Genomic DNA, 115,343 nt, shown 5'->3' on the forward strand with positions numbered 1-115,343 from the left:
GAGTCGGGCGGCCTGGGCATGCTCGCCCAGCCGGAACTGGTGGTCGACGGGGATACCGCGGTCACCGTCGACCTGCGGAAGGCCAAGCCGGTACGGATGACCGTCCCGCAGGCCGACGCCAAGGTCGCCCTGGTCGACATCAGCGCCAACTACCTGCTGCCCGACGACGGCAGCTTCGGCTTCGGCATCGTCTCCTTCGACACCTTCGACGGGCTGTCCACCGGCCAACTCGGCAAGGCGGTGTCGGCCGACGAGTTCGTCGCCACCTTCAACAGCCAGTGGGCCGACCGGGAGGCCGAGTCCAGCCCCTACCTGTACGCGCTGGGCGAGGTCGTGCCGGGCAAGCTGCCCAGCGGCCTGGTACGCGACTACCGGCGGGGCGACCTGGCCACGGTGGTGCACAAGTTCCGTGACCCGTACCCGAAGATGGAAGCCGAACGGCTGGTCTTCCCGGACAGCGGCTACAACCTCGGCGGCTGGGCGGTCGTCCTGCCCACCGACCTGCCCGGCCAGCGCACCGAGCACTACAGCACCAAGCGGATGCGCTGGGAGTCCGAGCTGGACTTCGGCGTCCGTGACCCGGAGGCGGGCTGGATCGACGTCCAGGCGATCCTGCTGAGTCCGCCCACCAAGTACCAGGCCGGCCGGCGGGTCACCGAGACCTGGGGGGCCGCGCCGCTCGGGCCGTCCCTGCCCGCCCCGCGCTGGCCGGGGGACGGCGTCACCCGGATCGAGGACACCATCCTGGTGAGCGTGGCGCTGCACGCCGACGCGGCCGGGCACCCCGGCGGGTCACTGACCGACAGCGCCCGTACCGCGCTGTGGCGCAACGGCACCCTGGTGGAGGAGACCGACAACCCGGGGTACGGCGAGTTCACCGTGCCGAAGGCGGCCGGCGACTACAAGCTGACCGTCGCGGCCGACCGGAGCCTCACCGACCTCGGCACCGAGGTGGAGGCGAGCTGGACGTTCCGCTCCGGGCACGTGGCCGGTGACACGCCGAAGCCGCTGCCGCTGTCGGAGATCCGGTTCACCCCGCAGCTGAGGGTCGACAACACCGCCCCGGCCGGGCAGGTCTTCGCCGTTCCCGTGCAGGTACGGCGGCAGCCGGGTGCCGGCACCGCCAAGCTGGCGAAGCTCAGCGTCGACGTGTCGTACGACGGGGGGAAGACCTGGCGGCGGGCGACCGTGGTGAAGGTGCCGGGCCAGGGCACGGTGGCGCTGGTCAAGCACCCGACGGGGGCCGGGTACGCGTCCCTGCGGGCGACCGCCCGGGACACCGAGGGCAACACCGCGAGCACCCGGATCATCCAGGCGTACCGCCTGAGGTGATCAGACGTCCGGGCCCGCGGCGGTCTCGTCGCGGGCCCGGACCCGTGCGCGCACCGACGGCGGCCCGCACGCCGCCGGGCGGCCCGGTCGTCGGCGTGCGGGGCGGCTCGGTCGTTGCGGCTCAGTCGTTGGCGTGCAGGGCGGAGTTGAGCGTGATGCCCTGGCCGGTGCGCGGCTTCGCCTCCAGCGCCCCGGTCACCGAGTTGCGCCAGAACAGCAGGCCGTCGACGCCGGACAGCTCGCGGGCCTTCACCACCCGGCCGTCCGGCAGGGTGATCTTCGAGGCGGCGGTGATGTAGCAGCCGGCCTCGACCACGCAGTCGTCGCCGAGCGAGATGCCGACCCCGGCGTTCGCGCCGATCAGGCTCCGTGCCCCGATGCGCACCCGGTCGGTGCCGCCGCCGGAGAGGGTGCCCATGATCGACGCGCCGCCGCCGATGTCGGAGCCGTCACCGACCACCACGCCCTGCACGATGCGGCCCTCGACCATCGAGGTGCCCAGCGTGCCGGCGTTGAAGTTGACGAAGCCCTCGTGCATCACGGTGGTGCCGGCGGCGAGGTGGGCACCGAGCCGGACCCGGTCCGCGTCGGCGATCCGCACCCCGGCGGGCACCACGTAGTCGGTCATCCGCGGGAACTTGTCCACCCCGTACACGGCCAGGTGACGGCCGGCGGCCCGCTCGATCACCCGCAGCTCGTCCACCCGCTCGGGCGGGCACGGGCCGGCCGAGGTCCAGGCGACGTTGGCCAGTTTGCCGAAGATGCCGTCGAGGTTCAGCTCGTTGGGCCGCACCAGGCGGTGGGAGAGCAGGTGCAGCCGCAGGTACGCGTCGGCGGCGTCCTTGATCGGCTCGTCCAGCGCGCCGATCACGGTGACCACCTGCACCGTACGCAGGCCCGGCAGGGCCCGCTCGCCGATCGCGCCGGGCGGCAGGTCCAGCACGTCGGCCTGGTCCTCGCCGGGGACCAGCGGCAGCTCACCCAGACCGAGCTTGCCGGTCGGGTACCAGGTGTCGAGCACCTGCTCGGCGGCGGTCACGGTGGCCAGGCCGATACCCCAGGCGGATTGGGACGTCACTGTTCTACCCTCTCGTTCGCGGCTGCGGGGCCGGTGGGCTCACCCCTCACGCCCACCGTTCAGGACGGTACCGTGCGAATCATGGAGAACCCGCTGACCCCCGAGGTCCTGGCCGATCCGGTGGCGCTGACCCGCGCCCTGGTCGACATCGAGTCCGTCTCCCTTGACGAGAAGGCCATCGCCGACTGCGTCGAGGAGGTGCTGCGCCGGGTGCCGCACCTGAGCACCTTCCGGCACGGCAACACCGTGATGGCGCGTACGGATCTCGGCCGGTCCTCCCGGGTGGTGCTCGCCGGGCACCTGGACACGGTGCCGCACAACGACAACTTCCCGTCGACCATGCGCGGGGACCTGATGTACGGCTGCGGCACCTCCGACATGAAGTCGGGGGTGGCCTTCGCCCTGCACCTGGCGGTGACCCTGCCCGACCCCCGGTACGACGTGACGTACTTCTTCTACGAGGCCGAGGAGATCGAGTCCCGGTACAACGGGCTCACCCTGGTCGCCGAGGCCCACCCGGAGTGGCTGCGGGCCGACTTCGCGGTGCTGCTGGAACCGACGTACGGCATCGTGGAGGCCGGCTGCCAGGGCACCATGCGGGCGATCGTCACGGTGCCGGGCGAACGCGCCCACGTGGCCCGCTCCTGGCGCGGGGTCAACGCCATCCACGGCGCGGGCGAGGTGCTCCGTCGCCTCGGCGAGTACCAGGCCCGGCGGGTCACCATCGACGGCTGCGACTACCGCGAGGGCCTCAACGCGGTACGGATCGACGGCGGCGTGGCCGGCAACGTCGTTCCCGACCGCTGCGAAATCGAGATCAACTACCGGTACGCCCCGGATCGTGACCCGGCGGCGGCCGAGGCGCACCTGCGGGAGGTCTTCGCCGGCTACGACCTGGCGATCACCGACGCGGCGGCCGGGGCTGCCCCGGGACTCGACGCGCCGGTGGCCCAGGAGTTCCTGGCGGCCGTGGGCGCCGCCCCGATCGGCAAGCTGGGCTGGACCGACGTGGCCCGGTTCGCGGCGATGGGCATCCCCGCGCTGAACTTCGGTCCCGGCGACCCCAACCTCGCCCACCACAGGGACGAACACGTCGAACTCACCAAGATCCGCGACGGCGCCGCCACCCTCCACCGCTGGCTGACCCCCGCCTGACTCCCCCCACCCCGGCCGCGCCCCCGGGTTCGCCCCGGTGATCAAGAGGTTTGCGTCATCGAGAGCGCTCTCCCGTGACGCAAACCTCTTGATCGCCGAGTGTGGCAGCGCCGTGGCGGAGGGTTGGCGGGGCTGGGGTGGGTGTGGTGAGGCCCCCGGGGTCGGGGGACCACGGGGGCCTCGGTGCGTACGGGTGGAGCGTGGGCCGGCCAGGGGTGTGAGGCGGCGTGCCGGTCGGGTGGCGCGGGCCGGGGCTCCGGCCGGGTGACGCGGGTCGGGCCGGTCGGGTCAGACGCTGGTGAGGCGGGGATTGTCCGGCTCGGTGGGCTCGACGGACGGAGCGGCCGGCTCCACCGGCACCTCCAACTGTCGGGCGCGGCGGCGCTCGGCCACCACCTCGTTGATCCTTCGCTGCATCTGCCGACGGATCCGCATCCGTTCGTTGCTGCTGATCACGCTTGCTCCTCCCCCGAAGGCGCGCGCCGGGCCATACCCGGTATGTGAATAGTAAGACGTACGGGCGACAGAATTAGTTGCCCAAGATCGCGAACTTTTTCTGCGACCCGTCGGCCGGCACCGCCCTGACGTGCGTCTCCACTACGGTGGCTGTCATGAGTCAGACCAACGGGCGGCAGTCGGGCCGCGATCCGGAGCGGCACCGGGGGGCGGTCACGCTGCGCCGTGGCGCGATCCCCACCAGCACTGCCGACCAGCGGTTACTCGACTCCCGGGGGCGCAGCGACTGGAAGACGAAGGACGCCTGGCGGGCGCTGCGCATCCTCGCCGAGTTCGTCGAGGGTTTCGACACGTTAGCGGATCTGCCGCCCGCGGTGAGCGTCTTCGGCTCCGCCCGTAGTAAACCCGACAGTCCCGAGTGCCGGCTGGCCGAGGAGTTGGGCGCGGGCCTGGCACGGGCCGGTTACGCGGTGATCACCGGCGGTGGCCCCGGCGTGATGGAGGCGGCCAACCGGGGGGCCAGCGAGGCCGGCGGCCTCTCCGTCGGGCTGGGCATCGAACTCCCCTTCGAGCAGGGGCTCAACGACTGGGTCGACCTGGCCATCGACTTCCGCTACTTCTTCGCCCGCAAGACCATGTTCGTCAAGTACGCCCAGGCGTTCGTCGTGCTGCCGGGTGGGTTCGGCACCATGGACGAGCTGTTCGAGGCGTTGACGTTGGTGCAGACCGGGAAGGTGACCCGGTTCCCGGTGGTGCTGATGGGCACCGACTACTGGCGGGGGCTGCTCGACTGGCTGCGGGACAGCATGGCCGCCGAGGGCAAGATCGGCCCGGTGGACCTGGAGTTGATCTGCCTCACCGACGACGTGGACGCCGCGGTCCGGCACATCGTCGAGGCCGAGGCGGCGCTCGCCGCCGACCAGGAGGCGGTCCGCGAGGCGGCGGTGGCGCGTACCGCCGCCGACCAGCAGGCCGCCCGCCGGGCCGCCGACACCACCACCCCCTCCCCGGGTACGGCGTCCAACGGCACCGGGTCCGGTGGCGCGGGCCGGGGCATCGTCGACGGCCGGGAGGGCTGAGCCGGTGGCGGCGATCTGTGTCTTCTGCGCCTCCTCCCGTACCCTCGACCAGCGCTGGCTGGAGTTGGCCGCCGAGACCGGCGCGGAGCTGGCCCGGCGCGGGCACACGCTGGTCAGCGGCGGCGGCTGCGTCGGCATGATGGGCGCCCTCGCCGACGGGGCCCGGGCGGCCGGCGGACGCACCGTCGGGGTGATCCCGCAGGCGCTGGTGGACCTGGAGGTCGCCGACCTGGCCTCGGATGAACTGCTGGTCACCGACAGCATGGCCAGCCGCAAGACCATCATGATCGAGAAGTCGGACGCGTTCCTCACCCTGCCCGGCGGACTGGGCACCCTGGACGAGCTGTTCGAGGTCTGGACCACCGCCACCCTGACCATGCACGCCAAGCCGATGGTGCTGGTCGACACCGACGGCTTCTACCGTCCGTTGCTCGACTGGCTGGCCACCATCACCGACCAGACCTTCCTCAAGCCGGCCGGCCTGGACCTGCTCACGGTCACCCCGACCGTCGCCACCGCGATCGACGCCCTGGAGGCCCGGCTGCCCTGACCGAGGGGCCGGGCCAGGCCGGGCCGGGACATGCCGCGCGGGTCCGCGCCGGGACACACCGCGCCGGGTCGGACCTGGGCGGGGTGGTGCGGTGGGTGGTGTCGTACCGGCGTGGTGGGATGTGGGGGTGCAGGGGTACCGGCTGGTGCGCCGACCTGCCGGACCGGGCCCGCAGGACGGGCGGTCCGCCGCGAGCGTTCGGGGGGACGGTCGGCACGGCGGGCCGGCCGAGGGGCCGGGTCGGGCCGGTGCCGGCGTCGAGGGGGAGCCGCAGCCCGGAGGGTCGGCGGGCGATGCCGTGCGCCCCGAGGGGACGCCACCGGTCCGGGGTCCGGCGGGCGATGCCGTGCGCCCCGAGGGGACGCCACCGGTCCGGGGTCCGGCGGGCGATGCCGTGCGCCCCGACGGGCGGCGGCACGATCCGCTCCAGGCGCAGGTCGTGGCGCACACCGACGGGCCGATGCTGGTCCTCGGCGGGCCGGGCACCGGCAAGACCGGCACCCTGGTCGAGGCGGTCGCCGCCCGGGTCGCCGAGGGGGTCGACCCGGAACGCCTGCTGGTGCTCACCTTCAGCCGCCGGCAGGCCACCGGGCTGCGGCACCGGATCGAGGCCCGGATCGCCGCCGACGGCCACCGGGTGCTGCGGGAACCGCTGGTACGCACCTTCCCGGCGTACGCCTTCGGGCTGCTGCGCCGGGCCGCCGCCGAGCGGGGCGAACCCTCCCCCCGGCTGCTCACCGGCCCCGAACAGGATCTGATCATCCGGGAGCTGCTCGACGTCGTCGGCGGTGAACCCGGCGACGACCCGGTCGGCTGGCCGGACGACCTGCTCCCCGCCCTGCGTACCCGGGCGTTCGCCGCCCAGCTCCGTGACCTGCTGATGCGGGCCGCCGAACGCGGCGTCGGGCCGGTGGAGCTGGCCCGGCTGGGGGAGAAGCTGGGCCGCGCCGACTGGCCGGCCGCCGCCCGGTTCCTGCGGGAGTACGTCGCCGTCCTCGCCCTGCGCGACGTCGGCAACCGGGGTTCCGTGGCGTACGACCCGGCCGAGCTGGTGCGGGCGGCCACCGGCATGCTCCTCGACGATCCGGAGCTGATGGCGGCCGAACGCCGTCGGCTGGCCCACGTCTACGTCGACGAGCTGGCCGACACCGACCCGGCCCAACAGGACCTGCTGGCCGTCCTGGCCGGCGGTGGCCGGTCCCTGGTGGCGTTCGCCGACCCGGACTCCTCCACGTACGCCTTCCGGGGTGCCGACCCGGCCGTGGTGACCGCCTTCCCGCACCGGTTCCGCACCGCCTCCGGGGCACCGGCGGCGCAGGTCACCCTGACCACCTCGTACCGGGCGGGTGCGGTGCTGCTCGGGGCCACCGGTCGACTCGCCCGGCGGCTGCGCGGCCCCGCCGGGCACCGGCGGCTGCGGCCCCTGCCCGACGCGCCGCCCGGCAGCGTCGAGGTGCGTACCTTCCGCTCGGCCACCAGCGAGGCCGCCTGGCTGGCCCACGCGCTGCGCTCCGCCCACCTGCTCGACGGGGTGCCCTGGTCGGCGATGGCGGTGCTGGTCCGCTCGACCCACCTGCACCTGCCGTCGCTGCGCCGGGCGCTGCACACCGCCGGGGTGCCCACCGTCGTGCACGGCGAGGACCTGCCGTTGCACCTGCAACCGGCGGTCGCCCCGCTGCTGCTCCTGCTGCGCTGCGCGCTCGAACCGGCCCGGCTCGACGAGGAGTCCGCGATCGCGCTGCTGCACTCCCCGTTGGGTGGGGCCGATCCGCTCGCCGAGCGGCGGCTGCGGCAGGGGCTGCGGGCACTCGCGCTGGCCCGGGGCGACCGGCGGCCCTCCGGCGAGCTGATCGTCGAGGCGCTGGCCGACCCGGCGGAGCTGGCCGGCATCGAACGGCGCTGGGTCGAGCCGGCCCGTACGGTGGCGGAGCTGCTCGCCACCGCGCGGACGGCGGCGGCCGTGCCCGGGGCGACCGCCGAGGACGTGCTCTGGGCGGTGTGGGACGCCAGCGGTCTCGCCGAGCGCTGGGCCGGGGCGATCAACCGGGGGCGGGCGGCCACCGGGGAGCACGAGACCGCCCAGCGCTGGCGGGCCGAGGCTGCCGACCGGGACCTCGACGCGGTACTGGTGCTCTTCGACGCGGCGGCCCGGTTCGTCGACCGGTTGCCCGGCGCGCGCACCGAGGTCTTCCTCGACCACGTCCTCGGCCAGGACCTGCCGGCCGACACCCTGGCGGCCAGCGCCGACCGGGGCGAGGCGGTCCGCCTGCTCACCGCGCACGCGGCGAAGGGCCTGGAGTGGGACCTGGTCGCGGTGGCCGGCGTGCAGGAGGGCGTCTGGCCCGACCTGCGGTTGCGGGGCAGCCTGCTCGGCTCCGAACGGCTGGTCGACGTGCTGGTCGGCCGGGCGGACGGCACCGGCACCCGGGCCAGCCTGGTCGGCCAGACCTCCGCCCTGCTCGACGAGGAACGCCGGCTGTTCCACGTCGCGGTGACCCGGGCCCGGCGTCGGCTGCTGGTCACCGCCGTCGCCTCGGCGGCCGTCGGCGGCGACGACCACGAGGAGCAGCCCAGCCGCTTCCTGCACGAACTCGGCGTCACCGACCAGGACGGAAACGGCCCCACCGGAGACGGCCCCACCGGAGACGGCCCCACCGGAGACGGCCCCACCGGAGACGGCCCCACCGGAGACGGCCCCACCGGAGACGGCCCCACCCCGATCGCCCCCGACGGCAGCCCCACCCCGGGCTCGCCCGGCGGCGGGCCCGGTGAGGGCGGCGCGGGGGACGAGACGGCCGAGGGGGAGCGGGGTCACGCGGCCGACAGCGGACCGGGTCGGTCATCCGACGGGATCCCCGGGAAGACGGGCGAGATCCCCGGGAAGGTGGGCGAGCAGCCACCCGGGATGGCGGTCGGGGACCTGCCCGGCGGGCCCGGTGAGGACCCGGCCGGGGAACCGGGGGAGGGCTCGACCCGGGAGCTGCCCGTCGGGCGGCCACCCCGGGCGCTCACCCTCTCCGCGCTGGTGGCGGAGCTGCGTACCGCGATCGTCGATCCGGCGGCGTCGGTGGCCCGGCGGCGTGCGGCGGCGGCCGAACTGGCCCGGCTGGCCGCCGCCGGCATCCCCGGCGCGCATCCCGACGACTGGTGGGGCCTGCGCAGCCTCTCCGACGACCGGCCGCTGGCCGACGAGGGCGAACCGGTGCGGGTCACCCCGTCGGGGATGGAGAGCGCGCTGCGGTGCAGCCTGCGCTGGCTGCTCGAACGGCACGGCGGTAGCGGGCCGGCCAGCGCCGCCCAGGGCGTCGGCAACCTGGTGCACGCCGCCGCGATGCTGGCCGAGGACGCCAGCGCCGACCGGACGGCCCTGCTGGAGTACGTGGCCGCCCGGTTCGACGCGATCGAGTTGGCGGCCCGGTGGATGGTCGGTCCGGAACGGGAACGCGCCGAGGCCATGGTGGACAAGCTGCTGCGCTGGCTGGCCGGCAACCCGCGCCGGCTGCTCGCCATCGAACACGAGTTCGCGGTCCGCCTCGACGACCCGACCCGTCCGATCGAGCTGACCGGCCGGGTCGACCGGCTGGAGGTCGACGCCGACGGTCGACTCGTGGTGATCGACCTCAAGACCGGCAAGTCGACGACGGTCACCGAGCGGGAGGTGGCCGAGCATCCGCAGCTCGGGGCGTACCAGGCGGCGGTGGAGGCGGGCGGGTTCGCCGAGTTCGGCGACGAGGCCGGGGGTGCGGCGCTGGTGCAGCTCGGCACCGGCGCGAAGGACGCCCGCGAGCAGACCCAGGCCGCCGCCGGCCAGGGCCCCGAGGCCGGCTGGGCCACCGCCCTGGTCCGGCGCACCGCCGATACGATGGCCGCCTCGACCTTCGCCGCCGTCGCCAACGCGAAGTGCCGGGTCTGCCCGGTGCGGACCAGCTGCCCGGTCTCCGGTCAGGGCCGGCAGGTCGTCGAGCCGCCGGCCACCGGCGAGCACCGGGCGGGCGGGGAGTGAACGTGTCGGCCGCGCCGCCGACGACCGGGCGGCCGGGGCCGCGGTGTGCGACGAGGGGAGAGCGGTGACCCAGCCGACCCTGTTCAGCGCCGCCACCCCCGCGCCGCGCACCGCCGACGCCGGGCCGCGCTACACGCCGGTGGAGCTGGCCCGGCTGCTGCGGCTGCCCGCCCCCACGACCGAGCAGGCCGCGATCATCGCGGCGCCGGTCGCGCCGCTGCTGGTGGTGGCGGGCGCCGGTTCGGGCAAGACCGAGACGATGGCCGCCCGGGTGGTCTGGCTGGTCGCCAACTCCTACGTCCGCCCGGAGCAGATCCTCGGGCTGACCTTCACCCGCAAGGCGGCCGGTGAGCTGGCGCACCGGGTGCGTACCCGGCTCGACCAGCTGGTGCGGCGGCTCGGGCGGCGGGCCCGCAACCCGCTCGACGATCCGCTGGCCGGTGAGCCCACCGTCGCCACCTACCACTCGTACGCGGGGCGGATCGTCACCGAGCACGGGCTGCGGGCCGGCTACGAGCCGACCACCCGGCTGCTCACCGAGGCGTCCCGGTGGCAACTCGTCGACCTGCTGGTGCGCAACTACGACGGCGACATGGCCGAGGTCGACCGGATGCCCAGCACCATCACCGACGCCGTGCTCGCCCTGGCCGGCGAGTTGGACGAACACCTGGTCGACCCGGACACCCTGGCCGCCTGGACGGGCCGGTTCTTCGCCGAGGTGCAGTCCCACCCGGGCCGGGTCTACGCCGACGTCCGCAAGGCCCTCCAGCTGCAACGCACCCGGCTGAAGCTGCTGCCGCTGGTGCGGGCGTACGCCAGGCGCAAGGACGACTTCGAGGCGATGGACTTCGCCGACCAGCTCGCCCGCGCCGCCCGGGTGGCCCGCGACCACCCGGCGGTCGGCGCGGTCGAGCGGGACCGGTACCGGGTGGTGCTGCTCGACGAGTACCAGGACACCAGCCACGCCCAGGTGGTGCTGCTCAACCACCTGTTCGGCGGCGGTCACCCGGTCACCGCGGTCGGCGACCCCTGCCAGTCGATCTACGGTTGGCGGGGGGCCAGCGCCGGCACGCTCGACCGGTTCCCCACCGACTTCGCCCGTGCCGACGGCACCCCCGCCGGGGCGATGAGCCTCACCACGAGCTGGCGCAACCGGCCGGAGATCCTCGGGGTGGCCAACGCGCTGTCGGTGCCGCTGCGCGCGGCCGGCGCCCGGGTGCCGGAGCTGCACGCCGCGTTGAGCGTCCGCGACCCGATCCCGCACCGCAGCCCGCGCGGGCGGGCCGCCGGCACCGTGCACTGCGCGCTGCTGCCCACGTACGTCGACGAGGCGGGCTGGATCGCCGACAGCGTGCTCGCCGCCTGGCGGGGGGCGGCCCGGATGCCCGGCGCGCTGCCCGAGCACATCCCGGTGCCGCAGCGGCCCCCCACCGCCGTGCTGGTCCGGGTCCGCAGCCAGATCCCGGCGATCGAGGCGGCCCTGCGGGCCCGGGGGCTGCCGGTCGAGGTGGTCGGCCTGGGCGGGCTGCTGGACACCCCGGAGGTACGGGACGTGGTCTGCACCCTGCGGGTGCTCGCCGACCCGACCGACGGCGCGGCCCTGCTGCGCCTGCTGACCGGGGCACGCTGGCGGATCGGGCCACGTGACCTGGTGGCCCTGCACCGGCGGGCGCGCGCCATCGCCCGCGCCCGCCGGGAGGTGACCGGCGACGACGGTCCGGAGATCGTGGTGGACGCCCTCGACGAGGCGACCCTGGTGGAGGCGCTGGCCGACCTGGGGCCGGCGCAGGCGTACTCGGCGGAGGGCTACGCGCGGCTGCGGTCGTACGGGATGGAACTGGCCCTGCTGCGCTACCGGCTGGACCAGACGCTGCCGGAGCTGATCGCGGACGTGGAACGCACCATCGGCCTGGACGTCGAGGTGGCGGTCCGGGCCGGCCGGGACGGCACCGGCGACGCCGGACTGGCCCGGGGGCACCTGGACGCGCTCGGTGACGTGGCGGCCCGGTTCAGCGGCGAGACCCCGGCGGCGACGCTCGCCGGTTTCCTGGCCTACCTGGCCGCCGCCGAGGACGAGGAGCGGGGGTTGTCCCCGGGCGAGGTGGAGGTGGTGGAGGGTGCCGTGCAGGTGCTCACCGCGCACGCCGCCAAGGGGCTGGAGTGGGACGTCGTCGCGGTCGCCGGGCTGACCCGGGGCGGCTGGCCCGGTCAGGTCCGCAACTCCGACCACTGGCTGGGCGGGCTCGGGGTGTTGCCGTTCCCGCTGCGCGGGGACGCCGACGGGCTGCCCGCGCTCGACCTGGCCGAGGTGACCGACCAGCGGGGGGTGGCCCGGGCGGTGGCCGACTTCACCGACGCCTGGCGGGCCCACGACGAACGCGAGGAGCGCCGGCTGGCGTACGTGGCGGTGACCCGGCCCCGGCGGCTGCTGCTCTGCTCCGGGTACTGGTGGGGCGAGGGGACCAAGCGGTTCCGGGGCCCGTCGGTGCTGCTCCGTGAGGTGTACGACGCCTGCCTGGCCGGTGGCGACGGACTGCTGATCGACGAGTGGGCACCCGAACCGGCAGGTGACGCGGTCAATCCGACCACCGCGCTGGTGTTGCGGGCGGAGTGGCCGGCCGACCCGCTGGGCCCGCGCCGGCCGGCGCTGACCGAGGCGGCGGCCCTGGTCCGCCGCTTCCTCGCCGACCCCGACGCGGCCCGCCGTGCGCCCGCCCCGGCCAGCGGTGACCTGGCTGATCCGCAGCCGGCGGGCCCGCAGGTGACGGGCGGGGAGGCGGCTGATCCGCAGGCGGCCGGTCCGGAGCCCGATCCGGAGGTGGTGCGGTGGCGGCGGGAGGCGGACCTGCTCCTGGCCGAGCGGGCGGAGCTGCTGCGGCAGGCCGAGGCGGTCGAGGTGACGCTGCCCGACCACCTGTCGGTGACCCAGCTGGTGGCCCTGCGCCGGGACCCGGCCCAACTGGCCCGTACGCTGCGCCGGCCGATGCCCACCCCGCCCAGCCCGTACGCCCGGCGGGGCACCGCCTTCCACGCCTGGCTGGAGTCCCGGTTCGGGATCGACCGGCTGCTCGACGTGGACGAGTTGCCGGGTGCCGCCGACGCGGACGCCGCGCCCGACGGGGCGCTGGCCGAGCTCCAGGAGCGCTTCCTGGCCAGCGAGTGGGCCGACCGGGTGCCGGTGGAGGTGGAGGTGCCGTTCGCCACAGTGCTGGCCGGGGTGGTCGTCCGGGGCCGGATGGACGCCGTCTTCTCCCGCCCCGGCGGCCGGTACGACGTGGTCGACTGGAAGACCGGACGGCAGCCGACCGGCGCGGAGGCCGGGGTGGTCGCGGTGCAGCTCGCCGTCTACCGGCTGGCCTGGGCGGAGCTGGCCGGGGTGCCGGTGGACCGGGTGGGGGCCGCCTTCCACTACGTCCGGGAGGGGGTGACGGTGCGCCCGGCCGACCTGCTGGACGCCGACGGGCTGACCGCGATCATCGCCGGGTTGCCGGAAAATCCGGTGGGGGGTGGCGCGGCGGGAGATCCGTGGTAGGTTGTTCTTGTTGCAGTTTTGGTTTCCAGAGACTCTGTGTGCGCCTGGCGGATTGTGGCCCCAGGCGCTCTTTGTTGTGTCCGGAGCTCTCCGGGCGGGGCGACCAAAAACAACAGGCGATTCGCGCACCCCGCGCGGAGCGCTGCTCTTCGGGCCCGCAACAGGTGCGGGTCCGACGTTCCGTCAAGGAGACGAAACAGATGGCAATTGGCACCGTCAAGTGGTTCAACGCTGACAAGGGCTTCGGCTTCATCACCCCGGACGGCGGCGGCGCCGACGTCTTCGCCCACTTCTCGGCGATCCAGTCCTCCGGCTACCGGAGCCTGGACGAGAACCAGCGGGTCGAGTTCGAGGTGACCCAGGGCCAGAAGGGCCCGCAGGCGGAGAACATCCGCCCGCTCTGATCTTCGGATCGGCCGGTAACACCCACCGGGTCCTCCGGACCTGGTGACGGACCGGTCCGCCGCGCCGCCCCCCGCTCCGGCGGGACGCGGCGTGCTGCGGCGGACCGGCCCGTATCCCATCGGTTCGTGCTTGTGAGTCCTCGACGGACTGCTCCGTCGGCGACCGCGCCGGCTCCCGGCGCCCTCCCTCGACACGTGCCGCGTCGAGGAAGGCATTCCGCATGACCATGACCATTCCCACCTTCGCCGCGACCGGCCTCGCGCCGGCGCTGCTCGCCGAGCTGACCAAGCAGGGCATCACCGAGCCGTTCCCGATCCAGACGGCCACCCTGCCGGATTCGCTGGCCGGCCGGGACGTGCTCGGCCGGGGCCGCACCGGCTCGGGCAAGACCCTCGCCTTCGGGCTTCCGCTGCTGCACCGCACCGCCGGTAACCGGGCCCGCCCCGGCCGTCCGCTCGCCCTGGTGCTGGTCCCCACCCGTGAACTGGCCGCCCAGGTCACCACGGCACTCACCCCGTACGCCCGGGCGCTGGGGCTGCGCTGTGTCACCGTGGTCGGTGGGCTCTCCCTGCAACGGCAGGCGGACGCCCTGCGCGCCGGTGCCGAGGTGCTGGTCGCCACCCCGGGCCGGCTGCACGACCTGATCAACCGGGGTGACGCCCGGCTCGACCAGGTCGCCATCACCGTGCTCGACGAGGCCGACCAGATGGCCGACATGGGCTTCCTGCCGCAGGTGACCAAGCTGCTGGAGCAGGTCGCCCCGAACGGCCAGCGGATGCTCTTCTCGGCGACCCTGGACGGCGGGGTGGACCGCCTCGTGCGCCGGTTCCTCAGCAACCCGGTGTCGCACTCGGTGGACCCGGGCACTGCCACGGTGACCGCGATGACCCACCACGTCCTGCATGTCGATGCGGCCGACAAGCCCGCCGCGCTGACCCAGATCGCCGCCCGTGAGGGCCGCACCATCCTGTTCATGGCGACCAAGCACCGCGCCGACCGGATGGCCCGGCAGTTGCTCGCCAAGGGCGTACGCGCCGCGGCGCTGCACGGGGGGAAGTCCCAGCCGCAGCGCACCCGCATCCTGGAGCAGTTCCGCACCGGTCAGGTGACCGCCCTGGTCGCCACCGATGTGGCGGCCCGGGGCATCCACGTCGACGGCCTCGACATGGTGGTCAACGTGGACCCGCCGACCGAGGCGAAGGACTACCTGCACCGGGGTGGCCGGACCGCGCGGGCCGGTGAGGCCGGTCAGGTGGTGACCCTGGTCCTGCCGGAGCAGCGCCGGGACGTCTCCCGGCTGATGAGCATCGCCGGCATCTCCCCGCAGTCGACCCAGGTGCGCCTCGGCGACGGCGCGCTGGCCCGGGTGACCGGTGCCCGTGAGCCGTCCGGCGTGCCGGTGACCATCGTCGTCCCGCAGCCCGCCCAGGCGGCCCGGCAACGTGCCGGTGGCGAGGGCGGTCGGTCCCATGCTGCCGGTGGCGAGGGTGGCCGTTCGCGGGCCGCCGTCGGTGGCGGCGGCGGCGAGGGTGGCCGCCCGCACCGGACCTCGGGCCGGTCCCGCCGTCCGCGTCGCCCCCGGACCGCCTGACCGCCGCGCCTTCCCGGTCCCGTCGCTGGCGCGCCCCGGGATCGACCGCTCGGCGGAGATCGACTCAACGGGGCCGATGTCGCGGTGTCGGCATGTTGAGGATGCCGCAACATCGCCTCACTTGAGTCGATCACCCTGGGCGGCGGCGGTCGGTTCGACCACTCGGCGGAGATTGACTCAAGTGGGTCGATGTTGGGGTGACGGCTGGCCGGGTGACCGCACCATCGGCCCAGGCGTGTTGATCTTGCAGCCGGGTGTGGCGCGGGGCGCGTGTCGTCGCAGTTCGGGGACGGTACGGGGTCGGGTGTGGACCCTCGGTGATCATGCGTCCGGGTCGGTCGGCTTGCCGGCTCTATTGCGTCCGATCGGTGACTGTTCCATTCGGCCCGACTGGTCGAAGCTTGCTCCCGGGGGAAGAACCGGCCGGCACGGCCGGGCACGGGAGGGGTGACCATGGGGGGCGACGCTGAGTCGGGAGCGGGGCGCGAGCTACTGGTGGTGTTCGCCGTAGCGGGTGCCGGGCTCCTGCTCGCCATGGTCGCGGCGTTCGCGCCCTGGCACCCGAGGCCGGGGCGCGCCGCCCCGGCCGGGCTGGTCGAACTGCACAGCCCCGACGAGGGGCGTCCGCCGACGGTCGAGCTGACCGCCGGCTGAGCCTCCCGCGGGGGCCGGTGGGGGCGGTGGGTCCGGGCGTCCCGTCCGACCGTCGGGTCCTGGGGGACCGACGGCCGGACGGGCGGCCCGGGTCGACGGGCGACCGGCGTCAGCGGGCCGGGGCCTGCTCCTGGTGGATGAGCAGGTCGGTCAGCGTGGTCCGGTCCACCACCACGGCGATCGCGCCGTCCACCGCGAGCCACACGTCGCGCAGGCCGGCGGCCACCCCGTGGTAGCCGGCGTCCTCGGCGGGCAGCCCCCGTACGGTGGTCAGCGAACCACTGACGGCGCGCAGCACGTCCCCGACGCTGATCTCCGAGGCGGGACGCGTCAGCGCGTAGCCGCCCTCGGTGCCCCGGTGACTGTGCAACAGGCCGGCGCGGCGCAGGTCGAGCAGGATGCCCTGGAGGAAGCTCAGCGGGATGCCCTGCGCCCGCGCCAGACTCGCCGCCTTGACCAGCTCCCCACCGCCGTCGGATCGGCCGCCGTCACGGCCGTCGGGGCGTCCGCTGTCACGGCCGTCGGATCGGCCGTCGTCGGGCCGGGTGGGCTCGCCGTCACCGCCTGCGGCGACGGCGAGCATGGCCCGGAGCGCGTAATCGCTGCGCGCGGAGATGTACACGTCACTGACCAGCCTGGTCCAGCACGCCCCAGCGACGGCGGATCGCCCGGTCGGCCGCCCCGAAGGCGGCGTCGACCACCAGCCCGACGACCAGGATGACGATCATCGTGGCGAGCAGCCAGGGTGCGTCGGACAGTTCCCGGGAGTAGGTGAGCTGGGCACCCAGTGACGTCTGCGAGATGCCGACCACCAGCAGCTCACCGGCCATCAGGCTGCGCCAGGAGAAGGCCCAGCCCTGCTTGAGCCCGGCGACGATGGCCGGCAGCGCGGCCGGCGCGATGACGTACCGGTAGAGGTTCAGCCCCCGGGCGCCGAGGTTGCGCCCGGCCCGGACCAGTAGCGGCGGCACGTAGTCGACGCCGCTGATCACCCCGTTGGCGATGGACGGCGCGGCACCGAGCACCACCACGAAGAAGATCGCCTTCTCGCTCAGCTCGAACAGCAGGATGGCCAGCGGGAACCAGGCGATCGACGGCATCGTCTGCAACGCGGTGATCATCGAGCCGATCGCCGCCCGCAGCACCTTCGACCGGGCCACCGCCAGGCCGACGAGCAGGCCGACCGCGACCGAGAAGACGTACCCGAGCGCGGCCCGTTGCAGGGTGGTGGCGAGCCCGTCCCAGAGCTGCCGGCCGCCGGCCTGCCGGGCCAGTTCCTCGGCGACGGTGACCGGGCCGGGCAGCGAGTACGGCGGCTTCCACCCGCTCCAGACCACCACCTGCCACAGTCCGATGGCGATGGCGAGCGCGGCGAGCTTGGGCCAGGTGGACGCCCAGAGTCGGGCCCCCCGGGAGACCTCCTTCTCCCGGCCGGCGATCTCCAGGGCGTCGAGCCCGGAGATCTCCGCGTCGGTGCGGGCCGCGCCGGTCAGGGTGTCATTTGCCATGGCGGCCCACCTCGGTACGGAGTCGGTCGGTGACCTCGGAGGCGATCGCGGCGATCTCGGGGGAGTCGATGCGCCGGGGTCGGGGCACGTTCACCTCCGTGGACCAGATGATCCGCCCGGGGCGACTGCTGAGCAGGATGATCCGGTCGGCGAGCCGGGCCGCCTCCCGGACGTTGTGCGTCACGAACAGCACGGTGAGCTGCCGCTCGGTCCAGATCCGCTCGAGTTCGTCGTGCAGGATGTCCCGGGTCATCGCGTCGAGGGCGCCGAACGGCTCGTCCATCAGCAGGACCGGGGTGTCCAGGGCGAGGGTGCGGGCCAGGGCGACCCGCTGCCGCATGCCGCCGGACAGCTCGTGCGGGCGCTTGCGGCCGAAGTCGGACAGGTGGACGGTGCTCAGCAGCTCAGCCACCTTCTCCCGACGCTCGGCCCGGGGCAGCCCGCGCAGCTTCAACGGCACCTCGACGTTGGCCTCGACGGTCAGCCACGGGAAGAGCGCCGGCTCCTGGAACATCAGGCCGGGGTGGGCGTCGTCGGCCACCGTGATGGTGCCGCCCTGTGCCCGGTCCAGCCCGGCGACGAGGTTGAGCAGGGTGCTCTTGCCGCAGCCGGACGCGCCGACGAGGCAGACGAACTCCCCGGGCCGGACGTCGAGGCTGACCCCGTCCAGGGCGAGGACGGCGTTCGTCCCGCGCCCGTACACCTTGGTCACGCCGGAGAGCGCGACCGCGGTGGTCGCGCTCTGCGGCGGCGTCGTGGTCGACGTCACGGCTGGGTGACCTCGGCCTGGCCGTGCGTCTTGAGCACCTCGTTGAGGTACTTCAGGTCGTAGAGGCCGTCGAGGTCCACCGGCTGGGTCAGCTCGACCGCGACGGCGTGGTCGAGCCCGGTCTTGAGCGAGGACGCGATCGGGTCGTTGGTGAACAGCAGGGTGGGCCACGCCTGCTTGATCAGTTTCAGGTCCAGCGGCTTGCCGGTGATCTTGCCGATGTGGTCGGAGATGGCCTGCTGGGCGTCGTCCGGCTTGGTGTTGACGAAGTCGTTCGCCGCGACCTGCCCCTCGACCAGCTTCTTGACCGTCTCGGGGTGGGCCTTGAGGAACTTGGTGGAGACGATCAGGTTGGTGATGACGAACTTCTTGTCCGGCCAGAGGTCCCGCTCGTCGACGAGGACCGTGCCGCCGGCGTTGACCAGCCGGGAGACGAACGGCTCGGGCACCCACGCGCCGTCGATCGAGCCGCTGGAGAAGGTCTCCACCGTCTGGGCGTTCTCCTGCGGGACGATCTTGACGTCGCCGCCGCCCTCCTTGGTGGTCTTGAGGCCCTTCTCCTTGAGCCAGTAGCGCAGGGCGACGTCCTGGGTGTTGCCGAGCTGCGGGGTTGCGATCTTCTTGCCGCGCAACTGCTCGACCGAGGTGATCCCGGGCTTGACCACCAGGGCGACCCCGCCGGAGGCGGCGCCGGAGATGACCCGGACGGCCTCGCCCTTGGACTTGGAGAAGGCGTTCACCGTCGGGTTCGGGCCGATGTACGTGGCGTCGAGCGCGCCGGAGAAGATCGCCTCGATGGCGGCCGGGCCGGCGTTGAAGGTCTTGGTCTCCAGCTTGACGTCGCTGCCGAGCTTCTCGGCGAAGATGCCCTTCTCGACGCCGACCACGGCCGGGGCGTGCGTGATGTTGGGGAAGTAGCCCAGCCGCAGCGTGACGGGACCGGAGTCGCCGCCGGCGCTGTCGTCGTCGCCGCACGCGGCGGTGGTTCCCATCGTGGCCACGCCGACGGCGGCGAGGGTGGCGAGGGAGAGCAGCCGACGGAAGGGGAGCCGTCTCATCATCTGTCCAATCCGCAGTATTCCTATTTAGTTGGTAGGAAGAGTGGGTCAGGGCTCCAGCGGCGTCAAGCCCCGGCCGCATGATGAGATTTCGGGTCTCAGATATTCCTGGTTTTCCTACCTTCTTGATAGGTTTAGCTGCCCCCGGCGAGGTACACCGGGCGGGACACGGCGAGAGGGCTGCCGACATGACCTTCCACTGGTTCCTCCCCACCTCCGGCGACGGCGACCAGGTCGGCGCCGCCACCGTCACCGCCGGTGCGGCCCGGCACGCGCGGGTCGCCACCGTCGGATATCTGACCGAGGTGGCGCGGGCCGCCGAGGCGCACGGATTCAGCGCCCTGCTCACCCCGGTCGGCTCCGGCTGCCCCGACCCGTGGATCGTCTGCGCGGCGGTCGCCCAGCACACCGAGCGGATCGGCCTGCTGGTCGCCGTGCGCGCCGGCTTCGCCCTGCCCACCCTGGTCGCCCAGCAGGCCGAGGCGTTCCAGGCGGTCTCCGGCGGCCGGCTCGCGCTCAACGTCGTCACCGGCGGCGACCCCACCGAGCAGCGGGCGTACGGCGACTTCCTCGACCACGACGCCCGCTACGCGCGTACCGGTGAGTTCATCGAGGTGCTCCGCCGTTCCTGGCGCGGCGGCCCGTTCGACTTCGCCGGCGAGCACTACCGGGTCGACGGCGGCGGGCTCGCCCGCCCGCTGACCGACCCGCCGCCGGTCTACCTCGGTGGCGCGTCCCCGGCCGCCGAGGCGGTCGCCGCCCGGCAGGCCGACGCGTACCTGATGTGGGGCGAGCCGCCGGCGGCGATCGCCACCCGGGTGGCCCGGGTCCGGGCCCGCGCCGCCGAGCTGGGCCGCACCCTGCGCACCGGGCTGCGGCTGCACGTCATCGCCCGGCACACCGCCGCCGAGGCGTGGGCCGAGGCGGACCGGCTGCGGGCCGGGATGAGCCCGGAGCGGATCGCCGCCGCCCAGGCCCGGTTCGGCCGGATGGACTCCGTCGGCCAGGCCCGGATGACCGCGCTGCACGGCGGCGGCAGCGGACGCCTCGCCGTCGCGACGAACCTGTGGGCCGGCATCGGCCTGGTCCGCGAGGGGGCGGGCACCGCCCTGGTCGGCAGCTACGCCGAGGTCGCCGCCCGGATCGACGAGTACGCCCACAGCGGCGTCGACGAGTTCATCCTCTCCGGCTGGCCGCACCGGGAGGAGGCGGAACGCGTCGGCGCGGAGGTGCTGCCCCGGGTCACCGCGCTGCCCGTCGCGGTGTCGCACTGAGACGCAGGCCGAGGACGGCCGTGTCACCGCTGGCGACACGCTAGGGTCGATCACGTGCCGACCCGGAGAGCGAGAATTCCAGCGACGAAATACCCGGTCGAGCGGTTCACCCTCGACAACGGCCTACGGGTGGTGCTCACCCCGGACCGCAGCGCCTCGGTGATCGGCGTGGCGGTGGTCTACGACGTCGGCATCCGCTCCGAGCCGCAGGGGCGTACCGGCTTCGCCCACCTCTTCGAGCACCTGATGTTCCAGGGCTCGGAGAACCTGGAGAAACTGGCCCACTTCCGGCACGTGCAGGGTGCCGGCGGCACCTTCAACGGCTCCACCCACCTGGACTACACCGACTACTACGAGACGCTTCCCGGCAACGCCCTGGAACGGGCGCTGTTCCTGGAGGCCGACCGGATGCGCGGCCCCCGGCTGACCGAGGAGAACCTGCGCAACCAGGTCGACGTGGTCAAGGAGGAGATCCGGGTCAACGTCCTCAACCGGCCGTACGGCGGGTTCCCCTGGCTGACCCTGCCGCCGGTGATGTTCGACACCTTCCCCAACGCGCACGACGGCTACGGCTCCTTCGACGACCTGGAGTCGGCCACCGTCGCCGACGCGGCCGACTTCTTCCGCCGCTACTACGCCAGCGGCAACGCCGTGCTCGCGGTCAGCGGGGACATCGACGTCGCGGAGGCGACCGCCCTGGTCGAACGGCACTTCGGCGACGTGCCGGCCCGGCCCGCCCCGGAGCGCCCCGACTTCACCGAGCCCGACCTGACCGTCGAGCGGCGCACCGCGTACACCGACCAGTTGGCGCCGCTGCCGGCGGTGGCCTCGGCGTGGCGGGTGCCCGACCCGGTCGGCGACTTCGCCGGCTACCTGCCCTACGTGGTGCTCGCCGAGGTGCTCACCGACGGGGACGCCTCCCGGCTGGTGGAGCGGATGGTGCAGCGGGACCGCAGCGTCACCGGCCTCGGCGGCTACCTCGGTTTCATGGGTGACCCGTTCGACGTCCGCGACCCCACCGCACTGCTGCTCCAGGCGCACCTGCCGCCCGGCGGCGACGTCGACAAGGCGCTGCGCACCATCGACGAGGAGTTGGACCGGCTGGCCACCGACGGACTGACCGACGGCGAACTGGCCCGCACCCAGGCACGGATGGCCACCCACCTGCTGCGGGACACCGACGCGGTGCTCGGCCGGGCGCTGCGGATGGCGGTGCTGGAGCAGCAGCGCGGCGAGCCGGGCCTGCTCAACGACCTGCCCCGGCTGGTCGGCGAGGTCACCGAGGACCAGGTCCGCGCCGCCGCCGCCACCCTGCGCCCGGAACGCCGCGCCTCCATCGAGGTCATCCCCGGAGGTGCCCGATGAGCGCGAGGAGTGAGCCGGGTTTGCGAGCCCCGCAGTCGCGAGTGGAAGACGACACCGTGAGCGCGAGGAGTGAGCCGGGTTTGCGAGCCCCGCAGTCGCGAATGAAGGGAACACCGTGACCACCGCCAACCGGGCACTTCCGCCGCTGGGGCCGAACCGGCGGCTGAAGCTGCCCCGGCAGGCCGAGCGGCGGCTCCCCAACGGGCTCACCGTGATCGCGGTACGTCGGCCCGCCGTACCCCTGGTCGAGCTGCGGCTGTGGATGCCGTTCGGCCGGACCCACCTGGCCCGGGGCGCGATGCTCGCCGAGACGGTGCTGGCCGGCACCGGCACCCGTACCGCCACCGAGATCGCCGCCGAGTTGCAGAAGGTCGGCGGCGGGCTCTCGGCCGGGGCGGACCCGGACCGGTTGATGCTCTCCGGCGCGGGCCTGGTCACCGGGCTGGACCGGATGCTGGAGATCCTGGCCGACGTGCTGACCGACGCCAGCTACCCGGCCGACTGGGTGCAGACCGAGCGGGACCGGCTGGTGGACCGGATCCAGGTGGCGCTGAGCCAGCCCGCCCACCTGGCCCGGACGGCGCTGCTGCGGCGGATGTACGGCCGGCACCCGTACGCGGTGCAGACCCCGGAGCCGGAGCAGGTCCGCGCGGTCCGGCCGGCGGCGTTGCGCCGGCTGCACGCCGAGCGGGTGCACCCGGCCGAGGGGGTGCTGGTGCTGGTCGGCGACGTGCAGCCGGAACGCGCGCTGGATGCTGCGGAGAAGGCGCTGAGCGGGTGGACGGGGGACAGCCGGGGCGCCACGTTGCCGCCCGCGCCGCCGCTGGAACCCGGTCCGCTGCTGCTGGTGGACCGGCCCGGTTCGGTGCAGTCGTCGCTGCGGATCGCGTTGCCGGCGGTGCCCCGGACCCATCCGGACCATGCCGCGCTGCAACTGGCGAACCTGATCTTCGGCGGGTACTTCTCGTCCCGCTGGACGGAGAACATCAGGGAGGACAAGGGCTACACCTACGGCCCGCACTCGTCGGTCGAGCACTCGGTGGCCGGGTCGGTGCTGGTCGCCGGGGCCGAGGTGGCCACCGAGGTGACCGGGCCGGCCCTGCTGGAGACCACGTACGAGCTGGGCCGGCTGGCGTCGTTGCCGCCGGGGGCGGACGAGTTGGAGCAGGCCCGCCAGTACGCCCTGGGCACGCTCCAGCTCGGCATCTCCACCCAGGCCGGGCTGGCCGCCCTGACCAGCGCGTACGCGGGCAGCGGGCTGCGGCTGGACTTCCTCGCCGAGCACGCCGCCCGGCTGGCGAAGGTCACCGTCGACGACGTCGCCGAGGTGGGCGCCCGTTACCTCGCTCCGGCGGGGGCGGTGGTGGTGGTGCTCGGTGACGCCGAACGGATCGCCGGTCCGCTGGCCGCCCTCACCCCGGTCCGGACGGAGTCGGCGTGAGTGGGGAGACCGCGCCGCCACTGGCCCGGTCCACCCTGGACCGGGCGGCGCACCGGCGTACCGACCCGCAGTGGCTGGCGCAGGCGTGGCAGCGGGCCCGGGTGCTGGTGCTGGACTCGACCCGGGACGGGCGGGCGCTGGTCCGGGCCGACGCGAACCCGCCGGTGCTGGTGCTGCGGGACGCCGCCGAGGTCGGCGCGCCGGGCGAGGCGTACCCGCTCTTTCTCGGGGTGGAGCCGGACGGGGTGCCGGTCTTCGCGGTGGACGCCCCGCTGCCCGAGCTGCCGGGCACCCGGGAGGCCAACCTGCGGGAGATCGGCCACCTGCTCGACGACCGGGACGCGGGGATCTTCACCACCGCGCTCGCCCTGGTCAACTGGCACCTGGGGCACGGCTGGTCACCCCGGTCGGGGCACCGGACCGAGGTGGCCGAGGGCGGCTGGACCCGGGTGGGCACGGACGGTGACCGGATGTGGCCGCGTACCGACCCGGCGATGATCGTCCTGGTGCACGACGGCGTGGACGGCCCGGACGGGCGTTGCCTGCTCGGCAACAACGCCGCCTGGCCACGGACCCCGGGGCAGCGGCGGTTCTCCTGCCTCGCCGGGTATGTCGAGCCGGGGGAGTCCGCCGAGGCGGCCGTGCTGCGCGAGGTCCGCGAGGAGGTCGGCGTCGGGGTCGAGCGGATCACGTACGCGGGCAGTCAGGCCTGGCCGTTCCCCGGCTCGCTGATGCTGGGCTACCTGGCCGAGGCGGACCCGGGGGAGCCGGTGCGGGTCGACCCGACGGAGATCGCGTACGCCCGCTGGTTCACCCGGCGGGACATCGGCGCGGTGTTGGCCGGTCGGGCGGTGGACGCCGGGGACGGCGACCGGGTGATCCTGCCGCCGCCGTCGTCGATCGCGTTGTTCCTGATCCACCGCTGGCTCGACGGCCACTGCTGACCGGTCCCGGCCCCGGGCCGTCGTTGCCGCGACGGGCCCCGGGCCGGGAACGCGGGCCGTCGTGGCCGGGCGGGGAGTCGACCCGGCGGGCCGGACCGGCCACGACGGACGGCGGGGTCAGCCGGGCGGGTTCCGGTGCCGTCGGCCGGGTTCGCCGAGCGGCAGCACCTTGACCCGCTGCCGACCGGCGCGGACGGCGCCCACGGTGGACAGGGCCCGGGCCAGTAGCAGGGCGGCGTCCCGGTCCTCGGCGTGCACGGTCTGGCGGCGCAGTTCGGGGGTGGTGGTCTCGTTGCGTAGGCAACCTCCGCCGGCCCAGGTGGCGGCGAGGTCGATGTCGGCGGCGGTGCGGATGTCGGTGCGGACGATCAGGTAACGCATGGTGGTCTCCGGACGGACCGCGGATGGCCGGCTACGTTGTGGAACTTCCACGTCACTGGATCGTCATGTTACGCCCGCCGCTGCTCCCGGCAAGGGAATCGCCGGCCTTCGACCGGGTCCTGTCCGATCATCCGATGCCTGCTCAGGCAGGTCGCCGGGCGGAGTCGACGGGTGTGGCGGCGCGACGACGCGGGGCCGCCGGCAGGCTGCCGACGGCCCCGCTGCGGTGACCGGATCAGTCGAGGGTGAACTGGCCGTCCCTGGTGCCCCGGAGGAAGCCGAGCCAGCCGGCGCGCGGGAACAGCAGCACCGGGCCGTCCGGGTCCTTGCTGTCCCGCAGTGCCACCTCGGTCGTCGCGGTGCGCAGCCGGGCGACCTCCACGCAGTTGGAGGTCTGGCTTCGGCTGCTCTTGTGCCAGCGCAGGTCGGCGGGCACGGTCTGGATCTCGTTCATGGCTCTGCTCCTGGTTCCTGGAACTGCTTCGACGAAACGAGCGGCGGTCGCCCGGCCCCGACGGGTCGGTGTGTCACCGCTCCGTCAGGCGCCCAGGTTGTCGGCGGCGTTGGGCCGGCGCTGCTGTCGGACCCGGGGCCGTCGAGGACGAGGCTGCCGTGTCGGTCAGCCGTCCCGTCGCCGCGAAGAGCCAGGTAAGGGTGTCCGATGCGGAGAGCGCCGCCGAGCATAACCACTCAAACGTCACTTTATAGCGATTTACCGTAGATGCCTCGGTCGACATGACGTCGATGAAGCCTCCTTCGATCGCCAGCGTCTCCGGGTCCTGCGAATCGGTGAACCGGTAGAGCGAGAAGGCCGTCGGCGGCAGGTAGAACTCGCCGATCCGGGTGTCGCGCAGCAGCAGGTGCAGCGTCACGTTCGGCAGCATGGCCAGCTCGCAGAGGTGGGCGAGCTGGTCGCGCAGCACGTCCGGCGGGCAGGCCCGGCGGCCCAGCGCCGCCTCCTCCAACACCGCCGTGTAGCGGGGACCGTCCGGGCGGTCCAGCAGGGACTGCCGGCCCAACCGTGCCTTGACCTCGGTCTCCGGGTCGTCCCCGGTGGACGGGTCGGTCGACGCGGCGGCGGCGTTGGCCGAGACGATCCGCAGCCGGGCGTACCCCTCGGTCTGCAACAGCCCCGGCACCAGGACCGGGTTGTACTCGCGGATCTGGGCGCAGCCCGCCTCCAGTTCCGCCCAGCCCAGCTGCTGCTGGGTCATCACCGGGTACGACCTGCGCCAGGCGCGCATGTCGCCGGCCTCCTCGGTGATGACCAGCAGCTCCTCCCGCAGGGCGGGGGCGGCCCGGTAGAGGTCGAGCAGGACGGCCACGTCCTCCGGGTCGGGCCTGCTGCGGCCGTTCTCCAGCCGGGACAGCTTCGACGCCGACGCCCAGCCGATGCGCTCGATCACCTGGTCGCCGGTGAGTCCCGCCGCCTCGCGCAGGCGACGCAGGTCAGTGCCGAGCCTGCGGCGACGCAGGATCGGGCTCGGTACGGCAGGAGGCACGGTGTCCTCGATTCCGTAGACCGCCACGAGACGCGACGGTAACTGTATGAAACTCGACCCCCACGGTCAGTATGGACGGCGCGACCGGCGTCGGAGGTCCCGGCGAGGGCGTGTCTTGCGACAGAAAGACGACTGTGGAACGTGTCAGCCGGGCCCGGGACGACGCCGTCCCCGCCGGCGGCAGTTCCCCCGTACGCGTCCAGCCGGACGCCACCCCCCGCCGGAGGGAACCCATGCGCACCGTCCTGCGCCGCCCCGACTTCCGTCTGCTCTTCGTCGCGCTGCTGGCCAGCATGGCGGCCGAGTCGATGCTGCTGCTCGCCCTGGCCATCTGGGTCAAGGACCTGACCGGCTCCGACGGGCTGGCCGGCGCGACCATCTTCGCGATCATCGCGCCGATGATGCTGGCCCCGCTGATCGGCTGGGTGGTCGACCGTTACCGCCGCCGGCCGTTCTTCGTGGTCGCGAACCTGGGCACGGCCCTGCTGCTCAGCCCGCTGTTCGCGGTCCGCGACCGGGCCGACGTGTGGATCATCTACGTGGTGGCCGCCTGCTACGGGTTGTCCTACCTGACCCTGCACGCGACCCTGAGCGGCCTGCTGCGCCAGCTCGTGCCGAGCGAGCTGCTGGCCGACGCGAACGGGGCGTTGCAGACCGTGCGGCAGGGCCTGCGCCTCGGTGGCCCGCTGGCCGGCGCGGCCCTCTACGCCACGGTCGGCGGCTGGCTGCTGACCAGCCTGGCGATGACCGGGTTCGTGGTCGCCGCCGGCGTGGTGGGACTGCTCCGGGTGACCGAGCACCCGCCGGCCGCCGCGGCCCTGCGCTGGCCGGCCGAGCTGGGGGCGGGGCTGCGCCACCTGACCCACGAGGCCGCCCTGCGCCGGGCCCTGCTCGGCTACGGCCTGGGCTCGCTCGTGATGGGCTTCACCGAATCACTGATCTTCGCGTACGTCGACCAGGGGCTGCGCCGTGACGCCGCCTTCGTCGGGGTGCTGATCGCCGTGCAGGGGATCGGCGGCCTGGTGGGCGGCCTGCTCTCGTCGACGGTGGTGCGCCGGGTCGGCGAACTGGGCGCGCTCGCCGTCGGGGTGACCCTGTTCGGCCCGGCCGCGCTGATCCTGGCCTGGCCGGACCTCCGGCTCGGCGTGCTGGCCCTGCTGCTCGCCGGGCTGTCCCTGCCGTTGACCATGGTGGGGCTGACCACGCTGGTCCAACGGCGTACCCCGCCGGGGCTGCTCGGCCGGGTCACCGCCGCCTCCGAGGCGCTGGTCAGCGGGCCGCAGGCCGTCTCCATCGGGGCCGGGGCGCTGCTCGTCGGCGTGTTCGACTACCGGCTGCTCTTCGTGCTCGTCGGGGTGGTCACCACAGCCGCCGGCCTGTGGCTCTGGCGGGGACGTCGGCTCACCCCGCCGGTCCCGCCGAAGCCGCCGGTCCCGCCCACGACACCGCCCGTGGCCCGCATCCCGGCCCCCCGCCGTCCGCTGCCCGACCCGACCGCCGACCGGCTGCCCGGGCGCTGACCCCCGCGACACGACGCAGCGGCCGGCCCCGGTGGGGTCGGCCGCTGCGTGAAGCGGGGGCGGGCTCAGCCCGCGATCGTGGCCAGGTGCTGCTTGACCTGGTTGATCGAGGGGTTGGTCAGGGCGCTGCCGTCGGCGAAGCGCAGCGTCGGCACGGTCTGGTTGCCACCGTTGACGCCCATCACGAACTCCGCGGCCTTCGGGTCCTGCTCGATGTCGACCACCTCGTACCCGATGCCTTCCCGGTCCAGCTGCGACTTCAGCCGGTGGCAGTAGCCGCACCACGGGGTGGAATACATGGTCAACATCGTCGGATCCTCCAGAGGTCGTCGCGCCCGCCGGGTCAGGCCGGGCTGACCGGTACAACATCAGCCGGAGCTGGAATGATTCCTCGCTGTGGTGGTTCACTCGGCGGCGGAGGCGGTGCTCGCCGGGCTTGATCCGGAGCAGCGGTCGGTGGTGACCGCCCCGGCCGGCCCGGTCTGTGTGCTGGCCGGTGCCGGCACCGGCAAGACCCGCGCGGTGACCTCCCGGATCGCCCACCGGGTGCTGACCGGCGAGATCGTCGGCCGGCACGTGCTGGCGGTCACCTTCACCGCGCGGGCCGCCGCCGAGATGCGGCACCGGCTGGCCCTGATCGGGGTGCCGGGCGTGCAGGCCCGGACGTTCCACGCGGCGGCGCTGCGCCAGGTGCGCTACTTCGCGCCCCGGCTGCTGTCCGGGCGGGCCATGCCGGAGCTGCTGGACAGCAAGGTCCGGGTGGTGACCCTGGCCGCCGCCAAGGTCGGCATGCGGGCCGACCGGGCCGCCGCCCGGGACCTGGCCGGCGAGATCGAGTGGGCCAAGTCGTCGCTCGTCGAGCCGGGGGAGTACGTGGTCGCCGCGAGCAGGGCGCTGCGCGAGACGCCGTACGAGCCGGCGAAGGTGGCCGAGGTGTTCACCGCGTACGAGCGGCTGAAACGCTCCTCCGGGGTGATCGACTTCGAGGACATGCTGCGTGCCGCGGTGTGGGGCATCGAGGAGCACCCGGACGTCGCCGAGCAGGTACGCGGCCAGTACCGGCACTTCGTCGTCGACGAGTACCAGGACGTCAACCCGCTCCAACAGCGGCTGCTCGACGCCTGGCTGGGCGGCCGGGACGACGTGACAGTGGTCGGTGACGCCAGCCAGACGATCTACTCGTTCACCGGGGCCACCTCGGCGTACCTGATCGACTTCCCGCGCCGGCACCGGGCGGCCACGGTGGTCCGGCTGGTCCGCGACTACCGGTCCACCCCGCAGGTGGTCGGGCTGGCCAACGCGGTGATCGGGCAGGCCCGGGGCACCGAGGCGCGGCTGCGGCTGGAGCTGCACGGCCAGCGCCCACCCGGCCCCGAACCGGAGCTGCGGATCTTTACCGACGAGCCGGCCGAGGCGAGCGCGGTGGCGGCCCGCTGCCGGACGCTGGTCGACGGGGGCACCCCGGCGAAGGAGATCGCCGTGCTGTTCCGCACCAACGCCCAGTCCGAGGCGTACGAGAAGGCGTTGACCGAGGTCGGCGTCCCGTACGTGGTGCAGGGGGCGGAGCGGTTCTTCGAGCGCGCCGAGGTCCGCCAGGCGATGGTGGCGCTGCGGGCAGCAACCCGCTCGATCCCGGGCGAGACGCCGCTGCCGATCGCCGTCCGGGAGGCGCTGACCGCCGTCGGCTGGACGCCCGACACCGCCCCGCCAGGTGGCGCCGCCCGGGAACGCTGGGAGGCGCTCGCCGCCCTGGTCCAGCTCGCCGAGGAGTACGCGGCCACCCCTGCGGTGCTGCCGATCGGCGAGGCCGCGACGGTGGAGCGCCCGGCCAGCCTGGCCGACTTCAACGACGAGTTGGCCCGGCGGGCCGCCCAGCAGCACGTGCCGACGGTGGACGGGGTCACCCTGGCCTCCCTGCACTCGGCCAAGGGGCTGGAGTGGGACGCGGTCTTCCTGGTCGGGCTCTCCGAGGGCACCCTGCCCACCTCGTACGCCCGCACCCCGGAGCAGGTCGAGGAGGAGCGGCGGCTGCTCTACGTCGGGATCACCCGGGCCCGGCAGTGGCTCTGGCTGTCGTACGCGTCGGCCCGCTCCCCGGGTGGCCGGGCCCGCCGCCCGTCGCGGTTCCTGCCCCAGCTGGACCGCAGCGGTGGCGGCGAACGGGCCGGTACGGGCCGGGCGGGCGGTGCGGGCGCGACGAAGCGGGCGGTCGAGCGGCGGCGGGCCCCGGTGGTCTCCTGCCGGATCTGTGGCGCGACCCTGGTCGCCGGCGCCGACCGCAAGCTGGGCCGCTGCCCCACCTGCCCGTCCGACATCGACGAGCAGCTCTACGAGCGGCTGTGCGACTGGCGGGCCCGGGTGGCCGGGGCGCAGCGGGTCCCGGCCTACGTGGTCTTCACCGATGCCACCCTGGTCGCGCTGGCCGAACGGCGGCCGGGCCGGGTCGAGGAGCTGATCGCGATCGCCGGCATCGGCCCGCGCAAACTCGGCCTGTACGGCGAGGCGGTGCTGGCGCTGGTGGCCGGTGCGACGGTCGACGAGATCGGCCCGGAAAAAACTCTCGAAATCTCGTCGTAAATTCGTTTGCCCTCGCCCCGTGGCGAGGAATAGCCTCAGGACGCACCTCGGGAGCAGCGCCATTACGGCTGCTCACGGGGGCTGAGTCCGAATCGGCACGAGGAACGTGAGGGAGGTGGCACCCGTGGAGATCATCACTTATGAGCGTCCGGCGGCGATGCCAGCTGCCTGCGCTCCGCTGTCGGCTGCGTGGGTGGCCCTTGCCGCTCCGCGACCGTCGATCCCGCAGGTGCACCAGGTCTCGGTTCAGGCCGAGCTGAACCTGACTGTTGCACCCACTGCGGGAGTCGAGGGGACCAGTGGCTTCACGGGTCTGGGCATCGATGTCGCCAAGAAGCGCATGGATGTCCGCGGCGTTCCACCTCGAGGTAGACCGGTCTGACACTCAGACCACCGGCTCACCTCGAGGCCGCGGAACCCGCTCACCGGGATCCGCGGCCTCAGTTTTTTGCCCGTCGAAGTACGTCGGAAATGCGATCCACGAGATCGAAGTGAGAGAGAGGTGACCGGGAGATGAGTCTGGCGTTGGCCCCCCTCGACGTGAGCGTCGAGCTGGAGGCGAACCTGCCCTGTCGGAAGTTCGACCCCGACCTGTGGTTCTCCGACTCGCCCACCGACCTGGAGCTGGCCAAGTCGCTCTGCGGGGACTGCCCGCTGCGCGTCGAGTGCCTGGCCGGGGCGGTTGAGCGGGCCGAGCCGTGGGGCGTCTGGGGCGGCGAGATCTTCGAGCGTGGCGCGGTCGTCCCGCGTAAGCGGCCCCGGGGCCGTCCGCGCAAGGAGGACCTCGCCCGTGACGCCGCCCTCCGGGTCGAGGCCGAGGCGCGACTGGCGGCCAGTGGTCTGGCCACCTCGCGCAGCGCGGTCCGACTGGCAGCCTGACCTACCCGATCCGTTCCACCCACCGCCGACACCCGTCGGCCCAGAGAAAGTTGACCCCGATGCTGCACCTGCCGAACGGAACCGAGATGCAACTACTCCACGAAGCGTTGTCCCGGGCTCGAATGCGCCGGCCTCAGGCCGGTCGTACCACCACGAGCACTGAGGCGCACCGTTCCGCCCGTACCGTCGCGATGAACAGCCGGAGCCAGTCGGCTCGCGACCTGGGCGTTCTCTGAAACCACCACTGATACGCGGGGGCGGTGACCGGATCACGGTCACCGCCCCCGCGTCGTGTCGGTCGGCCGTCGCCGGTCAGGCGACCGGGGCGAAGCCGGGCAGCCAGCGTTCCAGGATGCCCCGGTAGGGTGCCTTCGCCTCCAACTGGCAGAGCACCCCGATCGAACCCAGCGTCACCCGGTGGATCAGCAGGTACGACGGCGGCAGGTTGAGCTGCCGGCTGAACTGGAAGGCGGGCGACTTCGGGCTGGCCAGCCGGGTCGCCTCGGCGCGCAACCAGGCCCGGGTGAACCGGAACTCCTCCTGCGCCACCGGGTCCAGCATCGGGCGGATGTAGTCCAGCAGCGCCTGGGCGTCGATCGGCTCGGTCGGGTTGACGAAGCCCTCCTCGCGCAGTCCGGCGACGACCGCGTCGGCGTCGCCGCGCAACGACAACCCGAGCAGCCGGCCGATCGGCTCCGGGGTGCCCTCGGGCATCCGGGCCACCGCCCCGAAGTCGATCACACCGAGCCGGCCGTCCGGCAGCAACCGGAAGTTGCCCGGGTGCGGGTCGGCGTGCAGCAGCCCGGCCCGGGGCGGGGCGGACAGGTGCAGGGTCGCCATCAACCGGCCGGCCGTGTCGCGCTGCGCCTCGGTGCCCTCCCGGATGATGTCCGCCAGCGGTGTTCCCTCGATCCACTCGGTGACCAGCACCCGGGGTGACGACGAGAGCACCGCCGGGATGAAGATCTCCGGGTCGTCGGCGTACGCGGCGGCGAAGGCGCGCTGCGACTCGGCCTCCAGCTCGTAGTCCAACTCCTCGGTGATCCGTTCCCGCAGCTCGGCCAGGAGCGGCTTGACGTCCAGACCGGGCTGGATGGCGCGGAACATCCCGCCCAGCCGGGAGAGCTGCTTGAGGTCGGCGAGCAACGCGTCCCCCGCACCCGGGTACTGGATCTTGACAGCGGCGGACCGGGACACGCCGGTCTCCGGGTCCCGCCACACCGCCCGGTGCACCTGGCCGATGCTGGCCGCCGCGGCCGGCGCGTCGTCGAACTCGACGAACCGGTCCCGCCAGTCCGGCCCGAGCTGCTCCGCGAGCACCTTGTGCACGCTCGCCACCGGCAGCGGCGGGGCGGCCTCCTGGAGCTTGGTCAACGCCTGCCGGTAGGGCGCGGCAATCTCGTCAGGCAACGCCGCCTCGAACACCGACAGCGCCTGGCCGAACTTCATCGCCCCGCCCTTGAGCTGCCCGAGGACGCTGAACAACTGCTCGGCGGTGCGTTGCTGGATCTCGGCGGAGATGACGTCGGAGGCGATGCCGGTGACCCGCTTGCCCATCCCGAGGACGGTCCGACCGGCGAAGCCGAGCGGCAGAGCGGCGAGCTTGGCGGTCCGGGACACGGCGCGGCGCGGGATGTCGGTCACCTGGCCATTGTTACCGACTTCATGGCCCCGCTGCTGCGCTGAAGCCGGGCTTGGTGGCCCCGTCCCCCGTTCCGTGTCCCCGCGACGCCCGTCCGTCATCCCCGCGCCGCCCGTTTGCTGCCCGTCCGCTGCCCCGGACGGGCCGGCCCGCCGGGTTCGTCCCGGACCGGCTGTGGCCGCTGCCGGTCGGGCGGTGGCCCGCGTCAGCGACCCGAGCAGGAGCAGTCGGGGTGCGGGGCCCAGTCCCGACGGCGTAACCGGCCGCCCGGCCCGACCTCCACCGTGCAGCCCACCGTCTCCGGGGTGCCGCCGTCGAGCTGCGCCAGCACCTCGGCGACCGCGTAACCGGCGGCGGTGAGCAGGGTGGCGGTGCCGCAGGAGTGGTCGGCCGGACCGGTGGCGAGCTGGGCGGCAAGCCCGGGCCAGCCCGGGTCACGGTCGGTGCGGTGCAGCTCCAGGCAGTGCAGGCAGGGGCCCACCGGCGGCCGGACCAGGGGGCCGACCACCGGCATCCCCTCCCGCAGGGTGAGCAGCAGGTGGGGCTGGCGACGCCTGGTGAACCCGGTGGCGAGCAGGTCCGCCGGACGGTCCGTACCGAGCTGCACCACCAACTCGACCCGGTGGCGGCCGGCCGGGCGGGTGCGGGTGCCCGGGGCGGCGCGGTCGATGGCCGCCCGGACCGCGTCGGCCAGCGGCCGCCCGACGTCGGCGGCGGCCAGCCCGGTGCCCACCAGGTCACCCGGCTGCACCGGACCGGTCAGCGCGACCGCCACCTGCCCGACGCCGGCCTGCGCCAGGGCCATGGCGACCGGCGCACCGAGCCGGCCCGACCCGGTCACCACCACCCGGGCGACACGACGGCGACGCAGCACCTGGGCCGGGGTGCCGGTCAGGGTGGGTATGGCCAGGGCGAGCGCCCCGGCCTCCGCGGCCAGCCGGGTCCGGTCGGGGCCGGTCAGGTCACGGGGGAGCAGGGTGTGCGCCGGTACGACCAGCCCGGCGGCGTGCAGGGTGTCGATCAACCCCCGGGCCTGGCCCGGATCGACCCGGGCACTCGCCGCGTCCGCCAGCACATCGCGTTCACTGCGGGTGCCGTCGAGCAGGTCGAGCAGCCGGGTGACCCGCGAGTCGGCCACCTCCAGCAGGACGGCCCGGCCGGGCGTCAGCCCCAGTTGCAGGGTGTGCCGGTCCCGCCAGAGCCGGGTCAGGCCCGGCAGCAGGGCGGGACGCAGCAGCGCGGTACGGGAGGGCGCGGGGTGGGGCGGGCTCATGACGACGAATCGTGACCGAGTCCCTGCGGTGCGTCGATCGTTGTCCACAGGTGTGCAGAGCCAGATCCAGCGCTGTCCACAGGATTCGGCGAGTTATCCACAGGTCACCGGGAGTCATGTCGGGCAGCCGACAGATCTGCCCCCGGGTGGTGGACGACGGAACGCCGCCACGGGCGGGCCGATGGGATGCTGCGGGCCTGTTCGGCCGGAGTCGCGGGTCGGGTCGGAGTCGCGGGAGGGGCGGCCCATCGGGCCGCCCCTCCCGCGTCGTACCCGGACTGGTCAGACCTTGGCCTTGCCCAGGATGCGGTTCACTGTTGTGCCGCACACCGGACACTTGCCCTTGGCCATGTTCATCCCGGTCTTCGAAACCTCGACGTGCCCCTCGAAGTCCCGCTTCTCCTTGCACTTCACGCAGTAACCGTTGTAGGTCTGGGCCTGGTCGGCCACGGTAGCCTCCTCGTCTCGTCCGCCGGGCACGTCGGTCCGGCGGTGCTCCCGGCGGCGGGCCGTGGGGGCGCCGGCGCCGGGTCCTTCTCCGCGGCCACCCACGTGACCGCCGGTTGGCGGACCCTACCCAGGTCTGGGCGGTTCCATGTCAGCGGTGCATCGACACTGTGAGCAAGTCGACGTCGAGAGTGTGCATCCCGAAATAGGCGGGATAAGTGAGTTTGCCGGGGACACGCCGTGTGAAGCCCTCTGGGAGGTCCCCCGGACGGGGGTGCGGCGGCGCGGTCGAGGCCGATCACCTACGGTGGAGATCGCGCCCGAGGGTGGCCGCCCACGTCGCCACGAAGGGTGACGGGGATTCAGGCTCATGGTCACCACCAGTTTTTTTCGGACTCCTTACTACTAACCACCATTTTCCGGGCGCGTGTCGGGGTGTTGACCCTTGCGGACCCCTGGTCAGTACGCATTAGCTTTCCATCGTGGCAGGAAACCACGGCTGCGCGGCCCACTGATGGCGGCGGCGCGGAAGCCAGTCGTCGAGGTACGGCGCAGTCAGCGCCGGCGACGCACGGTGTCCGCCTACCGGGACGGCGAGCGGGTCGTGGTGCTCATCCCGGACCAGTTCTCCCGGGCCGAGGAGAGCGAGTGGGTCGACCGGATGCTCGCCCGGCTCGCCGCCCGGGAGGGTCGGCTGGCCCGTAACGACACCGAACTGCTCGACCGAGCCCTGCGCCTGATCAACCTGTACCTGGCCGACCAGGGTGGCGACGCCCTGCCGGCCAGCGTCCGCTGGGTCACCAACCAGAACGGCAGGTGGGGTTCCTGCACCCCCGCCGACCGGACCATCCGGATCTCGCACCGGCTCCAGGAGATGCCCGACTGGGTGCTCGACTACGTGCTGCTGCACGAGTTGGCGCACCTCATCGTGCCGAGCCACAACGCCCGCTTCTGGGCCCTGGTCGGCCGGTACGCCAAGACCGAACGGGCCCGGGGCTACCTGGAGGGGGTCGCCGCCGCCTCCGCCGTGCCGATCGCCGGCTGACCGCCACACCCGTCGACCGTCCTGCCCTGGGCTGATCAACTCATCGGGGCGCAGGTAGCGGTGTCCGAGCGGCGTCGAGGGCACTACTTGGGCCCACAGGAGTCGATCACCCGTACCGCGCCCACTAGGGTCGGGGAATGGTCCGACGGGTGGTGGTGGCGTTGCTCGGTCCGGTGGTCTGGTCGCCGCCCGGGGTGGAACCGACGCAGTGGCGTACCGCCCTGGCCGAGGACGTGGTGGATCTGTTCGCCACCCTCGCCGAGGTGGAGTCCGCGCTCGCGGTGACCCCGGCCGACCGCTGGCTGGCCGACGCGGTGCGCTGGCCCGACACCCCCGTGTACGAGGTGCCCGAGCCGACCGTCACCGCCGTGCTGGCCGCCCTGGACGGGTACGACCAGGCCGCCGTGGTGGCTGCCGACGCCCCCGACCTGCCGGGCCTCGTCCTGGGCAAGCTGCTGCGACCGCTGACCAGCCGACCCGTCGCCGTCGCCCCCGTCGAGGGCGGTCCGGGGCTGCTCGGGGTGGCGTCCCGGCTGCCCGTACCCGGGTGGCTGCCGGCGTTGGACCTGGACGTGGCCGGGCCGGCGGACCTGCGGCGCGCGGCCCCCGCCCCGGCCGACGTGGCGGTCACCCCCGGCTGGCACCGGTTGCGCGGCCCGGCCGACCTGGCCGCCCTCAACCCGGCCGTCGAGGGCTGGGAGGCGACCCGTGCCCTGCTCTCCGGTCACCGCACCTGACCGGCCATCGCACCCGGCCCGACCAACGCGCCTGGCCGGCTACCGCGCCTGGCCGGCTACCGCGCCTGGCCGGCTACCGCGCCTGGCCGGCTACCGCGCCTGGCCGGCTACCGCGCCTGGCCGGCTACCGCGCCTGGCCGGCTACCGCGCCTGGCCGGCTACCGCGCCTGGCCGGCTACCGCGCCTGGCCGGCTACCGCGCCTGGCCGGCTACCGCGCCTGGCCGGCTACCGCGCCTGGCCGGCTACCGCGCCTGGCCGGCTACCGCGCCTGGCCGGCTACCGCGCCTGGCCGGCTACCGCGCCTGGCCGGCTACCGCGCCTGGCCGGCTACCGCGCCTGGCCGGCTACCGCACCTGACCGGCCATCGCACCTGGCCTGACCAGCGCCGCCGGCCGACCAACGGCGACCGGCCGGGCCCGCCCGGGAGTCGGGCGGTCCGGCCGGTGTCGCGGCTGGTCGGGACCGGTCAGGGCCGGTCGGTGTCGCCCTCGGTGTCGTCGGGACGGGGACGGCTGCCCGGCGCCTGCTCCTCGGGACCGCCCGGCGCGGTGAAGTCGAAGGTGGCCAACTCGTCGTCGAGGTCCGTCGAGGTGGTCGCGAACGCCACCGGGTCGGCGAAGTCGGCGTCCGAGGGGAGCAGGTCGGGGTGGCCCCAGACCGCGTCCCGTCCGGCGATGCCCCGGTGCTCGGTCAGCGCCGCCCAGAGCGCCGACGCCTCCCGCAGTCGGCGCGGACGCAGCTCCAGACCGACCAGCGCGGCGAAGGTCTGCTCGGCCGGCCCACCGGCCGCCCGGCGGCGACGGAACGCCTCGCCGAGGCGGACCACGTTGGGCAGCCGGTCGGCCGCCGCGTTGTCCACCACGTGGCAGACCCAGCCCTCGACCAGCGCGAGCACCGTCTCCAGCCGGGCCAGCGACGCCTTCTGCGCGGGGGTGTCCTCCGGGGTGAAGATCCCTTCCAGGGCGATCGCCTGCATCGACTCCGGGTCGGTCGGGTCGACCCGGCCCATCGCCTCCTCGATCGCCTCCCGGTTGACCCGGATGCCTGACGCGTAGTTCTCGACCGCGGTCAGCACGTGCCCGCGCAACCACGGGACGTGCTCGAAGAGCCGCTGGTGGGCCGCCTCGCGCAGGGCGACGTAGAGGCGTACCTCGTCTTCCGGCAGCTCCAGGCCCTCGCCGTACACCCGGATGTTGGCCGGGATCAGCGCGGCGGTGCCGGCCGGGCCGAGCGGCAGGCCGATGTCACCGGCGGAGAGCACCTCGGCGGCGAGCTGCCCGAGGGCCTGCCCGAGCTGACCGCCGAAGAGCGCCCCGCCGAGGGTGGCGACCATCGACTGCATCGGGCCGAGCTGGGCGCGGGCCTCCGGCGGGACCAGGTCGCCCATCGCGCCGACCATCCGGCTGGCCACCGGGTCGCAGAGCTTGCGCCAGACGTCGAGCGTCTTGTAGATCCACTCGTTGCGGTTCCACGCCAGGGAGACGCGGATGCCCGTCGGCCAGGCCGAGGCCGGCTCCAGCCAGAGGTCGGCCAGGCGCAGCGCCTCCTCCACCGCGTGCCGTTCGTAGGGGGAGGCCATCGGGTCACCCGTGGCCGCGAGCTGGCTGGCGGCCACCTGGCGGGCCAGGTCCCAGTTGACCGGCCCGCTGCCCGGCGCGGAGAGCAGGTGCTGCAACTGTGACATGAACTGCTGCATCTGCGCGGGATCGTTGGGGTCTGGTGGTTGCCCACCCGGGAGCGCGAAACCGAACGGAATATCAGGCACGACGTCTACGGTACGCGCGCCGCGCCCCTGGTAGCCGCCGTCGGCGTTGCGCTGAGGGCGAAGTCCGCCGCAGCCCGCCGGGCCCGCCGCCGCCGGTCGGTACGCTCTGCCGCATGAGACGTCGTGGCGTGACCGTCCTCCTCGGTGCTCTGCTCACCACCCTGCTGAGCATCGGCGTGCTCGGCGCGCCCATCCCGTACGTGGTGCTCGGCCCCGGGCCGACGGTGAACACCCTGGGCACCAACGACGGCCGGGAGGTCATCCAGGTCAGCGGCCGGGAGACCTCCACCTCCGCCGGTCAGCTCCGGATGACCACGGTCGGCGTGCAGCCGACGGTGAAACTGCGCGCCGCGATCGCCGGCTGGCTGTCCAAGGACGAGGCGGTGGTTCCCCGGGAACTGGTCTACCCGCCGGGCGAGTCGCAGGAGGAGGTCGAGAAGCGCAACGCGGAGGACTTCCAGAACTCGCAGAGCAGCGCCGAGACCGCCGCGCTGGTCAAGCTCGGCTACCCGGTCGAGGTGGTGGCGAAGGAGGTCGCCGCGGACGGCCCGGCGGCCGGTGCGCTCAAGGCCGGCGACGTGGTCACCACCGTCGACGGCGCGAAGGTCACCTCGGCGTCCCGGCTGGTCGAGCTGGTCCGGGGCAAGCCCGCCGGCACCGCGCTGACCATCGGGTACGTCCGCGACGGCGCAGCCGGCACCGCCACCGTCACCAGCCGGGAATCCGACGGCCGCCCGCGCATCGGCGTGGTCCCCGACCAGCGGCAGCCGCACCCGTTCACCCTGAAGATCGACCTGAAGGACATCGGCGGCCCGAGCGCCGGGCTGATGTTCGCCCTCGGCATCATCGACAAGCTCAAGCCGGAGGACCTGACCGGCGGGAAGATCATCGCCGGTACCGGCACCATCGACGACGAGGGTCGGGTCGGTCCGATCGGCGGCATCGCCCAGAAGCTGGTCGGGGCGAAGAAGGCCGGGGCCAAGGTGTTCCTGGTCCCCGCCGACAACTGCGCCGAGGCGGTCCGCAACCCGCAGCCCGGTCTGCCCATGCTCAGGGTCGGCTCGCTCGACGAGGCATTGACCGCGTTGGACACGTTGCGCGCCGGTGGGGAACCGACCCGCTGCTGAGGGCGGGGTCACGCCGGAACACCGGCGGCGACCCGGGCACGACCTGACCCGACACGTTCAGGAACACCCCGTACTCTGGGTGCCTGTCCGGAGCCGATCACATCGAGCGTGCGGAGCCAAACAGTGGCCATGCGTAGCAGCCCCCTGCCGAGGATGAGTCGGCGCGGACGCGTCACCATCGGGGTCCTGGTCGGGGTGTTCCTCCTGTTCACCCTGCTGGGCTGGGGGGTGCAGGCGTGGACGGACTGGCTGTGGTTCGACGAGGTCCGCTACACCCAGGTGTTCACCGGCGTGCTGCTCACCCGGCTGCTGCTCTTCCTCGCCGTCGGGCTCGGCCTGGCCGCGTTCGTGGGCGGGAACCTGTGGCTGGCGTACCGGCTGCGGCCGAAGCTGCGCCCGCACTCGCTGGAGCAGGCCACCCTGGAGCGGTACCGGATGCTGCTCACCCCGCGCATCGGCACCTGGATCAGCCTGACCGCCGTGGTGCTCGGCCTGTTCGCCGGGCTCTCGGCGCAGGGCCGCTGGTCGCAGTGGCTGCTGTTCCGCAACGGCGGTGACTTCGGCGTCAAGGACCCGGAGTTCGGCATCGACGTCGGCTTCTACGTCTTCCAGCTGCCGTTCTGGCGCTACCTGCTCGGGGTCGGCTTCACTGCCGTGGTGCTGGCCCTGATCGGCGCGCTGGCCGTGCACTACATCTTCGGCGGGGTGCGCCTGCAGGGCGTCGGTGACCGGATGACAGGCGCGGCGCGGGCTCACCTGAGCACGTTGGTCGCGGTCTTCGTCCTGCTCAAGGCCGTGGCGTACGTGCTGGACCGGCGGGCCATGCTGCTGGAGTACAACGAGGGCGCCAAGCTGTACGGCGCCGGCTACGCCGACGTCAACGCGCTGCTGCCGGCCAAGGAGATCCTGGCGTACATCTCGGTGGTGGTGGCCATCGCCATCATCGTGTTCTCCAACGCGGTGATGCGGAACCTGGTCTGGCCGGGCATCTCGCTGGCCCTGCTCGGCGTCTCCGCCGTCGCGATCGGCGGCATCTACCCCTGGGCGGTGCAGACCTTCGAGGTCAAGCCGAGCGCCCGGGACAAGGAGGCCCCGTACATCCAGCGCAGCATCGACGCCACCCGCAACGCGTTCGACATATCCGAGGTGCAGACCGAGGGGTACGCGGCGAGCAACCTGGTACCCCCGGCCAGCCTGGCCACCGACACCTCGGTGGTGCCGAACGTCCGGCTGCTCGACCCGCAGCTCGTCTCCGAGACGTACACCCAGCTCCAGCAGGTCCGGGGGTTCTACGACTTCGGCCCCAAGCTGGACATCGACCGCTACTCGGTGGAGAACAAGACCTCCGACTACGTGGTCGGGGTCCGGGAGATCAACTACGGCGAGCTGACCGACCAGCAGAACAACTGGATCAACCGGCACACCGTCTACACCCACGGCTACGGCCTGGTCGCGGCCCCGGCCAACCAGGTGGTCTGCGGCGGGCAGCCGTACTTCGTCTCCGGCTTCCTCGGCGAGAAGGCGCAGGAGGCGTGCTCCTCGCAGGCCGAGCAGATCCCGGCCAGCCAGCCGCGGATCTACTACGGCGAGCGGATGCAGCCCGACGACTACGCCATCGTCGGCCAGACCAGCGCGGACAAGGACGTCGAGTTCGACCGGCCCACCCCGACCACCGGCGGCGAGCAGTACTACACCTACACCGGCGAGGGCGGCGTCGAGATCGGCTCGTTCACCAGGCGGCTGCTCTACTCGATCAAGGAGCAGGAGACGAACTTCCTGCTCTCCGAGGCGGTCAACGACAACTCGAAGCTGCTGTACGTCCGTAACCCCCGGGACCGGGTGGAGAAGGTCGCGCCGTTCCTCACCCTCGACGGCGACCCGTACCCGGCGGTGGTGGGCGGCAAGGTCCAGTGGATCATCGACGGCTACACCACGGCCGCGACCTACCCGTACGCCGAGCGGATCAACCTCCAGCAGGAGACCACCGACGAGCTGACCAACCGGGGCACGTTCCAGCTCGCCCGGGAGAACGTCAACTACATGCGCAACTCGGTGAAGGCCACCGTCGACGCGTACGACGGCACGGTCCGGCTCTACGAGTTCGACGACGCCGACCCGGTGCTCAAGGCGTGGAACAAGGCGTTCGGCGGGGACCTGGTGCTGCCCAAGAGCGCCATCCCGGCCGACCTGGCCGCCCACTTCCGCTACCCGGCCGACATGTTCAAGGTGCAGCGCAACCTGCTCACCAAGTTCCACGTCACCAACCCCGGCGACTTCTACTCCGGCCAGGACTTCTGGCAGGTGCCGAACGTGCCGGACGCGCCGGACAGCGGGCAGAAGCAGCCGCCGTACTACCTGTTCACCCAGTTCCCCAACCAGGACGCCCCCCGGTTCCAGCTCACCTCGGCGGTCACCCCGAACGGGCGGCAGAACCTCGCCGCGCTGATCTCCGGGTCGTACGTCGACGGGCGGCCGAAGCTGGAGGTGCTGGAGCTACCCGACCAGACCCGGATCTCCGGCCCGGTGCAGGTGCACCAACAGATGACCAACAACGCGACCATCCGCACCGAGCTGAACCTGCTCTCCTCCAACCAGGCCCAGGTGCAGTACGGCAACCTGCTCTCCCTGCCGTTCGGCAACGGGATGCTCTACGTGGAGCCGGTCTACGTCAAGAGCAACCAGCAGGACGCGTACCCGCTGTTGCAGAAGGTGCTCCTGTCGTACGGCGACGGCGGCTCGTACGTGGTGCTGGCCAACAACGTCACCGACGGCATCAAGCAGCTCGTCGAGCAGGGCAAACGGGCCGGGCAGGGAACCACCCCGCCACCGGGTGGCGAGACGCCGCCGCCCTCGGGCGGCACCCCGCCGTCCCCCTCGCCCACGGCCTCGCCCGGGGCGAGCAGCCCACCGCCCAGCGCCGACCTGGCCGCCGCCACGCAGCGGGTCCAGGCGGCGATCGCCGAGGTCAAGGCCGCGCAGGCGTCCGGCGACTTCGAGCGGTACGGCCGCGCGTTGAAGGCACTGGACGAGGCGATCACCGCCTTCCAGCAGGCCCAGCAGGGCAACCCGGCGGGCACGCCCAGCGGTAACCCGCCCGCCACGCCGACGCCGTCCGGCGGCGGCTGACCGGCCCGCTCCCGCGTCGACGGGGCCCACGATCCGCTACCGGGATCGTGGGCCCCGTCGCTTTTCCGACCAGTCGTCCCGCAACCTGACGATGCCGCTGACCGTCTCCAGTGCAGGTGGCCGGGACGGGGGGACGTGGTGCGGGCATGAGGGACGAGCGGAGTTTCGACGAGTTCTACCGGAGCACCTCGGCGCGGACCCTGCGCTACGGCCACGCCGTGGCGGGCGACCACGGCGAGGCACAGGACCTCGTCCAGGAGGCGTACGCCCGCGCCTGGCGGCAGTGGGGCCGGCTGGCGCAGCACCCCGCGCCGGAGGCGTGGCTACGGCTGGTGGTCAGCCGGCTGGCCGCCGACCGGTTCCGCCGGTTACGGAGCTGGCGGACGGCGATCAGCCGTACCGGTCCGCCGGAGGACGTCCGGCCACCCGGTGAGGACACCGTGCTGCTGGTGGCCGCGCTACGGCAGCTCCCCGCCAACCAGCGTCAGGCGCTGGCCCTGCACTACCTGTTCGACATGCCGGTGGACGAGATCGCCCGGGAGGCCCGGGTGCCCAGCGGCACCGTGAAGTCGTGGCTGTCCCGGGGGCGGTCCCGCCTGGCGGAGCTGCTCCCCGGCGTCTCGGCGAAGGAGTTGGAGGTCAACGATGTCGCGTGAGCTGCACCGTTTCTACCGGTCGTTGGCGCAGGACACCGACCCCGGCGGCCTGGTCCCGCCCGACCTGGTCCGTCGGTACGCCGACCGGCGGGCCCGGCTGCGGGCGGCGGCGGGGGTGCTGGTCGTGGCGGTCCTGGTGGGCGGGACGGCGGCCGGCACCCGGTTCGTGCTCACCGCCGCGCCCGGCACACCGGCCGGGCCGCCCTCCCTCTCCCCACCCGCCACCGCCGTCGCGGTGCCCGCCCCGGCGGTGTCGCCGGCGGCGACGGTGACCTCCGCCCCGGCCGCGTCCGCGCTCACCGGCTCCGCCGTCCGGTCGCCGGCCGGCCCGGTCAGCCCGGCCGTCACGTCGCCGTCCGACCGGCCGCCGACCGCGATCCCCGACGCGGCGTTCTTCACCCTCGCCGCGGCGAACGAGACCGGTGTGCGGCCGATGTTCACTCCCGGCCCGGCGCTGCCGCAGCTCTGCGGCGCGCACCCCGGCGACTCCGGTGTCGTCCAGAGCCGGGGCCGCGTCCTGGCCTTCCGCTACGCCGACACCCCGAAGGGGTACGTCCCGGACGGCAGCTACCGGCACACCATCACCCTCTACCGGGCCGGTCGCGCCGAGGACGCGCTCGGTGAGCTGCGGGCGGCGGTGCGGGACTGCCCGATCCAGCAGTCGTCCGACACCCCGGGGGTGACGTCCCGGTACCGCCTGCTGGCCGGTGGCGGCTACGGCGACGAGTCGGTGCTGTTCGAGCTGCGCCGGTCGTACTCCGAAGGGGCGGGTGTCCCGGCCGGCGGGGACGAGATCCGGCTGGTCCGGGCGATCCGTCTCGGGGACGCGGTGACCGTGCTCTGGGAGCAGGGCTGGGAGGGCACGTCCAGTGAGCGGTCGCAGGTGGACGCCGACAGCCGGCGGGCGGTGGACGCGCTGCGGGACTGGTTGGACTGACGGCCCGGGTGCCGTTTTGCGGGCCCGGGGGTCGGTAGGCTACGGTTAACCAGCCGACGCGGGGTGGAGCAGCTCGGTAGCTCGCTGGGCTCATAACCCAGAGGTCGCAGGTTCAAATCCTGTCCCCGCTACGTTTTCGACAGGCCCCGGAGTTCGTCTCCGGGGCCTGTCGCCGTTACCGGACCATGTCGCCGTTTCCCGGGGCCTCCAGCCGGTGCCGCCCCGGCGGCGGTGGGCCTGCCGTCGCGGGGGCGGGAACCGGCCGTACCGCAGCCGGCGAACGGGCGGCGCGGGCGGCATTGCTCCGCGGCGGGCGTCCTGAGCTGGGCGGACGGCGGATCGGGGGGCCGGCCGATCTCCGTCGGGCGGATGGGTTAGTCTTAACGGGCCGACGCGGGGTGGAGCAGCTCGGTAGCTCGCTGGGCTCATAACCCAGAGGTCGCAGGTTCAAATCCTGTCCCCGCTACGTTTTCGACAGGCCCCGGAGTTCGTCTCCGGGGCCTGTCGCCGTTTCCCGGCGTCCCGTCCGGAATCGCTGCGGGCTTCGGCGTGCCGGAGTTGCCGCCCTCGGTCAGGATGAAGGCATGTCTACTGAGATCAAGACGTCAACTCCGATCACATGGTGGGGCCGGCTGAGCGCGGTCCTCGGCGCGGTCGTGCTCTCGGTCTTCGTGCCGGTGGCCGCGTGGGCGTCCACCGGCACCGGCGAGCTGGTGGTGGAGGCGGCCCGGCGACGGTCCCGGGGCGGCGGGTTCGGCGTCCTCGGGCTGCTCTGCTGCCTGGTGGTCGTCGGCGGCATCGTCCTGCTGGTGGTGCTGCTGACCCGCAACCGGCGCAACCGTCCGCCCCGCTGATCCGCGACCGGCGTCACCGCCCGTCCCGCCGACCCGTCACCGGGCCAGGGCCGCCTGGGCCCGGGCCATGAACTGTGTCGTCGCCGCCCGCGCCCCGGAGCGTCCCGCGCGGATGCTCCGGGCCGCCTCGGTGAGCAGGGCACGCACCTCGTTGTGCCCCCTCGGGGGTGGCGCGGGTGCCGGGCCGACCTGCTGGTGCAGCGCCTCGCCGAGGGCGGCGACCCGTTCGGCAAGCGGATCGTCGAGGGTCTGCACGACCGCCTGGCGTACGGTCAGGCTGGCCGGCAGGCCCCGCTCGGTGCCGAGCAGCCGGCCCACCTCCACGCTGCCGGTGAGGAAGTCGACCACGTCGGCCACCACCTGCGGGTGCCGGGTGCCCCGGAACCCGGCCCAGTACATCGACGCCCGGTCCCACTGGGCGGCCCGGGGGCCGGGGAAGCCGACCAGGGCCAGCTCGTCCTTGCTGTAGCGCTGCAGCTCGGGAAACTGGTGCGACCAGGCGAACGAGGCGGCGGTGTGCCCGCTGACCACCAGTTGCCGGGCCGGATCGCCCCCGTCGGCGCGGTCCACCAGGGCGGCGGCCGGGGTGGCCCGTTGGCTGCGGGCCCGCTCCCAGAACTCGAACCAGTCCAGCAGCGCGGCCGGGCCGAAACCCAGCTGGCGGCCCTGGTAGAACCGGGTGCCCAGCCCGCGCAGCCAGAGCCACAGCGCCCGGTGGTCGCCCGACGGGTCCATCGAGCCGGCGACCCGGCCCCGGCTGGCCCGGGTCACGCTGGCGGCCCAGCTCAGATAGTCGGCCCAGGTCATCGAGGTGGTCGGCTCGGCAATCCCGAGCCGGCGCAGCAGGTCGCGGTTGAACACCACGGCGGCGTGGGTCTGCGCGGCCGCGACGCCGTACACCCGGTCGTCGATCTTGCCGTAGTCGACCAGGCCGGGCGGCAGGGTGTTCAGGTTGATCCGGCCGCCGTCGACGTAGCCGCCCAGGTCGAGCAGGATGCCGCGCTGGGCGTAGTCGCCGAGCATCGAGTCGTCGATCTGGAACAGGTCGGGCACGTTGCCGCCGCCGGCCTGGGTGGCGAGCCGCTCGTAGTAGCCGCCCTGCCCCTGCCAGGTAACCCGGAAGGTGACCTGCGGGTTGCGGGCCGAGTACAACCGCAGGGCCCGTTCGGTGGCCTCGGCCCGTCGGGTGCCGCCGTACCAGAAGACCGACAGCTCCACCGGGCCGTCCGGCGTCGGCGACTCCGCCTCGACGCCGCACCCGCTCAGCCCGCCCGTGGCCAGCAGCGGGACACCGAGCAGCGCGCCGAGCAGCCGCCGCCGGGCCGGGTCGACGCCGGGCCGGACCAGCGGGGGACGCACAGCGGACACGGGTGCTCCTGGGGACGGGCGGGCCGGTAGCCGGACCATTCACGCAGGTGGCGCGGCCGGGTGTCAACGCCCGCCCGGCCCGCCCCCCGGGTGGGCGACCCGGCCGGCGTCGTCCCCGTGGTGTACTAGGGCACGTGGAACTTCTGCACTCCGGCAAGGTCCGGGACGTCTACGCGGACGGCGACGACCTGATCCTGGTCGCCTCCGACCGGATCTCCGTCTACGACGTGGTGCTGCCCACCCCCATCCCCGACAAGGGGCGGCTGCTCACCGCCCTGTCGCTCTGGTGGTTCGAGCAGCTCGCCGACCTGGTGCCGCACCACGTCATCTCCACCACCGACGTGCCGGCCGAGTTCGCCGGCCGGGCGATCCGCTGCCGCCGGCTGGACATGGTGCCCGTCGAGTGCGTCGCCCGGGGCTACCTGACCGGTGGCGGCCTCAAGGAGTACGAGCGCACCGGCGCGGTCTCCGGCGTGCCGCTGCCGCGTGGCCTGGTCGAGGCGTCGATCCTGCCGGAGCCGATCTTCACCCCGTCGACCAAGGCACCGGCCGGGGAGCACGACGAGCCGATCACCTTCGCCGACGTGGTGGACAAGGTGGGTGCGGAGACCGCCGAGCGGCTGCGCCAGATCACCCTGGACGTCTACCGGCGGGGTGCGGAACTCGCCGCCGACCGGGGCATCCTGGTCGCCGACACCAAGATCGAACTGGGCTGGGCGACGGACGGCACCCTGGTCCTCGGCGACGAGGTGCTCACCTCCGACTCGTCCCGCTACTGGCCGGCCGAGTCGTACCAGCCGGGCCGGACCCAGTTCTCCTACGACAAGCAGTACGTGCGGGACTGGGCGACCAGCAGCGGCTGGGACAAGCGGGCCCCCGCGCCCGAGGTCCCCGCCGACGTGGTCGAGGCGACCCGGGCCCGTTACGTCGACGTCTACGAACGGTTGACCGGCGAACGCTGGTCCTGACCCGCCGCGCGCCGGCCGGCCCGTGGCGGGCCGGCCGGACAGCGGTCAGTTGCCGCCCAGCGCGGTCTTCGGCTCGGCCCGGTAGGAGCGGTCCTCGGCCTGCTTGCCGAGGACGCCGCCACCGGGGGTCTCCACACTGAACGCCTGCTCGTCGGTGACGATCCCCGGGCCGTCACCGTGCCCCTCCCGGTCGTCCCGCTTCGCGGCGGTGGTCCGCCGGGGCGCCAGTTCCGGCGGCACCGGCTGACCGCCGCGCGCCCGCCGGGGCGTCGGCTCGGCCGTCGGCCGGCCGCGCAACGCGCCCGGCACCTCCTCCAGCCGGGACACCCGGCCCCCGGACAGCGGCGCGGCCGGCGCGTCCAGCACCGGCGCGGTCGCCTCCGACCGGTCGTCACCCCACCACTCGCCGCCCGGCGTCGCCGGTTGCGCCGCACCAGCCCGGTCACGGCGCTTCGACCGGGGCGTCCCGGTCACCCCGGCACCCCGGGTCGGGCTGCCCAGCACGGGCGGGGCAATCCCCGGCCGGGTCGGCGTCGAGGCGTCCCCGGCCTGCCCGTCGGCGGCGCGACCGGCACCGCCGGCCGTGCGCCGCGACGGTGGACGCCGGTTCTGCAACACCGGCGCGGTGGTCTCCCCGGCCGGCCGGCCGAACAGGTCCTCGTCGCCGGCACCCGGGCGGGCGGTGCCCCGCCGGGCCGGGTCCGCCTGCTGCCCGCTGCCCGGCCGGCCGGAAGCCGGGGAGTGCGGGGAACCGGTCGCCGGGTTGCCCCGGGCACCGGTCGGCGGGGCCGCCGTCGACGGCGAACCGGGGCCGCGCAGCCCGTTCGGCGGCGCGGTCCGACCGCCGGTCGGGGGCGGGGTGGCGTTCGCGCCGGGGGAACGCAGCGACGCCTGGGGCGGTTCGCTGACCGCCGGCGCTCCGGCACCGCCGCGCAGCACCCCGCTGCGCAGCCCACGCTCACCGGCGAGCCCGTCGAGGCCCGGCGGCCGGGCGAGCCCGGCCCGGCCCGCGCCGGTGGCGTTGGCGGTCCCGCCGCTCGGAACGGGTGCCCCGGTGGACAGGCCGGGTGGCGGCGCGACCAGCGGCGGCGGCACCACCGGCGGCGGTGCCACGGCGGGACCCGCCCGCTCGTCGGTGCCGGGCGTCGGTGCCGGCGCGCCGGCCTCCGGCGGCGGCCTGAGAGTGTCCAGCACCTGCCGGGCCAACTGGTCCGGACCACCCGGACGGGGCACCGGCCGCACCGACGCCGGCGGCGGGGTCGCCCCCACCCCCGGCGGGCGGGCACCGGGCGGCCGGACCGGCGGCGGGGTGCCGACCGGCCCGCGCCACGGCGGGTGACCGACCGGGTTGAGCACCGCGTCCATCGGGAAGAACGGCGGACCGTGCCCGCCGCTGACCTTGCTCAACGTGTCGAAGTAGTCGTCGGCGGTACGCCGGGCCAACTCCTGCGCCCGGCGGTTGTACTCCTCCTGCTTCTCCTGCACCGCCTCGGCCTCGGCCGCCTGGATACCCTTCTCGCCGTCGTACAGGCCCAGGGTGAAGCCCTGCTTGAAACCCTCCGAGAACTGCGTCCAGCCGTCGGAGTTCTTCGCATCGTCGATGGCCTCCCGGTATTCCGTCCAGAGCCGCTCCATCTCCGCCCGGGAGTCGCGGGCGATGCCGACCATCGCCCGCAGCGCGGTCACGTTGTGCTGGGCCGCGTCCATCCACTCGTCGAGGTACGCCAGCGTCTTGCCCGGCCCCGCCTTGAGGAACGCGTCACGGGCCTGCGGTGACTTCCAGTGCTCGTCGTGCAGGGTCTGGCTGGCGGACAGCAGTTGCTGGTGGATGCTCTGTAGCAGGTTGTAGGCGTTCTGCCACTGGTCGGCCAGCGCCGAGATGTCCTCCGGGTGCTGCCCCAGCACCTGCTGGCGGACCGCCTCGATGGTGGCCCCGCCCTCACCGCCCGGTGCCGGGGTGAACTTGAGGTCCGGGTTCTCCGGCGGCATGACGTACCGGGTGCCCTCGCCGCGCGGGCCACCGTGCGCGTACGTCGCCTGGGCACCCCAGTAGTCGGCCATGGTGTCCTCCCGGGCTCAGATGCCGTAGTCGTGCTGCTTGATCTCGTCCAGGGCCCGCTTGGCGGGGGATTCGGTCAGCTCGGCCGGGTCCACGCCCTCGGTGTCCTCGCCGATGTGCAGCTCCTGGGTGACGGTGCCCTTGCCGTCGGTCGTGGTGACCGTGCGCGTCCCGTCGGCGTGCTGTTCGTCGACCTTCTTCGAGGTCGGCTGCTCGTTGGCGTCGAGCTGCTCGCTGGTCACCGTGTGACCACCGTCGACGCCGTACGACGTGGTCTCCCGGCTGCCGCCGGTGCGCCGGCCCTCGGCGTCGGTGTTGGTGGTGGTGACCACCGTCGAGTTGCCGGTGACGACCGTGGTCGTCCGGCTGGTGCTGCTGTCGAGCACCTTGCCGGTGGCGTCGGTCGTGGTGGTGACCGTCTCGGTGCCCACGCCACCGGGCAGCGACCGCTGCACGATGGTGCGCACCACACCGCCGGGGCCGAGCGCGGTGAAGGTGATGCTGCCGTCCGGGGCGACCCGGGGCTGGCCCTGGTCGACGAACTGCTCGGGGGTCGGCGCGGCGTCGGCCTGCCCGCTCGACACCGTTTCGAGGTACTGGTCCCACCAGGTCTTGCCGGAGACGAACGGGGGCAGCCCGGCCGGACGAGGCGCGTCGGCCTCGCCGAAGGCGAACCGGACCGCGTCCAGCGAGGCCGCCGACCAGCCGTCGGTGTTGGCGTAGGCGTCCGCCACCGTCTGCGCGGCCATGCCGATGTTGGTCAGCGCCGCACCCAGGTAGGTCAGGTACTGCTGGAACTCGGCGTAGTTCAGGGTGAGCTGGGTGCGGACGTAGACGCCCTCGGGCAGCGCGGCACCCTCCCAGGCGCGGTGCGGCAACTGGCCGAGCTGGCTCAACCGGCCACCGTGGCTCTGCAGGTTCTCCTGGATGACGACCATGTTCTTGCCGTAGTCGACCAGCCCGTCCGGATCGACGTCGACGGGCTTCTGATCGGCCAGCCAGTCGGTCCGGGTGTTCTGGTCGGTCTCGTGCTGGTACGGGTTGCTGCCGTCGTCCTCCGCCACCGAACCCTCCCCTGGTGCGGCGGGCCCCCGCCCGAGTGTCACCGGAAATCGCCCCGAGCGTAACCGCTGCCGACCACCGCCGGGACCCGGTATCGCCGCTGTCGCCACCCCGACCAGCCACTTCGGACGAAGTGAGGTGGCCCGATTCGTTACGGGGCGCTACCGTCAGGGTCGGCCACGACGGCCACGACCATCAAGGGGACGCTTCCCTGACCGGGGGGCGCAAGCAGAGGAGCGGGTGAGTCCACCTTGACCGACACTCCTGGACTGGGTCAGGTTCACGCCACCCAGGAACAGCTGAACGCGATGGCGAAACGGTGCAACGAGACCGGTGAGGGCCTCGCGCTGGGCATGGCACGGCTCATCGAGCGGGTGCAGGCGCTGGGCGGCAGCGGCATGCGGGGCTCGGCGAACAATGCGCTTCAGGACGTCTCCGTGCAGCTCAACGACGGCCTCAAGAAGATCATCTCGGCGCTCGACGAGCTGTCCGGCAAGATGACCAGCGCCGCCACCCAGTACGGCATGAACGACGAGGACGCCGCGACCGAGATCCGCCAGGCCGCCGCCGAGACCGGCGACGCCAGCGTGATGAGCATCCTGCGCGGCTGACGCCGCCGGTATCCGCCGCGGCCGCGTCGACCCTCCCGGGCGACCCGTGCCGCCGTGACCAGCGAAAGGTGACCTTCCAGTGAGCAGTCCCATCACCTACAACTTCGCCCAGATCTCCGACGTGGCCACCGCCATCGGTACCTACCAGGGCCAGATGGACGGCAGCCTCCAGGACCTCTACACCCAGTTCACCCAGCTCTTCGCGCAGGACTGGCAGGGGCCGGCGGGGCAGGCGTGCGACGAGGCCCGGCAGAAGTGGAACCAGGGCGCCACCGAGATCAAGGAGGCGCTGACCCGGGTCGGCGTGAAGCTCGGCGCGTCGGCCGAGCGGATGCAGCAGGTCGACCAGCAGATCGCCGCCGGTATGTGACCGTCCGGTCCGACGCCCTCCCGGCCGGAGGGCGTCGGACCGGCGGGGCGGCCGGGGCCGGGCCGCCCCGGCTAGGCTGCCCGGCGGAAGGACCTCGGGGGAGGGGCGATGGAGGAACGACCGAACTTCGGCGCGTTGACCGCCATGATCGGTGACCTCAAGAAGGCCTGGTCCGGAATGGACGACGTGCAGCGTCGGATGCTCCGGGTGACCGGCACTGCCTGGTCGGACGACCGCACCGTCAAGGCGGTCGTCGGCCCCCGGGGGCACCTGCTGGAGCTGGACATCGACCCCCGGGTGTTCCGTAACCCCAACTCCAGGGCGCTGGCCGCCACCATCGTGGCGACCGTCCGGCTCGCCGTGGAGGACGCCGCCGAGCAGTCCCGCGAGATCCTCGACGGCAGCCTCGCCCCCGACCTGCGTCGGATGGCCCCCGGCGGCGCACAGCTGGAGAAGCTGCTGCACAGTCACGACGCCGACGTGCGCCTGAAGGGGGACGACGATGAGTAGCTTCGTCGAGATCAAGACGAGCGTCGCCGACATCCTCGGCATCGCCAACCGGCTCCGGATCAACGGACAGTCGATGCGCACCGCGATGGACGGCAAGCTCGGCGCGATCACCACCCTGGAGGCCGCGCCCGGGACGCTGCCGCGCGACGAGTTCACCGAGGAGTTCCTCAAGACGTACCACAAGTCGGTCGAGGTTTCCGGCGGCGGCGGGCAGCAGATGAACGAGGCGATCAAGACCACCGTGCCCAAGCTCGGCGAGGCGATGGACAAGCTCGGTGCGTACGTGGCCGACGCCATGTGGAGCTACACCGGCACCGACGACGACAACGCCACCGACATCGACCGGGCCGGTGGCCGGCACTGACCCGAGGCGGCCGGCCGGGGGACCCGACGGTGCCGGGGAGGACCCCGCGTGAGCGAGAGTGACCACGCCCTCGCCGAGATCCTGGAGTGGTTCTCCGACCTCGAAGCCGCCATCCCGGGCGTCCGCTCCACCGTCGGCGAGATCCTCATCGGCAAGATCCCCGAGTCGGACATCGACGCCGTCTACGAGCTCTCCGACGCCTGGGGTGCCGCGACGCAGGAACTCGCCGCCTTCTACGAGGAGGCGGTGCACGCCGCCGACGGCATCCTGACCAACTGGAGCGGCGACGGGGCCGCCGAGGTGTTCACCCGGGAATGGCTCGCCTACCTGGAGTCGCTCGCCGGCACGGTCGACACCCTCGCCTCCATGCAGGAGGCGGTGCAGAGCTTCGGCCTGCAGATCGAGCTGATGAAGTTCATGGCCCTGCTCGGCCTGATCATGCTCGCCGTCTCGCTGTTCATGCTGGTCGCCGCCGCCATCCCGTCGCTCGGCCTGTCCACCGCCGGCATCCCGGGGGCGTTCGCCGCCTGCCGGGCCGCGATCGGGGCCGCCGCCACCAACGCCGTCCGGGCCATCGGCAGCATCTCCGTCCGCGCCGCCCTCGCCGAGGTGACCGCGCTGCTGACCCGTACCCTGCCGACCCTGGTACGGACCCAGTTGCCGAACCTGGTCCGCACCCAGGTTCCCCGGCTGGTCACCACCCAACTGCCGCGCTTCGCGCGGACCCAGGTCCCCGCCTTCGTCCGGCAGACCCTGCCGACGGTGATCCGGCAGGGCGCCGGCACCCTCGCCCGCAACACCCTGCCGCGCAACGTCATCGCGCGGTCGGTCGCCGACCGGATGGCCGGTCAGTGGTTGCGCGGCGTCACCAACCGGGAACTGCTGCGCCAACTCGGCCGGGAGGCCGGGCTGGAGTCCCGACGGCTGGCCGGGCGCAGCCTGCTCGCCGCCCGCAACCAGCTCGCCCGGGAGATCGAGGAACAGCTGCTGCGCAGGTTCGGTGCCCGGGTCGGCACCGACCTCGCCACCCGTGGCGGCGTACGGCTGGCCGGCACCGAGGCGTTCGAGCAGCTCAGCCGGGCCACCCTGAGCCAGTACGCGACCCGCGAGATCGCCACCACCACCTTCGGCCGGGAACTGACGAAGTACCTGGGCCAGCGGGTGGCGTTCGGGGCGGCGTTCATGGGCGGCGGCAACCTGCTGGGCCAGATGTACCAGATCGCCGGTGGCGAACGGTCCAGCCTCGACCTCGGTCAGCTCGGCGTCTCCACCGTCCAGGGTGGGCTGTTCGGGGCGTCGATGTTCGGCGGCATCCCCGGCCACGTCATCGGCGGCGGGGTCACCGGTGCCCTGGTGACCGGCGCGACCGACGCCGCACAGGGGAAGTTCGACCTGCAGAACATGCTGCACGGCGGCGCGGAGGGGGCCAAGGCCGGCGTCGTCTTCGGCGCGCAGAACAAACTGGACACCGTCCGGGTCGGCGGGATGAACCTGCGGATCGGGCGCGACGTGATGGTGCTCCCCGAGGGAATGGCCGCCGTCGACCGGGCCGCCGGCCTGCGGGTCACCTACAGCGAGCGGGGCGCGGTCTGGGCCCACGTCGACGGCGACGGCCAACGGCTCGACGGTGGGGCGATCGCCGCCGACGGCACCGTGCTCGCCCGCGACGGCGTCCGGTCACCCGACCCGACGGTGGTCGACGGCGACGGGCCCACCCCCGGCGGCCCGGGTGGCCCGCACCCGCCGCGACCCGAGCTGCCCCCGGCCGACCTGCCGCAACGCACCGACCTGGCGGGCGGCACCGGCGACGGCGGCGGCCCGCGCCAGCCCGCACCGGTGCGGACCACGGAGGCGGGGACCCACCTCGCCGATCCGGCCCGTCCGCCTGCCGACCCGGCCCGTCCCTCTCCCGACCCGCTACGGCCCGGGGGTGAGCGGTCGCCGGGGGAGTGGTCCCGCCCGGGTGACGACCGGGTGGCGGGGGAGTCGACCCCGCCGCCCGCTCGGGATGCCGACCCCGCCCCGCCCGGCCGCGACCCTGACCCGGTCCGCCCCGACGTCGAGCCGGGACGCCGCGACGTCGATCCCGTCCGCCCCGAGGCCGAGCCGGGACGTCACGAGGTCGGGCCGGGCGGGCGCGAGGGCGAGCCTGCCCGGCGCGATCCCGCCTCGGGGCACCGGGACGTCGAGCCGGGCGGGCGGGACGCCGAGCCGGCACGCCGAAACCCGGACGACGCACCGCCCCCACTGCCGGCCGGCCGCCCCGAACCACCGGTGATCACCATCCGGGACCACCCGGCGGCCACCGGTGTCGACCGGACCGGGCCGGCCACCGACCCGACCGGGATGAACGGGGCCGACCCCCGCTCGGACCACCCCCCGCCCGACGGCCACCCGGTCGCCGACCGCCCCCCGCAGGACCGGCCCCCCGAGGACCGTGGGGCGGAGAACCGGGGGCCCGACGAGCAGGACGCCCAGACCGGCGCCTCGATCCGTCCCCGCGACGAGCTCCGGGCGATGGAGTGGGCGGACCGGGCCTACGACCGGTTCCGGGCCGACCCGGGGGACGTCGCGGACATCGCGGCGAACCTCGCCAACGTCGCCCGCCCCGGCGGTACGACAGGCTTCACCCACGCCGAGATCGCCCGGGTGAAACAGCACCTCATGGTCGACGAGCACGTGCTGCGGGACTACCCGGACGGCTGGGTCCGTCGACGCTTCGACGCGGACGAGGACATCGCGGAGGCGTGGATCAGGCTGCGGGAGGGCCGCCCGCTCGAACCCGACCTGGTCCTGCTGGAGCACGAGCTGGCCGAGTCGGGCTACCTGCTGGTGCACCCGGACGCCACCTACCCGGATGCCCACGCGTACGCCCAGAGCCTGTTCAATTGGGAGCGGGTCGCGCCCGGCCGGACCGGAGAGGACCTGGACAACTCGTGGCCGAGGGGAACCGGTGATGGCGATTCTGGTGGACTTCGAAATGGTCCGGGAGGACAGTCGGGAGGTCGAGTACAGCTTCGGCTACCCGGAGAAGGACCGTCGGCTGGTCATCCAGAAGGCGTCCCGGGAGGGCCAGGTGCTGGACGGGACGGCGGACATGCAGTACAGGAAGGCGTACGGCAAGATCCTGCGGATGCAGGCCGAGGCGGCGAGCTGGCCGCCGGGGGGCAGCTACGCGGCGTAGCGCAGGGACACCTCCCGGCCGAGCTGGTGCCGGCCGGGACGCACCCGGTCGGGCCGTCGGTGCCGCTGCCCGAGGCGGTGCGGTCGACGTTCGACGGGCACGTCGGGGAGCTGCTGGCCGGCCGGGACGCCGGCCCGGTGGACCAGCCGTACCGGGCGAGCTGGGACGAGTCGTCCCGCCTGCTCACCGTCGAGTACCCGGACGGGCTGCGCGTCGGGGTGGTGCTCCAGGTCAACTCGTCGCTGCCACCCGGGCAGCCGGTGGTGCTGCGGCCGGGAATGGCGGTCGAGCACGGGCGGTGGGTGCAGCGGGAGCCGGCCGGGGTCGTACTGCCGGAGCACCTGCCGGCCGACCCGGCCGCGCGGGCCGCCTCCGTCGACCGGCAACTCGGCGACGCCTGGCGCACCCTGCACCGCGAGATCCACCAGGTGCTCGACCGCCCGGTCGAGCCCGGGCGGGCCGGGGTGCCGGTGGACGGCGTACCGGAAGGGGGCCGGGACGGGGCGACGACGCCGGACGGGCCGACGCGACCCGGACCAGCGCGGACGATGCCGGAGCCGTCGCTTGCGGCGCTGGAGGCACCGGTCCGGCCCGACCCGCCGGTGCTGGACGCCGACGCGGTCAGCTTCCGGGACGCCACCGCCCCGGCGCCGGCACCACCCCGGCCACTCAGCCCGGACACGGTGCGCGGCCTGCTCGCCGACGACCCGACGACCCCCGGGCAGCTGCGGGACTGGGCCCGGGAACACCTGGCGGTGCGCCAGGAGGACGGCTCCTACCTGCCCCGCAGCCAGGCGGAGATCGACGCCGTGGTGGCCCGGCTGCGCGCGGAGACGACCGCGCTGGTCGCCCAGCGGACCCCGGCCGACCCGAACGCCGCACCACCCGCCCCCGCCCCGGGGCCCGCCGTCCCGGAGACCGCCGAACCGGGACCCGTCGTCCCGGAAGGCACCGCGCCGAGGTCCGTGCCCCCGGACACCGCCGGGCCGGGGCCCGTGCCCCCGGACACCGCCGCGCCGAGGACCGTCGGCCCGGATGCCGTGCCGCCCGTCGCCGTGCCGGATGCTGTCGTGCCGTCGGACGGGCCGCCACGGGTGGGCGACGAGTTGCCGATCAGCCAGGAACTCGCGCCGAGCGGCAACTTCCCGGCGCACCGCACCAGGACCGGTGCGGAACTGCCCGAGCAGGTGCACGAGCTGGTGGGCAGGGCGAAGGAGAACCTGCTCGGCCGGTACCCGCAGGCGGCGGTGGCCCGCCGGATCGCCGACCTCGACGCGGTGGCCGGGCAGGCCGACAGGTTGCAGGCGGCCGCCGACCGGGCCCGCGACGGCGGCCCGCTCGGTGACGTCGTCCGGGAGGTACGCGCGCTGAGCCGGGCGGTCGACGGGTACGCCGACCGGTACCGCGACTGGCGGGACTTCTCCCGGGGCGGGGAACACGCCGACCCGGGCTGGCGGGACCTGGACGGGGTGGACCCGCTCAACGCCGTCGAGATGGCCCACCGGGTGGTCAGCGTGGACCCGGTCACCCACCGGTTCCACGTCATCGACCAGGCGATCGCGGTGGCGAAGATCGGCGACGTGCTCGGGCCGGCCTTCGAGCGGCACGCGGCCGACACCTTCGACCGGCTGATCCCCAAGGACCCGGAGAGCGTCGAGGCGCTGCTCCCACCGGAGCTGCGCCCCCCGGAGCTGGACGCGTGGATCCGCGGGCCGGCGCGCGGCGGCTTCGACACCCGGACCGAGATCCTCTATGTCGACCCCCGCGACGGCGCCACCAACCGACCGATCAGCGCGGTCGCCGCGACCGTCGTGCACGAGAGCATGCACCGGCTCCAGCCCAGCCCCGACGTGGTGGGCGACGTGCTGGCCCAGGGAGTCGCCGAAGGACGCCACGGCGACGACGTCTCGGCGCAGGTGCTGGTGCCGTTCCGGTTCGAAGGCGAGTTCCAGGCGTTCGCCGTCCAGCAGCACTTCCTCCGCGGGCTGGCCGGCTTCCGCGCCACCGACCACGCAGGGGACCCGCGCCTACCCCGCAGTGACGCCTACCAGGAGATGGCCGACTGGACCCCGCAGCAGATGCGGGACTACGTCCTCGACCGGTACGTGCTGGATCCGGCCGAGCGGGCCGTGCTGCCCCGGGAACTGCTCGACCGGGCGGTCGACCAACCTGTCGCGCAGATCGTGGAACGGGCCCGCCTGGCCATCGCCGAGGCGAACCATCCGATCCCCGGCGAGCGTCGTGGCGGCGCCTTCCACGGCCCGCTGAGCCGGGAGATCGCCGACCGGTACGGCATCGACCTCGACGCGATCGGACAGGAGCAGTCGGGACGGTCGCTGCCCGCGCTCCGCGACCATCCGGCCGCCCCGGACCCGTCGGCCCCACCCCGCTCCGGCCCCGGTACGCCACCGCTCGCCGAGTGGGGGCCGGCACGCGACGGTGGCCCGGCGGACCGGCCGGCGGCTCAGCCGGGGCCGGGGCGTCGCCCGGGAGTGCTGGGTCGGGCCCTGCACCGGATCACCGGCCTCCTCGGCGGGGCCGACCCGACCCCGCCCGCGCCGGAGCGGGGAGCGGCACCCCGGCCGGTCACCCCCGAATCGGGGACGCCGCGACCGGGTGGACCGGGCGAGGGGACCGTCGGATCGTGGTCGCCTCCGGCGCGGGCCGCGGACCACCGGACGTGGGCACCGGAACCGGGGCCGGGCTGGCCCGCTCCGGAGCCGGCCCCTTCGGCGGGCCAACCGGGTACGGGGCGCGGGGCGGCCGACGCGGTGGCCCCGGACGGACGGACCCTGCTCGCGCTGACCGAGCGCCGGTGCGTCGTCGACGAGCTGCGGGCGGCGACCGACCCGATCGACCAGGCCCGGCTCCGGGAAGACCTCCACCGGCTCGACGCCGACCTGGCCCGACGCGGCTACCCCGTGCACGAGCTGGAGCAGGTGCCGCAGGCGGACGGGGCGACACCGGCCGACGGGCGGGAGCGCACCCGCAACGACGAGATCTGGTCCGACCCGCCGTGGCGGCGGGAGGACCGGCGTCCCTCGCTCGACGAGCTGATCCCCGGCAGCCGGGAGGAGGCCGACGCCTGGGGTGACGCCGTCCGCCGGGAGTTCGCCGGCCAGCTCGACGGACGCGAGTTCGCCGGGTTGCGCGTCCGGGTGGACCTGGACGATCCGTACAGCGTCAGTGTGCACCGCGACGAGGTCGTCGTCCGGGCCGCCGTGCACGATCCGGACGGCGTGCCCGTCGGTCGGGTGGTGCGGTCCTTCCACCGCGACCACGACGGCAGCCTCTTCGTCGAACACGTCTCGCTGAAGCTCAGCGAACGGGTCCAGGGGCAGGGCTTCGCCCGGGAGTGGAACGGCCACCTCACCGACTGGTACCGGTACTCCGGTGTCGAACGGGTCGAGGTGCACGCCGCCTCCACCGTCGGCGGGTACGCGTGGGCGCGCGACGGATTCGACTGGGCGCCGAACACCGGGCACCGGGCCGAGGGCGTGCTCGACCGGCTCCGACATGAGCTGCGTGCGGTGGACGTCGACATCGCGCTGGCCCGGCGGGCAGCCGACGGCGACGGCCCCGTCGACGTCGACCGGCTCCGGGCACGCTACGGCACCGGCGACCCGGAGCAGGTGCTCACCGAGGCGTACCGGCAGCGGGAGGCGGGACGGGAGATCCTGGACCGGGCCCGCAGCCACCCCTTCGGCAGCGGCCGGTACCCGACGCCGTTCGAGATCAGCCAGGCCGGCTGGGGGGAGCACCACCGGGGGCGGGACGCCTCCTGGATCGGCAAGCGGGCCCTGCTCGGCGCCGACTGGAAGGGCGTCAAGTCGATCAGCGACACCGGCCCGCTGCACCCCCGGTCGGCGTACACCGCCGGGCTGCCCCGGGTGCCCGACCCGTCGGCGATCCACGGGCTGCTCCGCGGGGACGGTCCTGCGCCGGTCACCGCCGCCCGGGTGCCCAACGCGCAGTTCCACGGGTACGGCCGGGAGGTGGCTGCGCCGGAACTGGTACGTCGACTCGGCGACGAGGCGTTGCGCCTGCTGATGGACCGGTTGCCGGCGGACGGCACCCTGCGCGGCGTACGGCTGGACCTGACCGCCGTGCCGGCGGACGCCCTGCCCGACGGCGCGGTGGCCCGGTCGGTGCCGGTCGACGCGGACGGCCGGGACCTGCCGCACGGCACCGTGCCACCGGAGGGGGGCGGCTGGCGGATCGAGCTGTCCGACCGGGCTGCCGACATCAACGTGGCGCGGGCCGTCGCCCACGAGGCGGCCGAGCTGGCGGCGATCAGGCAGCGGGCCGCCGGTGGGCTGGACCCGTTCGCGCCGGATGCTCTCACCCCGGGCGTGCCGGCCGACGGCATCGGTCCCAGCCCGCACGACCTGGGCCGGCTGGCCGAGGTGGAGGTGCTGGCCGACCTGCTGCGCGACCCGGCGCAGGCGACGTACGCCCGCGTCGAACTGCGGGCCCTGCGCGACCATCTCGGCCTGCATCCGGACGATCCGGGGGCGGCGGCCCGGCTGAGGCTGCTCGACGGGCGGCTCAGCGACGCCGGCCGGGACGCGCTGCTGGGTCGGGAGGGCCCACCGGACGGGCGTGCCGGTCCCTCCGGCGGCGGCCCGTCGGGGCGTGCCCGCGACGGCGACCTGCTGCCGCCGGAGGCGGTTGACCTGTCGAAGCCCGCGGGTGACCTGGCCCCGGCGACCTATCCGGCCCGGGTCAGTCGGGTGCCGTTCGAGTTCGCGCGGTTCCTGCACGATCCCCGCTGGTCCACGGAGGCGACCCGGTTCGAGCAGCGGTTGGGGGCGCACTACTTCCGCGACCCGCAGGTGCAGGACACGGTACGCACGGCGCTGACCCGGATGCGGGACATCCTGGTGGCACTGACCGGGCCGGCGCACCCGGGGGAGACCCGCGCCGAGGTGGTCGCCCGGGTGGAGAGCGCCTTCTTCCGGGACGACGCGCCCGACAGCGCCGGTCAGGTGGGCACCTCGGTCAGCTTCGACCGGCTGCTCGCCGAGGGTAACCTCCGGGAGACGATGACCGCCTTCTACAACGCGGCCTACTGCAACTGGAAGAACCCGTACACCCTGTCCCACGCGCTGCTGTCGGTGCTCGACGAGGGGCGGTGGGAGCAGGCCCGGGACGCGGGCGTCGACGTGGCGGCGGTCCGTCGGATGGGCGACCTGCTCGACGGTACGGTGAACCGGCTGATGCCGGACCCACTGCGGGACAGGCTGAAGTTCGGCCGGGACTTCTTCGCCACCGGCAACGTGGCGAGGAACTCGGAGCACGGCATCCGGGACCTGGCCGAGATGACGGCGAGTCAGTCCCCCCGCCGGCCCCGCTCGGATGACGAACAGCTGGCCCTGGCCAACACCCCCGACCACTATGCCCGGCTGGGGACTCCGCTCGGTCGGCTCGAACGGGCGTACGTCGACCAGGTGAACCGGGAGAGGTCCGGCGCTCCGCTCGGCGACCACGGCCTGCTGCCGTGGCGTGAGGGGGTGACCGCGCACGACACCGACCATGGGCCGTGGGCCCGCTGGGTGGGTCGGGACGGCTTCCCGGTCATCGACGGGGTCTCCGGCACCACCGCCCGGATGCTCACTGCCGCCCGGTTCGTGGGGCTCGACGGCCTGCAGACCGAGCGGTTCCTGAGCGGCCTGATGGGCTGGATGCTGCCGGCCCGGGACCATTCGCTCTTCGAGATCCTGCGCGGAGCGGAGATCGCCGGTATCAGGCGGGTGGAGCTGCGCCCGCCCGACAGCCGCCTGACGGCGGTGGACCTCTACCGCAGCCTGCCCGACGTCGATCTGCCCACGCTGCGGGCCGAGGTGACGGTGGACGGGCTCTTCCCCCACGAGGCCCGTTACCTGGATCATGCCGTCGACCCGCACGGTTTCTCGGAGACCCGGCACAAGGTCCCGGCGATCGCGGACCGGCTGTGGCCCCAACTGGACAGCGGCCAGGTGCGTGACGCCGACCTCGCCGGTTGGCTGCGGCGCAACGGCATCGACCCGGCCGACACGGCAGCCGTGCGCAGTCTGGGTCAGCGGCTGTCGAAGCCCCACGTCATGGCGCTGGCGGTCTACACCCGACACAGCCACTACCTGATCAACAACGTGATTCGTACCCACCTGTTCACCGGTGGGGTGGCGGAGCGGCCGACGAAGGAGGTGTTCGACCGGAAGGTCGATGAACTCGTCAGGAACTACCTGGGCAATATCGCTGCCGGCACCAAGGCGTTGCCGTTGCCGTTGCTGCTCCGTTCGGTGGTACACGAGGGGGCGGGTCACCTCACCGCACGCTCGCCGCTCAGCGACCCGGCCGCGCGGTGGGTGCAGGCGCAACGGCGGATGGCGGCGGCCAGGCAGCGGGCGCGGGAACAGCCGGGCGCCCAGAGCGCCGTCGAGCGGGTCCGGGCCGCCCAGGCGCTCGACAGGGCCTGGGACGACCTCACCGGTCGGCTCCGCTCGGTGTCACCCCGGTTGTTCGATGAGGTGCGGTGGCACGCTGACATGGTGCACGACGCGATGATGCAGTTGCCGGCCGTCGGTGGTCCGGACCGGCCGGTGGTCGCCTACCGCGGTGACTGGATCACCCCGGTGTACTCCCCGATCTATGGCAACTCGTGGCTGCCGACCGGTAGGGCGCGGGAGTTCCTCAGCGTCAGTCGCCGCCTCGACGTGGCGGTACGGTTCATGGCCGAGAACCCTGCCTCGGGCGGGAGAATCCTGGTGGTCTACCGGCTCACCGGGCAGCAGGCCCGCGACATATCGGTGTTCTCGTCCTTCGCCGTCGATGAGGAGGCGGTCTTCCCCCCACGCTCGCGGATGCGTCGCACGTCCGATCCTGACCTCGAGGAACAGGTACGGGCCCGGTTGCCTCCCGAGTTCCAGGACAACTGCACGATAATCATCATGGAAGAGATCTGACAGTGATCGATAGTCCTGTATGGGATGAGGCGGACGACCTCTTCGCCGCCGTACACCGCATGCTGTTGCGGCTGGCGGGGCGGTTCCCGGACGAAGTGGTGACCCAGCTGCGAAAACTCCTCGGCGACGGGGATCTGCGGCACCTTCCGGATGCGGTGTCGGTGGCGACGGTGCAGTACGCCGTACCGATCTCCGCTGCGGACCGGGAGCTGCTGGGCCGGGTCCTGCGCACGCTGGATGTGCCGGGGGGCGAGCCTCGGTTGTACGACGAGGTGCCGGTCTCCGAGGAGACGCCGTCGGCGGACGCCTTCCGTTTCCTGCCGGCGCGGGCAGCGGTCGTCGAGCGCGCCGGGAACCGGCTGCCGAACCCGCTGGACCTGACCGGTGTCGACCCGGAGGACCCCACCGGGTTGCCGGCCCGGCTCGGTCACCTCGCTGATCTGGCCTACGAGCTGACCGACTGGCCCGACACCCGGTTCGTGGTGAGTGTTTCCCGTCATCCAGGTGTCCGGGGTATCTGGCGGGCGTGGCGGTCGACGGCTGACGGCCCACCGGTGGAGCGGCGGGTCTGCCTTGCCGAGTTGAGCCCTGGGATGCGGGCCTGGGACATCACCTACGATGCTCAGCGCGCCCTCGCCGAGGAGGATGAGGAGGCGCCGCAGGTGGAGACCTTCTGGGCCGGTGAACCGCTGCCGCCGTACCAGCGGGCGGCGCTGGCGGGCGCGGCCCTGCTGTGGACGCCTGTACCACCCGGCCCGGGCCCGGGGTGACACCGACAGGGAGGTTGCTGGTGGACACGGAGCGGACGACCGAGGCGCTCCAGCGGTACGTGCTGGAGCCGGGCGAGTCCACCGAGCGGGTGTGGGTCGGTCCGGAGTCGGTGACCGTGCGGACCGCCCACTTCCGCTACCTGGCCCGCCCGGCGCGGTGGGCGGTCGCCGACGAGCAGTGGGTGGCCGACGCGGTCCGGGTGGTGGCCGCACGGCAGCCGATGTTCGTCACCCATGCCCTGCTCCTCACCGCGTCGGGCGGGACGTTGCATCTCAACCGGCCCGAGGTGATGGGTGAACTGGGTCGCCGGGTGGGAGCCGGGCTGGACCCGTTGGCCTACGCGGAGCTGTTCGGTGAGTTGTATTCGGCGTGGGAGATCGACGGCCCGGTGGTACGCCCCTTCTCGGTGACCGAGGGCACCCACGCCGGTTGGCTGGTCCGCGACCCCGACCACTTCACCCGGGTGCTGGCGGTGCCGGACGCTCCGGCGGTGACGCCCCCGACGTTCGTGCCGGACCCGGACGAGGGCTGGACCCTGCGGTTCTTCTCGCACAACCATTACCTGTTGGAGATCCGCTCCGCGGTCGATGTGTACCGGTGGACGGTGACGGGCGGGCCGGACCGGGCGGCGACCTGGGCCCGGGAGACCGTCGCCGAGCGGGTGGAGCGTCCGCTGCCGTGACGGGTGGTGGTGCGGCGTATCGGCCAGGAGAGACCAGCCACGGTCGCTGGTCCGGGCGAGCGGTTCGCCCGCCGGCCGCCGGTGTCCGGAGGTGACCCGATGGCGATGAACGTCGATCCGGAGCGGCAACGTCGGCTGCGGGAGTTGGCCGAACTGCACGCCCGGTGGCAGGCAACACACCGGGTGGACGACGTCGACTTCACCCCCGAGGGTGCCGACTCGGCGCAGCGCCGGTCGCCGTCGGCGCAGGCGCAGCGCGAGTACATGCGCCAGGCCCGGGAGATCATGGGTCTCGACCCGGACACCGGCCACTACCGGGACGCCGAATGAGCCTGCTGCCCGCCGTCCGGAGCCGGGACGAGGCCGACCTCTACCTGGAGCTGCACCCGTGTGCCCGGTGCGGGTCGATGGAGGCCGCCTGGACCGGGACGGCGACGGCGCAGGGGAGCCGACCGGCCTACCGGTACTCCGGTCGGTGCGCCGAGTGCCAGGAGCAGCGCGAGTTCGTCTTCGCCCTGCCCGACGGACGGACGGCACCCGCCGACGCCGGCCCGCACCCCACCACCCGGTTCGGCGGTCCGCAGCCTTCCGCCCTGCTCGACCCCGGTGAGTGGCTGCTCGTCGCCGACTGGTGCGGCCAGGCGGCAGAGGTGGCCGAGCGGGAGGGTGACGACGCCGAGGCGGCGGACCTGCGCTGGACCGCCGTGGCCGCCCTGGAGGAGGTCCACAAGTTCCTGCCCGACGGCGGCGATGCGGTGCCGGAGGCGGCGTTCTGGTCGACCCGGGGACGGACGGTCTACCACCGGGAACCGGGACGGTTCCGCCGCCGCCGCATCGAGGTCGTCCGGGACTTCCACCTGGACCACATGCCGTGGAGCCCGTCGTGACCCCGCTGGCCGCGCGTTCCCTCCACGAGGCACACCTCTACATGGACCTGCAACCGTGCGGCTGCGGGCAGGGGCACTTCCCGCGCGCCTCCACTGTGCTCACCCTGCCCGACGGCGACCTGGCCCGCCGCTACACCGGCGGGTGCCAGGGGTGCGGCACGCCCCGGGAGTTCCTGTTCCGGCTGCCCGCCGGGCCCGTCGAGGTCGAGGAGAGCTTCCGGTACGGCGGTCCGGAGCCGTCCCGGCTGATCGACGCCGGGGAGTGGCTGTGGGTGGCCGAGCAGCACGCCAGGGGGGTGCCGGGCGGGGCGCGGACCCTGCCGGAGGCGGACCGCCGGCGGTGCCGGTCCCGCCTGGCCGCCGCCGTCGCCGCGCTCGACGAGGTGGTGAAGTTCGTGCCGCCCGGTGGGGCCCGGGTGCCGTTCACGGCGGTCTGGACGCCGCTGGGCCGCACGGTCTACCAGCGGGAACCGGGCCGGTTCCGGGCCGGCCGGCTGGTCGCGGTGCGGTCGGCGTACGTGGGGGCGCTACGCCGTCTGGGCTGAGCCGTCGGGGGTGGACGCGGTCAGTCGGCGGCGCCGCCCGACCGCTGCGCGGGGGTGGCGGCCCCGCCGGCCGGTGCGGTGGCCGACAGGTTCGCCTCGCACGTGGGGGAGATGCTGCTCTGGTCCTGCACGAGCCGGTCGCCGAACAGGATCGTGCAGTGCAACGTCGGGATCCCGCCGGCGTACGCCAACCGCTCGTCGACCCCCGGGCGGACCTGCGGCGTCGCCGACACCCACACCCGTTCGACGTCGGGGTAACGCAGGGTCACCGCATGGGACCAGGCCCAGGTCAGGCTGGTGGCGGACTGTGTCTCCAACCTGCTGTGCCCCCAGGTGACCGCCATCCCGAACAGCCCTCCCCCGCCGCCGACCACCTCGACGGTGAGCGTGACCACGTGCTCCACCGGGGCCGGTGCGGGGGTGGGCGACGGGTCGGCGGAACAACCGGCCACAGTGGCGGCCAGGGCGGCGACCGCGACGACACGTCGCATGGAACCTCCTGCGGAACGTCGGCGGACGGCGACCGGACCGTAGCCTAGCGTGCGCCCGCGGCGGGTCCCGCCCGCCGACGGGACATCGCTAGGCTCAGGTCGGCACCGGGCAGGGAGGGAGACCCGTCGTGGACGAGTCGTGGCAGCCGGCCAACGACACCGAACGGGCGTTGCTGCGCGCGGCGCGCGACGACGACCGCACCGGGTTCTTCCGGATCCTCACCCGGGCCGAGCTGTTCCTCCCGCAGGTGCGCGACGACGACCCGGCCGACGGCGGCCAGCGGTTCGTCACGATGGACCTCTTCGGAGCGCCGTTCCTGCCCGTCTTCACCTCGCTGGAGGCGATGGCGTCGCAGGTCGCCGGGGTCGCCGACGCCTACACCGTGACCGGGTACGACGAGCTGTGCGAGCGGTGGCCGGTGGCCGGCTGGCGGCTGGCGGTCAACCCGGGCACCCCGCTGGACGCGTACCTGCCGGTGGCGGCGGTCCGGGCGGCGGCGGACGGTGAGCTGACCGTGCCCGCCGGTGCGGAGCTGCTCACCGAGCTTGCCGAGGCGGCGGCCGACGACGAGATCGCCGCCGCGACCGCCGCCGCCCCGGACGACCCGACGACCGCGCTCGCCCCACCCGCCCCCGCCCCGAACCCGGCGGACGAGCCGGACACCGCCGCGCTGTTGCGGGACGCGGCCGAGCGCGGTGACTCCACCGGCTACCTGGACGCGCTGCTCGACGCGCTGGTGGTGCTCCCCACCGCCGCCCCGGTGCCCGACCCGGCCCGGCTGGTCGACCCCGACTTCCCGTGGCGTGCGGTCGGTGCGGGGGAGACGCCGGTGATCGAGGTGTTCACCTCCCCGGAGCGCTTCGCGCGGGCTTATCCGGACGGCACGCCGAGCCTGCGGGCCACGATGGCCGCCGTGCTCACCGTCTGGCCGCCGGGGCATGCCCTGGCCGTCGACCCGGACTCCCCGGCCGGCGTCACCGTCCCCGCCGACCAGGTCCCGTTCCTCCTGCTCTGGCCCACCCCCGACGAGACCGTCCCCGGCCCGCACGGGCGGGGCCGGTGAGCGGGGCCGGGCCGATCCCCGCAGCCCGGTACGCCTTCGGGGTGGCCCACCCGGCCGCGCCGATGCTGCGGGTCCGCTACCGGCAGGGGGTGCCGGTCGACCCGTACGGCTTTCCCGACTGGACGCCGTACGCGCGGGCGGTCGTCGAGCTGCCGCCGCTGCCGCCCGGCATCGGGGTGGACGAGGCCCGGGTGCTGGACGTGCTCACCGCCAACCTGACGGTGCCGGACCCGGCGGATCCGCAGGCGTCGGGGCGTACCCCGGCGGGGTGGGTCTGGGCGCACCTGGCGCGCAGCCGGCGGATCGCGCTGGTGCCGGCGGAACTGCACGCGGCACTGCGGCACCTCGGTGGGGTGAGCACCGGCGACGCCGACCACCGGCGGCGCGGCCTGCCGGTGGACACCGCCACCCCGCCGCCGCTGCGGTTCGCGCAACGGCTCACCCCGCAGGCGGTGGCCCGCGTCGAGCAGCGGCTCGGCGGCACCCTGCCGGCCGGCTACCGGGACTTCCTGGCCCGCACCAACGGCGGCTGGCCGGACTGGCCGGCCGTGCACCCCCGGTTCGGGTTCGTGGTCGACCAGCCGCTGTTCGGCGTGGTCCGGGCCGACTGGATGCAGGACCTGTGCCACGCCAACGCCTGGTTCACCGACCGGTTCACCGCCGACTTCCTGGCCGTCGGGCACCTACAGGGCGGCCTGCTCGCCGTCCGGGTGGCCGGCGGCGACGAGGGATCGGTCTGGTACTGGGACGACGACGACCCCCGGGCCCGCGACGACGACACCGCCGCCGACGTGGCCGACCGGCTGCTGCACCGCTGCGCCGACAGCTTCGGCGTCTTCTGGTACGCCCTGCGCGCGGTGCCCGGGTCGCTGCGTGAGCTGGCCGTCGACGCGGTGGCCGGTGGCCGGGTCGACCGGGTCGACGACGAGCGCACCGGGTGGGCGCTGCCGCCCGCCCGCCGGCGGCCGGCGGCGTGAGGCCGGGACGGAGGAACACATGACGGGGTACCCGCCGGTCCGGCCACAGCCGGACGACCAGGTCGGTGCGGGCGGTCGCCCGGACCACGCCGGCCCGGCCGCAGCGTCACCGACGACCGGGCCGGACCGGGATCGGAGCACGGCTGGTGGCCCGGCCCGGGCGGGGCGGCGTCCGGTGGCGGGTGCGCTCGTCGTCGGGCTGGTCGCCGCCGCCCTGGTCGGCCCGGTGCGGCCCGCCACGGCGGCACCCGACTGCGCGCCGGCCGGTGGGCAGGTCGGCACGCCCTCCTGGGCGCAGCAGGTGCTCGCCCCGGAGCAGGTGTGGCCGTTCAGCCAGGGGGCCGGGGTGACCGTCGCGGTGCTCGGCTCCGGGGTGGACGCCGACCACCCGCAGTTGCGGGGGCGGGTCGGCAGCGGCTTCGACGCGGTCCGGGGCAGCGGCCCGGCCGACACCGACTGCACCGGGCAGGGCACCCGGGTGGCCGGGCTGATCGTCGCCCGGCAGGCCGGCGGGTCACCGTTCGCGGGCCTCGCGCCGAGCGCCCGGGTGCTGCCGGTACGGGTGGTCGACGACCGGGCGTTCGGTGCCGCCCCGGTCGACCCGGCGGTGCTCGCCCGGGGCGTCGACTGGGCCGTCGACCGGGGTGCCCGGGTGGTCGCGGTGACCGTGGCCGCCGACCGGGACGCCGCGACCCTGCGGAACTCGGTGCGCCGGGCCGTCGACCGGGGCGTCCTGGTGGTGGCCGCCAGCGGTGACCGGGGCGGGGACGGCAACCCCGTGTCGTACCCGGCCGGCTACCCGGAGGTGCTCGCCGTCGGGGCGATCGGCCCGGACGGGCGGCGCTGGCCGAAGTCGCAGTACGGGCCGTACCTGGACCTGGTCGCGCCGGGCGTGGCGGTGACCACCACCCAGCGCGGTGAAGGACTGGTCGAGGCCGCCGACGGCACCGCACTGGCCTGCGGGTTCGTGGCCGGTGCCGGGGCGTTGACCCTCGCCAAGCGGTCCGGTACGCCGCGCAGCGAACTGGTCCGGCTGCTGACCGTGACGGCGGTCCCCGGTGCCGACCGCACCGAGTACGGCCACGGCACCGTCAACCCGTACGGTGCGGTCAACGACCAGTTGTTGCCGCAGGCCCGGCCGGCCCCGCTGCCCCGGTTCCGGCCCGCCGACGACCGGCCCGACCCGGCGGTCCGGGAGAGCCGGCGGATCGCCCTGGCCGGCACGGCGCTCGCCCTCGCCACCGTCCTGGTGGTGTGCGCCGTCGCGCTGACCCTGCCCCGGGTACGGCGTCGCCGGTGGCGGGCGGCCGTCGCAACGGCACCCGCCCGGTCGACGTCGCCGGCCGAACCGGGCCCGCCGGTGCAGCTCTTCGACGAACCGACGCCCGGCCGCTGACCCACCACGGCCGACGGTCCGGTCAGCCGCCGGCGGTGATCGACGCGGGGCGGACCGCCGCCAGGGGGTCCAGGACGGGGCCGGTCGGGACCAGCATGGTCAGGCTCGGCGGCACCGTCAGCGCCCCCTCCGCCGGGTAGCCGAGCAGGCGCAACGCCTCGGCGGACGGCACCGGGTAGCGGATGCCCAGGTCGGTGACGATGCTGTACGCGCCGGGGCTGCCGAGCAGGCGCAGCACGGTGACCCGGCCGGCGGGGGCGGCGATCCGGTCGGCCAGCGGGATGCCGTCGGGGGAGACGGAACCGGTCGGCGCGGCCCGGTCCGCGTCGGGCAGCGCGCCGCCCACTGTCAACTCCGGCGGGGTGCCGGCGTCGGTGGTGGCGGCGCAGATCTGCTGCCCCGGCTCGGGGCCGAGCAGCTTCGGCGGGGTGGCGGGCGGCCGGCCCCGGTCCGGCGGGCGGGGGACCTGCTGGCTCTTCGGCAGCGAGGTGACGTCGGAGACGGCGACCGGGACGGGCTGCCGCCCCGACTGGCCGGCCTGGATCGCCTGCTGCACCGGGTCGACCGGGGCGACCCCGTCGGCGAGCACCAGGTAGTGCTGCGGGCCGGAGGCGGTCTGGGTGACCAGCACGTCGCCGTTGCGTCGCCCGGACACCTCCCGGGAGGGTTTCCCCCGGTCGGCGACGGGCAGCGCGGCGAGGTCCACCCCGGCGGGCAGCGCGTTCAACCAGGCGGTGCCGACCGGGGTCGGGGTGACCGCCCCGAACAGGGCGGGCACGACCACCCGGGAACCCTGCACCAGGTGCCGGCGGCCGTGCCAGACCAGGTAGTTCATGCCCAGCGTGGCGTCCTTGACGAGCAGCCCGTCGTCGCCGACGCCCCGCCCACCGGCCGGCCGGGCGGCCAACGCCAGGGTCACCGTGTCGGTGGTGCGGCCGGTGTCGTCGGTCGTCGGGGCCGAGCAGACCGTCCACGGCAGACCGGCCCGCCGGTTCGCGGCCGGCAGCGAGGCGGGGGCGTTCGGGATGCCCATCGTCACCCCGCGCGGCACCGTGCCGAGGGTGCTGGCGGAGACGCGTACCACCTGGGTGCCGGGGCGGCCGGCGGCCAGCAGCGCCGACGCGTAGTTGAGCGTCGGATGCAGCCGTCCGTCCAGGTAGATGTAGGTCGCGCCGCTCTCCTTCTCGACCACCACCGCGCCGGGCTGCCGCCAACTGTTCCCACCGACCTTGGTGAGCAGCCCGTAGATGCCCACCCCGGCGGCGACCAGGACGGCGACCATCAGCCCACCGAAGAGCGCGCCGATGCCCCGACGCAGCGGCGACTGCTGCGGGTCGGTCTCGCGCATCACGAACGCGGACATCACCCGCTGGGTCATGAACTGGTACGACTGGAGCTGGTCCCGTCGCGTCGTCATCGTCGTCTCACCCGCCGATCGAGGCGAACATCCCCCGGATCGCCCCGAACAGGCCGATGACCGCGCAGGCCAGCGGGATCAGCGCCATGATGGCGATCACGTCGGCGATGTCGGCGGCCCGGCCCAGGTAGGGCGACGGCCGGCGTCGACTGTAGACCAGCCCGGCGACCAGCGTCAGCGCCGCCGCGGCGACCACACCGAGCCAGACGAGCACCCGGCCACCACCCGGCGCGGTGCCCAGCAGCGCGGCGACGGCCAGCGACGACAGCCCCAGCAGGCCGCTGACCAGCAGCGGCACCCGCTGCGCGGCGGTGGGGAAGAGCCGCCCCCGCAACAGCAGCGCGCCGGCGCCGCAGAGCGCCAGCAGCGCGCCGGCCGGGGTACGGTCCCCGGCCAGCAGGAACGCGATGGCCAGCGCGCCGCAGACCGAGGCGGACAGCAGCATCCCGGTGAGCAGTTCGGTGGCCCGTGCCACGGTCACGAAGACCTTCGCCCGCTCGGGCACCGGCCGGTCCTTCAGGATCTCCTCCGGCCGGTCGGGCAGCTCCGGCACCGGCAGCCTGCCCAACCAGCCGGCGATCAGCGGATAACCGGGCAGCAGGCCGATCACCGTGGTCAGCGTCGCCGCCGCCGAGCCGGCGGGGGAGACCCCGCCGTAGCAGAGCAGCGCGGCCAGCACGCCGGTGAGCCCGGCCGCCACCCCGGCCATGAACAGCCGCTGCACCCCGCCCACCGCCGCGTAGCCGACGATGCCGAAGACCAGCAGCGCGGCGGAGCCGAGCAGCAGGCTCGGCGCCCCCAGGTCGATCAGCCGGGCGTCGTCCGGTGCGCCGAGCAGCGCCCCGCCGAGCAGTGCGTAGGGCAGGCCGGCGGCGGCCACCACGGCCCCGGCGGTGGCGTCGGGCACGGCCCGCGACAGCACCGGGCCGACGACCGCCAGCAGCGCCGCGACCCCCAACGCCAGCAGCCCCGGGGTACGCCACGGCGCACCGACCGCGAGCAACGCGACCAGCCCGAACCCGAGCAGGGCGGCGGTGACCGCCAGCCCGGCCCGCCGGGTGGCGTCGTCACTCCACGATCGACCGGTCCGCCGCGCGCCGCTGGCGATCACCTCGACCACGTCGTCGTACGCCAGCTCGGGCCACTCGTCGCGGCCGGGCGTGAGGTGCAGCAGCTCGCCGTCGCGGACGCCCTGCACGGCGAGGTTGCGGGTGGCCTCCAGCAGGGTGCCGGTGGCCCGGCGCAACACCCACCCGCCCTGCTGTTCGCCGGCGTCGCCGAGGCCCTCCCCGGCGTGCCGGAGCAGGTGCGGCAGGAGTTCCCCGACGAGCATGCCGTTGGGCAACGCCACGTCCATCCGCCGCTGGGGGGCGGCGATGGTCACCCTGGCCAGACTGAGACCGCCCGGGGCCGTCACGCTGGTCACCTCCCCGTGTGCCACGCGTTCGCGCGGCGTCTGCTGGGCCCGCCGCGGCGGTCAAAGTAGCACGGTCGCACCGCCCGCCGGGTGGCCGTCCGAGCGCGGACGGCGGTCCCTGCCAGGGGCGACCGGTCGATAGAGTGGGCCGCCGTAGACCTACGTGGTGGGAGGTACGGGGGAGATGTCGTCGTTGGTGGTCGTCAAGCGTCCACCCCGCCGGCCGGCGCCCCCGCTGCCGACCGGTGAGGTGCTCCTCGACCCGCCGCCCGAGGTGCCGGCGGCCGGTGGCCGGGGCTGGACCCGGATGTTGATGATCCTGCCGATGGCGGCGGGTGCCGCGGCGATGGGCCTGATGATGGGCATGCAGCGCGGCGGCGTGATGACCTATGTGGTCGGTGGCATGTACGGGATCTCCATCCTCGGCATGATCGCCGTGATGGCGGTCAACCAGACGGGGCCCGGCAAACGCGAGATGATCGAGGCCCGCCGGCAGTACATGCGCCGCCTCGCCCAGCTGCGCGCCCAGGTCCGCGCGACCGTACGCCAGCAGCGGGAGGCCATCCACTACCGGCACCCCGACCCGGACTCGCTCTGGTCCACCGTGACCAGTGGCCGGCTCTGGGAACGTCGCCGGGGTGACGCCGACTTCAGCGTGGTCCGCATCGGCCTCGGCCCACAGGAGGTCGCCACCCCGCTGATCCCACCGCAGACCCGCCCGGTGGACGAGTTGGAGCCGCTGTGCGCGGTGGCGCTGCGCCGGTTCGTCGCCACCTACTCGGTGGTGCCCGACCTGCCGGTGGCGATCGCCCTGCGCGACTTCTCCCACGTCTACCTGCGCGGGGCCGACGACGCCGTACGGGGGCTGGTCCGCGCGGTGGTGGCCCAGTTGACCACCTTCCACGCCCCCGACGACCTGCTGGTCGCGCTCTGCGTCGACCCGGACCGGCGGGCCGGGTGGGAGTGGGCGAAGTGGCTGCCGCACGCCCAGCACCCGACGAAGCTCGACGCGGTCGGCCCGATCCGGCTGTTCGCCCCGACCGTGGTGGCGCTGGAGGCGATGCTCGTCGACGTGCTGGCCAACCGGCCCCGCTTCGACCCGACGGCGACGGCGGCGGTCGCGCCGTACGTGCTGGTGGTGGTCGACGGCGGGCAGGTCGCCGGCTCCGACCACCTGATGACCGAGGGCGGCGTCGCCGGGGTGACCCTGCTGGACCTCACCGGGAGGCCGCCGCGCCTGCTCGACGAGACCTCGGTGGTGCTCGACGTCGCCGACGACGGCACCATCTCGGGCACCACGATGGACGGTGCCACCCGGGTCGGCCGGGCCGACACGCTCGACCCGGCCAGGGCCGAGGTGCTGGCCCGGGAGCTGTCGCCGCTGCGGCTCTCCGCCGCCTCGTACGCCGACCAGCCGGCCGTCGCCACCGACCTGGGCCTGGCCGACCTGCTCGGCCTCGGCGACCCCTACGAGCTGGACCTGACCGACGCCTGGGGCAGCCGTCCCAACCGCAGCCGGCTGCGGGTGCCGATCGGGGTCAACGAGAACGGCCGGCCGATCGAGCTGGATCTCAAGGAGTCCGCCCAGGAGGGGATGGGCCCGCACGGGCTGCTCGTCGGCGCGACCGGCTCCGGCAAGAGCGAGCTGCTGCGGACGCTGGTGCTGGCGCTGACCGTCACGCACAGCCCGGAGATCCTCAACCTGGTGCTCGTGGACTTCAAGGGCGGCGCCACGTTCGCCGCGCTGGACCGGCTGCCGCACACCAGCGCCGTGATCACCAACCTGGCCGACGAGCTGTTCCTGGTCGACCGGATGCTCGGCGCGATCCAGGGCGAGATCACCCGCCGGCAGGAGCTGCTGCGCCGGGCCGGCAACTACGCCTCGCAGCGCGACTACGAGCGGGCCCGCGCGGCCGGGGTGCCGCTCGCCCCGCTGCCCAGCCTGCTGATCGTGGTGGACGAGTTCAGCGAGCTGCTCAGCGCCCGACCGGACTTCATCGACATGTTCGTGCAGATCGGCCGGGTGGGCCGGTCGCTGGGCATGCACCTGCTGCTGGCGTCGCAGCGGCTGGAGGAGGGGCGGCTGCGCGGCCTGGAGACGCACCTGTCGTACCGGCTGGGCCTGCGGACCTTCTCCTCGATGGAGTCCCGCGCGGTGCTCGGGGTGGCCGACGCCTACGAGCTGCCCCGCTCACCGGGGCACGGCTACCTCAAGGCCGGCACCGAGGGGCTGATCCGGTTCAAGGCCGCGTACGTCTCGGGGGCGGTCCGGCAGCACGGCGGGGTGCCCACCGTCGGCGGCCGGCTGATCGACCCGGTCCGCGACTACACCACCGACTACGTCCCGCTCGCCACCGACGACGCGCCGGACGAGCCGACGGAGGCCCCGGTCGACGAGCACGTCGGGGAGAGCCTGCTCGACGTGCTGGTGGCCCGGATGCAGGGGCGCGGACCGGCCGCCCACCAGGTCTGGTTGCCGCCGCTGGAGGAGCCGCCCACCCTCGACGCGCTGCTGCCACCGGTGCAGGTGTCCCCGGTGCGGGGCCTGACGATCGCCGCCGAGGACCGGCACGGCGCGCTGCACGGTGTGGCCGGCATCGTCGACAAGCCGTTGGAGCAGCGCCGCGACCCGCTCTGGCTGGACCTGGCCGGGGCGGCCGGCAACGTGATGGTGGTGGGTGCGCCGCAGACCGGCAAGAGCAACCTGCTGCGTACCCTGGTCACCAGCCTGGCCCTGGGCAACACCCCGCGCGAGGCGCAGTTCTACTGCCTCGACTTCGGCGGCGGCACCCTGGCCGCGCTGGCCGGCCTGCCGCACGTCGGCGGGGTGGCGAGCCGGCGCGAGGTGGACAAGGTCCGGCGGACCATCGCCGAGCTGCACGGGCTGATGCAGGCCCGGGACGCGTTGTTCACCACGCACGCGGTGGAGGGCGCGGCGGCCTACCGGCGGGCCCGCCGCGAGGGCCGGTTCCCCGAGGACCCGTTCGGTGACGTGTTCCTGGTGGTGGACGGCTGGGCGGCGCTGCGGGCCGAGTTCGAGGACCTGGAGCCCCTGGTCACCGAGCTGGCGAACCGGGGTCTCGGCTACGGCATCCACCTCCTGGCCGCCACCAACAGGTGGATGGACGTCCGCCCGGCGGTGCGGGACATGTTCGGCGCGAAGGTCGAGCTGCGCCTCGGCGAGCCGGCCGACTCGGTGATCAACCGGCGGGCCGCGGTGAACGTGCCGGAGCAGCACGGTCACGGCCTCACCCCCGACGGCCTGCACTTCCTCGCCGGCCTGCCCCGCCTCGACGGCCGGCCGGTGGTCGACGACCTGCCGGACGCGCTGGCCGACCTGGTCAAGCGGGTGGAGCAGCACTGGACGTCGGCGGGTGCCCCGGCGGTGCGGCTGCTCCCCGCCGAGCTGCCCTTCGAGGCGTTGCCCGCCGCGCAGGGCGGCGTGATCCCGATCGGCATCGCCGAGACCGACCTCCAGCCGGTACGCCTCGACTTCACCGCCGAACCGCACCTGCTGCTCTTCGGGGACGTCGAGTGCGGCAAGAGCACGTTCCTGCGCGGGCTGGCCCGTGGCATCGTCGAGGGCAACGACCCGGCGGCGGCCCGGATCATCCTGGTCGACTTCCGGCGCAGCCTGCTCGGCGCGGTGGAGTCCGAGCACCTGATCGGCTACGGCACCTCCCCGCAGGTCACCGCCGATCTGGTCAAGCAGGTGGCCACGGTGATGGGGGAGCGGCTGCCGGGGCGGGACGTGACCGCCGAGCAGCTGCGCGACCGGAGCTGGTGGAAGGGCCCGGAACTCTACCTGCTGGTCGACGACTACGACCTGGTCGCCGGGGCGGCGCTCAACCCGCTCGCGCCGCTGCTGGAGTACCTGCCGCAGGCCCGCGACATCGGCCTGCACCTGGTGCTTACCCGGCGGATCGGCGGTGCCGGGCGGGCCATGTTCGACCCGGTGATCGGCCGGATCAGGGAACTGGCCTCCCCGGGCATCATGATGTCCGGTCCACGGGAGGAGGGCGCGCTGTTCGGCACGATCAAGCCGCAGCGGCTGCCCGCCGGCCGGGGCTGGTTGTTCACCCGCCGGCACGGCGCCCAACTCGTCCAGCTCCCCCTGGTGCCGCCCCAGGTCAGCTGACCCGTCCGGCCTACCCGCCCGGTGCGCGTCGGGTTCCATGATCGACTCAAGGGGGCCGATATGGCGGCGTCTGCCCCGCTCCGATGCCGCTATATCGCCGCAATGGCCACCCGGCTCACCTGAGCGGGCGGCCCGCCCCGGTCGGACGGGTTACGCTGCGCCGGTGAGCCGCCGTGACCGGTACCGGGTCGAGCTGCGGGCCGGCGCGCCCGCCGGGTGGCCGGCGTACCTGCGGGAGCGGTCGGGGTTGCCGGGGCCGCGCGCCAACCTCGAACTCGCCCAGGCCGTCGCCGACGAGGGTGACGCCGACACGTTCGACGGTCTGCTCGCCACCGACGACGAGTACCTGGTCTTCTGCGGTGTGCTCGGCCTCGGTCGGCTGCTGGCCGACGGCCCGCCGGCCCGGACCCGCAGGCGCATCGAGGCGCGCCTGCACGGGCACGCCACCGACCCCCGCTGGCGGGTACGCGAGGCGGTGGCCCTGGCGTTGCAGCGGCTCGGCGACGCCGACCTGCCGCGCCTGCTCGACCTCGGCACGACCTGGGTCGGGGACCCGCACCCGCTGGTCCGGCGGGCGGCCGTCGCGGCCGTGTGTGAACCGCGCCTGCTCGCCGCCCGGGAGGCCGCCGCCCGCGCCGTCGACCTGTGCGGACGGGCGACGGCGGGCCTGGCGGCGCTGCCGGCCGACCAGCGCCGCGACGAGGGCGTCCGGGCGTTGCGGCAGGCGTTGGGCTACTGCTGGAGCGTCGCGGTGGCCGCCGATCCGGCCGGTGGCCTGCCGGCGTTCCGGGCGCTGGCCGCCGTCGACGACAGCGACGTGGCCTGGATCGTCCGCGAGAACGGCCGGAAGAAACGCCTGGCCGGGCTGCTCGTCAGCGACGCGGCGCGCCCAGCAGGTGCTGCTCCACCGGGGTCTGACTGATCCACAGGTGCCGGTCCGTGCCGCCACCGACCAGGGTGAGCATGTCGTCGGCCATCACCTGGAGGAACCGGCCGCTGTCCGGGGGCAGCCGCAGCGCCTGCTGCGCCGCCGCGGACTCGTCGGCCCAGAGCCGTTGCAGCACGCAGAGGTCGCTGTCACGCAGGGCGGACACGCTGCCGGGATCGAGCCGCCGCACCACGGTCAGCTCGGCCTGCCACGCGCCGAGGGGTGCCGCCCCGAACGCGGCCGGGCCGTGGGACGCGGCAGCCCCGGGCCGGCCCGCGCCGGGCGGCAGCTCGCGCACGATCAGGGTGGGCTGCCCGGCGGTTCCGGCGGCGGGCACCGGCCGGTCGTCGGCGCGTACCTCGACCCGGTCGGCGGCCCGGCCGAGCGCCGCCGGGCCGAACCCGGCCCAGGTGGTCGGCTCGGTGGTGAGCACGACGACCCGGGCACCCAGGGCCAGCGCCCGGAACGCGACGAGCTGACCCGCCCACACCCCGCCGACCAGGGCGACCCGGGTCGGTTCCGGGCGGAACAGCCGGATGGTGACCGCCGCCCGGCGGCGGTCGGCACCGAGCACCAGACCGGCCGGGAGCGGGCTCGGGCTGAGCCGGGCGAGAGCTGCCGGGGAGACCGCGTGGGTGCCGATCCGCAGCCGGGGCAGCCGGCCGGAGGGCCCGCCCCGACCGGGCGCGTCCCCAACCTCGGAACGGTGGGCCGGCGGTGGGCCGGGGGGAGCGGACGGGTGGCTCTCCGGGGCGGCCAGCGGACTGGCCAGGGCCCGGGTCAGCGGGTCGGCGGTGGCGAGCGCGGTCGCGGCGGCGGCACCGGCCGCGTCGGCCCCGGCCTCCGCGTCGACCCGGGCGCGCGGCGCACCCAGCACCGGCGCGTCCGCTCCGACCGGCGGCGCGGTGACCGGTGGTGCGGCCACCGGCGGCGGTACGGCGGCCGGGGCGACCGCCCCACCCGGGTACGCCCCGGCCACCGCCGGCCCACCCCCCGGGTACGGCTCACCGGCCGGCCCCTGCGGGTACGGCCCGCCGGACGGGTCCCGGTACGGCCCGGCCGGCTGGTCGGCGGAGGTGCCGAAGGTGGCCGGCACCGCCGTACGCCGTTCGTCTCCAGGGCCGGTCATCCCGCGCCACCTCCCGTCGGTGCCGACGCGTACACCGCCGGGCCGTGTTCGCCGTCGAGCGGGAAGAGTTCCCCGCCGGCCTGCCGTACCCCGTCGACCGCCGGCCCGCACAACTGCGGCAGCAGCTCCGCCGGCCCGGTGACCCGGACCAGGCCCCGCAGGTCGAGATCCTCACCCGGCCCGTTCGTGGCCACCGTCAACGACACCGTCACCAGCGACGTCGGCAGGGTCTCCAGCCAGCCGAGCATGGCCGCCGCCCGGTCGACGGGCGGCCAGCGGCGGATCCAGAACGTGCGGTGCGCGTGCGGGCCGCAGTGCCACGCCGACCACTCCTCACGGACCCCGGCCGTGCCGGCCGGGGTGCCGGGGGTGAAGCCGCAGGACCGGCCGACGGCGGCGAGCAGGCCGTGCGCGTCCAGCAGCCGGTGCCCGACCCCGTTGCGGCGCAGCGACCTGCCGGTCTGCCGGGCCAGCGCGGCCACCACCGAGGGGGCGACACCCAGGTCGACCGCGTAGTCGCCGACCGCCTCGGCCAGCGCGCGGGCGTCCAGCCGGACCGCCACCCAGGTCGACCGTCCGGCCGGGACCGGGGTGCCGCCGAGACCGGCCAGCAGCTGCCGGTAGGACTCCCGCGCCGGGGCGGTCGGGTCGTCGCTCGGACCGCCGGCCGGCACGGTGCTGGTCACCACCTGGAGCACGGTGCCCGGCTGGCCGGACTCGGCGAGCGCGGTGGCCAGCACGTCCAGCGGCAGGCCGGCCGGCGCGTCACCGGTCGGCCCGGAACCGTCGACGGCGGCCACCGCGAACCAGCCGGCGTCGTCGCGGGCCACCCCGATCCGGGCGCCGTCGGCCATCGTCACGGTGCCCACCGACAGGCCGGGGGCGAGTCGTTGCAGGGCGTCCAACCCCGGGTCGGCGGCGACCGGGACCGCCGCGGCGGCCCGTCGCCGCTGGTGCCGGGCCAGCGCCCGCCTCTCCAGCCACCAGCGGCCCCGCGAGCGCAGGAACACCACGGTCAGCAGGAGTACGCCGCACAGCGCGGCGACGACCAGCACCGGCATGCCGAACAGTCCACTGGCGAGGACGCCGAGCAGCACCGCCTCCAGCAGCAGCAGTTGCAGCACGTGCAACTCGCCGATCCGGCCGGGCCGGCGGCGGGGAGCCAGGTGTACGCGGGTGTCGGGGCCGTCCGGCCGGAGTGCGGCACCTGCCGGCCGTGGTGCTCCGGTCATCTCCGGCTGCCCCCCAGACGCCTCGACCCGTTCGGCCCGCCCACGGCGGGCCGCCCTCATCATAGGAACCCGACGCAGCGCCCCGGGGCCCGTGGGTGGGCGGCCCGGGTCAGTTGACCCGGAAGCCGATCCGGGGGTCGGCCGCCGCGCCGGACCGGTACGCGGCGAGCGCCGGCTTGTCCGAGTCGATCACCCAGTCGCCGGAGCCCTTCTGGTTGAAGTAGACGAAACCCAGCAGGTCGGGTCGTTTCCGCATGGCGGTGAAGAGTTCGCCGACCGCCCGGCGACGCATCGCGCCCGGCTCGGACCCGGTCTCCACGATCAGCAACGGTCGGGCGGTGAACTTCCGGACCTGGGTGATGGTGGGGCCGAACAGGTCGTCGAAGGTCTGCTCGCCACGCCTGGTGAAGTAGCCGTCGATGCCGACCCAGTCCACGTACGCGTCGCCGGGGTAGAGCGGGGCGAGCTTCACCGACGGGACCGGGTTGACCACGTTCGGGGTCCAGGTCCAGATCACGTTCGTGGCGTCGGCGCTGGCGAAGACGGCGTGGATGTGCCGCCAGGCGGCCACGAACTCCTTGGCGGTGTTGTCGTGCGCGCCCCAGGAGTACCAGTGGCCGTTCATCTCGTGCGCGATGGTGAGCGCCACCGGCAGGTTGAGCCGGCGTACCGCGACGGCGAACTCCACCAGGTACGGGTCGTGCCGTCCGGCCGCGATGTCCTTCAGTTTCGCCTTGAACGGTTCCCAGCGGACGATCGGCAGTGCGCCGTACCGGTGGACCCGGCGGACCTCGGCGGCGGCGAACTCGTCGTCGAAGCTCTCGTAGATGGTGATGATGTTGGGTTTGCTGCCGACCAGGTCGGCGAAGCGGTCGACCCGGCTCATGTCCTGCGGCGCGCCGCTGAGCGCCACCCCCAGGTAGCGACCCTGCGGCTGGACCAGCGGGCCGACGTCGTACGCCGGGGGCGGGCCGGTGGGGGAGGCCGACGCGCTGGGTTCGGTGGCGAAGCGGGCCGGCCGGCTGGCCGGGCTGGGCGCGAGCGCTGCGTAGCCGAAGACCCCGAGCACGAACATCGTGACGATGGTGAACAGGTGGCGGGAGGTCACCGGGAACGCTCCGGCCGGATGTCCCGCGCCGGCTTCACCAGCAGCGCCTGCAACGCGACGGCCAGGTAGAACGCGCCACCGAGGAAGGCCGGCGCGAAGGTCCACAGGTCGTCGGTGATCATCCGGTGGGCCGCCAGCCCGGTCCACAGTGCTCCGCTGCCCGCCGTGCAGACGGCCATTCCCCACCACAGTCGACCCGTCCTGTTCTTCCGTCCCGTGCCGCCGGTGGGCTGCCAGCCCATGCTCTGCCCGCGCAGCAGGTCCCAGATGGCGAAGGCGTGCGACCAGCCGTAGATCATCTTCACGGTCCACGCCTCCACCCGGTACGCGCACCGGTGCCACAGCGGGAACACCACCAGGTTGTAGACCAGGCTCGGCACGATCCACAGGTAGTTCGCCGGGGCCACCGACTGCGGGAACCAGGCCAGCAGCACGATCGGCACCAGCGGTCCGACGAAGGTGAACAGCGCCGTGTGCAGGTAGTAGCAGAACCCGGAGAGGTACGACAGCCGGGTGCGCAGCCGCATCCGGGTGTTCCAGAACTTCGTCGACCCGAGCAGGCTCATCGAGCCGGCGCACCAGCGGTACTGCTGGGTGAAGAACGAGTTGACGTCGGCCGGGCACAGACCGGTGGCCAGCGGCACCGGAAGGTACCGCAACCGCCAGCCGCGCCGGCGCATGTCGAACCCGGTGTGTACGTCCTCCGAGTGCTCGATCAGCGTGGAACCGCCGATCGCGTCGAGCGCCTCCCGACGGTAGAGCGCGCAACTGCCGACGCAGATCGCCGCCTCGTGGTGCTGCCGGGACACCTGCACCATCCGGTAGAACAGCTCCTGCACCGCCCCGGCCCCGCGCTCCAGCCAGCCCTGGCCGGAGTGCACCCGGAAGTACTGCGGGGACTGCACGATCCCGAGATCCGGCTCGGCGGCCAGGTAGGGCACCATCTCGTCGAGCATGTCGTGCCGGGGGGTGAAGTCGGCGTCCAGCACCAGGATGTGCTCGCCCAGCGTGCGCTGGTACGCGTACCGCATGTTGCCGGCCTTCTTGTACCAGCCCCGGTTGGGGCGGCGCTGGTAGACGAAGCCGAAGGCGAGCGCCATCGCCTCCCGCTCGTCGGTGGCCGAGTCGTCGAGCACGTAGACGTGCACCCGGCCCGGGTAGTGGTCGACCATCCGGCTGACGTGCTCCCAGGTGTTGCGCAGCACCTCGGTCGCCTCGCCGCAGACCGGCAGGAACACGTCCACCGACGGGTGCACGGGCGGCTGGAAGTCGCGGACCAGGCGGCGGTGCCGGTCCAGGTCGAACCCGGGCGTGCCGATGTTCACCGTCGCCGAGATCAGGTAGTAGAGGACGGTGAAGCCGAACAGCGGCAGCAGCGCCAGCAGCCAGGGCGCCATCCGGACGAAGAGCAACTGGCTGGTGAGCAGCCCGGTGAAGCTGACGAACGAGGCGATCATCAGCACCGGTAGCCGGCGGTGCCGGTAGGCGGACTTCTCGTCGTCGTCCGGCGGCAGCGGCAGGGACGGGTCGACGCTCGCCGGTCGCCCCAGCGTCGCCGGTGCCACCGCGTCCCGCGCCGACGGCCCCACCGGGGCCGGTGCCGCAGTGGTCGGTGCGGCAGGGGCCGGCACCGCCGACGGCCCGCGCGGGATCGGCACCGGCGCCGGACCCCGACGCGTCGGCACCGTCACCGGGCCCCCCGCAGCGGGGGCCGGCAGCGGAGCGCGCGTGGCGGGGACCACCGCCGGGGGACGCGCGGGCGGAGCCGCCCTCGGCCCGCGCGGCGTCGGCACGGCCGGGTCCCGCAGACCCGGTCCGGTCATCCCACCCGGCGACGTCGGCGGTTCCACCGGGCGACCCCCTGCGGTCCGCCCCGGCCACGGCGGCGGCACCGCAGCGCGCCGCGGGGCCGGATCCCGCCCCGGCACCGGTCCGCGCTGCGGGGCCGGGCGCGGGGACGCCGGGTCGGGCGGCGGCACCGGACGGTGGAACTCCGTCGTCTCGTCGGTGCGGCCCCTGCCGGCCCGGGTGCTCACTTCGTCACCTCGGGCTTACGCACCAGCAGCCCGATGCTGAAACCCCGGACCCGCCAGGTGCGGTCGACGACGTACGGCTTGAGCGCGGCCTCCTTCGCCGGCCCGATCCGCTGCACCGGATCGTCGAGGGCTCCCTTGCGGACGACCCACACCCGCTCCGGCCGCCCCAGACACACCGGCACGTCCCGGTCGGCGCACTCCCGCGCGCCCAGGGTGCCCTGCCGGCGGGCCGGAACGGTCATCAGCACGTCCCGGGGTCGCCAGCTCTCGTCGACGTACCGGTTCACCGCGTCCCGGCTGGTGCGCTGGTCACCGGCGTCGAACGGGCCGTACACCAGGATGTCGCCGGGACGCGCGTGCGCCCGCAGCACGGCGGCGATGTCCTTGGTGCCCTGGCCGTGGCCGGTGACGCCCCGGATCTCGACCTGCACCGGGATGCCGAGCAGACCGACCGCCAGCATCGCGGCGGTGCCCCGCAGCAGCGAACTGCGCCGCAACGCCAGCGAGGCGACGAGCGCCCAGGCCGGCACCGTGAACAGCAGGTAGCGCGGCAGCCAGAGCGGGGTGAGCTGGGCGGCGAGCAGCAGGCCGACGGTGGGCAGCACCAGCCAGGCGGTGGCCACCGCCGACCGCTCCTTCATCGACATGCCGAGGAAGGCCAGGGCGAGCACCGCACCGGCGAGCAGCGGCCCGCCGAACAGCGCCTCCGGCGTGTCGACCAGCCGGTCCAGGGTGACCGGGGGAATCCAGTTGATCTGCGTACCGGTCTGCTGCCGGCCCAGCCAGAGGACGGGCAGCACGGGCAGCGTGCCGGCGGCGGCCGCGCCGAGCCAGCCGACGAAGCCGCGCCGACGCTGCGCCCCCCGCCAGGCCACCAGCGCGTGTGCGACGAGCAGCAGCAGGCCCACCAGGTGCATCAGCCCCAGCACCGCCACCACGGCGGAATACCCCAGGTAGCGCAGGAACCGGGGCCGTTCCAGCAGCCGGAGCAGCAGCAGGGTGGCCAGCGCCGCGGCGCACACCGCGAGCGCGTACGGCCGGGCCTCCTGCGCGTACCGGGAGGTCGTCGGCAGCACCGCGAACAGCAGGCCGGCGACCAGCCCGACCCGCAGCCCGCCGATCCGCAGACCGATCGCGGCGACCAGGCCGGCCGCCGCCGCCATGGCCAGCAGCGACGGCACCCGCAACGCGACGTCGGAGCTGCCGGCCAGCGTCACCCAGCCGCGCATCAGCAGGTAGTACGGGCCGATGGAGGCGTCGACGTTGCGCAGCACCGCCACGAAGTCGTCGAACCCGACGGTGACCATGCCCCAGGTGGCCAGCTCGTCCTCCCACAGGCCGGGCCGGTTCAGCCCGACCCCGCCGAGGACGGCGACCACGGCCATCGGCAGCAGCCGGGCCAGGTGCCGCAGCCAGGGTGCGTCCAGCGGTTCCGGCGGGGCCGGCTGGTCGGCCTCGGTGGGCCGCCACGGGGCGGCCGGCTCGGGTGGCGCGTCGCGGACCCGGACGATCAGGGCGGTCGGCGCGTCGCTGCGGGCACCGGTGCCCCCGATGGGTGACATCCCGCTCACCGGGTGGCGGCGAGCAGGTCGTCCAGGACGAGGGTGCGCAGGTCGTCCCGGCTCGGCATCCGGCCCAGCGCGCGCAGCCGCCCGGACTGCGCCTTGCGCATGCCCTCCAGCAGCTTGCGGGCCTCCCGGGCGTTGCCGAAGTTCTGGTCCCGTTCGATCTGGCCGAACCATTCGAGCAGCCCGTCGGCCAGCCCGTCGGCGAGCAGGTACTCGTCGGTGCGGGCGATCCGGCCGACGATGTCGACCAACTGGACCGGGCTGTAGTTCTCGAACTCCAGCGTCTTGGCGAACCGGGACGCCAGGCCGGAGTTGGCGTCCAGGAAGGCGGCCATCTCGGTGGTGTACCCGGCGACGATCACCGCCACCTGGTCCCGGTGGTCCTCCATCAGCTTGACCAGGGTGTCGATCGCCTCCTGGCCGAAGTCGCCGCCGGCACCCCCGGCCCGGGAGAGGGTGTACGCCTCGTCGATGAACAGCACCCCGCCCAGCGCCTCGGTGAACACCGACGAGGTCTTCTCGGCGGTGTGCCCGATGTACTGGCCGACCAGATCCCGCCGGGACACCTCCCGGAACTGGCCGTTCGGCAGCACCCCGAGGGCCTTGAGCAACTGCCCGTAGACCCGGGCCACCGTCGTCTTGCCGGTGCCCGGCGCGCCCGTGAAGATCAGGTGGTGGCTGACCGCGCCCACCGCCAGCCCGGCGTTGCGTCGCCACTCGTTGACCTGGATCTCGTCGATCAACGAGCGCACCTCGGCCTTCACCCCGGCCAGCCCGATCATCGAGTCGAGTTCGGCGAGCAGTTCCTCGACCTTCTGCTCGTCCTGACCGACGGTGCCGCCGCCCGCGCTCACCCCGGCCGTCGGCCGTCCGCCCGCCTCCGCCGCCCGGAACACGGTGCCGGCGCCCTCCGCGATCCGGACGCCCGGGGCGGCGGTCTGCTCCGTACGGCAGCCCTCGACCGTGCCGCCGCAGCCCCGGCCGACGTCGATGCCGACGCCCCGGGTGTCGTGCACCCAGCAGTCCACGATGGAGGGGCTGCTCTGCAACGCGACCACGATGCCCGCGTCGCCGGTGCCGGAGACGTCGCAGCGTTCGATGGTGGGGCGGGCCGCCTGGTAGACGTACACACCCCGGAAGCCGGCGGCGGCGACCGTGCAGTTGCGGATGGTCGGGTCGGCCCCGAGCCGCACGATGATCCCGTCGTCGGTGACGTCGCGGATCTCGCACTGCTCGACCGTGCCGCCCGCGTCCGAGACGACCAGCCCGTGCTGGCCGCCGGTGACGGTGACCTCGACGGCCTCGATCCGGGCCCCGTCGCGTACCGACACGGCTGCGGCGTACCCGGCGCTGGCCTGGCACTTCTCCATGCGCAGCCGACCGCCGACCGCCTCCACCGCCGGAAAGTCGCCGCCCTGCACGACCAGCCCCTCCAGCAGTACCTCGCCGCCGGTGCAGGCCACCGTCGGCCGTCCGGCGGCCCGACCGTCCACGATGACCGAGCCCGGCTCGCCGGCTGCCACCAGCCGGACCCGCCGGTCGTCGAGCCGGAGCGACTCGGCGTAGACGCCGGGGGCGATCGAGACGACCGTGTCGTCCGGCGCGATCTCCAACGCATCCGTGATGGTCGGACAGGCCCCGGCTCGGTCAGGGGAGACAGTCAGCATGCGCACATGGCCCCGCTCGGTCGTGGAAGGACGGACCGGTTCGTCGTCGACGTCCGGTCGAAGGGTACCGGTCGAGCAGGGGTGGCCTCGCCCCCGCGTCAGATGGTGAAGGTGGCCTCCCGCACCGAGGCGGCCACCTTGCGTACCTCGTCCGCGCGGTCCAGGGGCGCGGTCATCCGCAGCACCAGTTGCCTGTCGATCGCGTCCTCCGGCACGCTGCGCCAGTAGGAGAGGTAGACCAGCCCGTAGCGCGGCGCGCCGTCCACCCGGGCCGTCTCCGCCCAGGTGGTGAAATCGCCGCTGCGGATCCACTGCAACCCCCATGCCTCCTCCTGCCGGCGCAGCGCGGTGCGGCGCTGGTCGGTGCAGAGCCGGGGGCACTGCCGGACGATCAGGTCGCCACCGATGATCGACCCGTCGGCGGCCGGGACGCCGCACCGGTAGTGCGCCGAGCCGCCGGTGCGGCCGGCCTCGGTGCAGTTCCAGCCGGTGGGCACCCGGAAACTGAAGTCGACCCCGGCCAGGCCGGTGATCTCCCGGGTCGGCTCGGTGCGGGCGAAGGTGGGCGCCCCGGCGGGCCAGCCGCCACCGACCGGCGGCTCCACCCCCGGCCGGCGTGGCGGCGTGGCCGGCAGCCCCAGGTCGGCGCTCGGTGTCGCGGTGGCCGGCGCGGCGACGGTGGCCGGCCCGTCGCCCGACCGGTCGGCGGCGAGGTAGCCACCCGCCGCCCCGATCGCCGCCGCGAGCAGGGCCACCAACACCGACCACAGTACGGCCCGACCCCGCCCGCGCGCCGGCCCCGCGACCGGGGGGAACGGTGCCGGCGGGTACGGCGCGAGGGCCGTCGGCGGGTACGGCGGTCCCGCCCGCTGCGGCACCACCGGCGCGGGCACCGCCTGCTGCGGGCCGGCCTGGGGTGGGGCTGCCTGCTGTGGGCCGACCTGCTGCCGGGCTGTCTGCTGACCGGCCTGGTGCGGGGCCGCTTGGTGTGGACCGACCTGCTGCGGGCCGGCCTGGTGTGGGGTGACCTGCGGCAGAGCGGCCTGGTGCGGACCGGCCTGTTGCCGGGCTGCTTGCCGACCGGCCTGCTGCGGTGCTGCCTGGTGTGGGCCGGCCTGCGGCAGAGTGGCCTGGTGCGGTGCGGTCTGGTGCGGGGTCGCCGGGTGGGGCGGGGCGGTCGTGCGGGGTGGGGTCGTGCGGGGTGGGGTCGTGCGGGGTGCGGCACCCGGCGGCACCGTGCCGCCCGTGGCCGACGCGACAGGCCCGGTCGACGCGACATTGCCGGGCGACGCGACCGGCCCGGTCGGCGCTCCGTGGCCCGTCGGCGAAGCAGGCCCGGTGGATGCGGCGGCTCCGGTCGACGGGGCGGGCACCGGCGGTAGGGTCCTCCCCGGCCGGGCCGCGCCCGCCGGCCCGGCGGTGGGCCGCCCCTCCGGTGCCGGTGTCCCGCCGGCCCCGGCGGCGACCGGTGCTCCGGCAACCGGCGTTGCGGCGACCGGAGCCCCGGCGGTCGGCCGGTGTGCCGGGTCGGACACGCCGGCCGGTCCGACCCGGGGGCCACCGGCCGGGGGCTCCCCGGCCGGGACGAGGCGCTGCCCCAACGCGAGGAAGACGTGCGCGGCCCCGGCACCCTGCTCGGCGGCGCAGGCCACCCAGGGCATCGGACCGGTGTGGTTGGCCCCGGTGATCGGCAGGCCGTCGGAGCGGGCCAGGGTGTTGGCCGCCGCGGCGAACGCCTCCCGCCAGCCGCCCTCGGCGGCGGCCGGCGCGAGCACGGCGACGGTGAACGGCCGCTCGGCGGCGTCCCGTGCGGCCCAGACCTCGCCCAGCTCGCACGAGCTGAGCCTGCGGTGCAGCGCGTACGGACCGACTGTCTGCATGTGGCATCCCCCCGGCCGATCGTATCGGTCGGGCACGACGCGGACCGGTCGACGGACGGGCCGCCGCCGGAGTCAGTCGACCCAGTCGAGGGTGCGGTCGACCGCCTTGCGCCACCGGCCCAGTTCCCGCTCCCGGTGCGCCGGGTCCATCCGGGACTCCCACTGCGCGTCGGAGCGCCACTGTGCGCGCAGGGTGGCCAGGTCGGGCCAGAAACCGACCGCCAGGCCGGCCGCGTACGCCGCGCCGAGGCAGGTGGTCTCGGTGATCCGGGAGCGGACCACCGGCACCGCCAGCACGTCGGCGAGGAACTGCATCAGCAGCCCGTTGGCGGTCATTCCACCGTCGACCCGCAGCCGGCGCAGCGCCACGTCGGAGTCGGCGTTCATCGCGTCGACCACCTCGCGGGTCTGCCAGGCCGACGCCTCCAGCGCCGCCCGCGCCAGGTGCCCCTTGGTGATGTAGCCGGTCAGGCCGGCGATCACCCCCCGGGCGTCGCTACGCCAGTGCGGCGCGAACAGCCCGGAGAAGGCGGGCACCACGTAGCAGCCCCCGTTGTCGTCCACGGTGGCGGCCAGCTCCTCGACCTCGGCCGCCGAGGAGATCAATCCGAGGTTGTCCCGCAGCCACTGCACCAGCGACCCGGTCACCGCGATCGCCCCCTCCAGGGCGTACGCGGCCGGCTGGCCGTCGATCCGGTAGGCCACCGTGGTCAGCAGGCCGTGGCTGGACGGCACCGGGCTGGCCCCGGTGTTGAGCAGCAGGAAACTCCCGGTGCCGTAGGTGCACTTCGCCTCGCCTGGCTGGAAACAGGTCTGCCCGAACAGGGCCGCCTGCTGGTCGCCGAGCGCGCTGGCCACCGGCACCCCGTCGAGCACCCCGTGGGCCGTTCCGTAGACCTCCGCCGAGCTGCGGATCTGCGGCAGCATCGCGGCCGGGATGCGCAGCGCGTCGAGCAGCTCCGGGTCCCAGTCGAGGGTCTCCAGGCTCATCAGCATGGTCCGGCTGGCGTTGGTGACGTCGGTGACGTGCCGTCCGGTCAGCTTCCAGATCAGCCAGCTGTCCATCGTGCCGAACAGCACCTCGCCCCGTTCGGCGCGGTCCCGCAGCCCGTCGACGTCGTCCAGCAGCCAGCGCAGCTTGGGGCCGGCGAAGTAGGTGGCCAGGGTGAGCCCGGTGCGGGCGCGCAGCCGCTCCTCGCCGTACGAGTCGGCCAGTTCGCGCAGTAGCGGGCCGGTGCGGGTGTCCTGCCAGACGACGGCGTTGGCGACGGGTCGGCCGGTGGCCCGGTCCCAGACCACGGTGGTCTCCCGCTGGTTGGTGATGCCGACTGCGGCCAACCCGTCGGGGCCGGTGCCGGCGTCGGCCAGCGCGTCGCGGACCACCCGCTCGACGTTGGCCCAGATCTCCTCGGCGTCGTGCTCGACCCAACCGGGCCGGGGGAAGATCTGCCGGTGCTCGCGTTGCGCGACGGCGACGATCCCACCGGCCCGGTCGAAGACGATGCACCGCGACGAGGTGGTGCCCTGGTCGATGGCGGCGACGTACTCTCCGGTCATTTCGGCACCGTACCCGGCCCGGGTCGACGGGAGAACCGGCACGGTTCCGTACGATCTCCAGACGTGCGCGACATCGCCGTGTTCAGTGGAACCGCCCATCCCGACCTCGCCGCCGAGATCTGTTCCCACCTGGGGGTGCCGCTGCACCCGGTGCGGGTGTCCCGGTTCGCCAACGACTGCCTGGAGGTGCAGTTGCAGGCGAACTGCCGGGAGCGGGACGTCTTCCTGATCCAGCCCCTGGTGCCCCCGGTGCAGGAGAACCTGGTGGAGCTGCTGCTCATGATCGACGCCGCCCGGGGCGCGTCGGCGGGGCGGATCACCGTGGTCCTGCCGCACTACGCGTACGCCCGGTCGGACAAGAAGGACGCCCCGCGCATCTCCATCGGGGCCCGGCTGGTGGCCGACCTGCTCACCTCGGCCGGCGCCCAGCGGGTGTTGGCGATGACCCTGCACTCACCGCAGGTGCACGGCTTCTTCAGCGTCCCGGTCGACCACCTGCACGCCCTGCGCGAGCTGGCCGCCCACTTCCGGGGGTACGACCTGGGTAACACGGTGGTGGTCTCGCCGGATCTGGGCAACGCCAAGGAGGCGGCGGCGTTCGCCCGGATGCTCGGCACCCCGGTCGCGGCCGGGGCGAAGCAGCGGTTCAGCGACGACCGGGTCACCATCAGCACGGTGATCGGTGAGGTGGCCGACCGGGACGTGATCGTGCTGGACGACGAGATCGCCAAGGGCAGCACGGTGGTCGAGCTGATCGGCCACCTGCACCAACGCAACGTCCGGTCGATCCGGCTGGCCTGTACCCACGGCCTGTTCTCCGACGGCGCGCTGACCCGGCTCGCCGCCGTCGACGGGGTACGCGAGATCGTCTGCACCAACACCGTGCCGATCCCCGCGGACAAGCGGGTGCCGGAGCTGACGGTGCTCTCGGTGGCTCCGGCGCTGGCCGAGGCGATGCGTCGCATCCACAACGGCGAGTCGGTCAGCGCCCTGTTCGGCTGACCGTCACCGGCGGGCGGGCCAGGCCGGTGGGCGGACCAGGCCGGTGGGCGGTGTCGGCGAACCGGGCGGCCGGACCGGGCCGGCGGGTCAGGCGAAGAGGGCGCTGATCCGTACGGTGGTGCCGGCCGCGCCGCTCTCGACCTCCATGGCGTCGCTGAGCTCCCGGGCCAGCCAGAGCCCCCAGCCGCCGGCGGTGTCCGGGGCGGGCCGGCTGCGGTCGTCGAGCCGCTGCTCGCTGATGCCGCTGCCGTGGTCGGAGACCTCGCAGACCAGCTCGCCGGCGCGTCGCCAGAGCCGCAGCCAGCCCCGTCCGCCACCGTGCCGCACGGCGTTGGTGATCAACTCGTTGACCGCCAGCACGAAGTCGTCGAGCCGTTGCCCGGCCATGCCGGCCGCGTGCGCGCAGGAGCTGACCGAGTGTCTCAGCTCGGTCACCTGTGCCTGGTCGAACGCCTCGGCGATGAGAAGGGAAGGTTCGATGGGCACCACCGTACGCGGTGTGGGAAGCTCTGCGTTCGTCATGGGCCCTGTCCCGACAGCGATCTCGGAGTTTTTCACGCTATTTCTACCGTACGCCAGGGTTCTCGGGCCCGCACCGACCGGCCCGGCCGGCTGACCTGGGGACTGTGGCATCGTGGCGGCCATGCCGTCGTCCCCGCCGGGAGGTTTCGCCGACCCGCTGTGGCGTTCCGTCGCGGTCTTCCGGTTCGCCTCGCTGGCGTACGTCGGCCTGCTGGTCCTGCGCGACGCCGGCCGGTACGCCCACCCGGTCGCCGCGGGCGGCGTACTGCTGGTGATGCTGGCCTGGTCCGGGGTGACGGCGGTCGGGTACGCCCGGCCGGCCAACCGGCGCTGGCCGCTGCTCCTGGCCGACCTCGGCGTGGTGCTGGCGATCCTGGCGGTCACGCCGTGGGTGGTGGGACGCCCGGCGCTGGCCGCCGGGGTGCCCGCCCTCGCCGTGGCGTGGCTGGCCGGGCCGGTGCTGGCCTGGGCGGTCTCCGGCGGGCGGCGGCGCGGCACGGTGGCCGCGCTGCTGGTCGGCGGCACGGACCTCGTCACCCGGGGCCGGATCGGCCCGTCCTCGCTGACCGGGGCGATCCTGCTGCTGCTCGCCGGCGCGGTGGTGGGGCACGTGGCCCGGCTGGCGGTGAGCACCGAGGAGCGGTTGCAGCGGGCGGTGGAACTGGAGGCGGCGACCCGGGAACGGGAACGGCTGGCCCGGGACATCCACGACTCGGTGCTCCAGGTGCTGTCCCTGGTCCAGCGGCGCGGCGCGCACCTCGACGGGGAGGCCGGTGAGCTGGCCCGGCTCGCCGGCCAGCAGGAGGTGGCATTACGCGCGTTGATCTCCGGGGCCCCGCCGACGTCGCCCGCCGACCCGGGCGACGAGGTCGACCTGCGGTCCCTGCTGTCCGGGTACGCCTCGGCGACGGTGCAGGTCTCCGCCCCGGCGACGCCGGTGCCGCTGCCGGCGTCGGTGGCCCGGGAGGTGGCCGCCGCGACGGCGGCGGCCCTGGACAACGTGCGGCGGCACGCCGACGGGCGGGGCTGGGTGCTCGTCGAGGACGAGGGCGACACGGTGACCGTGTCGGTGCGCGACGCCGGGCCGGGCATTCCGGCGGGCCGGCTGGTCGAGGCCGCCCGGCAGGGCCGGCTGGGGGTGGCGCAGGCCATCCGGGGACGGATGACCGACCTCGGCGGCGAGGTGCGGATCATCTCGACGCCGGGGGAGGGCACCGAGATCGAACTGATGGTGCCGAGGAGGAGCCGATGACCGGGGTGCGGGTGATGGTGGTCGACGACCACCCGATGTGGCGGGAGGGGGTGGCCCGGGACCTCACCGAGGCCGGGCACCTGGTGGTGGCGACCAGCGGTGAGGGCCGCCAGGCGGTCCGGGTGGCCGCCGCCGCCCGACCCGACGTGGTGGTGCTCGACCTCCAACTGCCGGACATCTCCGGGGTGGAGGTGATCCAGGGACTGCGGGCCGCGTTGCCCCGGGTCCGGGTGCTGATGCTGTCGGCCAGCGGCGAACAGCAGGGGGTGCTGGACGCGGTGAAGGCCGGGGCCACCGGCTACCTGCTGAAGTCGGCGGCCCCGGCGGAGTTCCTGGACGCGGTGCGCCGCACGGCCGCCGGTGAACCGGTGTTCACCCCGGGCCTGGCCGGGCTGGTGCTGGGCGAGTACCGGCGGCTCGCCGCGGACCCGCCGGCCGGTGGGTCCGGCGACGACGGGCCCGGAGCGGCCCCCCGGCTCACCGAACGGGAGACCGAGGTGCTGCGGCTGGTGGCGAAGGGGCTGTCCTACAAGCAGATCGCCGGGCGGCTCGGGCTGTCGCACCGCACCGTGCAGAACCACGTGCAGAACACGCTCGGCAAGCTCCAGCTGCACAACCGGGTGGAGCTGACCCGCTACGCGATCGAACGCGGCCTGGACGACTGAGGGCGCGCCCTGGACGACCGAGGGCGCGGCCCTGGACGACCGGGGGTCAGTGCGCCTCGGGCGGCCGGGTCTCGTGGATGGCCAGTTCCTCGGCGCTCGCGCCGCCGCCGGCCGCGCCCGCGTCGTAGGCGATGCTGTCGGTCTCCTGGTCGGTGCGGGCCCCCTCGTCCGGTTCGACGAGCCGACCCACCTGCGCGTCGGCGACCGTGCCGAGCTGACCGTGGTCGTAGAGCGAGACCGGGGAGTTCGGGTCCGAGGTGGGGCCCGGGTCGAGCACGTCGGCGTCGAGCTGGGCCTGCGCGGCGGCCTCCTCGTTCTCCGCCTCGGCGGCGATGTCCGGGTCGACCGGCCCGGCCAGCGGGTCGTCGGCCCGCCGCTCGTACTGCTCGCGGTCGAGCTTGTAGTCCAACGACTCGCCGTCGAGCTGCTCGTCGGCGGTGGTGCCGAAGTGGTCGACGGCCACCGGGGTGCGGTCGCCGGGCAGCTGGGCCGGGTCGGGGCCGTCGGCCTCCCGACCGGTCAGCACGTCGTCGTGGGCGGTCGAGTCGTCGTCGGCGGTGTCGGGCAGGCCGAGCGCCTCGGGGTCGGACACGGGGGTCGGGAACTCGTCGTCGCGCATGGCTGAGCACTACCCACTGGCACGGCCCGGGTAACCGGGTCCCGCTCCCGGGATCGGGACGAAAGGGCAGTAATCAGTCGTGGTGCCAGTGCGACTCGTCCTCGGTGTGCAGCACGCACCAGATCACCTTGCCGTCCGGGAGCGGGGTGCTGCCCCAACGCCGGGCCACCGTGTCGATCAACAGCAGCCCCCGGCCACCGGCCGAGGTGAGCGACGCCGGTCCTCCGTAGCGGGGCTGCCGCCGGGAGTGGTCCCGCACCGCCAGGTGCACCGTGTCGCCCTGCGCGGCCAACCGCAGCGTCATCGGGGTCGACGCGTGCGCCACCACGTTGTTGACCATCTCGGTGACCGCGATGCAGGCCGGTTCGGCCAGCTCCGGCGCACCCCACCGGGCGCAGCGGTCGGTCACCAGTTCCCGCGCCCACCGGGCCGCCCCGACCGTCGGCGTCAGCTCCTCGGTCAGCACCGCCGCCATCGGCGTACGGGCCAGGGCCGCCGTCGCCTCGGCCTCGGTCCGGTAGACCGCCAGTTCCGCCGCGTCCCCGTCGACGAGCGTCCCGGTCGGGTCGACCACCAGCAGGTCGGCGGCGGGCCAGTCGCGTACCGCCCGGCGTACCCCGGCCAGCAACCGGCCGGCGGTCACCCGGTCGGCCCGCAGCCCGGCCAGGTCGACCACGATCGGACCGGGCCGGTCGACGAGCCGGACGAGCAGCGCGTCGCGTACCCGCTCGACGTCGGTCGGCTCCAGCGTCCCGGCGAGCCGGACCAGCGCGGAGGAGTCGTCGGCCACCACCTGGCATCCCGCCCGGGGGTGCCGGACCGTTCCCGGGGTCGGCAGGTCGGCGCGGCTCATCGCCGTCGCCCCCGGTCGGCGCGGGCCGGGTGGGTCGTCGTCCCGGGGACGCCGGGCCGGGCGGGACGCGGCGTCGGGATGGCGTCGGACCCGCCGGTGACGCCGGCGACCACCACGGCGGTGACGGCGGGGGTACGGGTCATCGGCATTCCCGCTCGGTACCCCCGGACGGGCCCGGTCATGCCGCCGTGCGGCCACTGATCAGCGGGACCGCTCCGGTCAGCCGTAGCCCACCCCGGGCCAGGCGGGCACCGGCCCGGGGGCGGTGTGGGGTGCCCCACAGCCGGCCCAGCGACCGCTGACCGCTTCCGATCTGCGAGGTTTCGGCTCGTGGAGCCCCGGTTAATGGGACGCTCTGACCGGACCATCCCTCGCAGATCGCATGGAGGTGCACCATGCGCGTCGGCCTCGTCTGCGCGCACGCCGGGTCGTCCCGGCACGCGGAAGGACCACCCGTCGGCACCCACGAGCACGTCGCTCGGGTCGCCGGCGAGCTGGCCGGGCGCGGCCACGACGTGCGGGTGTACGAGCGCCGCGACGACCCGGCCCTGCCGGCGAGCGTCGAGATCGACGGGTACCGGGTGGAACGTGTGCCCGTCGGCCCGGCCCGGCCCACCGTCACCGCCGACCTGGTTCCGCACGTGCCCGAGTTCGGCCGCTGGTTGGCTGACCGGTGGGCGGGGGAGTGGACGCCGGAGGTGGTGCACGGGCACTACTGGATCGGCGGCCTGGCCGCCGCGCACGCGGTCCGGGAGACGAACATCCCGGTGGTGCAGACCTTCCACTCGCTCGGCGTCGAGCAGCGCCGCCACCTCGGCCGCGAGTACGACGGCCCCGGCGAGCGCATCCCGCTGGAGCGTGCGCTCACCCGGGCGGTGGACGTCGCCGTCGCCCAGTGCACCGACGAGGTCGACGAGCTGACCCGGATGGGACTGCAACGCTCCTCGGTGGCGATGGTGCCCACCGGGGTGGACGTCGAACGGTTCCACCCCGACGGGGAGGCCGCCCCCCGCGACCAGCGGGCCCGCATCCTGTCCGTCGGCGGGCTGTCCCCGGGCCACGGACAGGACGACCTGATCCGGGCGATGCGGCTGGTCGGCGACGTGGAACTGGTGATCGCCGGTGGGCCGCCGGCCGACCAGCTGGCCACCCACGCCGAGGCCCGGCGGTTGCGCGAGCTGGCCGAGCGGGCCGGGGTCGCCGACCAGGTCACCCTGGTCGGCGCGGTGCCGCACGACCAGCTCGCCACCTGGTACCGCTCGGCCGACGTGGTCGCCTGCACCCCGCACTACTCCGCCGCCGGCCGGGTGTCGCTGGAGGCGATGGCCTGCGGGGTGCCGGTGGTCGGCTACGCCGTGGGCGGCATCGCCGACGCGGTGGTCGACGAGGTCACCGGCCGGCTGGTGCCCCCCGGCGACGTCCGCACGCTGGGCATGACGCTGCGCCGGCTGCTCGCCGACAACGCTGGCCGGTTCGCCTACGGGCACGCCGCGGTGGACCGGGTGCGGTGCAGCTACACCTGGGAGCGGACGGCCGGCGCGCTGGAGCGGCTCTACGAGCGGGTGGTGGGCCGGCGTACCCCGGTCGAGGTGCCCGACACGGTGCCGGTCGACGTCGAGGCCGACCCGGCCGCCCCCGTTGCGGTGGAGGTCGAGACGCCGGTCACGGGAACGACCACCACGACCACCGGCCCGGTCGGCGTCTGACCGCGCCCCACGACCGCCGACCCGTCAGGCGCGGGGGGCCGCGCCCACCATGGCGCGTTCCCGGGTGCGGGCCACCGCGTGGTGGTGCTGGGGTGCGGCGTACCGGGTGAGCCCGATGACCGAGGCGAGAGTGATCAGGAAGCCGACGGCGGCCAGCCACTCCCGGCCCGGCCAGATCTTGTCGTTGAGCAGCAGCAGGCCGACGATGGCGGCGGGTACCGCCCCGGCGGCGTCCATCGCGGCCACGGCCGCCGTCGTGGAGCCGCGCTGCATCGCCAGGCCGAGCAGCAGCTGACCCACCAGCGAGTGGACGATCAGCAGGTAGAGCAGCGGGTCACGGACGAACGCCTCGGCCGACGGGGCGGAGGCCAGCGGCCGGGCGGCCACCGCGGCGGCGGAGAACGCCAGCCCGGCCAGGGAGCCGAGCGCCACCGAGCCGGGTGCCCCGTGCAGGCGTACCGCGAAGAAACCGAGCAGCCCGATCCCGCCGAGCGCCAGCGCCAGGGCGACCAGGCCGGCGGTGCCGAGCCCCTTGGAGGGGGCCGGCTGGGCGGAGAGCACCAACGCGGTGATCCCGGCGAAGAGCAGCACCAGCAGCGCCACCTCGGCGGCGGGCAGCCGCCACTTGAGCACCACCACCCCCAGCAGGGCGGTCACCCCCAGGCCCGCCGCCACGCTCGCCTGCACCAGGAACAACGGCAGGTCGCGCCGGGCCAGGAAGGCCAGTACGAAGCCGGTCACCTGGCAGAGCAGCCCGATCAGGTACGTCCGGTGCCCGGCCAGCCGCAGCAGCAGCCCCGGGTCGAAGGTGTGGTGCACGGTCGTCCGGGCGGCGGCCACCGACTGGAGCATGTTGGCGAAGCCGTACGCGATGATCATCGCCGCGAGGAAGCACCAACCGGAGGACACCACCAGGCGAGAATAGAGGGCCGTTGCGTTCAGCGCGCGGTTGGCCGACCCAGCCGGGACAGCACGTCGGTGTGCAGCGGCCCGTTGGTGGCGATCGCGCTGATCTCGCCGGATGCCGTCCCACCAGGGGCGGGAGCGCCTTCCATGGTGGTCATGGTGCCCCCGGCGGCGGTCACGATCGGCACCAGCGCGGCCACGTCCCACAGCGACAGTTCCGGCTCCACCATCACGTCCAGTGCCCCCTCGGCCAGCAGCATGTAGCCGTAGAAGTCGCCGTAGGCGCGGCTGCGCCAGGTGTCGCGCATCAACTGGAGTACCGCGTCCAGCCGGCCGGCCGCCTCCCACCCGGTCAGCGACGAGTAGCAGACGCTGGCGTCGGCGAGGTCGCGTACCCCGGAGACCCGGATCGGCTCGCCGGAGGCGGCGTCGCGCCCCGCGTACGCCCCCACGCCGTTGGCCCCCCACCAGCGCCGGCCGAGCGCCGGGGCGGAGACCAGCCCGACCACCGGCCGGTCCCCCTCCAGCAGGGCGATCAGGGTGGCCCACACCGGCACGCCCCGGACGAAGTTCTTGGTGCCGTCGATCGGGTCGATCACCCACCGCCGGTCGTGCGGACCGGTCGCCGGCTGCTCGCCGTACTCCTCGCCGAGCAACCCGTCGTCCGGCCGGTGGGCGGCCAGCAGTTCCCGGATCTCCCGCTCGACGGAGGTGTCCGCGTCGGAGACGGGAGTCAGGTCCGGCTTCGCCGTCACCCGCAGGTCAAGCGCCCGGAACCGGGCCATCGAGATGGCGTCGGCGGCATCCGCCAGCCGGTGAGCAAGTTCGATGTCCCCCGCATACCCCGTCACCCCGAAACCCTAACCCCCACCCCACCCCCTCCCCTCCACCCCCCACCCCACCCCACCCCGCTTGGCGTGATCAAGAGGTTTGCGTCATGACGGAGATCCAGATTGACGCAAACCTCTTGATCACTTGACGCAAACCTCTTGATCACCGAGCGGTGCGGCCGGGGTAGTGAGGGCTGTGAGACCGGGCCGAGGGCGGCGGGGCGGTGGTGGTGAGACCGGGCCGGGGCGGTGGGCACGGAGGGCTGGGGCGGAACCGGCGCGGGGCTGGGGCGGAGCCGGGGTGGGGTGCGTGGGGCGGGGGACAGGGGTGGGTGGGTCAGGAGCCGGCGAGGGGGTCGCCGGGGTTGCGTTCCACCTCGCGGGGGTCGCCCTCGCCGGCCCGGGAGGCCAGCAGCCGACGGTACGAGCCCAGCCGGCGCGGATCGGCCTTGCCGGCGGCCACCCAGGCGTCCAGGGCACAGTCCGCCTCGTCCGGGGTGTGCGGACAGTTGGGTGGGCAGTCCACCGTCCCCTCCACCAGGTCGGGGAAGCCGTGCAGCAGGCTCTCGGCCGAGACGTGGGCCAGCCCGAAGCTGCGGATGCCCGGGGTGTCCACGATCCAGCCCGGGTCACCGTCGCCGTCCGGGGTACGCGGGAGCCGTAGCGCCACCGCGCTGGTGGAGGTGTGCCGGCCCCGGCCGATAGCGCTGACCACGCCGACCGCCCGCAGCGCGTCCGGTACCAGCCGGTTGACCAGTGTCGACTTGCCCACCCCGGAGTGCCCCACCAGCACCGACACCCGGCCGGCGAGCAGGGCGCGCAGCGCGTCGAGGTCGGAGTCGGGCCGGATGAGCACGTACGGCAGTTCCAGCTCGGTGTAGTAGCCGACGACCTGCTCCGGGCCGGCCAGGTCGGCCTTGGTCAGGCAGAGCAGCGGCTCGATGTCGGCGTCGTACGCGGCGACCAGACAACGGTCGATGAAGCCGGTCCGGGGTGGTGGGTCGGCCAGCGCGCTGACGATCACCAGTTGGTCGGCGTTGGCGACCACCACCCGTTCCAGCCGTCCCTCGGCGGTGTTCTCGTCGTCGTCGGCGGTGCGCCGCAGCACCGAGCGCCGTTCGGCGATCCGGACGATCCGGGCCAGCGCCCCGTCCGCACCGGAGACGTCGCCGACGAGGCTCACCCGGTCGCCGACCACCACCGACTTGCGGCCCAGTTCGCGGGCCCGCATGGCGGTGATCGCGGCGCCGTCGGGGGCGTCGGGGAGCACACAGGTGTACCGGCCCCGGTCGACGGCGATGACGAACCCGTCGACCGCGTCGTCGTGCCGGGGGCGGGTCCGGGTACGCGGACGTGAGGACCGGCCGGGGCGCACCCGTACGTCGTCCTCGTCGTACTCCCGTCGCTTGGTCGCCAGGACCTGCCCCCTCCGCCGTCAGCTCTTGCCGGTCACCATCGCCGACCATAGTGCCGGGAACTCCGGCATGGTCTTCGAGGTGCACGCCACGTCGTCCACCTCGATGCCCGGGACGGCGAGCCCGGCCACCGCGGCGGCGTGCGCCATCCGGTGGTCGGCGTAGGTGCGGAAGGCACCCCCTCGCAGCGGTCGGGGCCGGATCTCCAGCCCGTCGGCGGTTTCGGTCAGGTCGGCGCCGAGCCCGGTGAACTCCCGGGCCAGCGCGGCGATCCGGTCGGTCTCGTGCCCCCGGATGTGCCCGATGCCGGTGAACGTCGACGGCGAGTCGGCCAGCATGGCGAGCGCGGTCAGTGCCGGGGTCAACTCGCTGACGTCGGACAGGTCGGCGGTCAGGCCGTGCACGGTGCCGGTGCCCCGTACGGTCAGCCCGGTGGTGGTCAGGGTGACCTCGCCACCCATCCGGTCCAGCAGCGAGCGGAGCTGTTCGACCGGCTGGACGCTGTTGTGCGGCCACCCCTGCAGGGTCACCTCACCGCCGGTGACCAGGGCGGCGGCGAAGAACGGGACCGCGCCGGAGAGGTCCGGTTCGATCTCCCAGCCCCGGCCGGCGAGCGGCCCCGGCTCGACCACCCAGACGTCGTCGACGGTGTCGTCGACGGCCGCCCCGGCGGCCCGCAGCATCTGCACGGTCATCCGTAGGTGCGGCGCGGACGGCACCGGCGGGCCCTGGTGCCGGACCACCACGCCCCGGTCGAAACGTGCCCCGGCGAGCAGCAGGCCGGAGACGAGCTGGCTGGAGGCGGAGGCGTCGATCACCACCTCGCCGCCGGTGACCCGGCCGACGCCCTGCACCACCAGGGGCAGGCTGCCGGTCTCCGGCGCGTCGATCCGGACGCCGAGTGAGCGCAGCGCGCCGATCAGCGGGCCCAGCGGCCGGACCCGGGCCTGCGGGTCGCCGTCGAAGGTGACCCGCCCGTCGGTGAGGCCGGCGACCGGCGGGACGAACCGCATCACCGTGCCGGCGAGCCCGACGTCGACGTGGGCCGGGCCGACCAGCCGGTGCGGCCGGACCAACCAGCGGTCGTCGTCGGAGACCGAGACGTGGGCACCCATCGCCCGCAGCCCGCCCGCCATGAGTTCGGTGTCGCGGGCGCGCAGCGGCCCGTGCAGTGTCGACGGGCCACCGGCCAGTGCGCTGAGCACCAGGGCGCGTGCGGTCATCGACTTGGAGCCGGGTAGGCGCAGGGCGGCGGTGACCGGGGCGGTGGCGGTCGGTGCGGCCCAGGGCTGTTGCGGACGGGTGGCGGTCAGGTTTCCCACGGTCACATTCTGCCAACCCGACGGCGATTTCGAGACTACCGTCGGGCTGACTCCCGGTGGGCGGGACAGCCGATGGCGGCGCGGGGGGCTAGCGTTGGCGCCATGTGCGGCAGGTACGCGACGACCCGGAGTTCCGGGGACCTGAGCGCCGTCTTCGAGTCGTACGACGACACCGACGGCGGGGTCCGGCCGGACCACAACGTCGCGCCGACCGACCGGGTGCCGGTGGTGCGGGTCGATCCGGAGCGGGGGCGGGCGCTCTCGGTGGGCCGCTGGGGGCTGGTGCCGCACTGGGCGAAGTCGGCCGCCGGGGCCGCCCGCATGATCAACGCGCGGGCCGAGACGGTCGCCACCAGCCGGGCGTACGCCCTGCCGTTCGCCCGCCGCCGCTGCCTGGTCCCGGCCGACGGCTGGTACGAGTGGGTGCGCCGGGCCGGCGGCGGCAAGCAGCCGTACTTCATGACCCCGCGGGACGGCTCGGTGCTGGCGTTGGCGGGGATCTGGTCCCGCTGGGAGGCGACGCTCACGTTCAGCGTGCTCACCACGGCGGCGGTGGGCGAGCTGGCCGAGGTGCACGACCGGATGCCGCTGCTGCTGCCGCCCGACCGGTGGGCGGACTGGCTGGCTCCGGCCGACGATCCGGCGGCGTTGCTGGTCCCGCCGTCGGCGGACTGGCTCGCCGGGCTGGAGATCCGCCCGGTCGGTACGGCGGTGGGCGACGTGCGCAACGACGGCCCGGAGTTGACCGCCCGGGTGGCGCTGGACCGGGAACGCTCCCACGGGACCGACGCACTGTTCTGATCGCGATAGATGACATTGGCGCGTACGAATTGCCAGGTTTATCGGTGAAATGTCGCTCGGATTTTCTGCCATCTTTCCGGCACACCCCTTGTCTCCGTAGCCGACGGTGCGATACAACACAGCGCTGGCACTGGGAGCGTCCTCGCGCAGTGCGAACGACGCCCGTCGATCTTGCCGGTCCCACGGGGGAGGTGGGTGTGATGACCCGGGCGCGTATGCCCCGACCGCACGAGGTGGCCGCCGCACGACGGGATCCGCGACTGCTGCGTGCGTTGCGGGACCGCCGTTCCGACGATGCCTGGCGGACCAGAGGAACCTGTCAGAGCGTGGATCCGGAGACGTTCTTTCCGGCACCCAACGAACCAGCCGACGCGGCGGTGTCGCTCTGCCGCAGCTGCGACGTGCAGGGTTCCTGCCTGGCCTGGGCGCTGGAGGTGGGCGACACCCACGGCGTGTGGGGCGGCACCACCCCCCGCGAGCGCCGGGCCATGCTGGTCGCCTGGCGGGGCGAGGTCGGCTCCGATTCCGGCGCGGCCGGCGACGCCGGTCCACCGGTCCGCGACCAGTTGCTCACTCTGGTGCCGTTGAGCTGATCATCCCGCCGGCCACGGCGCAGAATGACCGGATGTCCCGCTCCACACAGCTCGACACCCCGCGCGGCCCGGCCCGGGTCGACACCGACCGTCCGGCCGGACCGCCGACGTCCCTGCTCGTGCTCGGCCACGGGGCCGGCGGCGCGGTGGACGCGCCGGACCTGCTGGCCGTCCGTGACGCCGCCCGCGACGCCGGGGTGCTGGTGGCCCGGGTGACCCAGCCCTACCGGGTGGCCGGCCGTCGGGCACCGGCCCCGGCCGGGCACCTGGACGAGGCGTGGACGGCGGTGCTGACCGTGCTGCGCCGCCGGCATCCCGACCTGCCGCTGCTGGTCGGTGGCCGGTCCAGCGGCGCCCGGGTGGCCTGCCGGACGGCCGGCCCGGTGGGGGCGGTCGGGGTCGTCGCGCTGGCCTTTCCGCTGCACCCGCCCGGCCGCCCGGAGCGTTCCCGGGCCGCCGAGCTGGCCACCGGCCTGCCCACGCTGGTGGTCAACGGCGACCGGGACCCTTTCGGGCTGCCCGACGCCGCCGGGGCGGTGCAGGTGGTGGTGCGTCGTGGCGAACGTCACGACCTGCGCCGGGACCCGGCCGGGGTGGCCGCCGCGGTGCTCACCTGGCTGCGTACGTACCGGTGGGCCCACTGACCGCAGCGGCGACCGACGGCGCGGGGCCGGTTCGCCGTGCTGACCACCCGTTTCCGCCCCGCCGGACCCCTCGTTGCATCCGGTGGTGCCGACCTTCTGGTTCGGGTGGTCGGGACCGTCCCTCCCAGGCCCTTCCTGGTCCCAGTCCTCCGGTAGCCGACCGGGCGGGCCGGGACCAGGAGCGGGGCCGGCGGAATGTGCGGCCGGCGGTCGGGTGTTACGACTCCCGGACGAGGAATCTGGCGAGGGGGGTGACCGGTGCCGACCGAGACACGGAGCCGGGAGCGGGACGATCGGGACGCGCGGCAGCTCAGACGGCTGCTCGACGGTCCGGACTGGCCGGCGGTGGGGACCGGCCCCCGGGTGGTGAGCACGGGCACACCCGGCAGAACGGAAGCTGCGGACCGGTCCGTCCGCGTATCCTCGGCGGGACAGCATCCGACGCGAGGGGATGTGCGGTTGACCACCGAGAAGACGGACGAGCGCAGGGCCCGCTTCGAGCGGGACGCGATGCCCTTCGTCGATCAGCTCTACGCCGCCGGGCTGCGGATGACGCGTAACCCGGCCGACGCCGAGGACCTGGTCCAGGAGACGTACCTGAAGGCGTACGCGGCCTTCCACCAGTTCGAGCAGGGCACCAACCTGAAGGCCTGGCTCTACCGGATCCTGACCAACACCTACATCAACTCCTACCGCAAGCGGCAGCGCCAGCCCATCCAGGCGCCCACCGAGGAGATCACCGACTGGCAGCTCGCCGAGGCCGAGTCGCACACCTCCAGCGGGTTGCGGTCGGCCGAGACCGAGGCGCTGGACCGGCTGCCGGACACCGACGTCAAGGAGGCCCTCCAGCAGCTGCCGGAGGAGTTCCGCCTGGCGGTCTACCTGACCGATGTCGAGGGCTTCTCGTACAAGGAGGTCGCCGACATCATGGGTACGCCGATCGGCACCGTGATGTCCCGGCTGCACCGCGGGCGTCGTAACCTGCGCAAGCTGCTGGAGCGGTACGCCGCGGAGCGCGGCTTCAGCGCCGCGCAGCCCGCGAAGGGTTCGACCACCGCCACCGCCGGTCGGGAGGTGTGACGTGAGCTGTGGAGAGCCGCACGAGACGGACTGCCGGGAAGTGCTCGCGGAGGTCTACCTCTACCTCGACCTGGAGTGCGCCGAGGAGCGCCGTTCGCTGATCCGCTACCACCTGGACGAGTGCGGGCCCTGCCTGCGCGAGTACGGCATCGAGCAGGAGGTGCGGGCGCTGGTGGCGCGGTGCTGCGGCAACGAGACCGCCCCCGACGAGCTGCGCGAGCGGCTGCGGGTACGCCTCACCGAGCTGGTGGTCTTCGAGGCCAGCGAGTCCCGCGAACTCGCCGAGTGACACGGCACGGCGGATCCGCCGTGGACGAGACGAACACATGACGGTGGCCCGGGTCGACTCGACCCGGGCCACCGGTGTGTCCGGCGCGGGGCCGGACCTGACGTCGCGGCGGTGGCCCGCCGGAACGGCTCAGGAGTTGGGGCGCTTGCCGTGGTTCGCGCCGCTCTTCTTACGGGCCTTCTTCTTACGGGCCTTCTTCGCCATGCTGACCTCCTCGTGATGGGTCCGACCCTGCTGCGGTCGACCCGCGACTGCGTGCACGCCGCCGGCCTCCCGGCGTCGGGTCCGACCTGATGATGCTAGTGCGGCCGGCGGGCACCGTCGTGCGCCGGGGCGGCAGCGGTACGCCGGGCGCGCGTGGCGCTCTCCGCCCACGCGGGGCCGGTCCGTGATTGGATACCGACGCAGACACACCCGGTGGAGAGGGAGGGCCGTGATGGCCGAGGAGATCCGCGCCGAGATGGTGGCCAACGTGTGGAAGGTCGTCGCGTCGACCGGGGACACCGTCTCCGAGGGGGACACGCTGGTGATCCTGGAGTCGATGAAGATGGAGATTCCGGTCGTCGCCGAGTCCGACGGGGTGGTCGAGCAGCTCGCGGTCAACGAGGGCGACGTGGTGCAGGACGGTGACCTGATCGCGGTGATCGGTTGATCCCCGACGACCGGACGACCGGCCTGCTGGTCCGGCGGGCCGTACCGGCCGAGTTCCCGGCGGTGGCCCGGTTGACCGTCGCCGCCTACGAGGCCGACGGTCAGCTCAAGGGCGAGAACGGCTACGGCGTGGTGCTGGCCGACGTGGCCGGCCGGGCGGAGCACGGCGAGATCCTGGTCGCCGTCGACGGGGCGACCGGCACGGTTCTCGGCTCGGTCACCTACGTGCTGCCCGGCAGCCCGTACGCGGAGCTGTCCGGGCCGGGCGAGGCGGAGTTCCGGATGCTGGCGGTGGACCCGGCCGCCCAGGGGCGGGGTGTGGGGGTGGCGCTGGTGCGGGCCTGCCTGTCCCGGGCCGTGGCGCAGGGCTGCACGGCGCTGGTCATCTGCGTCCGCAGCGGGCTCGCCGACGCCGCCCACCGGCTGTACGCGGGGCTCGGATTCGTGCGTACCCCGCAGCGGGACTGGTCGCCGCTGCCCGGTGTCGACCTGCTCGCCCTGCGCCTGGCGCTGCCCGTCGGGGCGGCCTGACCGGTTCGCACCGACCTGCCCGCCGCCTGGCCGGTGAACGGCGTCGCACCTCTCGTCACGCCGGGCCATGCGCTGCCCGTCGTGCTCGGAGCACGCGACATCGGCGGCCGTCATCTTCGCTGGCCACCCATGCCCCCGGAGGAAGACGAGCACGCCGTCTACGCCTGGCTGAGGTCGAGAATGCTCTCAGCTGATGGGCGGGCTGGCGCGGGTGAGATGGCGGGTCTGCGTTTCTTGCCGGTCACCGTCAGAATGACGTGTGGCCTTCATGTCGGTGCGGCGACGACTCCGCCAGATCGTGTTGCTGCTCTCCTCGGCCGCAGTCGTTGCCCCGGTGGTGTACTTCCTGGTGAAGCAAGGTCTGGACCGGGCTGAGAAGATCACCAGCATCGCCTTCGGGATCCTCGGAGCGGTAGGGCTGGTATTCGGCTGGCTCAAGACGCGACCAGGCAGGAAGCCCGGCACCGCCAGCCCGACTGAGTCCGTACCCCTCGGGTGCCTGCTGCACCTCCGCGACGACGGGCGGCCGCCGTTGGTGGAGCAGGTCGACCCGCTGGACCTGGGCGTCAAACCCGCTATCGACACCACCGACCGCCATGACCAGGACCTTCCTCCCTACGTTCCCCGCACCGGTGACGATGACCTGGAATGGGCCATCGCCGAAGGCGGGATCGTGCTGCTGCACGGCAAGGCAGCCGCCGGCAAGAGCCGCAGCGCGTTCGAGGCCATCCACCGGCTTCGCCCGCACCACCAGCTACTCACCCCGGCGTACGCGGGGGCGCTGAGAGATCTGGTCGAGGCCGGCTACCCGATCAGGGATGCGGTCGTGTGGCTTGACGACCTGGAGCGCTTCCTCACCCCCGGAGGCATCGACCAGGCGCTGCTTCAACGTCTGTGCCCCTCCGGGCGGGCCGACGTGGTGGTGGTGGCCACCATCCGTGACGAGGAACTATCCCGCCTCGACCACGCCGCTACCCGAGGCGGCCAAGGCCAAGAACTCATCACGGCCGGGCTGGACGAGGCTGCGGCGAAACTGGTGGCCCAGATCCGGGGCCGACGGCGCATCCCGGTCGGTCAGCACCTCACCGACTCCGAGCGCACCGACGCCGAGGCCACCGGCGACGACCGGATCGCGGCTGCGCTAACCGCCGGGGTCGGGTTCGCCGAATACCTCGCCGCCGGCCCGGCCATGATGCGCCGCTGGTCGGTCGGCGACGGCCCCTCGTTCGAGGTCGGACACGCCCTCATCAGCGCCGCAGTGGACTGCCGCCGCGCCGGCTACACCGCCCCCGTCCCCCGCGACATCCTCGCCAAGCTCTACCGCCCCTACCTGTCCCCCGCCTGGAGACACCGCGCCGATCTACCCACCATTACTCAAGGACTCCAATGGGCGTGCGAACGGGTCCTCGGTGCCAGTTCCTGCCTCCTTCCTCACGAAAACGGCACCTACACCGCCTCCGACTACCTCCTCGACCGCACCACCACCGGCCAGGGCCCCCTCGCCGCAACCCCGGTCCCCGACCAGGTCTGGAACACCCTGCTCACCATCGCCACCACCCCCCAAGCCGCCACCATCGGCACTCATGCCTATTTCGCCCAACGGTTAGACATCGCTGAACAGGCGTGGCGCACCGCAGCCGACATCGGCCACTCCGAGGCGATGTTCAACCTGGGCGTTCTGCTTGCCCGGGGCGGTGATAGCCGGGAGGAGGCGGAGCAGTGGTTCCGACGCGCAGCCGACACCGGCCACACCGACGCGATGAGCAACCTGGGCGTTCTGCTTGAACAGCGCGGCAGCCAGGCGGAGGCGGAGCAGTGGTTCCGACGCGCAGCCGACACCGGCCACACCGAGGCGATGTACAACCTGGGCGTTCTGCTTGCCCGGGGCGGTGATAGCCGGGAGGAGGCGGAGCAGTGGTTCCGACGCGCAGCCGACACCGGCCACACCAGGGCGATGAGCAACCTGGGCGTTCTGCTTGAACAGCGCGGCAGCCAGGCGGAGGCGGAGCAGTGGTTCCGACACGCAGCCGACACCGGCCACACCGAGGCGATGTACAACCTGGGCGTTTTGCTTGAACAGCGCGGCAGCCAGGCGGAGGCGGAGCAGTGGTATCGACGCGCAGCCGACGCCGGCCACACCGGGGCGATGAGCAACCTGGGCGTTCTGCTTGCCCGGGGCGGTGATAGCCGGGAGGAGGCGGAGCAGTGGTTCCGACGCGCAGCCGACACTGGCTACACCAGGGCGATGTACAACCTGGGGATTCTGCTTGAACAGAGCGGTGATAGCCAGGAGGAGGCGGAGCAGTGGTATCGACGCGCAGCCGACGCCGGCCACACCGGGGCGATGAGCAACCTGGGCGTTCTACTTGCCAAGCGCGGTGATAGCCGGGAGGAGGCGGAGCAGTGGTTCCGACGCGCAGCCGACACTGGCCACACCGACGCAATGAACAACCTGGGGATTCTGCTTGAACAGAGCGGTGATAGCCAGGAGGAGGCGGAGCAGTGGTATCGACGCGCAGCCGACGCCGGCCACACCGGGGCGATGAGCAACCTGAGGGCTCTGCTTGAACAGCGCGGCGACGGTGAGCAGTCCGAGGGGTGACACCGGGATGGCATCACAGCGGGGCCTGCACAAGGTGGGGAATGCTGCGACCGCGCCATCCGCGCTGCCTACCTGTGCCACGCCAACGGCAGATCGGTGGTGGCTAGAGGTGCGTCTGGTGAACGATGGCCGCGCGGGCGGCGTGACCGAGGGCGATGTGGCCGCCTGCGGGGTCGCTGGGTCACGGTGGCCCCGGACAGCAGGCGGCCCCCGGCCGCCGTCCGGCCGGGGCCCCAACGCCTTGTCTAGCGGGATGCCTTCGCGAAGCTCACGAACCCGCGCCAGGCGCCGGGAGTGAACGTCAGCGTAGCGCCGTCGCGGTCCTTGGTGTCCCGGACGAGGACGACGCCGGGCAGGTTGTCGGCCACCTCGACACACGCCCCGCCGTTGTCCCCGCTCCTGGTGCTCTTGTGCCACTGCGCGCCGGTCATGTCCATGTCGCTGCCACTTTCCTCACGAGGTCGAGAGACTGTGCCCGGGGGAGGGCCTCGCCGACAATGCGCGCCCATCTCCGTTCGAGGCTAGCAACTTCTGCCGCGTCGTCGGTGATGTGCGCCCTGGCCGGGCTGTCCTGGTGCGCCACCCGCGCGCCGTCCGGCAACTCGGCCAGGATGAACGGCCCGCCCATGCCTAGATAGATCGGCGTGTCGAGCGGTACTACATGGACCTGCACGGACGGCAGTTCGGCGCAGGCCGCAATGTGCTCGCACTGCTCGCGCATCAGCTTGCCGTCGCGTCCTGCACGCCGTCGGAGGGCTGCTTCGTCGATCACCGCGACGACGAGCGGCGGCTGTGGCCAGTGGAGAATCGCTTGCCGCTGCATGCGCGCCGTCACCAGCTCGTCAACCTCGTCGGTGGCGGGTGTCGCCAGAGCCAGCGTCGCCCGCGCGTACGCTTCGGTCTGAAGTAGACCCGGCACCCATGCCAGCTCGAACCACCGCAGCTCGACCGCCTCTCGCTCGATGTCCGCCCACCGGCGGAACCACGCCGGTTCGCGGCGCTTCAGCGCGTCCGGCCAGAGGTCGAGCACGTCCCGCCCGAGGATCGAAGCGACCCGCACCCGGTGCCGGGCGCGCGGGATGCGTCCGTGACTCACCCATCGCGCCGCTGTCTTCGGGTCGACACCCACCTGAGCTGCCAGACTCTCGGCGGTTTCGCCTGCGTCCAGCATCGCGACCTTCACCGCGTGATTCATCCGCGTTACCCCTCTGTAGCGCACCTGGGACGTCCCAGCGGTCCCGTTGGAATGATCTAACGCTGTGTACTCGTCCCGCAACTGACTGCGAGAGTCGTGTTCAGAGCGACGCCGCCGGCCGGAGTGGACAACGCCGGTCGTGTCTGCTGCGGGGGCCGCCTCCTTCGGAGGGGTGGGAGGCGGCCCCCTTCCAACGCCACGACGTCAGGGGAGCACCGTGCCCGACAAGCCGAAGCCGACAGATCCTCCACCAGCGCCGCGCCCGAAGCCGGCCGCCGACCCGCCGCCCGCGCGCCCGTACCTGCCGGGTCCGATCGGCCCGGTCGTTCCGCCGTGGCGGGGTCCCGGCCGCCTGGCGAACGTCACTCCCGAGTGCCGTTGGCGGGAGCGGAGGCCCGCGCGGTGACCCCGCTGCTGATTCGCTCCGGCGACGTGCTGCGCCTGTCCCGCGCCGCCAGCGTGCAGTTCGTCCGGCCGATCACGGTCCGGGTCATCCGGGTGCTGACCGACTGGCACACGTACGACGGGTGGGTGTGGATCGACGCGTACGTGCTCGACGCCGCAGGCGACGCGGTCTCCCGGCGGACCCTGTTCCTCAAGCCTGCCGGCGTCGAGCCCTTGAAGGCCCCGGCCCTCCGGCCGGCAGTCCGCAGGCCGGTCCCGCGAAAGGTGCCGACCTCGTGACCGGCGTGATCCCGGGGCGGCACACGCCCCTGCCCCCGACCTGGCTGTGCCGGGTGGACGCGCACCCGTGGCCCTGCGGGGAGGCGAAGCTCGCCCTGCTCGCGACGTACGCCGACGACCGGCCCCGGTTGCTGGCGCTGCTCGCGGGCTGGAAAGCCGAAGCGGAGGACCACCTCGCGCAGCTGGACGGCGGTCGCCCGGTCGACGTGACCGACCGTTTCCTCACCTGGGCCCGCCCTTTGGCGTAGGGCCCGGAAGCGTCAGCCACACGGCGCCGGCCAGACCACCCCCAAAGGCAACTGCGTCCGAGCATTGGTACGAGCACACCTCAGGTTCACGGCGGTTAGGTTCGCGTCGGTTAGGTTCGCGTCGGTTAGGTTCGCGTCGGTTAGGTTCGCGCGGGTCAGGGTCGTGCGGTTCAGGGTCGCGCCGGTCAGGGTCGCGCCGGTCAGGGTCGCGCCGGTCAGGTCCGCGGAGATCAGGTTCGCGGAGGTCAGGTTCGCACGGAGCAGGATCGCGCCGGTCAGGTTCGCGCTGAGTAGGTCCGCGCGGTTCAGGGTCGCGTTGAGCAGGTCCGCGCCGGTCAGGTTCGCGCTGAGCAGGTCCGCGCGGTTCAGGTTCGCGCCGGTCAGGTTCGCACGGGTCAGGGTCGTGTGGTACAGGTTCGCGCCGGTCAGGTTCGCGCCGGTTAGGTTCGCATCTGTCAGGCCCGCGCCGGTCAGGTCCGCGTCGGTCAGGTCCGCGTCGGTCAGGTCCGCGCCGGTCAGGTTCACGCCGGGCAGGCTGGACAGGTCCACGTCGAGACTGCTCCGCGCGACCACGTGGGGCATGTCAATGTCGAGCCGGCTGCGCAGGTTCGCGCGGTTCAAATTCGCGCCGGTCAGGGTCGCGCCGGCCAGGTTCGCGCCGGTCAGGTTCGCGCCGGTCAGGTTCGCGTCGGTGAGGTCGAGCCGGCCTTGATCTCGGGTGGCATCGCGGTGCCCGAGCACGGTGAGGGCGGCTTGGACGTCAACCGGTGGCGAGGGCGGCTTGTGGGCCTGGCTGACTGGTTTCGGATTGCGTGTCGTGGCGGGATCGACGGGGGCGTGAACGCGGATGAAGGAGGTCAGGACGCTGACGACGGCGGGGTGGTCGACGGCGGAGTCGCGCATGATGCGTTCCAGGGCGTAGATCGCGCCGAGGCGTACATCGACCTTCTCCGGACCGGGTTGGCCGAGTTGCTCGACGGCTTTGGTGAATCGGTCGGTGATTTGCCCCTGCTCGGTCAGCCGTTGCTGCTCACGATTGGCCTCGCTGGTCTGACGGTTGGCCTCGTTGGTGCTGTACAGGCCGATGGCCACGAGCAACACCGACAGGATGCTGCCGATGGCCACTAGGCGCTGCCACGGGTCGGGTTTGACGTCGACCGTCCCCACCGCCAATCGGGTCGCTGCCGGCCGGGGTGGACGCAACGTCCGAGGACCGGTCGCAGACTGACTTGCTGCCCTCCATCCCTGCCTCTGAGCAGGCATACCACGCCGCCCGCCTCCCGCACCCGAACCACCACGAAACGTCATACGCCCATTGCAGCCGACCGCGACCAGGAAGAGAACCCGCAGTCACACCCAGGCATCACAGATCCGACGGACCAGACGAGCGCCCGGTGGCCGGTTACCGGGCGCTCGTTGACGCCGATCCCGCCCGGGAGAAGGTGGTCATCGGCGACGAGGACTACCGGTGACCCTGCGGGAACTGCTCGCGCTGCTGCACGATATGCAGCCCGCCAATGGCCCGGTGACCCGTCGGCACGTCACCACGGCTGCCATCTGCAGGCCGTCGGGGGTGGCCACTGGGACGCTGTGGCTGAACGTAGTCGGCCACGAGGATACGACCCGGGCCGCAGTCACCGGGTCCGGCCTGAGCGGTCAGCTCTCCTCGATGCCGGCCAGCAGTTCGTCGGCCAGTTCGAGGGCGATCTTCTTGCGTTCGTCGTCGGTGATGTCCGGGGCCCGGACGGCGAACCAGCTGCTGTGTACGGCGAACAGCACGAGCGTCGCCCGCAGTTGGGCCCGGGGTGAGTCGTCGCCCTGGCAGATCGCGTCGGCCAGGCGGAACATCCGCTCACGCATCTGCTGGCCGGCGACGAGGCTCTTGAGCACGGTCTGGTTCTGTTCGAAGAACCGCATCACCACGGACTGCCCGGGGGCGAACATCGTGTCGGCGTACTGGCTGACCAGTTCCCGCCGGGTGGCCCGGCTGGCCGGTTGGTCGCGGGCCCAGTCGATCAGCTCGTCCATCCGGTGCAACCGGTCCTCGACGTAGCTGTTGACGATCTCTTCCTTGCTCTTGAAGTGGTAGTAGAGGGCGGCCTTGGTGACGCCGAGGCGCTCGGCGATCTCCCGGAGCGAGGTCTTCTCGTATCCCTGCTCGGTGAAGAGCTCCAGGGCGACGGCCTGGATGCGCCCGCGCGTGCCGCCTGTGCTCTGAGTCACCTGTACCTACCACCCAACTCGCTTGACGGGGTCCCGCCCTCCAACTTACCGTGCGGCTAGTAAGGTGACTAGCCGGGCGGCAAGTAAGTGCGACAGATCTCCGGGGGAGCTTACCCATGACTCAGGAAACCCAGGCGAGGGCGAAACCCAACATCCGGGTGGTGCTGTTCGGCCTCATGATCGCGATGATGCTCGCGATGCTCGACAACATGATCGTCAGCACCGCGCTGCCGCGGATCGTCAGCGAGTTCGGCGGCGTCAACCACTTCACCTGGGTGGTCACCGCGTACGTGCTGGGCACCACGGTCTCCACCCCGATCTGGGGCAAGCTCGGCGACCTCTACGGCCGCAAGGCGGTCTTCCTGACCTCGGTGGTCGTCTTCCTGATCGGGTCGGCGCTGTGCGGGATGTCCGGCTCCGAGCTGCTCGGCGGCACCGGCAACGGGATGGTCGAGCTGATCGCCTTCCGGGCCGTGCAGGGGCTCGGCGCCGGCGGCCTGATGGTCGGCGTGATGGCGATCATCGGCGACCTGGTCCCGCCGCGTGAGCGGGGCCGCTACCAGGGCATGATCGCCGGCATCATGGCGATCGCCATGGTCGCCGGCCCGCTGGTCGGCGGGTTCATCACCGACAACCTCTCCTGGCGCTGGGCGTTCTACGTCAACCTGCCGCTCGGTGGCCTCGCGCTGCTGATCCTGGCCACCACCATGCACCTGCCGAAGTACCGCACCGAGCACCGGATCGACTGGCTGGGCGCGGGCCTGCTCTCCGTCGGCATCACCGCGATCGTCCTGATCACCACCTGGGGCGGCAACGAGTACGACTGGGCCTCCGCGCAGATCTTCGGCCTCGCCGCGCTGGCCCTGGTCAGCCTGGTGGCCTTCGGCATCGTCGAACGGCGGGTCGTCGAGCCGATCCTGCCGCTCGGCCTTTTCGCCAACCGCAACTTCGCGCTGATCTCGGTGATCGGCTTCCTGCTCGGCTTCGCCATGTTCGGCGCGATGAACTTCCTGCCGCTCTACCAGCAGACCGTGCAGGGCGCCTCGGCCACCAACAGCGGCCTGCTCCTGCTCCCGTTGATGTTCGGCATGCTGGTGGTGTCGTTGGTGGTCGGCCGGGCCATCACCAGGACCGGCCGCTACCGGATGTTCCCGATCGTCGGCGGCGTGGTGATGGCCGTCGGCATGGCGCTGCTGTCCCTGCTGGAGGTCGACACCGGCAAGCTCGAGTCGTCCCTCTACATGCTGGTCCTCGGCGCCGGCATGGGCTTCCTGATGCAGACCTCGATGCTGATCGCGCAGAACAGCGTGGAGCAGAAGGACCTCGGCGCGGCCAGCGGCGCGGCCACCTTCTTCCGCTCCATCGGTGGTTCGTTCGGCATCTCGCTGTTCGGGGCGATCTTCGCCAACCGGCTCGCCGACTCGCCGGCCGGCAGCGCCTTCGCCGGGGGCACCGGCGAGGGCCGGGGGATGGACCTGACGAAGCTCAAGGAGTTGCCGGCGCAGGCGCGCGAGGTGGTGCTCGGCGGGCTCTCCGACGCCATCTCACACGTCTTCTTCTGGGCGATGATCATCGCGATCGCGGTGCCGGTGCTCGCCTGGTTCATCCGGGAGATCCCGCTGCGCACGGCGAACGCCGCCCCGCCGCCGGACGCCAGCGGCGAGGAGCAGGCCGAGATCGCCCTCGGCAAGGCCCCGGTCTCCTGACCCGGTCCCGTCCGTAACGGCCGGTCCGTCCCCGCCAGGGGTACGGGCCGGCCGTGTCCGTCGCACCCGTGTCCGTCGCACCCGTGTCCGTCGCACCCGTGTCCGTCGCACCCGTGTCCGTCGCACCCGTGTCGGTGATCGACTCGCCTGGGCCGATGGTGCGGCATCAACCCGCTCGGATTGCGCTACATCGGCCCAGATGAGTTGATCGAGCTACGGGGGCGGGCCCCTTCGCCGGGTGTCCGCGTGGCCGATGCCTCCCGATCATGATCAGCTCTTCTGGGCCGATGTAGCGGCATCAACCCGACTGGACACCGCTACCTCCGCCCCCATGAGTCGGTGCGGTATCTGGCCGCCCGTGCCCGCCCGTGCCCGTGCCCGCCCGCGTCGGTGATCGACTCGCTGGGGCCGATGTTGCGGCATCAACCCGACCGGATACCGCTACCTCGGCCCCGAGGAGTCGATCAAGCGGCGGTGCCGCAGTCGGCAGCCCGTGCCCGCGTCCGTCGTGTCCGTGTCCGCGTCCGTCGTGTCCCCGCGTCGGTGATCGACTCGCTGGGGCCGATGGTGCGGCATCAACCCGTCCGGACACCACTACGTCGGCTCGGGTGGGTTGATCAATCCGGGCGGGGGCGAGAGCGGGGTCGGCGGCGGACGAGGGCGGTGAGGCGACGCCAGGCACGGGCCAGGGGACCGGACCGACGGGTCCCGGCCGGGGTGGCGAGCAGCCGGTGGGCCAGTGCGGTGGTGTCCGGGTCGACGGCCGGGGTGGCCAGCGCCAGGTGGGCCAGGGAGATGGCGATCGGCACCGGCCGGTCCTGCGCGACGGCCGCCACGTCGGCGAGCCGCTCGGCCACCAGCCCGGCCACGTCGGGGCGTACCGTCGGGTCGATCCAGGCGGCGGTGACCAGGGCGAACAGCGCCGCTTCGGTGATCCAGTCCTCCACGCCCCAGATCAGCTCCACCAGTACCCGGCGGCGGGTCGAGGTCGCCCACGGCTCGTCCGTGCTGTGGTGCAGCAGGCCGAGGCAGGCCCAGACCTGCACGCACCGGACCCACAGCGACGGGTCCTGGCCGCTGAGCACCCGGCCCAGCGCGGTCGGCGGCGCGTCGGGCGGGTGCACCAGCAGACCGAGCAGGTCGGCCAGGTCCAGGGTGGCCAGCCCGACCGCCGCGTCGTACGCGGCCGGTGGGTGCGGCCAGGCGGGGTGGGCCAGGTGGCGTACCCGCTCGGCGGCGGCCGGGGACGGGGCGGGCAGGGTCGGTGCGGCGGTGGTGCCGTCGTAACGCCAGAGCCGGTAGCCGGTGTCCCGACGGGGCTCGCGCGGGTCCGGTTCGGCCACCCCGGTCACCTCGACGTGCAGGGCGGGCACGGCGGCGGTGACGGTACGCATCGCGCTCGGTGGTTCGACGGTGTCGAGGCGTACCGCCGCGTCGGGGAAGCCGTCGGCGGCGAGCGCGCGGCGCAGCGCGTCGACCATCGCGCCGGTCGCCGGGGTGACCTGCCCCAGCCAGGGGCGTCCCCGGCAGGACTCGGCGAGGTCGGTGTGCTCGTGGCTGTCGTCCGGGTGGTCCCGGGTGAAGTCGGCGAGGTCGACCAGGTGCGCCACGTCGCCGTCGCGCAGGAACCGCAGCCGGTGCGCGGTGTGCACCGCGCAGTCGAAGGTCGGGTCGCGGGCCAGCGCCCGGTCGATCCAGCCGAGGGCGTCGTCGAGTCGGCCGTGGTCGGCCAGGGTGCCGGCGATGTCGGCATAGACGGCGAGGTCGTCGGGGTCGTGCCCGACGGCCCGTTCCAGCGCGGCCAGGGCGTCGCGGGTCCGCCCGGCGCTGCGGTAGGCATACCCGAGCCAGACCTCGCCGAGTTTGGACGGCGTCTCGCGTACCCCCCGGCTGGCCCAGGTGACCGCGAGGGTGATCTCGCCGAGCCGCCGGGCCAGCGCGGACGCCGCCCCGAGCAGCAGGGCGTGCCGGGGGTGCGCGGCGACCGCGTGCCGGGCCAGGGTGAGGTACG

96 protein-coding genes, 2 tRNA genes and 1 pseudogene (2 of these 99 running past the window's edge) are annotated in these 115,343 nt (G+C 73.9%); 57 read left to right on the forward strand and 42 right to left on the reverse strand.

Annotated elements, in window-relative coordinates:
• On the forward strand, nt 1–1,332 hold the 3' portion of the coding sequence (locus tag ACN265_RS03490) for a S8 family serine peptidase (protein WP_421406009.1). Its footprint begins 2,010 nt before the window's first position; 1,332 of the gene's 3,342 nt are visible here — the last part of the coding sequence; the start codon falls outside the window, past its left edge; the stop codon is at nt 1,330–1,332.
• 121 nt (nt 1,333–1,453) lie between these two features.
• On the opposite strand, the gene dapD is transcribed toward ACN265_RS03490, so the two are convergent.
• A complete protein-coding gene (gene dapD / locus ACN265_RS03495) occupies nt 1,454–2,410 on the reverse strand; it encodes a 2,3,4,5-tetrahydropyridine-2,6-dicarboxylate N-succinyltransferase (protein ID WP_357929668.1) in 957 nt (318 codons plus the stop codon).
• Between the two features lie 81 nt (nt 2,411–2,491).
• Between dapD and dapE the strand changes: the two genes are divergently transcribed.
• On the forward strand, nt 2,492–3,565 hold the full coding sequence (gene dapE / locus ACN265_RS03500; RefSeq protein ID WP_204926765.1) for a succinyl-diaminopimelate desuccinylase: 1,074 nt from the start codon (nt 2,492–2,494) through the stop codon (nt 3,563–3,565).
• Nucleotides 3,566–3,853: 288 nt separating this feature from the next.
• Here dapE and ACN265_RS03505 read toward each other — a convergent pair whose 3' ends face one another.
• Nucleotides 3,854–4,021: a hypothetical protein gene (locus ACN265_RS03505; RefSeq protein WP_204926964.1), complete on the reverse strand. Its 168-nt coding sequence runs from the start codon at nt 4,019–4,021 to the stop codon at nt 3,854–3,856.
• 155 nt (nt 4,022–4,176) lie between these two features.
• Between ACN265_RS03505 and ACN265_RS03510 the strand changes: the two are divergent.
• The 7 genes and pseudogenes from ACN265_RS03510 to ACN265_RS03540 all read left to right on the forward strand — a co-directional run.
• Nucleotides 4,177–4,998: pseudogene (locus tag ACN265_RS03510) on the forward strand (TIGR00730 family Rossman fold protein); the annotation flags it as partial.
• Nucleotides 4,999–5,104: 106 nt separating this feature from the next.
• The gene (locus ACN265_RS03515) at nt 5,105–5,650 is read left to right on the forward strand and encodes a TIGR00730 family Rossman fold protein (protein WP_420118106.1); all 546 of its coding nucleotides are present in this window, start codon (nt 5,105–5,107) and stop codon (nt 5,648–5,650) included.
• 298 nt (nt 5,651–5,948) lie between these two features.
• Complete coding sequence (locus ACN265_RS03520; RefSeq protein ID WP_421411343.1) at nt 5,949–9,653, forward strand: ATP-dependent helicase; 3,705 nt, start codon at nt 5,949–5,951, stop codon at nt 9,651–9,653.
• A gap of 64 nt (nt 9,654–9,717) precedes the next feature.
• On the forward strand, nt 9,718–13,185 hold the full coding sequence (locus tag ACN265_RS03525) for an ATP-dependent helicase (protein ID WP_421406010.1): 3,468 nt from the start codon (nt 9,718–9,720) through the stop codon (nt 13,183–13,185).
• A 200-nt stretch (nt 13,186–13,385) separates the two neighbouring features.
• The gene (cspE, locus tag ACN265_RS03530; protein WP_007464836.1) at nt 13,386–13,589 is read left to right on the forward strand and encodes a transcription antiterminator/RNA stability regulator CspE; all 204 of its coding nucleotides are present in this window, start codon (nt 13,386–13,388) and stop codon (nt 13,587–13,589) included.
• Between the two features lie 221 nt (nt 13,590–13,810).
• On the forward strand, nt 13,811–15,181 hold the full coding sequence (locus ACN265_RS03535) for a DEAD/DEAH box helicase (protein WP_421406011.1): 1,371 nt from the start codon (nt 13,811–13,813) through the stop codon (nt 15,179–15,181).
• A gap of 453 nt (nt 15,182–15,634) precedes the next feature.
• A complete protein-coding gene (locus ACN265_RS03540; protein ID WP_088644250.1) occupies nt 15,635–15,835 on the forward strand; it encodes a hypothetical protein in 201 nt (66 codons plus the stop codon).
• A gap of 109 nt (nt 15,836–15,944) precedes the next feature.
• On the opposite strand, the gene ACN265_RS03545 is transcribed toward ACN265_RS03540, so the two are convergent.
• Genes ACN265_RS03545 through ACN265_RS03560 form a run of 4 tightly spaced genes read right to left on the reverse strand, consistent with a single transcriptional unit; the run spans nt 15,945 to nt 19,170 of the window.
• On the reverse strand, nt 15,945–16,457 hold the full coding sequence (locus ACN265_RS03545; protein WP_421406012.1) for an RrF2 family transcriptional regulator: 513 nt from the start codon (nt 16,455–16,457) through the stop codon (nt 15,945–15,947).
• Nucleotide 16,458: 1 nt separating this feature from the next.
• Nucleotides 16,459–17,343, reverse strand: coding sequence for an ABC transporter permease (locus ACN265_RS03550; RefSeq protein WP_204926771.1), 885 nt, complete (start codon nt 17,341–17,343; stop codon nt 16,459–16,461).
• The gene (locus ACN265_RS03555; RefSeq protein WP_421406013.1) at nt 17,333–18,112 is read right to left on the reverse strand and encodes an ABC transporter ATP-binding protein; all 780 of its coding nucleotides are present in this window, start codon (nt 18,110–18,112) and stop codon (nt 17,333–17,335) included. The genes ACN265_RS03550 and ACN265_RS03555 overlap by 11 nt, the downstream gene beginning before the upstream one ends.
• Complete coding sequence (locus ACN265_RS03560; RefSeq protein WP_421411345.1) at nt 18,109–19,170, reverse strand: ABC transporter substrate-binding protein; 1,062 nt, start codon at nt 19,168–19,170, stop codon at nt 18,109–18,111. The genes ACN265_RS03555 and ACN265_RS03560 overlap by 4 nt, the downstream gene beginning before the upstream one ends.
• Nucleotides 19,171–19,358: 188 nt before the next feature.
• Here ACN265_RS03560 and ACN265_RS03565 point away from each other — a divergent pair, with 188 nt between their 5' ends.
• The 4 genes from ACN265_RS03565 to nudC all read left to right on the forward strand — a co-directional run bounded on the left by ACN265_RS03565 (nt 19,359) and on the right by nudC (nt 24,194).
• On the forward strand, nt 19,359–20,444 hold the full coding sequence (locus tag ACN265_RS03565; protein ID WP_421406014.1) for an LLM class flavin-dependent oxidoreductase: 1,086 nt from the start codon (nt 19,359–19,361) through the stop codon (nt 20,442–20,444).
• A gap of 54 nt (nt 20,445–20,498) precedes the next feature.
• Nucleotides 20,499–21,809, forward strand: a complete 1,311-nt coding sequence (locus ACN265_RS03570; protein ID WP_204926774.1) for a M16 family metallopeptidase — start codon at nt 20,499–20,501, stop codon at nt 21,807–21,809.
• Between the two features lie 115 nt (nt 21,810–21,924).
• Nucleotides 21,925–23,250, forward strand: a complete 1,326-nt coding sequence (locus ACN265_RS03575) for a M16 family metallopeptidase (protein ID WP_420118894.1) — start codon at nt 21,925–21,927, stop codon at nt 23,248–23,250.
• On the forward strand, nt 23,247–24,194 hold the full coding sequence (gene nudC, locus ACN265_RS03580) for an NAD(+) diphosphatase (RefSeq protein WP_204926776.1): 948 nt from the start codon (nt 23,247–23,249) through the stop codon (nt 24,192–24,194). The genes ACN265_RS03575 and nudC overlap by 4 nt, the downstream gene beginning before the upstream one ends.
• 117 nt (nt 24,195–24,311) lie before the next feature.
• Here nudC and ACN265_RS03585 read toward each other — a convergent pair whose 3' ends face one another.
• The 3 genes from ACN265_RS03585 to ACN265_RS03595 all read right to left on the reverse strand — a co-directional run bounded on the left by ACN265_RS03585 (nt 24,312) and on the right by ACN265_RS03595 (nt 26,077).
• On the reverse strand, nt 24,312–24,575 hold the full coding sequence (locus tag ACN265_RS03585) for a hypothetical protein (protein WP_204926777.1): 264 nt from the start codon (nt 24,573–24,575) through the stop codon (nt 24,312–24,314).
• Between the two features lie 235 nt (nt 24,576–24,810).
• Complete coding sequence (locus ACN265_RS03590) at nt 24,811–25,029, reverse strand: DUF397 domain-containing protein (RefSeq protein WP_204926778.1); 219 nt, start codon at nt 25,027–25,029, stop codon at nt 24,811–24,813.
• Nucleotides 25,030–25,102: 73 nt separating this feature from the next.
• On the reverse strand, nt 25,103–26,077 hold the full coding sequence (locus ACN265_RS03595; protein ID WP_363655721.1) for a helix-turn-helix domain-containing protein: 975 nt from the start codon (nt 26,075–26,077) through the stop codon (nt 25,103–25,105).
• 233 nt (nt 26,078–26,310) lie between these two features.
• On the opposite strand from ACN265_RS03595, the gene ACN265_RS03600 reads away from it, so the two are divergent.
• A complete protein-coding gene (locus ACN265_RS03600) occupies nt 26,311–27,597 on the forward strand; it encodes an MFS transporter (protein WP_420118898.1) in 1,287 nt (428 codons plus the stop codon).
• Nucleotides 27,598–27,662: 65 nt separating this feature from the next.
• On the opposite strand, the gene ACN265_RS03605 is transcribed toward ACN265_RS03600, so the two are convergent.
• The gene (locus tag ACN265_RS03605; RefSeq protein WP_204926779.1) at nt 27,663–27,905 is read right to left on the reverse strand and encodes a mycoredoxin; all 243 of its coding nucleotides are present in this window, start codon (nt 27,903–27,905) and stop codon (nt 27,663–27,665) included.
• Between the two features lie 88 nt (nt 27,906–27,993).
• Here ACN265_RS03605 and ACN265_RS03610 point away from each other — a divergent pair, with 88 nt between their 5' ends.
• The 3 genes from ACN265_RS03610 (at nt 27,994) to ACN265_RS03620 (ending at nt 31,053) form a co-directional block, all read left to right on the forward strand.
• Nucleotides 27,994–30,174: an ATP-dependent DNA helicase UvrD2 gene (locus ACN265_RS03610; protein ID WP_421406016.1), complete on the forward strand. Its 2,181-nt coding sequence runs from the start codon at nt 27,994–27,996 to the stop codon at nt 30,172–30,174.
• Between the two features lie 124 nt (nt 30,175–30,298).
• On the forward strand, nt 30,299–30,556 hold the full coding sequence (locus ACN265_RS03615; RefSeq protein ID WP_088644283.1) for a hypothetical protein: 258 nt from the start codon (nt 30,299–30,301) through the stop codon (nt 30,554–30,556).
• Nucleotides 30,557–30,687: 131 nt separating this feature from the next.
• Nucleotides 30,688–31,053: a WhiB family transcriptional regulator gene (locus tag ACN265_RS03620; RefSeq protein ID WP_204926781.1), complete on the forward strand. Its 366-nt coding sequence runs from the start codon at nt 30,688–30,690 to the stop codon at nt 31,051–31,053.
• 312 nt (nt 31,054–31,365) lie between these two features.
• Here ACN265_RS03620 and ACN265_RS03625 read toward each other — a convergent pair whose 3' ends face one another.
• From ACN265_RS03625 to ACN265_RS03635, 3 genes are all read right to left on the reverse strand, one after another.
• On the reverse strand, nt 31,366–32,697 hold the full coding sequence (locus ACN265_RS03625; protein ID WP_204926782.1) for an ABC1 kinase family protein: 1,332 nt from the start codon (nt 32,695–32,697) through the stop codon (nt 31,366–31,368).
• Between the two features lie 203 nt (nt 32,698–32,900).
• Nucleotides 32,901–33,968, reverse strand: a complete 1,068-nt coding sequence (locus ACN265_RS03630) for a ThiF family adenylyltransferase (RefSeq protein ID WP_421406018.1) — start codon at nt 33,966–33,968, stop codon at nt 32,901–32,903.
• Between the two features lie 282 nt (nt 33,969–34,250).
• Entirely contained in the window at nt 34,251–34,418 is a 168-nt protein-coding gene (locus ACN265_RS03635) for a DUF5679 domain-containing protein (protein WP_007464795.1), read from the reverse strand.
• A 511-nt stretch (nt 34,419–34,929) separates the two neighbouring features.
• On the opposite strand from ACN265_RS03635, the gene ACN265_RS03640 reads away from it, so the two are divergent.
• Together ACN265_RS03640 and ACN265_RS03645 are read left to right on the forward strand one after the other, a co-directional pair.
• Nucleotides 34,930–35,460 carry a M48 family metallopeptidase gene (locus ACN265_RS03640; RefSeq protein ID WP_088644234.1) on the forward strand — a complete coding sequence of 177 codons (531 nt, stop codon included), beginning with the start codon at nt 34,930–34,932 and terminating at the stop codon, nt 35,458–35,460.
• Between the two features lie 137 nt (nt 35,461–35,597).
• Nucleotides 35,598–36,197, forward strand: a complete 600-nt coding sequence (locus ACN265_RS03645; RefSeq protein WP_420116964.1) for a hypothetical protein — start codon at nt 35,598–35,600, stop codon at nt 36,195–36,197.
• 467 nt (nt 36,198–36,664) lie between these two features.
• Here ACN265_RS03645 and ACN265_RS03650 read toward each other — a convergent pair whose 3' ends face one another.
• Nucleotides 36,665–37,894, reverse strand: coding sequence for a zinc-dependent metalloprotease (locus tag ACN265_RS03650; protein ID WP_363655717.1), 1,230 nt, complete (start codon nt 37,892–37,894; stop codon nt 36,665–36,667).
• Between the two features lie 182 nt (nt 37,895–38,076).
• On the opposite strand from ACN265_RS03650, the gene ACN265_RS03655 reads away from it, so the two are divergent.
• From ACN265_RS03655 to ACN265_RS03685, 7 genes are all read left to right on the forward strand, one after another.
• Nucleotides 38,077–39,090 carry a YlbL family protein gene (locus ACN265_RS03655; RefSeq protein WP_357929714.1) on the forward strand — a complete coding sequence of 338 codons (1,014 nt, stop codon included), beginning with the start codon at nt 38,077–38,079 and terminating at the stop codon, nt 39,088–39,090.
• Nucleotides 39,091–39,219: 129 nt separating this feature from the next.
• Nucleotides 39,220–42,216, forward strand: a complete 2,997-nt coding sequence (locus ACN265_RS03660; RefSeq protein ID WP_421406019.1) for a UPF0182 family protein — start codon at nt 39,220–39,222, stop codon at nt 42,214–42,216.
• Between the two features lie 146 nt (nt 42,217–42,362).
• Nucleotides 42,363–42,872 (forward strand): SigE family RNA polymerase sigma factor, encoded by a 510-nt coding sequence (locus tag ACN265_RS03665; protein ID WP_204926787.1) that lies wholly within the window; start codon nt 42,363–42,365, stop codon nt 42,870–42,872.
• The gene (locus ACN265_RS03670) at nt 42,862–43,809 is read left to right on the forward strand and encodes a hypothetical protein (protein WP_420117922.1); all 948 of its coding nucleotides are present in this window, start codon (nt 42,862–42,864) and stop codon (nt 43,807–43,809) included. Before ACN265_RS03665 ends, ACN265_RS03670 begins: the two co-directional genes overlap by 11 nt.
• Nucleotides 43,810–43,866: 57 nt before the next feature.
• Nucleotides 43,867–43,940: transfer RNA gene (locus ACN265_RS03675), tRNA-Met, on the forward strand.
• A 261-nt stretch (nt 43,941–44,201) separates the two neighbouring features.
• Nucleotides 44,202–44,275: transfer RNA gene (locus tag ACN265_RS03680), tRNA-Met, on the forward strand.
• A 118-nt stretch (nt 44,276–44,393) separates the two neighbouring features.
• Nucleotides 44,394–44,663 carry a hypothetical protein gene (locus ACN265_RS03685; RefSeq protein ID WP_204926789.1) on the forward strand — a complete coding sequence of 90 codons (270 nt, stop codon included), beginning with the start codon at nt 44,394–44,396 and terminating at the stop codon, nt 44,661–44,663.
• A gap of 36 nt (nt 44,664–44,699) precedes the next feature.
• Here ACN265_RS03685 and ACN265_RS03690 read toward each other — a convergent pair whose 3' ends face one another.
• Nucleotides 44,700–46,031 carry an ABC transporter substrate-binding protein gene (locus tag ACN265_RS03690; protein ID WP_421406020.1) on the reverse strand — a complete coding sequence of 444 codons (1,332 nt, stop codon included), beginning with the start codon at nt 46,029–46,031 and terminating at the stop codon, nt 44,700–44,702.
• Between the two features lie 134 nt (nt 46,032–46,165).
• Here ACN265_RS03690 and ACN265_RS03695 point away from each other — a divergent pair, with 134 nt between their 5' ends.
• On the forward strand, nt 46,166–46,999 hold the full coding sequence (locus tag ACN265_RS03695; RefSeq protein ID WP_204926790.1) for a phosphoribosylaminoimidazolesuccinocarboxamide synthase: 834 nt from the start codon (nt 46,166–46,168) through the stop codon (nt 46,997–46,999).
• A 45-nt stretch (nt 47,000–47,044) separates the two neighbouring features.
• On the opposite strand, the gene ACN265_RS03700 is transcribed toward ACN265_RS03695, so the two are convergent.
• Both ACN265_RS03700 and ACN265_RS03705 read right to left on the reverse strand, forming a co-directional pair.
• Nucleotides 47,045–49,060, reverse strand: a complete 2,016-nt coding sequence (locus ACN265_RS03700) for a hypothetical protein (RefSeq protein WP_421406021.1) — start codon at nt 49,058–49,060, stop codon at nt 47,045–47,047.
• 15 nt (nt 49,061–49,075) lie between these two features.
• Complete coding sequence (locus ACN265_RS03705; RefSeq protein ID WP_421406022.1) at nt 49,076–50,122, reverse strand: WXG100 family type VII secretion target; 1,047 nt, start codon at nt 50,120–50,122, stop codon at nt 49,076–49,078.
• A gap of 249 nt (nt 50,123–50,371) precedes the next feature.
• Between ACN265_RS03705 and ACN265_RS03710 the strand changes: the two genes are divergently transcribed.
• From ACN265_RS03710 to ACN265_RS03755, 10 genes are all read left to right on the forward strand, one after another.
• On the forward strand, nt 50,372–50,731 hold the full coding sequence (locus ACN265_RS03710) for a WXG100 family type VII secretion target (RefSeq protein ID WP_377687359.1): 360 nt from the start codon (nt 50,372–50,374) through the stop codon (nt 50,729–50,731).
• 79 nt (nt 50,732–50,810) lie between these two features.
• Complete coding sequence (locus tag ACN265_RS03715) at nt 50,811–51,101, forward strand: WXG100 family type VII secretion target (RefSeq protein WP_088644222.1); 291 nt, start codon at nt 50,811–50,813, stop codon at nt 51,099–51,101.
• 108 nt (nt 51,102–51,209) lie between these two features.
• On the forward strand, nt 51,210–51,611 hold the full coding sequence (locus ACN265_RS03720; protein ID WP_204926793.1) for a YbaB/EbfC family nucleoid-associated protein: 402 nt from the start codon (nt 51,210–51,212) through the stop codon (nt 51,609–51,611).
• The gene (locus tag ACN265_RS03725; RefSeq protein ID WP_357929735.1) at nt 51,604–51,975 is read left to right on the forward strand and encodes a hypothetical protein; all 372 of its coding nucleotides are present in this window, start codon (nt 51,604–51,606) and stop codon (nt 51,973–51,975) included. The genes ACN265_RS03720 and ACN265_RS03725 overlap by 8 nt, the downstream gene beginning before the upstream one ends.
• A 48-nt stretch (nt 51,976–52,023) precedes the next feature.
• Entirely contained in the window at nt 52,024–62,103 is a 10,080-nt protein-coding gene (locus ACN265_RS03730) for a hypothetical protein (RefSeq protein WP_421406023.1), read from the forward strand.
• Between the two features lie 98 nt (nt 62,104–62,201).
• Entirely contained in the window at nt 62,202–62,873 is a 672-nt protein-coding gene (locus tag ACN265_RS03735; RefSeq protein WP_421406025.1) for a hypothetical protein, read from the forward strand.
• Between the two features lie 20 nt (nt 62,874–62,893).
• On the forward strand, nt 62,894–63,556 hold the full coding sequence (locus ACN265_RS03740; protein ID WP_421406026.1) for a hypothetical protein: 663 nt from the start codon (nt 62,894–62,896) through the stop codon (nt 63,554–63,556).
• A gap of 99 nt (nt 63,557–63,655) precedes the next feature.
• Complete coding sequence (locus tag ACN265_RS03745; protein ID WP_357929746.1) at nt 63,656–63,886, forward strand: hypothetical protein; 231 nt, start codon at nt 63,656–63,658, stop codon at nt 63,884–63,886.
• Nucleotides 63,883–64,443: a hypothetical protein gene (locus tag ACN265_RS03750; protein WP_421406027.1), complete on the forward strand. Its 561-nt coding sequence runs from the start codon at nt 63,883–63,885 to the stop codon at nt 64,441–64,443. Before ACN265_RS03745 ends, ACN265_RS03750 begins: the two co-directional genes overlap by 4 nt.
• The gene (locus ACN265_RS03755; protein ID WP_421406028.1) at nt 64,440–64,988 is read left to right on the forward strand and encodes a hypothetical protein; all 549 of its coding nucleotides are present in this window, start codon (nt 64,440–64,442) and stop codon (nt 64,986–64,988) included. Before ACN265_RS03750 ends, ACN265_RS03755 begins: the two co-directional genes overlap by 4 nt.
• A gap of 20 nt (nt 64,989–65,008) precedes the next feature.
• On the opposite strand, the gene ACN265_RS03760 is transcribed toward ACN265_RS03755, so the two are convergent.
• Entirely contained in the window at nt 65,009–65,479 is a 471-nt protein-coding gene (locus tag ACN265_RS03760; protein WP_421406030.1) for a hypothetical protein, read from the reverse strand.
• Between the two features lie 128 nt (nt 65,480–65,607).
• Here ACN265_RS03760 and ACN265_RS03765 point away from each other — a divergent pair, with 128 nt between their 5' ends.
• From ACN265_RS03765 to ACN265_RS03775, 3 genes are read left to right on the forward strand one after another with little or no spacing between them, the layout of a single operon-like run.
• Nucleotides 65,608–66,543, forward strand: coding sequence for an SseB family protein (locus ACN265_RS03765; protein ID WP_421406032.1), 936 nt, complete (start codon nt 65,608–65,610; stop codon nt 66,541–66,543).
• Complete coding sequence (locus ACN265_RS03770; protein WP_421406033.1) at nt 66,540–67,520, forward strand: SMI1/KNR4 family protein; 981 nt, start codon at nt 66,540–66,542, stop codon at nt 67,518–67,520. The genes ACN265_RS03765 and ACN265_RS03770 overlap by 4 nt, the downstream gene beginning before the upstream one ends.
• 19 nt (nt 67,521–67,539) lie before the next feature.
• The gene (locus ACN265_RS03775; RefSeq protein ID WP_421406035.1) at nt 67,540–68,916 is read left to right on the forward strand and encodes a S8 family serine peptidase; all 1,377 of its coding nucleotides are present in this window, start codon (nt 67,540–67,542) and stop codon (nt 68,914–68,916) included.
• Nucleotides 68,917–68,938: 22 nt separating this feature from the next.
• On the opposite strand, the gene eccB is transcribed toward ACN265_RS03775, so the two are convergent.
• Nucleotides 68,939–70,333: a type VII secretion protein EccB gene (gene eccB / locus ACN265_RS03780; RefSeq protein WP_421406037.1), complete on the reverse strand. Its 1,395-nt coding sequence runs from the start codon at nt 70,331–70,333 to the stop codon at nt 68,939–68,941.
• Nucleotides 70,334–70,340: 7 nt separating this feature from the next.
• On the reverse strand, nt 70,341–71,750 hold the full coding sequence (gene eccD, locus ACN265_RS03785) for a type VII secretion integral membrane protein EccD (RefSeq protein ID WP_421406038.1): 1,410 nt from the start codon (nt 71,748–71,750) through the stop codon (nt 70,341–70,343).
• A 184-nt stretch (nt 71,751–71,934) separates the two neighbouring features.
• Between eccD and eccCa the strand changes: the two genes are divergently transcribed.
• Both eccCa and ACN265_RS03795 read left to right on the forward strand, forming a co-directional pair.
• Entirely contained in the window at nt 71,935–75,888 is a 3,954-nt protein-coding gene (gene eccCa, locus ACN265_RS03790) for a type VII secretion protein EccCa (protein WP_421406039.1), read from the forward strand.
• A 163-nt stretch (nt 75,889–76,051) separates the two neighbouring features.
• A complete protein-coding gene (locus ACN265_RS03795) occupies nt 76,052–76,810 on the forward strand; it encodes a hypothetical protein (RefSeq protein WP_421406040.1) in 759 nt (252 codons plus the stop codon).
• On the opposite strand, the gene ACN265_RS03800 is transcribed toward ACN265_RS03795, so the two are convergent.
• From ACN265_RS03800 to glpK, 8 genes are all read right to left on the reverse strand, one after another.
• Complete coding sequence (locus ACN265_RS03800) at nt 76,761–77,945, reverse strand: hypothetical protein (RefSeq protein ID WP_421406041.1); 1,185 nt, start codon at nt 77,943–77,945, stop codon at nt 76,761–76,763. The genes ACN265_RS03795 and ACN265_RS03800 overlap by 50 nt on opposite strands.
• Complete coding sequence (locus ACN265_RS03805; protein WP_421406043.1) at nt 77,942–79,177, reverse strand: type VII secretion protein EccE; 1,236 nt, start codon at nt 79,175–79,177, stop codon at nt 77,942–77,944. Before ACN265_RS03805 ends, ACN265_RS03800 begins: the two co-directional genes overlap by 4 nt.
• A gap of 109 nt (nt 79,178–79,286) precedes the next feature.
• Complete coding sequence (locus ACN265_RS03810) at nt 79,287–80,285, reverse strand: glycoside hydrolase family 26 protein (protein WP_421406044.1); 999 nt, start codon at nt 80,283–80,285, stop codon at nt 79,287–79,289.
• A complete protein-coding gene (locus ACN265_RS03815) occupies nt 80,282–81,943 on the reverse strand; it encodes a glycosyltransferase family 2 protein (protein ID WP_421406045.1) in 1,662 nt (553 codons plus the stop codon). Before ACN265_RS03815 ends, ACN265_RS03810 begins: the two co-directional genes overlap by 4 nt.
• 374 nt (nt 81,944–82,317) lie before the next feature.
• On the reverse strand, nt 82,318–83,883 hold the full coding sequence (locus ACN265_RS03820) for a glycosyltransferase family 39 protein (RefSeq protein ID WP_421406046.1): 1,566 nt from the start codon (nt 83,881–83,883) through the stop codon (nt 82,318–82,320).
• 5 nt (nt 83,884–83,888) lie between these two features.
• Entirely contained in the window at nt 83,889–85,556 is a 1,668-nt protein-coding gene (locus ACN265_RS03825) for a right-handed parallel beta-helix repeat-containing protein (protein ID WP_421406048.1), read from the reverse strand.
• 98 nt (nt 85,557–85,654) lie between these two features.
• Nucleotides 85,655–87,436 (reverse strand): hypothetical protein, encoded by a 1,782-nt coding sequence (locus tag ACN265_RS03830; protein ID WP_421406050.1) that lies wholly within the window; start codon nt 87,434–87,436, stop codon nt 85,655–85,657.
• A gap of 72 nt (nt 87,437–87,508) precedes the next feature.
• Nucleotides 87,509–88,993, reverse strand: coding sequence for a glycerol kinase GlpK (gene glpK / locus ACN265_RS03835; protein ID WP_421406051.1), 1,485 nt, complete (start codon nt 88,991–88,993; stop codon nt 87,509–87,511).
• 63 nt (nt 88,994–89,056) lie between these two features.
• On the opposite strand from glpK, the gene ACN265_RS03840 reads away from it, so the two are divergent.
• The gene (locus ACN265_RS03840) at nt 89,057–89,995 is read left to right on the forward strand and encodes a ribose-phosphate diphosphokinase (RefSeq protein ID WP_204926816.1); all 939 of its coding nucleotides are present in this window, start codon (nt 89,057–89,059) and stop codon (nt 89,993–89,995) included.
• An 87-nt stretch (nt 89,996–90,082) separates the two neighbouring features.
• Here the strand turns inward: ACN265_RS03840 and ACN265_RS03845 are convergent, their stop codons facing one another.
• Nucleotides 90,083–90,517, reverse strand: coding sequence for an ATP-binding protein (locus tag ACN265_RS03845; protein ID WP_204926817.1), 435 nt, complete (start codon nt 90,515–90,517; stop codon nt 90,083–90,085).
• Between the two features lie 121 nt (nt 90,518–90,638).
• Here ACN265_RS03845 and macS point away from each other — a divergent pair, with 121 nt between their 5' ends.
• Both macS and ACN265_RS03855 read left to right on the forward strand, forming a co-directional pair.
• The gene (gene macS, locus ACN265_RS03850) at nt 90,639–91,769 is read left to right on the forward strand and encodes a MacS family sensor histidine kinase (RefSeq protein WP_421406053.1); all 1,131 of its coding nucleotides are present in this window, start codon (nt 90,639–90,641) and stop codon (nt 91,767–91,769) included.
• Nucleotides 91,766–92,434: a response regulator gene (locus tag ACN265_RS03855; RefSeq protein ID WP_204926819.1), complete on the forward strand. Its 669-nt coding sequence runs from the start codon at nt 91,766–91,768 to the stop codon at nt 92,432–92,434. The genes macS and ACN265_RS03855 overlap by 4 nt, the downstream gene beginning before the upstream one ends.
• 46 nt (nt 92,435–92,480) lie before the next feature.
• Here the strand turns inward: ACN265_RS03855 and ACN265_RS03860 are convergent, their stop codons facing one another.
• The 3 genes from ACN265_RS03860 to ACN265_RS03870 all read right to left on the reverse strand — a co-directional run bounded on the left by ACN265_RS03860 (nt 92,481) and on the right by ACN265_RS03870 (nt 94,049).
• Nucleotides 92,481–93,053: a DUF5709 domain-containing protein gene (locus ACN265_RS03860; protein ID WP_421406054.1), complete on the reverse strand. Its 573-nt coding sequence runs from the start codon at nt 93,051–93,053 to the stop codon at nt 92,481–92,483.
• A 73-nt stretch (nt 93,054–93,126) separates the two neighbouring features.
• The gene (locus ACN265_RS03865; protein ID WP_421406056.1) at nt 93,127–93,906 is read right to left on the reverse strand and encodes an ATP-binding protein; all 780 of its coding nucleotides are present in this window, start codon (nt 93,904–93,906) and stop codon (nt 93,127–93,129) included.
• Nucleotides 93,903–94,049, reverse strand: a complete 147-nt coding sequence (locus ACN265_RS03870; RefSeq protein WP_421406057.1) for a hypothetical protein — start codon at nt 94,047–94,049, stop codon at nt 93,903–93,905. The genes ACN265_RS03865 and ACN265_RS03870 overlap by 4 nt, the downstream gene beginning before the upstream one ends.
• Nucleotides 94,050–94,301: 252 nt before the next feature.
• On the opposite strand from ACN265_RS03870, the gene ACN265_RS03875 reads away from it, so the two are divergent.
• On the forward strand, nt 94,302–95,612 hold the full coding sequence (locus tag ACN265_RS03875; protein WP_421406058.1) for a glycosyltransferase: 1,311 nt from the start codon (nt 94,302–94,304) through the stop codon (nt 95,610–95,612).
• A 24-nt stretch (nt 95,613–95,636) separates the two neighbouring features.
• On the opposite strand, the gene ACN265_RS03880 is transcribed toward ACN265_RS03875, so the two are convergent.
• The 4 genes from ACN265_RS03880 to aroA all read right to left on the reverse strand — a co-directional run bounded on the left by ACN265_RS03880 (nt 95,637) and on the right by aroA (nt 100,085).
• Nucleotides 95,637–96,491, reverse strand: a complete 855-nt coding sequence (locus ACN265_RS03880; RefSeq protein ID WP_363658052.1) for a hypothetical protein — start codon at nt 96,489–96,491, stop codon at nt 95,637–95,639.
• 59 nt (nt 96,492–96,550) lie between these two features.
• The gene (gene hisN / locus ACN265_RS03885; protein WP_421406059.1) at nt 96,551–97,369 is read right to left on the reverse strand and encodes a histidinol-phosphatase; all 819 of its coding nucleotides are present in this window, start codon (nt 97,367–97,369) and stop codon (nt 96,551–96,553) included.
• A gap of 316 nt (nt 97,370–97,685) precedes the next feature.
• Nucleotides 97,686–98,618: a ribosome small subunit-dependent GTPase A gene (gene rsgA / locus ACN265_RS03890; RefSeq protein WP_421411350.1), complete on the reverse strand. Its 933-nt coding sequence runs from the start codon at nt 98,616–98,618 to the stop codon at nt 97,686–97,688.
• A gap of 165 nt (nt 98,619–98,783) precedes the next feature.
• The gene (aroA, locus tag ACN265_RS03895; RefSeq protein ID WP_357929799.1) at nt 98,784–100,085 is read right to left on the reverse strand and encodes a 3-phosphoshikimate 1-carboxyvinyltransferase; all 1,302 of its coding nucleotides are present in this window, start codon (nt 100,083–100,085) and stop codon (nt 98,784–98,786) included.
• 102 nt (nt 100,086–100,187) lie between these two features.
• On the opposite strand from aroA, the gene ACN265_RS03900 reads away from it, so the two are divergent.
• From ACN265_RS03900 to rsrA, 5 genes are all read left to right on the forward strand, one after another.
• Nucleotides 100,188–100,886 (forward strand): SOS response-associated peptidase, encoded by a 699-nt coding sequence (locus ACN265_RS03900; RefSeq protein WP_420118229.1) that lies wholly within the window; start codon nt 100,188–100,190, stop codon nt 100,884–100,886.
• 200 nt (nt 100,887–101,086) lie between these two features.
• Nucleotides 101,087–101,479, forward strand: a complete 393-nt coding sequence (locus ACN265_RS03905; protein ID WP_204926828.1) for a WhiB family transcriptional regulator — start codon at nt 101,087–101,089, stop codon at nt 101,477–101,479.
• 32 nt (nt 101,480–101,511) lie between these two features.
• Complete coding sequence (locus ACN265_RS03910) at nt 101,512–102,123, forward strand: alpha/beta family hydrolase (protein ID WP_421406060.1); 612 nt, start codon at nt 101,512–101,514, stop codon at nt 102,121–102,123.
• Nucleotides 102,124–102,381: 258 nt separating this feature from the next.
• The gene (locus ACN265_RS03915) at nt 102,382–103,203 is read left to right on the forward strand and encodes a sigma-70 family RNA polymerase sigma factor (protein WP_088646016.1); all 822 of its coding nucleotides are present in this window, start codon (nt 102,382–102,384) and stop codon (nt 103,201–103,203) included.
• Nucleotide 103,204: 1 nt separating this feature from the next.
• Complete coding sequence (gene rsrA, locus ACN265_RS03920; protein ID WP_204926830.1) at nt 103,205–103,492, forward strand: mycothiol system anti-sigma-R factor; 288 nt, start codon at nt 103,205–103,207, stop codon at nt 103,490–103,492.
• A gap of 129 nt (nt 103,493–103,621) precedes the next feature.
• On the opposite strand, the gene ACN265_RS03925 is transcribed toward rsrA, so the two are convergent.
• Nucleotides 103,622–103,696, reverse strand: a complete 75-nt coding sequence (locus ACN265_RS03925) for a 50S ribosomal protein bL37 (protein ID WP_369700219.1) — start codon at nt 103,694–103,696, stop codon at nt 103,622–103,624.
• Between the two features lie 232 nt (nt 103,697–103,928).
• Here ACN265_RS03925 and ACN265_RS03930 point away from each other — a divergent pair, with 232 nt between their 5' ends.
• The 3 genes from ACN265_RS03930 (at nt 103,929) to ACN265_RS03940 (ending at nt 107,276) form a co-directional block, all read left to right on the forward strand.
• Nucleotides 103,929–104,144 (forward strand): biotin/lipoyl-binding carrier protein, encoded by a 216-nt coding sequence (locus ACN265_RS03930; protein WP_145921537.1) that lies wholly within the window; start codon nt 103,929–103,931, stop codon nt 104,142–104,144.
• Nucleotides 104,144–104,674 (forward strand): GNAT family N-acetyltransferase, encoded by a 531-nt coding sequence (locus tag ACN265_RS03935; RefSeq protein ID WP_421411352.1) that lies wholly within the window; start codon nt 104,144–104,146, stop codon nt 104,672–104,674. The genes ACN265_RS03930 and ACN265_RS03935 overlap by 1 nt, the downstream gene beginning before the upstream one ends.
• A gap of 268 nt (nt 104,675–104,942) precedes the next feature.
• Complete coding sequence (locus tag ACN265_RS03940) at nt 104,943–107,276, forward strand: tetratricopeptide repeat protein (protein ID WP_421411354.1); 2,334 nt, start codon at nt 104,943–104,945, stop codon at nt 107,274–107,276.
• Between the two features lie 245 nt (nt 107,277–107,521).
• On the opposite strand, the gene ACN265_RS03945 is transcribed toward ACN265_RS03940, so the two are convergent.
• The gene (locus ACN265_RS03945) at nt 107,522–107,707 is read right to left on the reverse strand and encodes a DUF397 domain-containing protein (RefSeq protein WP_421411356.1); all 186 of its coding nucleotides are present in this window, start codon (nt 107,705–107,707) and stop codon (nt 107,522–107,524) included.
• Nucleotides 107,704–108,471 (reverse strand): DUF5753 domain-containing protein, encoded by a 768-nt coding sequence (locus ACN265_RS03950; protein WP_421406061.1) that lies wholly within the window; start codon nt 108,469–108,471, stop codon nt 107,704–107,706. The genes ACN265_RS03945 and ACN265_RS03950 overlap by 4 nt, the downstream gene beginning before the upstream one ends.
• 411 nt (nt 108,472–108,882) lie before the next feature.
• Here ACN265_RS03950 and ACN265_RS03955 point away from each other — a divergent pair, with 411 nt between their 5' ends.
• Together ACN265_RS03955 and ACN265_RS03960 are read left to right on the forward strand one after the other, a co-directional pair.
• A complete protein-coding gene (locus ACN265_RS03955) occupies nt 108,883–109,155 on the forward strand; it encodes a hypothetical protein (protein WP_421411358.1) in 273 nt (90 codons plus the stop codon).
• Complete coding sequence (locus ACN265_RS03960; protein ID WP_421406063.1) at nt 109,152–109,403, forward strand: flavin reductase; 252 nt, start codon at nt 109,152–109,154, stop codon at nt 109,401–109,403. Before ACN265_RS03955 ends, ACN265_RS03960 begins: the two co-directional genes overlap by 4 nt.
• Before the next feature lie 12 nt (nt 109,404–109,415).
• Here the strand turns inward: ACN265_RS03960 and ACN265_RS03965 are convergent, their stop codons facing one another.
• Together ACN265_RS03965 and ACN265_RS03970 are read right to left on the reverse strand one after the other, a co-directional pair.
• Nucleotides 109,416–110,570: a pentapeptide repeat-containing protein gene (locus ACN265_RS03965; protein WP_421406064.1), complete on the reverse strand. Its 1,155-nt coding sequence runs from the start codon at nt 110,568–110,570 to the stop codon at nt 109,416–109,418.
• 489 nt (nt 110,571–111,059) lie between these two features.
• Complete coding sequence (locus ACN265_RS03970; RefSeq protein ID WP_421406065.1) at nt 111,060–111,626, reverse strand: TetR/AcrR family transcriptional regulator; 567 nt, start codon at nt 111,624–111,626, stop codon at nt 111,060–111,062.
• 116 nt (nt 111,627–111,742) lie between these two features.
• Here ACN265_RS03970 and ACN265_RS03975 point away from each other — a divergent pair, with 116 nt between their 5' ends.
• A complete protein-coding gene (locus ACN265_RS03975) occupies nt 111,743–113,332 on the forward strand; it encodes an MDR family MFS transporter (protein ID WP_421406066.1) in 1,590 nt (529 codons plus the stop codon).
• Between the two features lie 617 nt (nt 113,333–113,949).
• Here ACN265_RS03975 and ACN265_RS03980 read toward each other — a convergent pair.
• Nucleotides 113,950–115,343: the 3' portion of a tetratricopeptide repeat protein gene (locus ACN265_RS03980; protein ID WP_421406067.1), read on the reverse strand. 454 nt of this gene lie beyond the right edge of the window; only the last 1,394 of its 1,848 coding nucleotides appear in the window; its start codon lies off the right edge, out of view — the gene reads right to left on this strand; its stop codon occupies nt 113,950–113,952.

Source organism: Micromonospora sp. WMMD730, assembly GCF_049178955.1.
GTDB lineage: Bacteria > Actinomycetota > Actinomycetes > Mycobacteriales > Micromonosporaceae > Micromonospora > Micromonospora wenchangensis.

What these genes read in the sequence shown, in the direction of transcription:
- dapE (WP_204926765.1), top strand. Translation starts at nt 2,492, where the DNA reads ATGGAGAACCCGCTGACCCCCGAGGTCCTGGCCGATCCGGTGGCGCTG.
- cspE (WP_007464836.1), top strand. Translation starts at nt 13,386, where the DNA reads ATGGCAATTGGCACCGTCAAGTGGTTCAACGCTGACAAGGGCTTCGGC.
- ACN265_RS03535 (WP_421406011.1), top strand. Translation starts at nt 13,811, where the DNA reads ATGACCATGACCATTCCCACCTTCGCCGCGACCGGCCTCGCGCCGGCG.
- ACN265_RS03540 (WP_088644250.1), top strand. Translation starts at nt 15,635, where the DNA reads ATGGGGGGCGACGCTGAGTCGGGAGCGGGGCGCGAGCTACTGGTGGTG.
- ACN265_RS03550 (WP_204926771.1), bottom strand. Translation starts at nt 17,343, where the DNA reads ATGGCAAATGACACCCTGACCGGCGCGGCCCGCACCGACGCGGAGATC.
- ACN265_RS03560 (WP_421411345.1), bottom strand. Translation starts at nt 19,170, where the DNA reads ATGAGACGGCTCCCCTTCCGTCGGCTGCTCTCCCTCGCCACCCTCGCC.
- ACN265_RS03565 (WP_421406014.1), top strand. Translation starts at nt 19,359, where the DNA reads ATGACCTTCCACTGGTTCCTCCCCACCTCCGGCGACGGCGACCAGGTC.
- ACN265_RS03585 (WP_204926777.1), bottom strand. Translation starts at nt 24,575, where the DNA reads ATGCGTTACCTGATCGTCCGCACCGACATCCGCACCGCCGCCGACATC.
- ACN265_RS03590 (WP_204926778.1), bottom strand. Translation starts at nt 25,029, where the DNA reads ATGAACGAGATCCAGACCGTGCCCGCCGACCTGCGCTGGCACAAGAGC.
- ACN265_RS03600 (WP_420118898.1), top strand. Translation starts at nt 26,311, where the DNA reads ATGCGCACCGTCCTGCGCCGCCCCGACTTCCGTCTGCTCTTCGTCGCG.
- ACN265_RS03605 (WP_204926779.1), bottom strand. Translation starts at nt 27,905, where the DNA reads ATGTTGACCATGTATTCCACCCCGTGGTGCGGCTACTGCCACCGGCTG.
- ACN265_RS03620 (WP_204926781.1), top strand. Translation starts at nt 30,688, where the DNA reads ATGAGTCTGGCGTTGGCCCCCCTCGACGTGAGCGTCGAGCTGGAGGCG.
- ACN265_RS03630 (WP_421406018.1), bottom strand. Translation starts at nt 33,968, where the DNA reads ATGAGCCCGCCCCACCCCGCGCCCTCCCGTACCGCGCTGCTGCGTCCC.
- ACN265_RS03640 (WP_088644234.1), top strand. Translation starts at nt 34,930, where the DNA reads ATGGCGGCGGCGCGGAAGCCAGTCGTCGAGGTACGGCGCAGTCAGCGC.
- ACN265_RS03645 (WP_420116964.1), top strand. Translation starts at nt 35,598, where the DNA reads ATGGTCCGACGGGTGGTGGTGGCGTTGCTCGGTCCGGTGGTCTGGTCG.
- ACN265_RS03650 (WP_363655717.1), bottom strand. Translation starts at nt 37,894, where the DNA reads ATGCAGCAGTTCATGTCACAGTTGCAGCACCTGCTCTCCGCGCCGGGC.
- ACN265_RS03655 (WP_357929714.1), top strand. Translation starts at nt 38,077, where the DNA reads ATGAGACGTCGTGGCGTGACCGTCCTCCTCGGTGCTCTGCTCACCACC.
- ACN265_RS03660 (WP_421406019.1), top strand. Translation starts at nt 39,220, where the DNA reads ATGCGTAGCAGCCCCCTGCCGAGGATGAGTCGGCGCGGACGCGTCACC.
- ACN265_RS03665 (WP_204926787.1), top strand. Translation starts at nt 42,363, where the DNA reads ATGAGGGACGAGCGGAGTTTCGACGAGTTCTACCGGAGCACCTCGGCG.
- ACN265_RS03670 (WP_420117922.1), top strand. Translation starts at nt 42,862, where the DNA reads ATGTCGCGTGAGCTGCACCGTTTCTACCGGTCGTTGGCGCAGGACACC.
- ACN265_RS03685 (WP_204926789.1), top strand. Translation starts at nt 44,394, where the DNA reads ATGTCTACTGAGATCAAGACGTCAACTCCGATCACATGGTGGGGCCGG.
- ACN265_RS03700 (WP_421406021.1), bottom strand. Translation starts at nt 49,060, where the DNA reads ATGGCCGACTACTGGGGTGCCCAGGCGACGTACGCGCACGGTGGCCCG.
- ACN265_RS03720 (WP_204926793.1), top strand. Translation starts at nt 51,210, where the DNA reads ATGGAGGAACGACCGAACTTCGGCGCGTTGACCGCCATGATCGGTGAC.
- ACN265_RS03725 (WP_357929735.1), top strand. Translation starts at nt 51,604, where the DNA reads ATGAGTAGCTTCGTCGAGATCAAGACGAGCGTCGCCGACATCCTCGGC.
- ACN265_RS03745 (WP_357929746.1), top strand. Translation starts at nt 63,656, where the DNA reads ATGGCGATGAACGTCGATCCGGAGCGGCAACGTCGGCTGCGGGAGTTG.
- ACN265_RS03750 (WP_421406027.1), top strand. Translation starts at nt 63,883, where the DNA reads ATGAGCCTGCTGCCCGCCGTCCGGAGCCGGGACGAGGCCGACCTCTAC.
- ACN265_RS03760 (WP_421406030.1), bottom strand. Translation starts at nt 65,479, where the DNA reads ATGCGACGTGTCGTCGCGGTCGCCGCCCTGGCCGCCACTGTGGCCGGT.
- ACN265_RS03775 (WP_421406035.1), top strand. Translation starts at nt 67,540, where the DNA reads ATGACGGGGTACCCGCCGGTCCGGCCACAGCCGGACGACCAGGTCGGT.
- eccB (WP_421406037.1), bottom strand. Translation starts at nt 70,333, where the DNA reads ATGACGACGCGACGGGACCAGCTCCAGTCGTACCAGTTCATGACCCAG.
- eccCa (WP_421406039.1), top strand. Translation starts at nt 71,935, where the DNA reads ATGTCGTCGTTGGTGGTCGTCAAGCGTCCACCCCGCCGGCCGGCGCCC.
- ACN265_RS03800 (WP_421406041.1), bottom strand. Translation starts at nt 77,945, where the DNA reads ATGACCGGCCCTGGAGACGAACGGCGTACGGCGGTGCCGGCCACCTTC.
- ACN265_RS03805 (WP_421406043.1), bottom strand. Translation starts at nt 79,177, where the DNA reads ATGACCGGAGCACCACGGCCGGCAGGTGCCGCACTCCGGCCGGACGGC.
- ACN265_RS03820 (WP_421406046.1), bottom strand. Translation starts at nt 83,883, where the DNA reads ATGTCACCCATCGGGGGCACCGGTGCCCGCAGCGACGCGCCGACCGCC.
- ACN265_RS03825 (WP_421406048.1), bottom strand. Translation starts at nt 85,556, where the DNA reads ATGCTGACTGTCTCCCCTGACCGAGCCGGGGCCTGTCCGACCATCACG.
- ACN265_RS03830 (WP_421406050.1), bottom strand. Translation starts at nt 87,436, where the DNA reads ATGCAGACAGTCGGTCCGTACGCGCTGCACCGCAGGCTCAGCTCGTGC.
- glpK (WP_421406051.1), bottom strand. Translation starts at nt 88,993, where the DNA reads ATGACCGGAGAGTACGTCGCCGCCATCGACCAGGGCACCACCTCGTCG.
- ACN265_RS03845 (WP_204926817.1), bottom strand. Translation starts at nt 90,517, where the DNA reads ATGACGAACGCAGAGCTTCCCACACCGCGTACGGTGGTGCCCATCGAA.
- macS (WP_421406053.1), top strand. Translation starts at nt 90,639, where the DNA reads ATGCCGTCGTCCCCGCCGGGAGGTTTCGCCGACCCGCTGTGGCGTTCC.
- ACN265_RS03855 (WP_204926819.1), top strand. Translation starts at nt 91,766, where the DNA reads ATGACCGGGGTGCGGGTGATGGTGGTCGACGACCACCCGATGTGGCGG.
- ACN265_RS03860 (WP_421406054.1), bottom strand. Translation starts at nt 93,053, where the DNA reads ATGCGCGACGACGAGTTCCCGACCCCCGTGTCCGACCCCGAGGCGCTC.
- ACN265_RS03865 (WP_421406056.1), bottom strand. Translation starts at nt 93,906, where the DNA reads ATGAGCCGCGCCGACCTGCCGACCCCGGGAACGGTCCGGCACCCCCGG.
- ACN265_RS03870 (WP_421406057.1), bottom strand. Translation starts at nt 94,049, where the DNA reads ATGACCCGTACCCCCGCCGTCACCGCCGTGGTGGTCGCCGGCGTCACC.
- ACN265_RS03875 (WP_421406058.1), top strand. Translation starts at nt 94,302, where the DNA reads ATGCGCGTCGGCCTCGTCTGCGCGCACGCCGGGTCGTCCCGGCACGCG.
- ACN265_RS03880 (WP_363658052.1), bottom strand. Translation starts at nt 96,491, where the DNA reads ATGATCATCGCGTACGGCTTCGCCAACATGCTCCAGTCGGTGGCCGCC.
- ACN265_RS03900 (WP_420118229.1), top strand. Translation starts at nt 100,188, where the DNA reads ATGTGCGGCAGGTACGCGACGACCCGGAGTTCCGGGGACCTGAGCGCC.
- ACN265_RS03905 (WP_204926828.1), top strand. Translation starts at nt 101,087, where the DNA reads ATGACCCGGGCGCGTATGCCCCGACCGCACGAGGTGGCCGCCGCACGA.
- ACN265_RS03910 (WP_421406060.1), top strand. Translation starts at nt 101,512, where the DNA reads ATGTCCCGCTCCACACAGCTCGACACCCCGCGCGGCCCGGCCCGGGTC.
- ACN265_RS03930 (WP_145921537.1), top strand. Translation starts at nt 103,929, where the DNA reads ATGGCCGAGGAGATCCGCGCCGAGATGGTGGCCAACGTGTGGAAGGTC.
- ACN265_RS03940 (WP_421411354.1), top strand. Translation starts at nt 104,943, where the DNA reads ATGTCGGTGCGGCGACGACTCCGCCAGATCGTGTTGCTGCTCTCCTCG.
- ACN265_RS03945 (WP_421411356.1), bottom strand. Translation starts at nt 107,707, where the DNA reads ATGACCGGCGCGCAGTGGCACAAGAGCACCAGGAGCGGGGACAACGGC.
- ACN265_RS03950 (WP_421406061.1), bottom strand. Translation starts at nt 108,471, where the DNA reads ATGAATCACGCGGTGAAGGTCGCGATGCTGGACGCAGGCGAAACCGCC.
- ACN265_RS03975 (WP_421406066.1), top strand. Translation starts at nt 111,743, where the DNA reads ATGACTCAGGAAACCCAGGCGAGGGCGAAACCCAACATCCGGGTGGTG.